92 protein-coding genes and 3 pseudogenes (1 of these 95 running past the window's edge) are annotated in these 115343 nt (G+C 72.1%); 44 read left to right on the top strand and 51 right to left on the bottom strand.

The features are described 5' to 3' along the window. Positions 1-185: pseudogene (locus tag BUB75_RS20535) on the top strand (methyl-accepting chemotaxis protein); the annotation flags it as partial. 15 nt (positions 186-200) lie between these two features. On the opposite strand, the gene BUB75_RS20540 reads toward BUB75_RS20535, so the two are convergent. After that, positions 201-1736 carry an APC family permease gene (locus BUB75_RS20540; protein WP_073259223.1) on the bottom strand — a complete coding sequence of 512 codons (1536 nt, stop codon included), beginning with the start codon at positions 1734-1736 and terminating at the stop codon, positions 201-203. A gap of 209 nt (positions 1737-1945) precedes the next feature. On the opposite strand from BUB75_RS20540, the gene BUB75_RS20545 reads away from it, so the two are divergent. From BUB75_RS20545 to BUB75_RS20565, 5 genes are read left to right on the top strand one after another with little or no spacing between them, the layout of a single operon-like run. Then, positions 1946-3421 (top strand): aldehyde dehydrogenase, encoded by a 1476-nt coding sequence (locus tag BUB75_RS20545; RefSeq protein ID WP_073259224.1) that lies wholly within the window; start codon positions 1946-1948, stop codon positions 3419-3421. Then, positions 3414-4367: a DODA-type extradiol aromatic ring-opening family dioxygenase gene (locus tag BUB75_RS20550; RefSeq protein WP_073259225.1), complete on the top strand. Its 954-nt coding sequence runs from the start codon at positions 3414-3416 to the stop codon at positions 4365-4367. Before BUB75_RS20545 ends, BUB75_RS20550 begins: the two co-directional genes overlap by 8 nt. A gap of 11 nt (positions 4368-4378) precedes the next feature. Next, positions 4379-5239: a fumarylacetoacetate hydrolase family protein gene (locus tag BUB75_RS20555; protein ID WP_073259784.1), complete on the top strand. Its 861-nt coding sequence runs from the start codon at positions 4379-4381 to the stop codon at positions 5237-5239. Then, positions 5239-6708 carry an aldehyde dehydrogenase family protein gene (locus BUB75_RS20560; RefSeq protein WP_073259226.1) on the top strand — a complete coding sequence of 490 codons (1470 nt, stop codon included), beginning with the start codon at positions 5239-5241 and terminating at the stop codon, positions 6706-6708. Before BUB75_RS20555 ends, BUB75_RS20560 begins: the two co-directional genes overlap by 1 nt. After that, the gene (locus tag BUB75_RS20565; protein WP_073259227.1) at positions 6701-7366 is read left to right on the top strand and encodes a gamma-glutamyl-gamma-aminobutyrate hydrolase family protein; all 666 of its coding nucleotides are present in this window, start codon (positions 6701-6703) and stop codon (positions 7364-7366) included. Before BUB75_RS20560 ends, BUB75_RS20565 begins: the two co-directional genes overlap by 8 nt. 64 nt (positions 7367-7430) lie before the next feature. On the opposite strand, the gene BUB75_RS20570 is transcribed toward BUB75_RS20565, so the two are convergent. Next, positions 7431-8222: an acetoacetate decarboxylase family protein gene (locus BUB75_RS20570; protein ID WP_073259228.1), complete on the bottom strand. Its 792-nt coding sequence runs from the start codon at positions 8220-8222 to the stop codon at positions 7431-7433. 103 nt (positions 8223-8325) lie between these two features. On the opposite strand from BUB75_RS20570, the gene BUB75_RS20575 reads away from it, so the two are divergent. Both BUB75_RS20575 and BUB75_RS20580 read left to right on the top strand, forming a co-directional pair. Beyond that, positions 8326-9699 (top strand): glutamine synthetase family protein, encoded by a 1374-nt coding sequence (locus tag BUB75_RS20575; RefSeq protein ID WP_178379940.1) that lies wholly within the window; start codon positions 8326-8328, stop codon positions 9697-9699. 32 nt (positions 9700-9731) lie between these two features. Continuing rightward, positions 9732-11012 (top strand): cytochrome P450, encoded by a 1281-nt coding sequence (locus tag BUB75_RS20580; protein WP_073259230.1) that lies wholly within the window; start codon positions 9732-9734, stop codon positions 11010-11012. On the opposite strand, the gene BUB75_RS20585 is transcribed toward BUB75_RS20580, so the two are convergent. The 3 genes and pseudogenes from BUB75_RS20585 to BUB75_RS20595 all read right to left on the bottom strand — a co-directional run. Then, positions 10996-11526 (bottom strand): MarR family winged helix-turn-helix transcriptional regulator, encoded by a 531-nt coding sequence (locus BUB75_RS20585; RefSeq protein WP_073259231.1) that lies wholly within the window; start codon positions 11524-11526, stop codon positions 10996-10998. The two genes, BUB75_RS20580 and BUB75_RS20585, sit on opposite strands and share 17 nt — an antisense overlap. 43 nt (positions 11527-11569) lie before the next feature. Beyond that, positions 11570-12292, bottom strand: a complete 723-nt coding sequence (locus BUB75_RS20590; RefSeq protein WP_073259232.1) for a type 1 glutamine amidotransferase — start codon at positions 12290-12292, stop codon at positions 11570-11572. 13 nt (positions 12293-12305) lie between these two features. Further along, a pseudogene (locus BUB75_RS20595) lies at positions 12306-13244 on the bottom strand (PDR/VanB family oxidoreductase); the annotation flags it as partial. A 158-nt stretch (positions 13245-13402) separates the two neighbouring features. On the opposite strand from BUB75_RS20595, the gene BUB75_RS20600 reads away from it, so the two are divergent. The 4 genes from BUB75_RS20600 to BUB75_RS20615 are packed head-to-tail and all read left to right on the top strand — an operon-like array spanning position 13403 to position 18555. Beyond that, entirely contained in the window at positions 13403-15031 is a 1629-nt protein-coding gene (locus BUB75_RS20600) for an amidohydrolase (protein ID WP_073259234.1), read from the top strand. A gap of 25 nt (positions 15032-15056) precedes the next feature. Then, positions 15057-16034, top strand: a complete 978-nt coding sequence (locus tag BUB75_RS20605; protein ID WP_073259235.1) for a sugar ABC transporter substrate-binding protein — start codon at positions 15057-15059, stop codon at positions 16032-16034. A 2-nt stretch (positions 16035-16036) separates the two neighbouring features. Then, complete coding sequence (locus tag BUB75_RS20610; protein ID WP_073259236.1) at positions 16037-17527, top strand: sugar ABC transporter ATP-binding protein; 1491 nt, start codon at positions 16037-16039, stop codon at positions 17525-17527. Beyond that, on the top strand, positions 17527-18555 hold the full coding sequence (locus BUB75_RS20615; protein WP_073259237.1) for an ABC transporter permease: 1029 nt from the start codon (positions 17527-17529) through the stop codon (positions 18553-18555). Before BUB75_RS20610 ends, BUB75_RS20615 begins: the two co-directional genes overlap by 1 nt. A gap of 61 nt (positions 18556-18616) precedes the next feature. On the opposite strand, the gene gabT is transcribed toward BUB75_RS20615, so the two are convergent. Beyond that, positions 18617-19939, bottom strand: a complete 1323-nt coding sequence (gene gabT, locus BUB75_RS20620; RefSeq protein WP_073259238.1) for a 4-aminobutyrate--2-oxoglutarate transaminase — start codon at positions 19937-19939, stop codon at positions 18617-18619. Between the two features lie 127 nt (positions 19940-20066). On the opposite strand from gabT, the gene BUB75_RS20625 reads away from it, so the two are divergent. Together BUB75_RS20625 and BUB75_RS20630 are read left to right on the top strand one after the other, a co-directional pair. Beyond that, positions 20067-20987: a TIGR03619 family F420-dependent LLM class oxidoreductase gene (locus BUB75_RS20625; RefSeq protein WP_073259239.1), complete on the top strand. Its 921-nt coding sequence runs from the start codon at positions 20067-20069 to the stop codon at positions 20985-20987. 51 nt (positions 20988-21038) lie between these two features. Further along, positions 21039-21893, top strand: a complete 855-nt coding sequence (locus BUB75_RS20630; protein WP_073259240.1) for an amidohydrolase family protein — start codon at positions 21039-21041, stop codon at positions 21891-21893. On the opposite strand, the gene BUB75_RS20635 is transcribed toward BUB75_RS20630, so the two are convergent. From BUB75_RS20635 to BUB75_RS46380, 6 genes are all read right to left on the bottom strand, one after another. Further along, positions 21894-22598, bottom strand: a complete 705-nt coding sequence (locus tag BUB75_RS20635; protein WP_073259241.1) for an ABC transporter ATP-binding protein — start codon at positions 22596-22598, stop codon at positions 21894-21896. Next, the gene (locus BUB75_RS20640; RefSeq protein WP_073259242.1) at positions 22595-23329 is read right to left on the bottom strand and encodes an ABC transporter ATP-binding protein; all 735 of its coding nucleotides are present in this window, start codon (positions 23327-23329) and stop codon (positions 22595-22597) included. The genes BUB75_RS20635 and BUB75_RS20640 overlap by 4 nt, the downstream gene beginning before the upstream one ends. Beyond that, positions 23326-24315 (bottom strand): branched-chain amino acid ABC transporter permease, encoded by a 990-nt coding sequence (locus tag BUB75_RS20645; protein WP_073259243.1) that lies wholly within the window; start codon positions 24313-24315, stop codon positions 23326-23328. The genes BUB75_RS20640 and BUB75_RS20645 overlap by 4 nt, the downstream gene beginning before the upstream one ends. After that, entirely contained in the window at positions 24312-25202 is an 891-nt protein-coding gene (locus BUB75_RS20650; protein WP_073259244.1) for a branched-chain amino acid ABC transporter permease, read from the bottom strand. The genes BUB75_RS20645 and BUB75_RS20650 overlap by 4 nt, the downstream gene beginning before the upstream one ends. Positions 25203-25209: 7 nt before the next feature. After that, entirely contained in the window at positions 25210-26412 is a 1203-nt protein-coding gene (locus tag BUB75_RS20655) for an ABC transporter substrate-binding protein (RefSeq protein ID WP_073259246.1), read from the bottom strand. A 198-nt stretch (positions 26413-26610) separates the two neighbouring features. Next, entirely contained in the window at positions 26611-27228 is a 618-nt protein-coding gene (locus BUB75_RS46380) for a hypothetical protein (protein WP_073259247.1), read from the bottom strand. A 240-nt stretch (positions 27229-27468) separates the two neighbouring features. Between BUB75_RS46380 and BUB75_RS20665 the strand changes: the two genes are divergently transcribed. After that, positions 27469-28776 carry a lipase family protein gene (locus BUB75_RS20665; protein ID WP_073259249.1) on the top strand — a complete coding sequence of 436 codons (1308 nt, stop codon included), beginning with the start codon at positions 27469-27471 and terminating at the stop codon, positions 28774-28776. A 47-nt stretch (positions 28777-28823) separates the two neighbouring features. Here BUB75_RS20665 and BUB75_RS20670 read toward each other — a convergent pair whose 3' ends face one another. Then, the gene (locus BUB75_RS20670) at positions 28824-29477 is read right to left on the bottom strand and encodes a response regulator (RefSeq protein ID WP_084741537.1); all 654 of its coding nucleotides are present in this window, start codon (positions 29475-29477) and stop codon (positions 28824-28826) included. Between the two features lie 212 nt (positions 29478-29689). Further along, positions 29690-29791, bottom strand: a pseudogene (locus BUB75_RS48870) (hypothetical protein); the annotation flags it as partial. 184 nt (positions 29792-29975) lie between these two features. On the opposite strand from BUB75_RS48870, the gene BUB75_RS20680 reads away from it, so the two are divergent. After that, on the top strand, positions 29976-31067 hold the full coding sequence (locus BUB75_RS20680; protein ID WP_073259251.1) for an epoxide hydrolase family protein: 1092 nt from the start codon (positions 29976-29978) through the stop codon (positions 31065-31067). Between the two features lie 76 nt (positions 31068-31143). On the opposite strand, the gene BUB75_RS20685 is transcribed toward BUB75_RS20680, so the two are convergent. Together BUB75_RS20685 and BUB75_RS20690 are read right to left on the bottom strand one after the other, a co-directional pair. Continuing rightward, on the bottom strand, positions 31144-32316 hold the full coding sequence (locus BUB75_RS20685; protein WP_073259253.1) for an LLM class flavin-dependent oxidoreductase: 1173 nt from the start codon (positions 32314-32316) through the stop codon (positions 31144-31146). An 84-nt stretch (positions 32317-32400) separates the two neighbouring features. Continuing rightward, positions 32401-32856 (bottom strand): carboxymuconolactone decarboxylase family protein, encoded by a 456-nt coding sequence (locus BUB75_RS20690; protein WP_073259255.1) that lies wholly within the window; start codon positions 32854-32856, stop codon positions 32401-32403. 121 nt (positions 32857-32977) lie between these two features. Here BUB75_RS20690 and BUB75_RS20695 point away from each other — a divergent pair, with 121 nt between their 5' ends. The 9 genes from BUB75_RS20695 to BUB75_RS20740 all read left to right on the top strand — a co-directional run bounded on the left by BUB75_RS20695 (position 32978) and on the right by BUB75_RS20740 (position 46352). Continuing rightward, a complete protein-coding gene (locus BUB75_RS20695; protein WP_073259257.1) occupies positions 32978-33838 on the top strand; it encodes a sigma-70 family RNA polymerase sigma factor in 861 nt (286 codons plus the stop codon). 561 nt (positions 33839-34399) lie between these two features. Continuing rightward, complete coding sequence (locus tag BUB75_RS20705) at positions 34400-35629, top strand: hypothetical protein (protein ID WP_143175326.1); 1230 nt, start codon at positions 34400-34402, stop codon at positions 35627-35629. Next, positions 35626-37539 carry an AAA family ATPase gene (locus tag BUB75_RS20710; protein ID WP_143175327.1) on the top strand — a complete coding sequence of 638 codons (1914 nt, stop codon included), beginning with the start codon at positions 35626-35628 and terminating at the stop codon, positions 37537-37539. The genes BUB75_RS20705 and BUB75_RS20710 overlap by 4 nt, the downstream gene beginning before the upstream one ends. After that, on the top strand, positions 37536-38186 hold the full coding sequence (locus BUB75_RS20715; protein WP_073259259.1) for a 4Fe-4S single cluster domain-containing protein: 651 nt from the start codon (positions 37536-37538) through the stop codon (positions 38184-38186). Before BUB75_RS20710 ends, BUB75_RS20715 begins: the two co-directional genes overlap by 4 nt. 23 nt (positions 38187-38209) lie before the next feature. Beyond that, positions 38210-38698, top strand: a complete 489-nt coding sequence (locus BUB75_RS20720) for an FHA domain-containing protein (protein ID WP_073259260.1) — start codon at positions 38210-38212, stop codon at positions 38696-38698. Beyond that, entirely contained in the window at positions 38695-39465 is a 771-nt protein-coding gene (locus BUB75_RS20725) for a PP2C family protein-serine/threonine phosphatase (RefSeq protein WP_084741541.1), read from the top strand. The genes BUB75_RS20720 and BUB75_RS20725 overlap by 4 nt, the downstream gene beginning before the upstream one ends. Beyond that, positions 39455-41647: a protein kinase domain-containing protein gene (locus BUB75_RS20730; protein WP_073259264.1), complete on the top strand. Its 2193-nt coding sequence runs from the start codon at positions 39455-39457 to the stop codon at positions 41645-41647. The genes BUB75_RS20725 and BUB75_RS20730 overlap by 11 nt, the downstream gene beginning before the upstream one ends. Then, a complete protein-coding gene (locus BUB75_RS20735; RefSeq protein ID WP_073259266.1) occupies positions 41644-44445 on the top strand; it encodes a CHAT domain-containing protein in 2802 nt (933 codons plus the stop codon). Before BUB75_RS20730 ends, BUB75_RS20735 begins: the two co-directional genes overlap by 4 nt. After that, positions 44442-46352 carry a caspase family protein gene (locus tag BUB75_RS20740; protein WP_073259268.1) on the top strand — a complete coding sequence of 637 codons (1911 nt, stop codon included), beginning with the start codon at positions 44442-44444 and terminating at the stop codon, positions 46350-46352. Before BUB75_RS20735 ends, BUB75_RS20740 begins: the two co-directional genes overlap by 4 nt. Before the next feature lie 10 nt (positions 46353-46362). Here BUB75_RS20740 and BUB75_RS20745 read toward each other — a convergent pair whose 3' ends face one another. Then, positions 46363-46905 (bottom strand): PadR family transcriptional regulator, encoded by a 543-nt coding sequence (locus tag BUB75_RS20745; RefSeq protein WP_073259270.1) that lies wholly within the window; start codon positions 46903-46905, stop codon positions 46363-46365. A 112-nt stretch (positions 46906-47017) separates the two neighbouring features. On the opposite strand from BUB75_RS20745, the gene BUB75_RS20750 reads away from it, so the two are divergent. Next, on the top strand, positions 47018-48466 hold the full coding sequence (locus BUB75_RS20750; protein ID WP_073259272.1) for a carotenoid oxygenase family protein: 1449 nt from the start codon (positions 47018-47020) through the stop codon (positions 48464-48466). Between the two features lie 7 nt (positions 48467-48473). Here BUB75_RS20750 and BUB75_RS20755 read toward each other — a convergent pair whose 3' ends face one another. Continuing rightward, positions 48474-49133: a response regulator gene (locus BUB75_RS20755; protein ID WP_073259273.1), complete on the bottom strand. Its 660-nt coding sequence runs from the start codon at positions 49131-49133 to the stop codon at positions 48474-48476. After that, a complete protein-coding gene (locus BUB75_RS20760) occupies positions 49121-50302 on the bottom strand; it encodes a sensor histidine kinase (RefSeq protein WP_143175328.1) in 1182 nt (393 codons plus the stop codon). Before BUB75_RS20760 ends, BUB75_RS20755 begins: the two co-directional genes overlap by 13 nt. A 112-nt stretch (positions 50303-50414) precedes the next feature. Here BUB75_RS20760 and BUB75_RS20765 point away from each other — a divergent pair, with 112 nt between their 5' ends. Together BUB75_RS20765 and BUB75_RS20770 are read left to right on the top strand one after the other, a co-directional pair. After that, positions 50415-51146, top strand: a complete 732-nt coding sequence (locus tag BUB75_RS20765; RefSeq protein WP_073259277.1) for an ABC transporter ATP-binding protein — start codon at positions 50415-50417, stop codon at positions 51144-51146. Continuing rightward, positions 51143-53671: an ABC transporter permease gene (locus BUB75_RS20770; RefSeq protein ID WP_218617673.1), complete on the top strand. Its 2529-nt coding sequence runs from the start codon at positions 51143-51145 to the stop codon at positions 53669-53671. Before BUB75_RS20765 ends, BUB75_RS20770 begins: the two co-directional genes overlap by 4 nt. A gap of 14 nt (positions 53672-53685) precedes the next feature. Here BUB75_RS20770 and BUB75_RS20775 read toward each other — a convergent pair whose 3' ends face one another. The 9 genes from BUB75_RS20775 to BUB75_RS20815 all read right to left on the bottom strand — a co-directional run bounded on the left by BUB75_RS20775 (position 53686) and on the right by BUB75_RS20815 (position 63266). After that, entirely contained in the window at positions 53686-54930 is a 1245-nt protein-coding gene (locus tag BUB75_RS20775) for a CaiB/BaiF CoA transferase family protein (RefSeq protein WP_073259279.1), read from the bottom strand. Positions 54931-54979: 49 nt separating this feature from the next. Beyond that, complete coding sequence (locus BUB75_RS20780; RefSeq protein WP_073259281.1) at positions 54980-56089, bottom strand: Rossmann-fold NAD(P)-binding domain-containing protein; 1110 nt, start codon at positions 56087-56089, stop codon at positions 54980-54982. A gap of 43 nt (positions 56090-56132) precedes the next feature. Continuing rightward, positions 56133-56759: a TetR/AcrR family transcriptional regulator gene (locus BUB75_RS20785; RefSeq protein WP_073259282.1), complete on the bottom strand. Its 627-nt coding sequence runs from the start codon at positions 56757-56759 to the stop codon at positions 56133-56135. A 66-nt stretch (positions 56760-56825) separates the two neighbouring features. Then, positions 56826-58736, bottom strand: coding sequence for an oxidoreductase (locus tag BUB75_RS20790; RefSeq protein ID WP_073259284.1), 1911 nt, complete (start codon positions 58734-58736; stop codon positions 56826-56828). Then, on the bottom strand, positions 58733-58927 hold the full coding sequence (locus BUB75_RS46385; RefSeq protein ID WP_178379941.1) for a ferredoxin: 195 nt from the start codon (positions 58925-58927) through the stop codon (positions 58733-58735). The genes BUB75_RS20790 and BUB75_RS46385 overlap by 4 nt, the downstream gene beginning before the upstream one ends. After that, complete coding sequence (locus tag BUB75_RS20800; protein ID WP_073259288.1) at positions 58924-60135, bottom strand: cytochrome P450; 1212 nt, start codon at positions 60133-60135, stop codon at positions 58924-58926. Before BUB75_RS20800 ends, BUB75_RS46385 begins: the two co-directional genes overlap by 4 nt. A gap of 10 nt (positions 60136-60145) precedes the next feature. After that, positions 60146-60943 carry an ester cyclase gene (locus tag BUB75_RS20805; protein WP_084741545.1) on the bottom strand — a complete coding sequence of 266 codons (798 nt, stop codon included), beginning with the start codon at positions 60941-60943 and terminating at the stop codon, positions 60146-60148. Then, a complete protein-coding gene (locus BUB75_RS20810; protein ID WP_073259292.1) occupies positions 60943-61707 on the bottom strand; it encodes an enoyl-CoA hydratase/isomerase family protein in 765 nt (254 codons plus the stop codon). The genes BUB75_RS20805 and BUB75_RS20810 overlap by 1 nt, the downstream gene beginning before the upstream one ends. Beyond that, positions 61704-63266, bottom strand: coding sequence for an acyl-CoA carboxylase subunit beta (locus BUB75_RS20815; RefSeq protein WP_073259294.1), 1563 nt, complete (start codon positions 63264-63266; stop codon positions 61704-61706). Before BUB75_RS20815 ends, BUB75_RS20810 begins: the two co-directional genes overlap by 4 nt. 95 nt (positions 63267-63361) lie before the next feature. Here BUB75_RS20815 and BUB75_RS20820 point away from each other — a divergent pair, with 95 nt between their 5' ends. Continuing rightward, a complete protein-coding gene (locus BUB75_RS20820) occupies positions 63362-65149 on the top strand; it encodes an acetyl/propionyl/methylcrotonyl-CoA carboxylase subunit alpha (protein ID WP_073259296.1) in 1788 nt (595 codons plus the stop codon). A gap of 52 nt (positions 65150-65201) precedes the next feature. On the opposite strand, the gene BUB75_RS20825 is transcribed toward BUB75_RS20820, so the two are convergent. From BUB75_RS20825 to BUB75_RS20855, 7 genes are all read right to left on the bottom strand, one after another. Further along, on the bottom strand, positions 65202-65984 hold the full coding sequence (locus BUB75_RS20825) for an SDR family NAD(P)-dependent oxidoreductase (protein WP_073259298.1): 783 nt from the start codon (positions 65982-65984) through the stop codon (positions 65202-65204). After that, a complete protein-coding gene (locus tag BUB75_RS20830; protein ID WP_073259300.1) occupies positions 65981-66814 on the bottom strand; it encodes a mycofactocin-coupled SDR family oxidoreductase in 834 nt (277 codons plus the stop codon). Before BUB75_RS20830 ends, BUB75_RS20825 begins: the two co-directional genes overlap by 4 nt. 11 nt (positions 66815-66825) lie before the next feature. Next, positions 66826-68385: a class I adenylate-forming enzyme family protein gene (locus BUB75_RS20835; protein WP_073259302.1), complete on the bottom strand. Its 1560-nt coding sequence runs from the start codon at positions 68383-68385 to the stop codon at positions 66826-66828. Positions 68386-68401: 16 nt separating this feature from the next. Then, positions 68402-68812: a nuclear transport factor 2 family protein gene (locus BUB75_RS20840; protein WP_073259303.1), complete on the bottom strand. Its 411-nt coding sequence runs from the start codon at positions 68810-68812 to the stop codon at positions 68402-68404. 183 nt (positions 68813-68995) lie between these two features. Continuing rightward, complete coding sequence (locus tag BUB75_RS20845) at positions 68996-70114, bottom strand: LLM class flavin-dependent oxidoreductase (protein ID WP_073259305.1); 1119 nt, start codon at positions 70112-70114, stop codon at positions 68996-68998. After that, on the bottom strand, positions 70114-71499 hold the full coding sequence (locus tag BUB75_RS20850) for a phytoene desaturase family protein (RefSeq protein ID WP_073259307.1): 1386 nt from the start codon (positions 71497-71499) through the stop codon (positions 70114-70116). Before BUB75_RS20850 ends, BUB75_RS20845 begins: the two co-directional genes overlap by 1 nt. Positions 71500-71541: 42 nt before the next feature. After that, complete coding sequence (locus tag BUB75_RS20855) at positions 71542-72000, bottom strand: MarR family winged helix-turn-helix transcriptional regulator (RefSeq protein ID WP_073259309.1); 459 nt, start codon at positions 71998-72000, stop codon at positions 71542-71544. Positions 72001-72064: 64 nt separating this feature from the next. Here BUB75_RS20855 and BUB75_RS20860 point away from each other — a divergent pair, with 64 nt between their 5' ends. The 3 genes from BUB75_RS20860 to BUB75_RS20870 are packed head-to-tail and all read left to right on the top strand — an operon-like array spanning position 72065 to position 75278. Further along, positions 72065-73096, top strand: a complete 1032-nt coding sequence (locus tag BUB75_RS20860) for an LLM class flavin-dependent oxidoreductase (protein ID WP_073259310.1) — start codon at positions 72065-72067, stop codon at positions 73094-73096. Beyond that, the gene (locus tag BUB75_RS20865; RefSeq protein ID WP_073259312.1) at positions 73093-73740 is read left to right on the top strand and encodes an NADPH-dependent F420 reductase; all 648 of its coding nucleotides are present in this window, start codon (positions 73093-73095) and stop codon (positions 73738-73740) included. Before BUB75_RS20860 ends, BUB75_RS20865 begins: the two co-directional genes overlap by 4 nt. A 5-nt stretch (positions 73741-73745) precedes the next feature. Beyond that, positions 73746-75278: a class I adenylate-forming enzyme family protein gene (locus BUB75_RS20870; protein ID WP_218617674.1), complete on the top strand. Its 1533-nt coding sequence runs from the start codon at positions 73746-73748 to the stop codon at positions 75276-75278. Positions 75279-75353: 75 nt separating this feature from the next. On the opposite strand, the gene BUB75_RS20875 is transcribed toward BUB75_RS20870, so the two are convergent. Further along, complete coding sequence (locus BUB75_RS20875) at positions 75354-76307, bottom strand: NAD(P)-dependent alcohol dehydrogenase (RefSeq protein WP_073259316.1); 954 nt, start codon at positions 76305-76307, stop codon at positions 75354-75356. A gap of 37 nt (positions 76308-76344) precedes the next feature. Between BUB75_RS20875 and BUB75_RS20880 the strand changes: the two genes are divergently transcribed. Then, entirely contained in the window at positions 76345-77196 is an 852-nt protein-coding gene (locus BUB75_RS20880) for an SDR family NAD(P)-dependent oxidoreductase (protein WP_073259317.1), read from the top strand. On the opposite strand, the gene BUB75_RS20885 is transcribed toward BUB75_RS20880, so the two are convergent. The 9 genes from BUB75_RS20885 to BUB75_RS20925 form a co-directional block, all read right to left on the bottom strand. Beyond that, positions 77186-78631, bottom strand: coding sequence for an Nramp family divalent metal transporter (locus tag BUB75_RS20885; protein ID WP_073259319.1), 1446 nt, complete (start codon positions 78629-78631; stop codon positions 77186-77188). The genes BUB75_RS20880 and BUB75_RS20885 overlap by 11 nt on opposite strands. 28 nt (positions 78632-78659) lie before the next feature. After that, entirely contained in the window at positions 78660-79946 is a 1287-nt protein-coding gene (locus BUB75_RS20890; RefSeq protein ID WP_073259321.1) for an alpha-hydroxy acid oxidase, read from the bottom strand. Positions 79947-80076: 130 nt separating this feature from the next. Next, positions 80077-81333 (bottom strand): BtrH N-terminal domain-containing protein, encoded by a 1257-nt coding sequence (locus BUB75_RS20895; protein WP_218617675.1) that lies wholly within the window; start codon positions 81331-81333, stop codon positions 80077-80079. A gap of 223 nt (positions 81334-81556) precedes the next feature. Further along, positions 81557-82141, bottom strand: coding sequence for a DUF899 family protein (locus BUB75_RS20900; RefSeq protein WP_073259323.1), 585 nt, complete (start codon positions 82139-82141; stop codon positions 81557-81559). Continuing rightward, entirely contained in the window at positions 82138-83478 is a 1341-nt protein-coding gene (locus BUB75_RS20905) for a DJ-1/PfpI family protein (protein WP_073259325.1), read from the bottom strand. The genes BUB75_RS20900 and BUB75_RS20905 overlap by 4 nt, the downstream gene beginning before the upstream one ends. Beyond that, positions 83475-83876: a hypothetical protein gene (locus BUB75_RS20910; RefSeq protein WP_084741549.1), complete on the bottom strand. Its 402-nt coding sequence runs from the start codon at positions 83874-83876 to the stop codon at positions 83475-83477. Before BUB75_RS20910 ends, BUB75_RS20905 begins: the two co-directional genes overlap by 4 nt. Positions 83877-83939: 63 nt before the next feature. After that, complete coding sequence (locus BUB75_RS20915) at positions 83940-86543, bottom strand: winged helix-turn-helix domain-containing protein (RefSeq protein ID WP_073259327.1); 2604 nt, start codon at positions 86541-86543, stop codon at positions 83940-83942. A 27-nt stretch (positions 86544-86570) separates the two neighbouring features. Next, positions 86571-88028 (bottom strand): glycosyltransferase family 2 protein, encoded by a 1458-nt coding sequence (locus BUB75_RS20920; RefSeq protein ID WP_073259329.1) that lies wholly within the window; start codon positions 88026-88028, stop codon positions 86571-86573. Next, the gene (locus BUB75_RS20925; protein ID WP_084741550.1) at positions 88025-89200 is read right to left on the bottom strand and encodes a HEAT repeat domain-containing protein; all 1176 of its coding nucleotides are present in this window, start codon (positions 89198-89200) and stop codon (positions 88025-88027) included. The genes BUB75_RS20920 and BUB75_RS20925 overlap by 4 nt, the downstream gene beginning before the upstream one ends. 82 nt (positions 89201-89282) lie before the next feature. Here BUB75_RS20925 and BUB75_RS20930 point away from each other — a divergent pair, with 82 nt between their 5' ends. From BUB75_RS20930 to BUB75_RS20940, 3 genes are all read left to right on the top strand, one after another. Further along, on the top strand, positions 89283-90038 hold the full coding sequence (locus BUB75_RS20930) for a class I SAM-dependent methyltransferase (RefSeq protein WP_073259333.1): 756 nt from the start codon (positions 89283-89285) through the stop codon (positions 90036-90038). Positions 90039-90248: 210 nt separating this feature from the next. Beyond that, positions 90249-91199: a type IV toxin-antitoxin system AbiEi family antitoxin domain-containing protein gene (locus BUB75_RS20935; RefSeq protein ID WP_073259334.1), complete on the top strand. Its 951-nt coding sequence runs from the start codon at positions 90249-90251 to the stop codon at positions 91197-91199. A 249-nt stretch (positions 91200-91448) separates the two neighbouring features. Beyond that, positions 91449-93701, top strand: coding sequence for a tetratricopeptide repeat protein (locus tag BUB75_RS20940; RefSeq protein ID WP_073259336.1), 2253 nt, complete (start codon positions 91449-91451; stop codon positions 93699-93701). A gap of 99 nt (positions 93702-93800) precedes the next feature. On the opposite strand, the gene BUB75_RS20945 is transcribed toward BUB75_RS20940, so the two are convergent. Next, entirely contained in the window at positions 93801-94226 is a 426-nt protein-coding gene (locus tag BUB75_RS20945) for a RidA family protein (RefSeq protein ID WP_073259337.1), read from the bottom strand. Positions 94227-94309: 83 nt separating this feature from the next. On the opposite strand from BUB75_RS20945, the gene BUB75_RS20950 reads away from it, so the two are divergent. The 5 genes from BUB75_RS20950 to BUB75_RS20970 are packed head-to-tail and all read left to right on the top strand — an operon-like array spanning position 94310 to position 100665. Further along, positions 94310-94792, top strand: coding sequence for a cupin domain-containing protein (locus BUB75_RS20950; protein WP_143175330.1), 483 nt, complete (start codon positions 94310-94312; stop codon positions 94790-94792). After that, on the top strand, positions 94789-95724 hold the full coding sequence (locus BUB75_RS20955) for an acyl-CoA thioesterase (protein ID WP_073259339.1): 936 nt from the start codon (positions 94789-94791) through the stop codon (positions 95722-95724). The genes BUB75_RS20950 and BUB75_RS20955 overlap by 4 nt, the downstream gene beginning before the upstream one ends. Positions 95725-95726: 2 nt before the next feature. Next, positions 95727-97397: an AMP-binding protein gene (locus BUB75_RS20960; RefSeq protein ID WP_073259341.1), complete on the top strand. Its 1671-nt coding sequence runs from the start codon at positions 95727-95729 to the stop codon at positions 97395-97397. Continuing rightward, the gene (locus tag BUB75_RS20965) at positions 97394-99826 is read left to right on the top strand and encodes a bifunctional salicylyl-CoA 5-hydroxylase/oxidoreductase (RefSeq protein ID WP_073259343.1); all 2433 of its coding nucleotides are present in this window, start codon (positions 97394-97396) and stop codon (positions 99824-99826) included. Before BUB75_RS20960 ends, BUB75_RS20965 begins: the two co-directional genes overlap by 4 nt. Next, the gene (locus BUB75_RS20970) at positions 99823-100665 is read left to right on the top strand and encodes a PaaX family transcriptional regulator (protein ID WP_218617676.1); all 843 of its coding nucleotides are present in this window, start codon (positions 99823-99825) and stop codon (positions 100663-100665) included. The genes BUB75_RS20965 and BUB75_RS20970 overlap by 4 nt, the downstream gene beginning before the upstream one ends. A 7-nt stretch (positions 100666-100672) precedes the next feature. Here the strand turns inward: BUB75_RS20970 and BUB75_RS20975 are convergent, their stop codons facing one another. Both BUB75_RS20975 and BUB75_RS20980 read right to left on the bottom strand, forming a co-directional pair. Next, entirely contained in the window at positions 100673-101557 is an 885-nt protein-coding gene (locus BUB75_RS20975; RefSeq protein WP_073259345.1) for a PhzF family phenazine biosynthesis protein, read from the bottom strand. Between the two features lie 39 nt (positions 101558-101596). Beyond that, the gene (locus BUB75_RS20980) at positions 101597-102235 is read right to left on the bottom strand and encodes a hypothetical protein (protein WP_084741551.1); all 639 of its coding nucleotides are present in this window, start codon (positions 102233-102235) and stop codon (positions 101597-101599) included. 174 nt (positions 102236-102409) lie between these two features. Between BUB75_RS20980 and BUB75_RS20985 the strand changes: the two genes are divergently transcribed. Together BUB75_RS20985 and BUB75_RS20990 are read left to right on the top strand one after the other, a co-directional pair. Beyond that, a complete protein-coding gene (locus BUB75_RS20985; RefSeq protein ID WP_218617677.1) occupies positions 102410-103102 on the top strand; it encodes an NUDIX hydrolase in 693 nt (230 codons plus the stop codon). Positions 103103-103119: 17 nt separating this feature from the next. After that, positions 103120-104520: an SMODS-associated NUDIX domain-containing protein gene (locus BUB75_RS20990; RefSeq protein ID WP_178379942.1), complete on the top strand. Its 1401-nt coding sequence runs from the start codon at positions 103120-103122 to the stop codon at positions 104518-104520. Here the strand turns inward: BUB75_RS20990 and BUB75_RS20995 are convergent. Further along, a complete protein-coding gene (locus BUB75_RS20995; protein ID WP_143175331.1) occupies positions 104493-109070 on the bottom strand; it encodes a hypothetical protein in 4578 nt (1525 codons plus the stop codon). The genes BUB75_RS20990 and BUB75_RS20995 overlap by 28 nt on opposite strands. 53 nt (positions 109071-109123) lie before the next feature. On the opposite strand from BUB75_RS20995, the gene BUB75_RS21000 reads away from it, so the two are divergent. Then, complete coding sequence (locus tag BUB75_RS21000) at positions 109124-109483, top strand: hypothetical protein (protein ID WP_073259350.1); 360 nt, start codon at positions 109124-109126, stop codon at positions 109481-109483. A gap of 4 nt (positions 109484-109487) precedes the next feature. On the opposite strand, the gene BUB75_RS21005 is transcribed toward BUB75_RS21000, so the two are convergent. Together BUB75_RS21005 and BUB75_RS21010 are read right to left on the bottom strand one after the other, a co-directional pair. Beyond that, positions 109488-113189: a CHAT domain-containing protein gene (locus BUB75_RS21005; protein WP_073259352.1), complete on the bottom strand. Its 3702-nt coding sequence runs from the start codon at positions 113187-113189 to the stop codon at positions 109488-109490. Position 113190: 1 nt separating this feature from the next. Further along, a protein-coding gene (locus BUB75_RS21010; protein ID WP_073259354.1) for a CHAT domain-containing protein crosses the window boundary here: on the bottom strand, positions 113191-115343 show its 3' portion. 1525 nt of this gene lie beyond the right edge of the window; the window shows 2153 of its 3678 coding nt (coding positions 1526-3678); its start codon lies beyond the right edge, outside the window; its stop codon occupies positions 113191-113193.

The following is a 115343-nucleotide window of genomic DNA, read 5'->3' on the forward strand; positions in this document are numbered from 1 at the left end:
ACGAGATGAGCCGCAGCATCAGCGAAGCCTCCACCGGCGCCACCAGCATCGCCCACAACATCGCCGGCGTCGCCGCAGCAGCCCAAACCACCACCGCGACCGTGCTGGACACCCAGCGTTCGGCCGAAGAACTCGCACGCATGTCCGGCGACCTGCAGGCGATCGTCACCCGCTTCCGGATCTAGACCAAGAGAAAAACCTCAGCTGACGAAGTCCGCGATCGCGTCCTCGTTCTCGCTGTTGCGGCGGACCGCGCCGATGATCAGGCCGATGATCAGCACCACGAACGGCGCGAGGACCAGCGTCCAGCCGGTGGCGGACAGCGCGAACGCGGTCAGCGCGTCGTCGGGGTTGGAGCTGGTTCCGGCGAGCAGTCCGAAGCGGGCCATGATCAGGTAGGCCGCCAGGGCCAGGCCGACGATCGCGACCGCCGGGGCGACGACGGTCTTCAGCACGCCTGCCTCGCCGGGCTCCCGCCTGAAGTGGACGATCACCGCGACCGACACCAGGATCTCGACGAGGACGATGGCCAGCACCGCCAGGCCGCTGAACCAGTTGAACAGGTTGAGGACCGGATCCTTGTCGGTGACCGCGAAGAACACGATCACGAGCAGCGTGATCACCGACGTCGCGACCGAGCCGTAGACGGGGGCGCCGCGGCGGTTGACCCGGTCGAGCGCCCTCGGCAGCACACCGGCCCGGCCCATCGAGAAGAAGTACCGGGCCGCGCTGTTCTGGAACGCGAGCAGACCGGCAAACAGGCTGCTGAGCACCAGCCAGCTCATCAGCGTCGCCAGCCAGCCGCCGACGTACTCCTCGGCCACGAAGAACAGGACGGCGGACGGATCGGCCAGCGGAGTGCCCTCCACGGACGAGATCTCGGCGACCCGGTCGACCGCGTTCGCGCTGCCCACCCCGCTGACGACGGCCCAGGACGCGAGCGCGAACAACACGGCGATGCCCGCGACCGCGGTGTAGGTCGCCCGGGGCACGGCCCGCTTGGGGTCCTTGGTCTCCTCGGCGTAGATCGCGGTCGCCTCGAAGCCGATGTACGACGCGAACGCGAACGCGAGTGCGATGCCCGCCGAGCCGCCGAACCCGCCGGTGAAGATGTTCGCGGGTGAGAACGACGCGGCGAACGAGAGCCCGTCGGGGCCGCCGCCCTGCAGGAGCACGACCGCGGCGACCAGGAGCAGCGACAGCACCTCCAGTCCCATCAGGACGCCGAGCACCTTGGCGCCGATGTCGACGCGCAGCAGCGAGAGCGTGAGCACGACGGCCCAGGCGATCAGCGACCACGCCCACCAGGGGAGGTCGATCGAGAGCCGGGCGTCGAGCTGTCCGTGCGCCACCGCGCCGAAGAAGCCGTACACGGCCAGCTGGACCGCGACGTACGCGAGTAACGAGACGAACGCCGATCCGACGCCGGCCGTGATGCCGAGGCCTCGCCCGACGAACGCGAAGAAGGCGCCGGTGTTCGTGACCCGGTGGCTCATCGCCGCGTAACCGACGCTGAACACCAGCAGCACGAGGCCGGCCACCAGGTACGCGCCCGGGGCGGCGGCACCGTTGCCGAGCACGATCGCGACCGGCACGGCACCGGTCATGCCGACGAGCGGCGCCGCGGCGGCGACGACGAAGAAGACGATCCCGGTGATGCCCAGGCGATTGGCAGCGAGGTGCTCGCTCGGAGCGGAATCGGTCGTCGAGGATGGGGTGGTTCGTTCTGCGGTCATGAGGCGTTCTCTCTTCAGCTACCGCGAATGTGACCTGGGCGACAAGAAGATATTCGGACCCGAACGAGTTGTCGATAGGCTGCTCGTAAATCGTTCGTGTCCGCCCAGAGCATTCCGACGCAGCACTGGACACACTCGCTTGACCGTCCCCACCCGCCCGATTACGTTTGGAACCAAACGATCTGCCGCTCAGGAGGTTCGGGACAGCGATGGACGACCACCACGCATCGATCGACGGCGTCCGCGTCGACCTGCGCCATTGGATCGGCGGCGAGCGGATCGCGTCCGCCCGCACGTTCGCCGACGTCTCGCCCATCGACGAGCAGGAGATCGCGCGGGTCGCCGCCGGCGGGGCCACCGAGGTCGACGCCGCGGTCGCCGCGGCCCGCGCCGCGTTCCCGGCCTGGAGAGCGCTGCCGGTCGCCGAGCGCTCCGCGATCCTGCACCGCGTCGCCGACGGGATCGAGGCCCGCCTCGAGGACCTGGCAACCGTCGAGACACGCGACAACGGCTCGCTCCTCCGCAGCCACCGGCGAGGCGTCATGCCCCGGGTCGCGCTGAACTTCCGGGCATTCGCCGACTACGCCGAGAAACAGCTGGGCCACCCGGACCTGTCGGTGCGGGGCCACCGCGAGCGCATCACCTACGACCCGGCGGGCGTCGTCGCGATCATCACGCCGTGGAACGCGCCGCTGATGCTGGCCACCTGGCGGATCGGACCGGCGCTGGCCGCGGGCAACACCGTCGTCGTCAAACCGCCGGAATGGGCGCCGCTGACCGCGAGCCTGCTCGCCGACATCATGCACGCCGCAGGCGTGCCCGCCGGTGTCTTCAACGTGGTCCAGGGAACCGGCGCCGAGGCCGGCACTCCCCTCACCGCGCACCCCGGGATCAACCGGCTCGCGTTCACCGGCTCGGTACCGACCGCCGGGGTCATCGCCCGCGCCGCCGCGCCGAACATCGTGCCGCTCTCGTTCGAGCTCGGCGGCAAGTCACCGCTGCTCGTGTTCGCCGACGCCGACCTCGAGCTCGCCGTCGGCATCGCGGTCGAGCAGTTCGACAACGCCGGGCAGGTGTGCCTGAAGGCCGCCCGGATGCTGGTGCACTCCTCGATCGCGGACGAGTTCACGAACCGGCTGGTGGAGCGCACCGCGCAGCTGACGCAGGGCGACCCCCGGGACGAGGCCACCGATCAGTCCGCTCTCATCGCGCGGAGACACTTCGAGCAGGTGAGCGGGTTCGTCGACCGCGCCCTCGCTGACCGTGCCCGCGCGCTGATCGGTGGCGGGCCCAATACGGAACTCGGCGGCCTCTACTACCGCCCCACCGTCCTGGTCGACGTGAAGCCCGGAGCGGAGATCCTGACCGAGGAGGTCTTCGGCCCGGTCGTCACGGTCGAGACGTTCGACGACGAGGACGACGCCGTCGCGCGCGCCAACGACACGCGCTTCGGGCTGGCGGCCACGGTGGTCACCACGGACAGAACACGAGCGGAGCGGGTCTCGCACGCGCTGAACGCCGGCACCGTGTGGGTGAACTGCTTCTTCGTCCGCGATCTCGAGGCGCCGTTCGGCGGTAACGGCAAGTCCGGCATCGGCCGCGAGGGCGGCGCCTGGTCGTTCGACTTCTACTGCGACGTCAAGAACAGCGTCTTCAGCCCGAACGGATGGCAGCAGCATGGGTGAAATAGTCGGCGCCGGGCTGTTGGCGCACGTCCCGACGATCGTCCTGCCGGAGGAGACGCGGCGCGAGCTGAACAACGGTGAGGACTCCACGCTCGTCGCGGGTCTCCAGCAGCTGCGGCGCGAGGTCTTCGAGACGCTCGACTACGACACGGTCGTCGTGCTCGACTCGCACTGGGCCACCACCGTCGAGTTCGTGGTGACCGCGCAGGACCGCCGCAGCGGGCTGTTCACGTCCGAGGAACTACCCCGGGGCATGCAGCGCCGCCCGTACGACTTCCCCGGTGACCCCGAACTCGCCCACCTGATCGCGAGCAAGGCCGCCGACCATTCCACCTGGATCACCGCGATCGACGACCACTCGCTGCCGATCTTCTACGCCACCACGAACCTCTGGGAGTTCCTCGGCCAGGGGCTGCCCGAGAAGCGGTGGATCTCGATCGGCGTCTGCCAGACCGCCGACGGCGAGGACGCCTACCGGCTGGGCCGGGCGCTGGGCGACGCGATCGCCGCCTCCGACCGGAAGGTCGTGCTGATCGCCTCCGGCGCCATGTCGCACACGTTCTGGCCGCTGCGCCAGCTCCGGGACCACGAGGCCGCCGGACACGAACACATCTTCTCGCCGGGAGCGCTGGCTGCGGACCTGGAGCGGATCGAGTGGTTCAAGGCCGGGGACCACCAACGGGTCCTCGACACCATGCCCGAGTTCTTGCGCTTCCGCCCGGAGGCGAAGTTCATGCACTACCAGATGATGCTCGGCGCGCTCGGCGAGGAACGCTGCACCGCGACCGGCCGCCAGTACGGGGAGTACGAGAACTCGGTCGGCACCGGCCAGGCCCACCTCTGGTTCGACCGGCCCGCGGACGGCTTCCCCTCCCCCAAGACGACGCCGCTCGACCCCGACTACGTCCGCCAGACCGGCGGCCCCGACCTGCCCGCCGCCGGCTGAGGAGCGTGTTCGTGAGTACCCGAGAGACCCGCCGCATCCTGCTCGACGGCACCGTCGTCGACGTCGTCCGCGACGGCGAGAACCTAGTGGCCGGCGACGGTCGTGTCGTGGCGATCGCCGATGCGCGGCACCTTCCGCCGGTCACCCCGACCAAGATCATCTGCGTCCACCTGAACTACCTCAGCCGGGTGCAGGAGCTGCAGACGAAGCTCCCGGCAGCGCCCACGTACTTCCACAAGCCGATCTCGGCGCTGAACTCCCACGACGCCGCCGTGGTGCGCCCGGAGGGGTGCAAGTGGCTCAACTACGAGGGCGAGATCGCGATCGTCATCGGCCGGACCTGCCGCAACATCGCGCCGGAGCAGGCCGGTGACTACATCCGCGGGTACACGGTCGCCAACGACTACGGCCTCCACGACTTCCGCGACACCGACTCCGGGTCGATGCTGCGGGTCAAGGGCGCCGACACGCTGTGCCCGATCGGGCCCGGCGTCGTCGAGGGCTGGGACTTCGGCGGCAAGCGAATCCGGACCCTCGTCAACGGTGAGGTCCGCCAGGACGGCACTACCGACGAGATGCAGTGGGACATGCACTACCTGGTCGCCGACATCGCCCGCACGATCACGCTGCAGCCCGGCGACCTGCTGCTGTCCGGGACGCCGGCGATCTCGCGCACGGTGTACCCGGGTGACGACGTCGAGGTCGAGGTCGAGGGCCTCGGGACGCTGCGCAACCACATCGTCAGCGGACCCACGCCGATCCGCACCGACGTCGGCGCCCAGCCCACCGAGTCCGAGGAAGTGCTCTCCACGGCCCAGGGCGGCGACTGGGAGTTCCGGGGTATCCGCAAGCCGCTCCCCGCGGCGCACTGATGGTCGATTGGGTAGCCCGGGCGGCCGCGCTGACGCTCCCGCCCGGCGTCTTCATCAACGGGGAGTACCGCGAGACCGGCGCGGTCCGCGACGTCCTCACCCCGCGGGACGGCAGCACCCTCGGTTCGGTCGCCTGGGCGGGGGTCACCGACACCGACGCGGCGGTCGCCGCGGCCCGCAGGGCCTTCGACCGCGGCCCCTGGCCGCGGCTGCACCCGCGCGAGCGTGGCGAGGTCCTGCAACGGTTCGCCGATCTGGTGGACGCTCATCGCGAGGAGTTGGCCCTCCTGGTCAGCCTGGAGATGGGCAAGCCGGTCCGGGTGGCGTACGAGATCGAGCTGCGCGCGCTGATCCGGACGCTGCGGTACTACGGGGAACTCGCCGACAAGGAGCACGGCGAGATCACGCCGACCGTCGAGGGTGAGTTGTCGCTGGTCACCCGCGAGCCGGCGGGTGTGGTCGCGGCCGTGGTGCCGTGGAACTTCCCGCTGACGCTGGCCGGGTGGAAGATCGCCCCGGCGCTGGCCGCGGGGTGCACGGTCGTCGTGAAGACCGCCGAGCAGTCGCCGCTGTCGATGCAGCGGGTGGCGTCGCTCGGGGTGGAAGCGGGGTTGCCGCCGGGTGTGCTCAACGTGCTCAGCGGCGACGGCCCGGTCGTCGGCCGCGCGCTCGGCGAACACCCGGACGTCGACATCCTGACGTTCACCGGCTCGACGAACGTCGGACGGCACTTCCTGCGCTACTCGGCGGACAGCAACCTCAAACGGGTCTACCTGGAACTCGGCGGCAAATCGCCGAACATCATCCTCCGGGACGCCCCGGACCTCGACGCCGCCGCGGACACCGCCGCCTGGGCGATCTTCTTCAACAGCGGCGAGATGTGCACGGCCGGGTCGCGCCTGATCGTGCACCGGGACGTCGCCGCGCGGGTGATCGACCGGGTGGTGGCGACCGCGGCGTCCTGGGCTCCCGGCGACCCGCTCGACCCGGCGACCAGGATGGGGCCGATCGTCGACGAGCGCTCGCTGCAGCGGATCCTGGGGCAGCTGGGCTCGGGGCTGGCGGCGGGCGGCACGCTGCGGACCGGCGGATCCCGGGTCGCGCGGCCCGGGCCGTACCTGGAGCCCACCGTCGTGACCGGGCTGGCCGCCGACCATCCGCTCGTGCGCGAGGAACTGTTCGCGCCGGTGCTCTCGGTGCTCGTCGTGGACTCCGAGGACGAGGCCGTACACGTCGCCGGCGACACGCCGTACGGACTGGCCGCGGCCGTCTGGACGTCCGATCTCGGCACCGCGCATCGCGTCTCCCGCCGGCTTCGCGCGGGGACCGTGTGGGTGAACTGCTACGAGGAGGGTGACCTGTCGGTGCCGTTCGGCGGGGTGAAGCTCTCCGGGTTCGGGCGGGACAAGTCGCGCCACGCGCTGGCGGAGTACAGCGACCTGAAGACGACGTGGATCTCGTATGCGTAGGCCGCTGATCGCGATTCCGGCCCGCTTCTCCGCGTCCGCCTCGGCGCTGCGGTATGCCGCCGAGGTCACCGCCCGCGCGCTCGGCGAGGCGGTGTTCGACGCGGGCGGTGAGCCGCTGTCGATGCACCCCGCGGCGCCGGAGGACGTGCCTGAGCGGTTGGCGTTCGCTCAGGGCGTGTTATTACCAGGCGGCGGTGACCTGGCGGCGCACTGGACCGGCCAGGAGGCGCACGACACGCTCTACGACGTCGACGAGGAGCAGGATGCGTTCGACCTCGCGGTGGCCCGGCACTGCCTGGACCGGGGGGTGCCGCTGCTCGCGATCTGCCGCGGCCTCCAGGTGGTCAACGCGGTGCGCGGCGGCCGCCTGATCCAGGACATGCCGTCCCATCACCGGCATCGCCGTCACCTCGTCTCGATCGAGCCGGGGTCGGAGCTCTACGAGCTGGCGGGCGGAAAGGTCGAGGTGTCCTGCTACCACCACCAGTGCATCGGGGCCCTGGGCCGCGGGATGCGGGCGGTGGCGACCGCGGAGGACGGCGCGATCGAGGCGGTGGAGATCGACGCCCTCCCCGGCTGGTTCCTCGGCCTCCAGTGGCACCCCGAGGACACCCCCCACCCCACCCTCTTCCGGGCCCTAGTGACAGCCGCCCGCTGACCCGGGGAAGCGCTGCACAGTTTGTGCCCCTCGAGGGGCACAAACTGTGCAGCGCTTCCGGCGGTCAGAGGCGAGCCAGGGTGGTGCCGCCATTCCACTCGACGCCCACCTGCCGGTAGTAGCCGCCGATGACCTCCTCGACCTCCAACCGCGCCACCTCCTCGGTCGGCGCCTCGAACAGCCGCAGCTCGGCGTCGCCCTTCCAGGCCTGGCCGCCCTCGAACGCGCTCGCGCCCGAGGAGATCAGCTCGGCGTACGCGTCACCGCTCCCGGAGATATCGGGGTAGATGCGATGATGTGCCATCGGATGACCGTTGACGAAGCCGTTGGTCTCCGATTCCTCCCGGAGCGTCACGACCGCCTCGGCGAGGCGCCGGTCGTACGACGCGAGCGTGGCACCGAAGACGCCACCCGGACCGATCTGCGGGGCACCGTGCGCGAACGGATGGGGCCGGGTCTGCCACATCGACCCGAGCTTCTTCGGATAGCCCTGGTGCAGGCCGCGCGCGATCGCGAAGTCCTTGTCCACCCAGATGAAGACGCAGCGCGAGTAGGTGACGCCCCGGAAGGAGCACCGCACGACCACGAAGGCCTCTTTGTACTGGGAGCGCGCGGGATCCAGCAGCTCCTCGCGGCCGGCCGAGCACGACTGCCAGTCCGCCCAGATGAACGCGACCGCACCGGGGTCCTCGGGCGCCGGCTCCAGGGGCTCGGGCAGGAGCGCCGCGACGTTCGCCGGATCGGTGCGGTACTCGACCGTCAAGAGGTCGCCGGAGTAGTACCACGGCGGCGACGGGATCAGCGACGCCGCGCCGGACGCCGTCCGCGGATACAGAAAACCGTTCATCGGTGGCATGGACACTCCAAGGTCGTTTGGATCCGTACGATATGCCGAACGGCGCTCCGCGGAAAGTCTTGCCAGCCAGGAAGCGGCTCGATATTGTTCGGACCCAAACGATATGACTGAAGGGCAGGGCCTCGTGGCTCACTTCGACACATCGGGGCTCCAGCCCGCCCAGGAGCGGCTCGTCGCCGAGGGCATCGACGTCGTCCGGCTCGGATACGCCGACCTGATCGGGGTGGACCGCGGACGAGACGTCCTGGTCAACCACTTCCCGCGCACGGTCGGCGGCGGCGTGGCGTTTTGCCGCTCGGTGTTCGGCACGACGCCGCGCGGGGGCGTCGTCGACATCGAGGGCGGCCTGTCCGCGGGGCTGCCGGACGTCGTCGCGTTCCCCGACCTGAGCACGTTGCGTCCGCTGCCGTGGGAGCCCGGCGTCGCACACTGCATCGCCGACGTTTTCAACCCCGACGGCACACCGGCGCTGGAGAGCCCGCGCCAGGTGCTGCGCCAGCTGTGCGAGCTGTTCGCCGCCGAGTCGATTGCCCCGGTCGTCGGGCCCGAGCTCGAGTTCTACCTGCTGGCCGAGAACCCGGGGTCCCCCACCGGCTGGCAGCGCTACGGCGAGGGCACCGGCAACGTCTACACGTCCGGACGCAAGGGCGACCCGGAGAACGTGCTGCTGGAATCCCTGCGGCAGCTCGGCGACTACGGCATCGACGTGGTGGCGGCCAACCACGAGTTCTCCTCCGGACAGTTCGAGATCAACCTCTGGCACGGCGACGCCCTGGACGCCGCCGACCGCGCCCACCGGTTCAAGGACGCGGTCAAGGAACTCGCCCGTCGGCGGGGCCACCTGGCCACGTTCATGCCGAAGCCGTTCAACGACGAGGGCGGCTCCGGCTACCACCTGCACCTCTCGCTCCAGGACGCCGACGGCGCCCCGCTGTTCGACGACCCGTCGGCCCCGGACGGGCTGTCCCCGGTGGCTCACCACGCGATCGGCGGGATCCTGGCTCACGCACCGGCGATCGCCGCGGTCGCCAACCCCACGATCAACTCCTACAAGCGGTTCGGCCCGGACACGCTGGCCCCCTGGCTGATCGACTGGGGACTGGACAACCGCAGCGCGATGGTGCGGATCCCGCCCGAGCGGGGCCACGCCGCCCGGCTCGAGCTGCGCCTGGGCGACGCCAGCGCGAACTCCTACCTCGCGATCGCCGGGATGCTGGCCGGAGCCCTGCTGGGCATCCGCAACAAGATCGAACCGCCGGAGGCACTGGTCGGCTACGGCTACGACACCACGCGCGCGGCCAAGCTGCCGCAGAGCCTGCCCGAAGCCCTCGACGCCCTCGAAGCCGACGACCAGATCGCCGACCTGCTGGGGCGGCCGTTCGTCAACACGTTCCTCGCCTACAAACGCGACGAGGTCGAACGCTTCCGCACCTGGATCACCGACTGGGAGTTCCAGGAATACACGTACCACATCTGACGTCGCGCCTTTCCCGCACGAGGAGCTCCCCCATGCCCCGACACGCCCCCGTACCGCTCGCCGAGGTCGACCTCTCCGACATCGACGGTTTCGCCGACCTCCGCGGCTACTCGCAGTTCGACACGCTGCGCGCCGAGGATCCGGTGCACTGGAACGAGGAGAAGGACGGCGCCGGCTTCTGGGCGGTCACGCGGTACGCAGACATCTGGGCCGTCGACCGGGACGTCGAGAGCTTCACGTCGGAGAAGTTCGTCAACCTCGAGGACGTCGACGACGACCTGCGCGACTTCCGGCGTTCGCTGCTGGAGACCGACGGCAGCAGGCACCACGCGCTGCGCCGGCTGATCCAGCGTGAGTTCACCCCGCGGAACCTCCTGAAGAACTACGAGGGCTTCCTGCGCCAGCTCACCAAGCAGACCGTCGACCGGGCCTTCGCGGAGGCCGCGGCGAACGACGGCCGGATCGACTTCGTCACGACGATCAGCGCCGACTTCCCGATCCAGGTGCTCGCCCGCCTGCTCGACGTCCCCCCGGAGGACACCCCGCAGCTGATCGCGTGGGGCAACGAGATGGTGGCCAACACCGACCCCGACTACGCGAAGGTCCGCGCCGACCTGGCGGAGTCGGATCAGTACCGGCACCTCCCGTTCCGCTCGCCGACCGTCCAGGAGGTGTGGGATTACGGCAACCGGCTCAAGGACGAGCGTGTCGGTGGTCAGGGCTCCGACCTCATCACGATCCTGGCGAACAAGCTCCCCGACGACGGGGTGCCGCTCAGCCAGCAGGACTTCAACAACTACTTCTCGCTGCTGGTGATCGCCGGCAACGAGACCACCCGGCACGCGATCAGCAACTCGATGCTGGGCCTGATGGAACAGCCGTCGCAGCTGCGGTTGCTGCAGGAGCGGCCCGAGCTGCTCACCACCGCGGTCGAGGAACTGCTGCGCTGGGCGTCGCCGGTCTACCACTTCCGGCGGACGGCCACCCGCGACGTGGAGCTCGGCGGGAAGCAGATCAAGAAGGACGACAAGGTCGTCATGTGGTTCGCCTCGGGCAACCGCGACGACGAGGTCTTCGCCGATCCCTACACGATCGACGTCACGCGCACGAACGTCGACCACATGACGTTCGGCAAGGGCAGCCCCCACCTGTGCATGGGCGCCAACCTCGCGCGCATGGAGATCCGGCTGATGTTCGAGGAGCTGCTCCCCCGCCTCGGTTCGATCGAGCTGGTGGGCGACGTGCGCCGGATCCGCAGCAACTTCGTCAACGGGATCAAGTCGTTCCCGGTGCGGATCAGCCCGGCCGCTTGACCGCTTCGCCGCGGGGCGGCGCCTGCTCCAGCTCCTCGACGATCGTCCGGAGCGAGTTGGCGAGGTCTTTGCGCTGCGCCTCGGACAGGCCGCGGACCACGACGGCCTCTTCCCGGTTGAACTGCGGGAAGAGGCCTTCCATCAACTTGCGGCCGGACGGCGTCATCGAGAGCACCACCCGGCGCTTGTCGGTCTCGTGACGCTCGCGCTTGATGTGCCGGTAGGACTCCAGCGTCTTCACGACGCCGGTCAGCGTGCCCTTCGAGATGCCGGCCTCGGCCGCGGCCTGCGCGGTCTCGATCTCGCCCCAGATCCACACGACCCAGAGGACGACGAAGCCCGTCCAGGTCAGCCCGGTGTCACGCAGCACCGTCTGCTCGAGATGGTTGCGGATCGCGGTGGTGGCTCGATAGATGTTCGAGACCGCCCACATCGCGCTGGTGTCCAGTGACATCCCGGCCAACCGCTCTTCCACGGCCTGCTCGGTTGCCCGCAGCGTGTGCGATCCCGTCATCGACTCGCGTTCCTTCCGCCGGGCGGGGGTCTACCCAGCGAGTCTAGATGTGACGTGGTGACGGACCGGACGCGACGTGCGCGAGGAAGCCGTCGACGAGCGCGCGGGTGCGCCGCGTCGCGTCGGCCGAGAGCTCCCGCGTCCGCGCCACGAGAGCGTCGATGTCGACGCCGTGGCTGCGTGCGCCGGCGGCACCGCCGTTGCCCAGCCAGCCGGCCAGCATCGTGCTGGTGAGTTCGGGGTGGAACTGCACCGCCAGGTTGCGGCGCAGCCGGAACGCCTGCGAGGCGGCCGGGTTCCGCGCCAGCTCCACCGCGCCCGGCGGAAGCGACCACCGGTCGAAGTGCCACTGGAACCACGGCCCGGCCGGAACGACCGCGGCGTCGTCGGTGTGGATCTCGGCCCAGCCGATCTCCGGGTGCGGGGACGCGGCGACGCTCCCCCCGTGTGCGGCCGCGAGCAGCTGGCCGCCGAAGCAGATGCCCAGCACCGGTACACCGGCCGCGTCGGCGCGGCGCAGCTGCTCGATCTCCGGAACCACCCAGCCGCCGATCAGCGCGTGGTCGTACGTCGACCACGGGGCCCCCATCGCGAGCACCGCGTCGAAGGCCGTGAAGTCCGGGAACCGCGTGCTGACGCGGGGCGCGCGGAACCGGTCGGCGGGCACGACCAGGTGGTACTCGATGTCGTAGCCGTGCTCACCGAACCGCCCGGCGACGGGGCCCAGCGGAGACATGTGGTCGTGCTGGATGACCAGCAGCTTCACCGGGCGCCCCCGTTCACAGAGCGAGCGTCAGGCGCGGGCCCGTGCACCGGGACACACAGATCATCATCACCTCGTTGGTCTCGCGCTCGTCGTCGCTCAGCACGGAGTCGCGGTGATCGACGTCCCCGTCGATGACCTCGGTCTCGCACGTGCCGCAGATGCCCTCCAGGCAGGAGCCGAGAACGCTGACTCCGGCCTCGCGGACGACCTCGAAGACGGACTTGTCCGGCGGAACCTCGAGCGTGGTGCCGGACTGCTCCAGGACCACCTCGAAGGAGCGCTCCGCACCGGCCGGCTCGGTCGCGCGGGGTGCGAACCGCTCCAGGTGCAGGCTCCCGGCCGGCCAGGACGCGCAGCGCTCCTCCACCGCCTGGAGGAGGCGCTCCGGCCCGCACGCGTAGACGAGCGTGTCCGCTCGCGGCACGCCGAGGAGCGCGTCGAGATCCAGGAGCCCCTGCTCGTCCTCCGGCACCAGCCGGACGCGATCGCCGAAGCGGGCCAGCTCGGCGGTGAACGCCATGGATTCCCGCTGCCGCCCGCCGTAGTACAGCTCCCATTCGGCTCCGGCCGCGTCGACCTCGTTGATCATCGCGAGCAGCGGGGTGATGCCGATGCCGCCCGCGAGGAACAGGTAGCGGCGGGACGCCACGACCGGGAAGTGGTTCCGCGGTCCCCGGGCGCGGACGACGCTGCCCTTTTCCAGCGCGTGGATCCGCACCGAACCGCCGCGGCTGTCCGGTGCGCGGAGGACCGCGACGCGCCACGAGTCGGTGTCGCCGGTGCGGCCGCACAGGGAGTACTGGCGGACGAGACCCTCCCCGAGGACGAGGTCGATGTGCGCTCCGGGGGTCCAGTCCGGCAGGTCGCTGCCGTCGTGGCGGCCCAGCGTCAGCGCCAGCACCCCGTCGGCCTCGTGCACCGCGCTCCGGACGACCAGGTCGGCCTCGAACTCGCGCACATCCGGCTCCTTCTCGAGACGATCTCGTTCGGATACAAACGATACGGCTGCGTAACGAGCGCCGCAAGAAATTCCGGGTCTTGCGCGGCTGTGATTGTCAGCCCTAGGGTTCCCGCTCAATAACGTTCGGTACCGAACGAGAGGGTACTGGAATGGCTGACGCCGAACTCCTCGTCACCAACGCCGTCGTCCACACGATGGACCCCACCCGTCCGCACGCGGAGGCCCTCGCCCTCCGGGGCGGGCGCGTGACCGCGCTCGGCACCGCCGCGGAGCTGGCCGGTTCGGCCGACCGCGTCGTGGACCTCGGCGGCGCGACCGTGCTGCCGGGCCTGATCGACGTCCACAACCACCACGCGCTGGCCGGCGAGGCGGACCTGCACCAGCTCAAGGTGCCTGCTACCGCGAGCTTCGAGGAGGTGCTGGCCGCCGTCCGCCGACGCACCACCGCACTGGGGCCCGGCGAGTGGATCGTCGGGGAATCCTGGGGCTCCGGCCTGGTCGAGCGCCTCTCCACCCCCGAGGCGCTGGCGGCGCTCGACGACGCGTCCGCCGGTCATCCGGTGCTGCTGACCGACGACACGCACCACAACAAATGGGCGAACACCGCGGCGCTCCGCGCGGGCGGAGTGCTCGACCGCGACGACGACCCGGCCGGAGGCCGGATCGTCCGGGACCCCGGCGGCGCGCCCACCGGCGTGCTGTACGAGGCCGCGGGTGCGCTGGTGCAGGCCGCCTACGACGCCACCACCGAACGGGACGTGGAGTACTACGCGCGCAACTCCGAGCGCGGCATCGAGATGCTGCACTCCTACGGCATCACCGCGTTCCAGGACGCCGCCACGTCGATCCACCTCCTGGCCGGGCTGCACAAGCTCGACACCGAGGGCCGCCTCCGAGCCTGGGTGGTCACCTCGATGCTGGTCAACGACTTCATCTTCGGCACGTCCCGGGTCGGCGAAGACCTGATCACCGAGGGCGAGCAGTTCCGCACCGTGCACCACCGGCCGGAGTTCGCGAAGATCTTCCTCGACGGCGTGCCGCCCTCCCGCACCGGCGCGTTCCTCGAGCCCTACCTCCCCGACGACGCGCACGGCGCCTGCCATCTCGGCCACCCGACGATGCCCGCCGACGAGTTGGAGGGGTGGCTGCGGCGGGCCGCCGAGCTCGGCATCGGGGTCAAGGTCCACTGCACCGGTGACGCGTCGGTGCGGATGGTCCTCGACGCAGCCGCCGCGCTCCATCCGTCGGCTCCGCGGCTGCAGGTCGCCCACGGCCAATACATCCATCCGGACGACGTCGAGCGCTTCGCCGCGCTCGGGGTGCACGCCGACATCTCGCCGCCGCTGTGGTTCCCGGGTGTCATCGTCGAAGCGCTCCGCTCCGTGCGCCCGGAACCGGGTGCCAGCCGCATCCAGCCGAACCGCGCGCTGCTCGACAGCGGCGCGGTGCTCGCCGCCGGGTCGGACTGGCCGGTGTCGGAGTCGCCCGACCCCTGGTTCGGGATCGCCGGGCTGGTCACCCGCCAGGACCCGACCGGCCAGTTCCCCGGCGTGCTCTGGCCCGAACAGGCGATCACGGTCGGCGAGGCCGTAGCTGCGTACACGACCGGACCGGCGCAGGCGATGGGTCTGGACGACGTCACCGGGCGGCTCGCCCCGGGGTTGTCCGCGGACTTCGTCGTCCTCGACCGCGATCCGTTCGCCGTACCGGCCGCGGAGCTCTCCGCCGTGACCACTAGCCAGACCTGGTTCGCCGGTGAACCGGTCTACCAGCGCTGACCGTCTGAACCCCCGAAGGAAGCCCATGCTGCGTTCCGTCGTCGCTCTGACCTCCGTCCTCGCCCTCGTCCTGACCGGCTGCAGCACCACCGCCGAGACCGGCACCGCGGACTCGTCCGGTCCCCGCGAGGTCGACAAGATCCTCGTCGACTACCCGTTCACCGCGCTGCCGGTCTACGCCGCGCTGCAGACCGCCACCAAGGCCTACGCCGACCAGCAGGGCGTCGAGGTCGTGTTCACCAACGACAACATGGACCTGTCCACGCAGGTCACGAACCTGACGACCCACCTGCGCCAGGACGAGGACGCGGTCGTGTGCTTCCCCGCCGACCCGGCCAGCATCGAGTCGATCGCCAAGCAGTACAGGGACGCGGGTAAGTACTGGGTCACCTACGGCGGCGACCTGAAGAACCAGGACTCGACGCTCCAGTTCAGCTTCGAGAAGTCCGGCCAGATGCTCGGAGAGAACGCCGGCCAGTGGGCGGTCGAACACCTCGGCGGCCAGGGCACCGTGCTGATCCTCGAAGACATGACGATCCAGCTGGGCCAGGAACGGACCAAGGGCATCGTCGACGGTCTGAAGAAGGCGGCACCGAACCTGAAGATCGTCGCCCAGCAGCAGGCGATCACGCCGGAGCAGGGCCTGTCGGTCACCAACGCGGTGCTCTCGAAGAACCCCGACATCGACATCGTTCTCGCGGCCGCCGGTGACGCGGCGCAGGGCGCCTACCAGGCGCTGCTCTCCAAGGGCCGGGCCGCCACCGACGCCAAGACCTACGTCGGAGGCCTGGACGGGAACCTCTTCCTCTTCCAGCAGATGAAGGCCGGCCACTTCGTGCGCGCGCTCGTGACCGTGAAGACCGAGGACATCGCGAAGGCGATCGTGGACATCCCGCGGGCGCTCGGCGAGGGCAAGACCGACATCCAGACCGACGTTCCCGTGTACCTGGTGACCCCGGACAGCGCCGACCTGGACGAGTACATCGCGACGTTCGGCGGCTGAGCGTGGCCGTTTCGATCCGCGGTCTGACGAAGCGTTACGGGGCCACGCTCGCACTCGAGGGTGTCGACCTCGACGTGGCCGCGGGAGAAGTCCACGCGCTGCTCGGCCACAACGGCGCGGGCAAGTCGACGGTGATCAAGTGCCTGGGCGGCGGAACCGCGCCCGACGCCGGCACGATCGAGATCAACGGCGTCACCCACACCGCGCTCAACCCCCGGACGTCGATCGCCGAGGGCGTCGCGATCATCTACCAGCACCTGAGCCTGATCAGCTCGCTCACGGTCACCGAGAACCTGTTCCTCGGGCAGGAGGTGACGCGCGGCGGGGTCGTGCTCCGCCGCGCGCACCAGCGCGACGCCGCGGCGGAGGCACTCGCGCGCGTCGGATCGACCGTCTCGCCCGACGCCGTGGTCGGCGAGCTGTCGATCGGTCAGCGGCAACTCGTCGAGATCGCCAAGGCGCTGCGACGCGACGCCACGCTGCTGGTCCTGGACGAACCGAGCGCGGCCCTCTCCCCGGTCGAAGCGGACCGGCTGGCCGCGCTCGTGCTCCGGCTGAAGTCCGAGGGCATCGCGATCCTGTACGTCACCCACCTGCTTAACGAGGTGGTGCGGCTCGCCGACCACGCCACCGTTCTCCAGAACGGCGGCGTGGTCTGGAGTTCCCCGATGAAAGGGGTGTCCAAGGCGGACCTGGTGTCCGCGATCAGCGGTCAGAGTTCTCTCGGCCGGGCGGTGCCGGTGGCCGACGCCCCGCCGACGCTGGAGGTGAACGGTCTCGCCGCCCCCGGGCTGCACGACGTCTCGCTGAGCGTGCGCCCCGGCGAGATCGTCGGCCTTTACGGTCTGGTCGGATCCGGCCGCACCCGGTTGCTGGAGACGCTGTTCGGGCGCCGCCCGATGCGCGCCGGGACCGTCGCGGTCGACGGCCAGGTCCTCCGGATCCGCGACCCCGATTCCGCGCTCGAGGCCGGCGTCGCGCTGGTACCCGGCGACCGGCTCGCGCAGGGACTGTTCGGCAGCCTCTCCGCGGCCGAGAACACCGTGTTGCGGGTGATGTCGACGGTCGCGCGGCTCGGTTTCCGCAACCACGCCGACGAGCGGGACGTGTTCCGCGCGGCGGCTTCGACGCTCTCCCTGCGGCCACCGCAACCGGACATCGCCGCGTCCCGCCTCTCCGGGGGCAACCAGCAGAAGGTGCTGATCGGACGCTGGGTCAACCGGCGCAGCACGGCCCGGGTGCTGCTGCTCGACGACCCCACCCAGGGCGTGGACGTCGGAGCCCGCGCCGAGATCTACGCGGTGATCCGCGACGTCGCCCGCGAGCGCGGCCTCGCGATCCTGTTCGCCAGCAACGACCCGGACGAGGTGGTGGCGCTCGCCCACCGCTGCCTCGTGATGCGCGGGGGCCGCGTCGTCGAGGACATCAACGTCCGGGACACCGACGAGGAAGCCCTGCTGTCCCTGATCCACCGCGAGACGGAGCACGCCTGATGTCCTCTGCCGTTCCCACCCTGCCGCGCGCGGTGGCTGTCTCCCGGACACGAGCCACCGATTTCCTGGTCAAGAACCCGCTGCTGGTCCTGCTGGTCCTGCTGGTGACCTTCGTGCAGGCGAGCACCGGCGCCCAGCTGAACTGGGGCAACCTCCGAGGCGTCCTGCTCGACGGCTCGGTCATCGCGATCGTCGCCGTTCCGGTGGCGATGCTCGTCATCGCCGGGTACGTCGACCTCTCGGTGGGCTCCACCCTGGCGCTCGGCGGTGTCGTGGCGGGCACCGTCATGCACCACGGCGCGGCGCCCGCGCTGGCGGTGTGCGCCGCCGTCGCCGCCGGTGCCGCCATCGGCCTGGTGAACGCCGTGCTCACGACCGTGGCGGGCCTCTCGTCGTTCATCGTGACGCTGGGCATGCTGACGGCGGTGCGGGGGGCCACCCAGTTGCTCAGCCCGCTGCCGCTGAGCAGTTTCGGGGACGCGTTCGCGTTCCTCGGCATCGGGAACATCGCCGGCATCCCCCTCGCGGTGATCATCGCCGCCGCCGTGCTGGGGCTGGCCGGTGCGTTCCTCACGCTGACGCCCGCCGGACGGCACGTGTACGCGATCGGCGTCAACCGGGAGGCGGCGTACCTGTCCGGGGTGAAGATCCGCACGATCCCGTTCGTGCTGTACCTGTTCTCCGGCGCGGCCGCGGGGCTGGCCGGGACGATCACGGTCGCGCGCTTGAACAGCGCCCCGGCCGGGCAGTTGGGGCTCGGGTTCGAGCTCTCGGTGCTGACCGCGGTGCTGCTCGGGGGGATCGCGCTGACCGGCGGCGAGGGCTCGATGTTCGGGGTCCTCGTCGGGGTGCTGTTCCTCGGGTTGCTCGCGAACGGCCTGACGCTGCTCGGGGTGACGAACTTCTGGCAGAACGTGGCGAGCGGTCTCGCGCTGGTGGCGGCGATCGCGATCGCGGCCGGCACGCACGTGCTGCGGGGGCGGTTGCTGGCGCGGGAGGCCAGTCGCCTGGCCACCCCACCCTCGTAGGGGGCACGCCGCATATTGCTGTTTCGGGGCACCTGAAACAGCAATGTGCGGTGGCGCGTGCCTAGTTGGCGAACGCCTCGGTCAGGATGTCGAGGGCTTCGGTGAGCAACTCGTCGGAGATCGTCAGCGGGGGCAGGAAGCGCAGGACGTTGCCGTCGGTTCCGCACGTCAGCACGATCACCCCGGCGCGGTGCGCGGCGGCCGCCACCCCACGAGCGAGCGCGGCATCGGGCTCGGTGGTTCCCGGCTTCACGAGCTCGACGGCGATCATCGCGCCGCGCCCGCGGACGTCGCCCACCCGGGCGTCGTCCAACTGAAGGCGGTGCAGGCGCTCCTTCATCAGCCGTTCGATCTGCCGTGCGCGGTCGAGCAGGCCGTCCTCCTCGATCGTCGCGATCGCGGCGATCGCGGCCGCGCAGGCGATCGGGTTGCCCCCGTACGTGCCGCCGAGGCCGCCGGCGTGCGGGGCGTCCATGATCTCGGCGCGGCCGGTGACAGCGGACAACGGCAGCCCACCGGCGATGCCCTTCGCGGTGACGATCAGGTCGGGGACGACGCCCTCGTGGTCGCACGCGAACAGGTCACCGGTCCGGGCGAAACCGGTCTGGACCTCGTCCGCGACGAACACGACGCCGTTCGCGCGGCACCACTCGGCGAGCGCGGGCAGAAAGCCCGGCGCGGGCTCGACGAAGCCGCCCTCGCCCTGGATCGGCTCGATAACCAGGGCGGCCAGGTTCTCCGCGCCGACCTGCTTCTCGACGAGCGTGAGCGCGCGGCGGGCCGCGGTCGCCCCGTCGACCTCCTTGCCGTCCCGGAACGGGTACGACGTCGGCACCCGGTACACCTCGGGCGCGAACGGTCCGAAGCCGTGCTTGTACGGCATGTTCTTCGCGGTCAGCGCCATCGTGAGGTTCGTCCGGCCGTGGTAACCGTGGTCGAACGCGACCACGGCCTGGCGACCGGTGTAGCTGCGGGCGATCTTGACCGCGTTCTCCACCGCCTCGGCGCCGGAGTTGAACAGCGCGGTGCGCTTCTCGTGGTCACCCGGGGTCAGGCGGTTCAGCGCTTCGGCCACCGCGACGTACGACTCGTACGGCGTCACCATGAAGCAGGTGTGCGTGAACGCACCGGCCTGCGCCGCCACCGCGTCGACCACGCGCGGCGCGCTGTTGCCGACGGTGGTCACCGCGATGCCCGAGCCGAGGTCGATCAGCCGGTTACCGTCGACGTCCTCCACGATCCCGCCACCGGCGCGCACCGCGAACACCGGCATCGTCGTGCCGACACCGGCGGCGACCGCACCGGACTTGCGGGCCATCAGCTCCCGCGAGCGGGGCCCGGGGAGGGGGCCGACGAGGTGCCGGCTCTGCGGCAGAGAGTTCATGGGCCGAGCGTCGTTGACCGATCCAGCCGTTGTCCAATACTTCGAGGTCATCGCCGCGATGCCTCCGGGGCATACGGTGGCTTAAAGTCGTTTGGACCCGTACGATCTCGCCGTGGTCACGCCTCGAATGCTGATGATCCTGACCGAGAACGACACGACCTCCGGCGGGAGCGACCTTCCGACGCTGGTGCGCTGGGCGCGGGAGGCCGAAGACGCCGGTTTCGACGCGGTCATGGCCAGCGAACACGTCGTGCTGGGCCCGGACGCCGCCGCCGACGGGGTCCGGGGCAACCCGCGGGCCTACGCGCTGCCCGGCAACCAGGACCCGTTCACCCCGTGGCCGAACTCGATCGTGCTGCTGTCCGCGATCGCCTCGGTCACGACGACGCTGCGCCTGGTCGCCGGTGCGATCCTCGCGCCGCTGCGCCACCCGCTGCTGCTCGCCCGCGAGCTGGGCACGCTCGACCTGGTCAGCGAGGGGCGGCTGGTGGTGCAGCCGACCGTGAGCTGGAGCCGGGACGAGTACACCGCGCTCGGCGTCCCGTTCGACCGGCGCGGACGGATCCTCGACGAGCAGCTGGAGGTCTTCCGGCTGGCCTGGGGTCCGTCGCCGCTCAGCTTCCACGGTGTGTTCTTCGATTTCGACGACGTCTACTTCGAGCCCAAGGCGTACCGGCCGGACGGGCCGCGGATGTGGTTCGGCGGGCAGCGTCTGCACGCGCCGCTGCTGCGTCGGCTGGTCGAGCACGGCCACGGGTTCCACCCGCTGGGGACGCCGACCGCCGACGAGGTGGCGCAGCTGCGGTCGGAGATGCTGGCGGCCGGGCGGGACCCCGGCGCGCTGGAGCTGATCGGCGGCGTCCGGGCGATCTTCCCCGACGACACCCACTGCGCCGACCTGGGGCGCGCCATGGCGGCGATCCCGCCGCAGCTCGAGGCGGGCTACACGACGTTCTGCCTCAAGCCGTCCCAGTTCATCGACGACGGCGCGCAGATCGGCGCGTTCTGCGCGGACGTCATGCGGCGGGCCGAAGCGATGACCGCCTGAACCCGGAGCGGCAGGATGAGGTGCATGCCCGAACATCCCAGGGGGTCCTGAATGCTGGACGGTCACCGGCTCATCGACGCCCACGTCCACGTGCCGCTGCTCAGCTCGTTGAAGCCCGCCTGGGCCGAGTGGGCCCGGAATTTCGGACGGCCGGGTCTTCTCGAGGAGATCTGGGACGCCGACGGCCGACCGATTCCGGCGGCGCTCGACCGGCTCTTCGCCGACGAAGGCGTCGACACCGCGCTGCTGTTCTGCGAATACAGTCCGAAGGCGACCGGCTACCAGCACTTCGACGACCTGCTGCCGATCGTCGAGCACAACCCCCGCCGGTTCCGCCCGGTCGCCAACGTCAACCCGCACCTGCACTATCCGATCGCGCGCGAGCTCCGGCGCCAGCTCGACCTCGGCGGCGCCGCGCTGAAGCTCCACCCCGTCCACGGCGGCTTCCGGATCGACGACGCGGCGCTCTACCCCGCCTACGCGGTGCTGGTCGAGCGGGGCGTGCCGCTGATCGTGCACTGCGGCACCAGCAGCTTCCCCGGCTCGACCAACGCCAACGCCGACCCGGTCTACGCCGACACCGTCCTCCGCGACTTCCCCGACCTCACGGTCGTGCTCGCGCACGGCGGCCGCGGCTGGTGGTACGACGCCGCCGCGTTCCTCGCGCTCTCCCGCGACAACGTCTGGATCGAGCTGTCCGGGCTGCCGCCGAAGCGTCTTCCCGAGTACTACGCCCGGTTCGACGTCGGCCGCCTCTCCCGGAAGTGGATCTTCGGCACCGACTGGCCCGGCGTCCCCGGCCAGGCGATCAACGCCCGCGCGATCGCCGCGCTGGTTCCGGACGACGTCGTCCCGCTGGTGCTGGGCGGCAACGCGGAGCGGGTGTACGCGGGGCTCGGGCGCTGATCAGCCCGCGACGCCGAGCAGGCGGCGCGCGGTGTCGGGTTCGGACCGGAACTGCCGGGTCGGGACCTGGTGGACGATGCGGCCCTTCTCCATCACCGCGATGCGCTCGCCGACCGTGAACGCCAGCCGCAGGTTCTGCTCGACCAGCAGCACGGTCACGCCCTCCTGGCGGACGGTGCGGAGCACGGCGCCGACCTGCTCCACGATCGCGGGCGCCAGGCCGTCGGACGGTTCGTCGAGCAGCAGCAGGCTGGGGTTGGTCAGCAGCGCGCGGCCGATCACCAGCATCTGCTGTTCGCCGCCGGACAGGTGCGCGGCCGGATGGGACAGCCGTTCGCCCAGCTGGGGAAGCAGGTCGAGGACGGCGTCGACGGTCCAGGAGCCGCGGCGGCGCGATCCGGCCAGGTGCAGGTGCTCGCGCACGGTCAGCGGTGGCCAGACCCGGCGGCCCTGCGGCACCAGCGCGACGCCCGCGCGGGCGATGACGTCGGTCCGGCTGCCTGCCAGCTCCCGTTCGCCGAGCCGGATCGACCCCGACGTGACCGGCACCAGCCCCATCAGCGTGCTGATCAGCGTGGACTTGCCGACGCCGTTGCGGCCCAGCAACGCGAGCGCGCCGCCCTCGTCGACGTCCAGATCGACGCCGTTGAGCACCGCGCTGCGGGCGTAGCCGGAGACCAGGCCGCGCACGTGGAGAGCGGTCACGGCGTGAACAACTCCTCTCGGTGCTCGGTGCCGAGGTAGGCCTCGGCCACGGCGTCGCTGTTCCGGGCGTCGTCCGGGCTGCCGGACAGCAGCACCCGGCCCAGGTGCAGGACCGTCACCTGGTCGGCCAGGCCGAAGACCAGGTCGAGGTCGTGCTCGACGAACAGCACGGTGACCGACCCCGGCAGCGCGCGCAGCAACTCCAGCAGGCGTTCGCTCTCGGCCGGGGACATCCCGGCGGCGGGCTCGTCCAGCAGGAGGACCGACGGTTCGCACGCCAGCGCGAGTGCGACGTCCAGTTGCTTGCGCTCGCCGTGAGACAGCGCCGGGACGAGCACCGCGCCGCGTCCGGCCAGCCCGACCTGTTCGACGAGTGCGGCGGCGCGCGTCCGGACCGCCGTCCGGGACCGCTCGTGCCGCCGGACCGCCAACGCCACGGTGTCCTGCACGGTGAACGACGCGAACAGGCTGACGTGCTGGGTGGTCTGCCCCAGCCCGAGACGGCAGCGCCGGACCTCCGACAGCCGGGTCACGTCGCGTCCGCCCAGCGACACCGTGCCGCCGTCGGCGCGCAACCCCCCGGTCAGCAGCTTGAACAGCGTCGATTTGCCTGCGCCGTTCGGGCCGATGAGCGCGTGGCGGCTCCCGGCCGCGACCGTGAGGTCGACGCCGTCGACGGCGCGCAGCGCGCCGAACGCGATCCGCAGGTCGCGCGCCTCGAGTGCGATCATGGGCGCCTCCGGAGGCGTACGGTGGCGAGGCCTGCGGCGCCGCGCGGCAGAAGATAAACCACCACGATGAAGACGACGCCGAGCAGCAGCTCGCCGTGGCCGTCCAGCGCGGGGCCGAGCGCGTCCCGGACGAGGATCACCAGCGCCGCGCCCACCGCCGCACCCCAGAGCGAGCCCGCTCCCCCGATGACCACGGCGAGCAGCACGGTGGCGGCGGTGGTGAAGCCGAGTTCGGTCGGCGTGACCAGGCGCTGCTGCGCGGCCAGCAGCGCGCCGGCGACGCCGGCCACCGCACCGGCCACGACGAACGCCGCGTACTTGTAGAGGCGGGTCGGGTAGGCCAGCGACCGCATCCGCGGCTCGTTGTCGCGGATGCCCCGCAGCGCGGTACCGAACGACGAGCGGTAGATCGCCCACAGCACCGCGGCGCCGACCAGCGCGACCCCGAGCACGTACCAGTAGAGGTACGCGACGTTGAGCAGGGCCGTGCCGCCGAGCCGGGTGGCGGGGATCGCGCTCAGCCCGTTCGCGCCGCCGGTCACCGACTCCCAGACGTGCGCGAGCTGCGCGAGGAGCTCGCCGATGGCCAGCGTCAGCATCAGGAAGTACACACCGCCGACGCGGACGACGACCCAGCCGGTCGCGGCCGCGAACAACGCGCCCACCGCGGCGCCCGCCAGCACCGGGACCGGCGCGGCGGCGGTCCAGTGGATCGAGACCCAGCCCGCGGCGTACGCGCCCGCACCGAAGTACGCCGCGTGGCCCAGCGACGGGAGCCCGGTGCGTCCGACGAGCAGGTCGAGGCTCATCGCGAGCAGCGCGAACACCACGATCCGGGTCAGCGTCGTGGTGGCGAACGGCGCTAGGAACAGCGGCGCCACCGCCAGACCGGCGACCACCACGGCGGCGAGGATCCACCAGGGCGACGACCGGGCCGGAGCCGCCACCGCGGGCGGCGGCGTCTTCTCCACGGCCAGCTCCGTCATGCGGCGACCCCGGCCCGGGCGCCGAAGATCCCGTGCGGACGCACGACGAGCAGCAGCGCCAGCGCCCCGAACAGGATGAACGAGGCCAGATCCGGCACCAGAGCCCGTCCGGTCGACTCCACCTGGCCGATCACCAGGGCCCCGATCAACGCGCCCCGGACCGAGCCCAGGCCGCCGATGACCACGACGACCAGCGCGAGGATCAGCACGGTCGAGTCCAGCCCGACGCTCGCGCCGTAGACCGGGCCGGCCAGCACACCGGCGACGGTCGCCAGCAGCGATCCGGCGGCGAACATCGCCAGCTTCACCCGCCGGTTGTCGACGCCCAGCGCGGCGACCATCTCCCGGTCGGCGACCGTCGCCCGGACCAGCGCCCCCAACCGCGTCCGCTCGATGACCAGGTAGACGGTCGCGGCGAGCACGGCACCGACCCCGATCAGCGTCAGGCGGTAGGTCGGGTACGTCGCGCCGAGGATGCCCACCGACCCGTCGAGACCGGGCGGCGCCGGGACCGAGAGCGGATCGTCACCGAAGACCACCTGCAGCAGCTCGGCGACGACGAGCGCGACACCCAGCGTCAGCAGGGCCTGGTCGAGATGCGACCGGCGGCGCAGCGGCTCGGTCATCACCGAGAGCAACCCGCCACCGGCGGCACCGATCACCGCGGCGACCGCCAGCGCGGCGAGGAACGCACCCCAGGAGGCCTGCCCGTCGGTGAACGAGGCCACCAGATAGGCACCCACCAGGAACAGCGCGCCGTGCGCCAGGTTGAGGACGTCCATCATGCCGAAGATCAGCGAGAGCCCGACCGCGAGCACGAACAGCAGCGCGCTGATCGCCAGCCCGTTGAGGACGCTCACCAGTAGCACGTCCGCATCGGTCGTCATCGGGCGGTCACACCTGGCTCTGTTGTCCGAGGCTCGCCGACACGACGTTGCGCAGCTGGCCGTCCACCGGCTGCACCGTGCGCAGGTAGAACTCCTGCCTCGGGCTCTGCCCGTCGAACGACCAGGCGCCGCGCGGGCTGTCGCTGATCGTGCCGACGTCACCCAGCGCCTCGGACACCCGGTCGCCGTCCAGCCCGTCGGCCTTCCCGAGCGCCCGGTCCAGGACGGCCGCGGCGTCCCACGCGGACACCGAGTAGCAGGTGGGAGCGGCCTTGTAGGCCTTCTGGTAGGCGTCAACGAACTTCGTGTTCGCCGGGTTGTCCAGCTGGTCGGTGTAGAACAACGACGTCCGGACGCCGACCGCGGCGTCGCCCTGACCCTTGAGCACACCGCCCTCGGTGAGGAACCCGGAACCGTAGAGCGGTGTGGTGGCCTTGAGTCCGAACTGGGCGTACTGCTGGACGAACCGCACCGCCTCCGCGCCGGCGAAGAACGCGTAGACGGCCCCGGCCTTCGCCCGCTGGATCTGGGCGAGGAACGGTTGATAGTCCTGGGTGGTCCCGAACGGCGGTTTCGCCTCGCCGACGATCTTTCCGCCCGCCGCCTCGTAGGCCGTGCGGAAACCGGACCGGGCTTCGGTGCCCGCCGCGTAGTCCGACGCGATCAGGAAGACGCCGCCGGGAATCGCCTGCTTGCCGAGGTAGGTGCCTGCGGGGGCGGCGACCTGGGCGTTCTGGAACGACGTGCGCCACACGTACGGCGACCGCGCCTTGCCGGTGATGTCCGCGGCACCGGCGTTGATCACGACCAGCGTCTTCTTCGCCTCGGCCATCAGCGGGGCCGCGCCGAGTGCGGTCGCCGAGTTCACCAGCCCCACGACGATGTCGACCTGTTCGGACTGCAGAACCCGCTGCACGGCCGGGACACCCGTCTGCGGCGTCTCACCCTCGTCGCTCGTCACGGTCTTCACCGAGTACGAGCCGAGCTTGCCGCCGTTCTCCTTCAGCCACAGGTCCCAGCCCTGTCTGAGGTCGGTCCCCAGCGCGGCGTACACGCCGGACTGCGGGACGACCAGGCCGATCTTGACCTCACCGCTCTGTTCGCCGGAATCCTCGTCGAGGCTGTTCCCGCACGCGGCCAGGGCGGGCAGCGTGGCGGTCGCGCCGAGGAGGCCGAGCACTCGCCTCCGGGACATCATCGAACGAGTCATGGACGCTCCTCATCGAACGCGGACAGCGTGGACGGGGTTACCGGTCGCAGGGCCGGTGACGGAGCCGGCGGACAGACCTGTGGCAACGAGCGGAATGGCCGCCGGGCAGCAATCCCGTGGCCCCGTAGCGAGGCGTCAATAGTCGACGCGATCTCTGCTGTACGTCAAGCGTTTGTAGAATGTTGCCGCCGTACGCGGCTACTCGACGACGTCTCCGGCGTCGAGGTCTTCCAGGCGCACCGCGTCCCGGCCGTGGAAGACCACGAGCACGCCGTCGGGATCCGCGCCACCCTCGGCGAACCGCAGCACCCACTCGGCGCCCGGATAGAACGTGATCTCCGGCTGGGTCAGTTCGTCGGTGCGGCCGAGTGTGTCCCGCGCCAGCTTCGCCGCCGCGGCGACGAACTCGTCGGTGTCGAACAGCACGTCCGCGAGCAGGAGCAGATCGATCTGAGCGAGGTCCTGCCCGCGCTCGAGCAGAATGCCGAACCAGCCCTCGGTGACCAGGCGCCAGAGCACGATGCCCTGCGGGCCGTCCTCGGGTTCGACCAGGAACCGCAGCGCCTGCACCCCGGACGCGTCGATGCCTTCCCGTGCCGCGGCCCGGCGCGGGTCGGCATCGAAAGCATCGATCGACTCGCGGGACGGGAAGCTGAGAAGGTGGGCCTCCGTGCTGCCGTCCGCCGACAGCATCCGCCGTTCGACCAGCGCACCGTGGTCGGGCAGCAGCCCCAGCACGAGATCCTCGTACCGCTTCAGGTTCGGGGCCTGCTCGCGCGGAACTCGGATAAACGCCACCATCGTCAGGCCGGTCATGCCACGACCCTAACCGCTACGAACGGGCCGCTCTCCGACGGCGGACGGCCCGCCGGGCCGCGGCCCGGTACTGGGCGAGCACGAATCCACCATGACCCACCGGCCCCGAAGTAACCAACAGTCGTTGGTGAAATCCCGGGACACCAGGGCCTTCCTCTGGTTACTGTCCGGTAACCAGCCCGCAACGGCGCACCGCGTCGTTGGCGGGCTGTGTTCACCGCACAACGGAGGCCGCCACACATGTCCCTACGCGCCCGGCTCCTCGCCGCCGCGCTCGCCACCACGGTGGCGAGCGCGGGTTTCCTCCCCTCACCGACCGACGCCGCACAGGCCGCCGACCACACCTCGCGCGGCGTCACGATCCCGGCGTTCTACACCCCGCCGGCCACGCTGCCCGCCACCAACGGCGCGCTGATCCGCACCGAGCCGCTACCGCTGGCGCTGTCCCTGCCCGGCATCACCGGCCCGCTGCCCGGACGCGCGACCCGGATCATGTACCGGTCCACGGACTCCGACGGGCAGCCGGTCGCGGTCACCGGGGCGTATCTCGCACCGACCGCGGCGTGGAAGGGCCCGGGCTCGCGTCCGCTGGTGGTGCTGGCCCCCGGCACGATGGGCCAGGGCGACCAGTGCAGCACCTCGCTCGCGCTGCAGCGGGGCCTGATCCTCGGCATCGGCGGCGGCCGGAGCACGGTTTCGGTCGGCTACGAGGTGCTCGCGATCTACCGCCTGCTGTCGAAGGGGATCGCGGTCGTCCAGACCGACTACATCGGGCTCGGTACGCCGGACCGGCTGCACACCTACGTCGACCGGGTCGACGAGGGCCACGCCGTGCTGGACGCCGCGAGGGCCGCGCGGAACCTCACCGGGACCACCGCTGACGTCGGGTTCTACGGCTACAGCCAGGGCGGTGGCGCGGTGGCGTCGGCGGCCGAGCTCCAGTCGTCCTACGCCCCCGACGTCCCGCTCAAGGCGACCTACGCCGGCGCGCCGCCCGCCGACCTCGCGGCGGTCACCGCGGCGATCGACGGCACCGAGCTCGCGGGCGCGATCGGCTGGGCGGTCAACGGGTTCGTCCAGTCCGAGCCCGCCCTGCAGACGCTGCTCAATCGGTACCTCTCCGACGCCGGCCGGACCGCGCTGAAGGACCTGTCGACGATGTGCGTCGGCGACGCGATCTTCGCCTACGCGAACAAGAAGACCTCCGGCTGGACGACGACCGGGCAGTCGATCGCGGCGATCCTCCAGTCCGAGCCCACCGCCCGGGCGTTCATCGAGAGCCAGCGCATCGGAACCACGAAGCCGACCGGTGTCGTCCGCGTGGCCACCGGCGTCAGCGACAACCTCGTGCCGCACCCCCAGGCCCGCACGATGGCGGCCGACTGGTGCGGGCGCGGCGGTAACGTCGTCTACGCGCCGATCAGCAACACGAAGTCGCCGAGCCCGCTGCTCAACCACTTCGGCCCCCTGCTGAGCGACCAGGGTCCCGCGGTGAACTGGCTCACCGACCGCCTCGCCGGCCGTCCGGCCGCCACCACCTGCCCCTGACCACCCGTCGTGGTGCACACTTCGGAACCCACGAAGTGTGCACCACTTCATTCGAGCAGGCCGGCCTGGTGCGCGAGGATCGCGGCCTGCACCCGGTTGTTCAGGCTCAGCTTCGCCAGGATCCGGCTGACGTGGGTCTTCGCGGTCGCCTCGCTCATGTAGAGGGTGGCGGCGATCTCGGTGTTCGACAGCCCGCCCCCGACGGCGACCAGGACCTCGCGCTCCTTGCCGGTCAGGACGGTGAGCCGCCGGGCGGCGTCGCTGTGCCGATCCGGTGCCGGCTCGGCGAACTTCCGGAGCAACCGGCGGGTGACGCGCGGCGAGATCATCGCGTCGCCCCGCGCCGCGCTGCGCACCGCGGCGAGCATGTCGCCTGCCGACGCGTCCTTCAGCAGGAACCCGACGGCGCCGGAACGCAGCGCTGCCTGCACGTACTCGTCCAGGTCGAACGTCGTGAGCACGATGACGTGCGGCCTCGGGTCGAGCCGCGCCAGCTGTTCGGTCGCGGTCAGCCCGTCGCCCCGGGGCATCCGGATGTCCATCAGGACGACGTCGGGCCGGAGCGTCCGGGCGAGGTCGATGGCCGTCCCCGACCGTTGCGGACCGACAGGCGCAGCAGGTGTGACGCCTGCTCGACGCGGACCCGGGTCGGTGCTCCCGGTGCGTGTTTGTGCACGTTGGTCAGCGCCTCCCGGACGAATCGGTACGCGGTGTGCTCGACGAGCAGCGACGGGTGCTGCTCTGCCGGTTCCGTCTGTTCGAGCGTGACGGCGACGCCGCTCCGCCGGAACTCCGCGATGAGCGTGTCCAGGTCGGCGAGCCCCGGCTGCGGGGCGAGCGGGGCGTCGTCGTCGTAGCGCAGGATCTCCACCAGCGAGCGGAGTTCGGCGAGCGCCGCGCGGCCGGTCGCTCCGATCTGCTGTCCGATCGTGACCGCGTCCCGCCCCTCGGACACTTCGAGGGCGGTGGCCTGCAGCACCATCAGCGAGACCCGGTGGGTCACCACGTCGTGCATGTCGCGGGCGATCTGCAGCCCGGCGAACGCGGCGTCACGACGTCATCTACCCGTGCGTGTCGCGGGTGCGCGGTTCCCGCATCGTGCTCGATGTCTAGCGAATCGTTTGCCGGACTAACGATCACTCGCTATCGTTCGGAGCGCGAACGTTAGATGGCCTAACGTTTGGACAGGAGCTCTGACGATGATCACGCCGTTCCGCATCGCGATTCCGCAAGCCGACCTCGACGACCTCACCGACCGGCTCGCCCGCACCCGCTGGCCCAACGAGGTCGCCGACGCCGGGTGGGACTACGGGTTCCCGCTGGCCCGGCTCCAGGAGCTGGCCGAGTACTGGCGCACCGGTTACGACTGGCGCAAACACGAGGCCGAGCTCAACGACCTCCCCCACTTCACGACCGAGATCGACGGCCAGACCATCCACTTCGTCCACGTCCGCTCGCCGAAACCGGACGCGCTCGCGCTGATCCTCACCCACGGCTGGCCCGGTTCGTTCCTAGAGTTCCTGGACCTGATCGAGCCGCTGTCGCAGGACCACCACCTGGTGATCCCGTCGATCCCGGGTTACGGCTTCTCCGGGCCGACCCACGAACGCGGCTGGGACATCACCCGGATCGCACGGGCCTGGGCCGAGCTGATGCACCGTCTCGGCTACCAGCGCTACGGGGCGCAGGGCGGCGACTTCGGCGCCGGTATCTCGCTGGCGCTCGGCGCGGTGGCGCCCGACCACGTCGTCGGCGTGCACGTCAACTACATGCCGACCCGGCCGGACCCGAACGCTGACCTCGAACTGTCGGCGACCGACGAGGCGCGGCTGGACAAGATCCGGTACCTGATGGCGAACCGCCCGCCGTACCAGGCCCTGCTGGCCGCCACCCCGCAGACGATCGGCTACGCGCTGACCGACTCGCCGGTCGGCCAGCTGGCCTGGATCGCCGAGCGCTTCGCGCAGTGGACGGACCCCCGCTCGCCGGTCAGCGACGAGCGGATGCTCACCGACATCTCGCTGTACTGGCTGACCGCGACCGCGGCGTCCTCCTCGCGGCTGCACCACGACGCTCCGCGCGGGGCGGCCGTGGCGTGCGAGGTGCCGGTGGGTGTGGCGGTGCTAACCCACGACATCACCCAGTCGGTGCGACCGCTGGCCGAGCGGCTGTACGACATCCGGCACTGGTCGGAGTTCGAGCGCGGCGGCCACTTCGCCGCGATGGAGGTGCCGGAGCTGCTCGCCGCGGACGTCCATGCGTTCTTCCAGCACCTGGCTCACATCCGGTAGGTGCGGATCCTCGTGTAGAGCGCGGTTGACCCTCCCTCCGCATCGCTCATCGCGCGCCGGAGGGAGGGCCGGTGGGTCAGGCGTTCGTCGTCTTCTCCTGTTCGTACTTCTTGATCATGTGCTCCACCGCGGCGAGCTGGGTCCGCGCCAGTGCCTCGCGGCTGCCGGTCGCGCGGTCCTTCGCCGCGAGCGTGCTCTGCGCCTGCCCCTGGAACTCGGGGAACACCCGCTGGGCGATCAGTTCGAACGACCGCTTGGTGGCCTGCGGGTTGGCCCACTCGTGTCCGAGCAGCAGGAACGCGCCGAAGCCGCCGGACTGGTCGACGAGCTTCTGCACCTGCGCCTTGGCGTCCTCCACGGTGCCGATCGCGCCGATCCCCGCCTCGTTGATGAAGTCGATCATCCCCCTCACGTCGGCGCTGCCCCCGACGTCCATCTGCGGGAACGCGGCCACCTTCTGGAAGTAAGTGAACCAGTGCTCGATGCCGTACTCGACCTCGTGGTACGCCTGTTCCCTGGTCTCCGCGATGTGCATGAGCCCGACGAGCCGCCACCCGGCGCGGTCCGGTGTCGGCTGTCCGAAGTGGGCGGCCCGTTCCTCGACCACGTTCCAGTGATGTGCCAGCGCGTCGAACCCGTCCGGCGTCAGCGTCGCACCGATCGACAGCAGCCCGATGCCGTGCTGACCGGCCATCCGCGGGCCGGTCGGCGAGGCCACCGCGGCGACGGCGACGTCGAAGCACGGATCGGTGTAGGGGCGCAGCTGCAGTTGAGCGTCCACCAGGTTGTGGGTCTTGGTCCGGCGGGTCACCGACTCACCGCGCAGCAACCGCATGATGATGTCGAGGTTCTCCCCGAGCAGCTCCCGGGTCTCGGTCGGGTCGAGCCCGATCATCGAGGAGTCCGTCGGCAGCGACCCCGGCCCGCAGCCGAGCATCGCCCGGCCGCGGGTGAGGTGGTCGAGCATCACCATCCGGTCGGCCACCCAGAGCGGGTTGTGGTAGGCGATCGAGGTGACGCCGGTGCCCAGCTTGATCCGCCTGGTGCGCTCGGCAGCCGCCGCGATGAAGATCTCCGGCGACGCGATGATCTCCGACCCCGCCGAGTGGTGCTCACCGATCCACACCTCGTCGTAGTCGAGCGCGTCGAGGTGTTCGATCAGCTCCAGGTCGCGCCGGAGAGCCAGCGTCGGGTTCTGACCGGGCTTGTGGAAGGGTGCCAGGAAGACACCGAAACGTAGACGGCTCACGGAACCTCCCGCGGTCTCAGATGTGCGGCCGAACCACCAGCATGACCGGGATCACACCGCGCCGGCTGTGCGAAACCTGAACGGTCAGTCCCAGCTGGTTCCCGCCGGCACCCGGAACGTGGTGTTGATGCGGTTGAAGAAGTTGGTGATCGCGATCATCAACACCAGCGCACCGATCTGCCGCTCGTCGTAGTGTTTCGTGGCCTCCGCCCAGATCTCGTCGGTGACCGCGCCCGGCCGGTCGGCCAGCCGGGTCGCGGCCTCCGCGAGCGCCAGCGCGGCCCGCTCGGCGTCGTCGAAGAGCGGGTTCTCGTACCAGGCGGCCAGCGCGAGCAGCTTCTCGGTGCTGACCCCGGCCTTGGCCGCGCTGGTGGCGCCGGCGTCGACACACGCGCTGCAGCCGTTGATCTGGCTCGCGCGCAGGTGCACCAGCTCCAGCGTCTGGTGCGGCGCGCCGCCGGCGTACACCTGCTTGAACAGCTGCCGGACACCCGCGGTGATGTCGGGCTGGGTCGCGGCGTCCTGGATCCGTGCGGTCATTTCTCCTCCAAGAAACTCGGTGAACGGCACTACGACGTCCGGAGCCGGCGAGAGGTAACGCGTTACCTTCTCGGCGCGCCGCGCGTCGTAGTGCTGACACCGCCCCACGCCGAGGAGCACCGTGATCGAAGTGGATGAACTCGCCGCGCAGTTCGAGGCTCAGCGCGCCTACCTGCACGCGATCGCGTACCGCATGCTCGGTGTGCACGCCGACGCGGACGACGCCGTCCAGGAGGCGTGGCTGCGGCTGGCGCGGACCGGCAGCGGGGGCATCGAGGATCTGCGCGGCTGGCTCACGACGGTGACCAGCAGAATCTGCCTGGACGCGTTGCGCAGGCGCGGGGTGCGCGGCGAGCAGCCGCTCGAACTCGAGGTCGGCGCGCTGCCGCACGGCGAGGTCGCGAGCCCCGAGGAGGACGCGCTGCTCGCCGAGTCCGTCGGCCTCGCGCTGTACGTCGTCATGGAAGCCCTCACCCCGGCCGAACGTGTGTCGTTCGTGCTCCACGACGTCTTCGACGTGCCGTTCGACGCGATCGCGGCGATCCTCGGCCGCTCCTCCGCGGCCGCCAAGATGCTCGCCAGCCGGGCCCGCGGGCGGCTGCGGCTGGGGGTGCCCGCGGCCGACACTCACGCCGCGGCCCGGAACGTCGTCGACGCGTTCCTCGCCGCCGCCGGCCGGGGCGACGTTGCCGGGCTGCTCACCGTGCTCGCGCCCGACGCGGTTCTGCACGCGCAGGGTCCGGCCGGGACGCTCGTCACCCGTGGCGCCCGCGAGATCGCCGCGCGCGCGACGACGTTCGCGAACCCGGATGCCCGGGTGCACGCGGCGCTCGTGGACGGCGTCCCGGGCATTCTCGTCACCGTCGGCGGGCGGCCGATCTCGGTGATGGCGTTCGCGGTCACGGACGGGGTCGTCACCGCGATCCACGCGGTGACCGACCCAGCCCGCCTGGGCCGGGTCGTCCCGTCATGGGTCGCATGACCGGCTCAGCCTCACCGCTCCCGCACCCGCCGACGGATCGAGGTAACGGCGCCACCGGCGTCTCCCACGACTGCCCGCTCCGACGCCCCACCGTATGCAGGATCAGCAACCCCATGCCCATCATCGAGCCGCGACCACTGCGGATCTTGCGGTTCGGCCGTGCGTTCGCCCGGTGCTGAATCCACCGGTCTACCGATCCCGGCGCGGCACGCGCGGCCTCCTGAAATTGCCGCCGCGCGTGTTTCAGAATTGATCAGATCGACGTTAATAGTAATCGTGCGGACCCCACCCTCCGTTCGGAGGAGCGGCTGATCAGCGGATCGAGTCGCCTGCCCCACGGTCGGCCGAGCACGCCATGGCGAGAAGGACATGCACGCCATGACCGTCCGGGGGCAAAATTGCGCGGTCCCCGAGAATGCCCCCCGAAGAGTTGCCAAAGCGCCGGTTCTCCATTCGAATATGTCCGCCTAATGTGGCCGGTGATGCGGTGCGGGCGCGCGGAATTGATCGCGCCGATATCGCGGGGGGAAGGTATTTCTGTTGAGTGGTGCAGTGGGTGGTGTGATTTTTCTGCCCGCCGCCGCGGTCCTCGTCGGAGGGTTCGCGGTCGGGAGTGCGGCGGTGGCGGGCATTCGCCTGGCCGCCGACGCGTACGTCGAGCGGCAGCTGGCCCGGGAGGCCGCGGCCGCGCAGGTGAACGCCGCGGCGCAGCGCTATCGGGCGCTGGCCGAGCGGGTGGCGGCGGCGCGCGGCCGGTACGGCGACTCGATCACGGCCTTGCCGGAGGTGCCGCCGGTCAAGGCTCGAATGGATCCGCAGGAAGCGGCGGTGCTGGAAGCGCGCCTCCGGGCAGCGCTGGACGACGGGCTCTGTCGTTTCCAGTCCGAGTTCGCGGCGGCGACGACCGCCGAGCTGACGTCGGCGCTGGCCGCCACCGCCGCGCACGTCGCCGGCCTGCCGCGTGCACCGCGCGGTCCGGCGCCGGAGCTCGTGCAGAGCGTGGAGCGGATACTCGGGCGGATCGACCCGAGCGTCGGCGCGGTCTTGATCGAACGGATCCGGGGGTACGCCACTGACGCGCTGGCTGCGTCGAAGTCCGCCGCGGGCAGGCTGGTGGAGGACCTCCGGTACCTGGTGGACACCGCGAACCGGGGTGTGGCCGAGCGGCGTCGTCGGCTTCGCGAGCTGGCCGAGCGGCTGGTCGGCTGCCCGGGTGAAGCGGCCGACGCAGTGCGCCGCGCGCTGGTCGGCGCGGAGGACGATCCGGATCCGGACTGGCCGGCCCTGGAGGCGGCCGTGGACCGGGTGGTCGAAGCCGCGATCGCCGCGGCGTTGCAGGACTACGCGACGCGCGCGTTGCGGGAGTCGCTGGAGGCCGCGGGCTGCTTCGTCGAGGAGGACTTCGACCTCCTGCTCGCCCAGGAGCGCATGGCCCACATTCGCCGTCCGGGCTGGGACGACGTCGCGGTGCGGGTGCGGCTGCGTCCGGACGCGGACGACCAGCGCACCGTGCACTTCAACCTGGTCGGGCCGAAGGACGGGAACACCGAGGCGTCCGCGGTGGAGCACGAGTGGTGCTCCACGTTCGACACCGTCGTCGAGGAACTCGCCCGGCGGCAGGTCGGGCTGAGCATCACGGCCAGGGCCGAGGAGGGGGCGACCGAGCTGCAACGCGTCGACGCCTCCCGGTTCCCGTTCGAACGCGCCGAGCCGTCGGCCGAGGCCCGCCCGTCGCGGTCCCGGCGCGCGGACGCCCCGCAGATCGAGCAGCGACGGACGGAGCGCCCATGACCATGCCCACGGTGACCGGAAACGCCGTGACCGGCCCGGCACCGGCCGGCCCCGCGCTGGCCGGGTCCACCGGGCCGGAGACGCGCTCGCCCGTCGGCGGGCGGAGCATGCCCGCCTGGCTGCGCGAGGTCAGCACGTCGCTCTCGATCAACGCGCAACTCGTCCTCTACGGCAACATCCACGACCGGTTCCTGCTGCCGGGCCAGGCGTCCGGCTGGGAGCTGTGCACGCTGCCGGAGGCGCTCCGCCGGGCACTGCGCCCGGCCGGGTTCGAGTTCCTCATCGTCGCCGACGCGGTGAGCGGCCTGTCGGTGTATCCGGAGACCCCGGAGAACACGCGGCTGGCCAACGAAGCGCTCCACGGCACCAAGGCGGCGTTCGGACGCCGCCCCGAGCTCGGCGAGCTGGCCGGCGTCCTCGAGCGCGCGACGGCGGCGTCGATCCGCTGCGCCGTGCTGGTCAACTACGCCTCGCACCTGGTGCCCGACGTCGCCCGCCTGGAGACCGCCGAGTACGACTTCTTCGCGCGGTGCGACCGGCTCTCGCACGAGACCCACCCGCGCATCCTTGCCGGGCATTCCGCGCCGCTGTTCAACCCGATCATCTGGGCGATCAGCCACGAACGCGACCTGCCGACGTGGCTGACGGCCGGGAACGAGGACATCCGCACGGTCGCGGTCCCGCTGCCCGACCTGGCCGCACGGCAGTCCGCGGCCGAGTGGCTCAGCCGCCAGCTCGTCGACGCCGAGGCGGGCGACGACCGCCGCAGGCAGGCCGCCGCACAGCTGGCGGACCAGACCCAGGGCATGACGATGCGCAGCATGGTGGCGATCACCCGGCTGGCGCGCCGCCTCGGTACCGGCCCGAACGAGATCGACGAGGCGGTGCGCTGCTACCGGGTCGGCGTCCACGACAACCCGTGGCGCCAGGAGGTGCTCCGCAACCGGCTCAACGGGGCCCCGGAGATCATCGCCGAGCGGGTCCGCGGCCAGGACGAGGCGATCCGGCACTCGGTCGACATCCTCGTGCGCGCCGTGCTCGGGCTCTCCGGCGCGCACACCGGCGGCGGCGCGCGCCCGCGTGGCGTCCTGTTCTTCGCCGGGCCCACCGGGGTGGGCAAGACCGAGCTGGCCAAGGAGATCACCCGGCTGGTCTTCGGCGACGAGACCGCCTACACCCGCTTCGACATGAGCGAGTTCTCCGCCGAGCACGCCGCCGACCGTCTCATCGGCGCGCCGCCCGGTTACGTCGGCCACGACGCGGGCGGCGAGCTGACCAACGCGGTCCGGCAGCGTCCGTTCAGCCTGTTGCTGTTCGACGAGGTGGAGAAGGCGCACCCGCGGATCCTGGACAAGTTCCTGCAGATCCTCGACGACGGCCGCCTGACCGAGGCGACCGGTTCGACCGTCTACTTCTCGGAGACGATCCTGGTCTTCACCTCGAACCTCGGCATCAGCGCCGAGGAGTACGCCGCCCAGGCCAGCGGCACCGCGTTACCCCGCACCGAGCTGGAGCGGCGGGTGCGCGGCGAGGTCGAACACCACTTCTCCAACGTGCTCGGCCGGCCGGAACTGCTGAACCGGCTCGGCGACAACATCGTCGTCTTCAACTTCATCGACGACCGGGTGGCGGCCGAGATCCTCGACCTGCTGCTCCAGCACGTCAAGGACCGGCTCCGGCACGAGCACCATCTGGAGCTGCGGCTGCACCCCGCAGTGCGGGAGCGGCTGCTGGACGAGGCGCGCAAACAGCTGGGTTTCGGTGGCCGCGGCATCGGCTCGCTGATCGAGAGCGCGCTGGTCAACCCGGTCTCACGCATCCTGTTCGAGCAGCCGCCCGCGGCCGGCACCGTGCTCGCGATCGCCGACCTGGAGCTGAGCCGCGGCACCTGGCGGGTGGTGCTGGGATGACAGTGCGCCTGAGCCGTGCCCACTACCCGATCACCGTGCTGGGTCCCGGACGTCGACTCGGACTGTGGTTCCAGGGCTGCTCGATCGGCTGCCACGGCTGCATCGCGCAGGACACCTGGGCTCCCGACGCCGGTGTGGATGTCGAGCTCAGCGACGTCGAGCGCTGGCTGCGGGACCTGCCGGCCGGTGCGGTGGACGGCGTCACGATCAGCGGCGGTGAACCGTTCGACCAGCCCGAGGCGCTGGCGGCGCTGCTCGAGAGGCTGGACGCATGGCGGTCCGAGCGACCCGAACAGATCGACCTGCTCTGCTACACCGGCCGCAGCACCGCCGTGGTCCGGCGTCGCTGGCCGGAGGTGCTCGCCCGGCTCGACGCGGTCATCACCGGCCCGTTCGTGGCCGCGGCGGCTCCCGGGCGCCGCTGGCGCGGTTCGGCGAACCAGGAACTGCTCCCGCTGAGCCCGCTCGGCCGCGCCCGCTACGAGGCCGATATCGACGCCGAGCCCGGCCGCACCCGGATGCAGCTGATCAACGACGGCAGCACCGTCTACTACGTCGGCATTCCGGCGCCGGGGCAGCTCGAACGCTTCGAAGCCGCGCTCGCTGAGCGCGGGCTGGCCCACCGGGAGGCGTCGTGGCGGAGCTGATGTGTCCCCAGTGCCAACGGTCGATGCAGCCCGGTGAGGTCTGCGAGACCTGCTTCATCAGCCCCGTGCCCCGGCCGGAGCCGGTGGCCGGAAACGCCCCCGCTCCGGCGAGCGCCGGTCCCTGTGCGGACCCGGACTGCGTCAACGGCGGGTCGGTGCCTGCCTCCGGGTGCGGCGCGTGCGGGGCCTCGGCGCGGGCCGCGGGCGGCGCCAAGCTGCTCTTCCCGTGGGGTGTCGAGGAGCTCTCCGCGGGCGGCGGCGCGCTGCGGATCGGCCGGGAGGACTCACCGCTCGCGATCCGGCTGGCCGACTACGGCAACGTCTCCCGGCGCCACGCCGAGCTGATGATCTCCGCGGGCATGCCGGTCGTCGTCGATCTGGGCTCGGCGAACGGGACGTTCGTCAACGGGGAGCGGATCGTCCCGCGCGAGCCCCGGGTGCTGCGGCACGGCGACAACCTCCAGTTCGCCCGCGACCTGCAGGCGACCATCGACCTGGGATCGACGCGATGACCACTGTGGATGTCGTTGCCGTGACGCACCGCGGCCGGGTCCGGACGAACAACGAGGACACCATCCTCGTGGGCCCATATCTGTCCAATGCGCTGGAGGGCGAACCGGTCCGGGTCGTGCTCAGCTCGCCGCGGCCGCAGCCCTGCGTGGTCGCCGACGGGTTGGGCGGACACGCCGAGGGGGGCCGGGCCAGTCTGCTGGCCGCCCGGCTGCTCGGCGACGCCTGGGTGGCCGGCGTCGACGAAGCGGCGGTGCAACGCGCGGTGCAGGCCGCCGACGCCGCGATCCACGAGGAGGCCGGCTGGGCCCGGGCGTGGAAGGAGATGGGCACCACGATCGCCGGGCTGGTGTTCCACGACGGCCGGGTGCTCTGCGTCAACGTCGGGGACAGCCGGTGCTACCAGTACGACGACGGCGTCCTCGTGCAGCTCTCGCAGGACGACTCGCCACCGCCACCGGCGGGCGCGTCGCCGGACTGGAGTCCGACCGTCGTCACCCAGACCCTCGGCGGCGGAGCGGCACCCGGATCGGTCCGGGCTCACGTGCACAACCAGCGGGTAGAGCCCGGCGATCGGTTCCTGATCTGCAGCGACGGGCTGACCGACTGCCTCACGGCCGACGCCATCGAAAAGGTGCTCGGCGCGACCACGGACCCCACCGGCGCGGTCCGTGCACTGCTGGCCGAAGTGCTCCGCGCCGGTGCTCCCGACAACGTTTCGATCGTGCTGGCCACGGTCGCCCAGGAGGAGGGCCACCATGGCCGCTGACGACGACCGGCCGACGGCGAACAACGGAGCGCCCCGGACCACCCGCGACGCGGGCCCGGCGGCGCCACGCACCACCCTCGACGCCGGTTCGGCCACACCGCGCACGACGCGGGACGCCGGGCCGAGCGCGCCCAGGACCACCCGCGACGCCGCGCCCCACGCACCGCGCACAACCCGCGACGCCGTACCCGAGACACCGCGCACGACCCGCGACGCCGCGCCTGAGACCCCGCGCACGACCCTCGACGACGCGCCCGACACACCACGCTCCACCCGGGATCTGGGGCTGGCGGCGCCGTCCACCCGAACAGGAAACGGCTCGGCCACCGGCGGTTCCGGCACCGGCGCGTTCCGCCGCGTCAACCTGCCGCCCGACCTCGACGAACTCGTCGTCGCCGAACGGGATCTCGACGCGGGCGGCGAAGCCGACATCGTGCTGGCCCGGCGCCGCGACAACGGCGAGCACGTGGTGATCCGGCTCTACCGACGCTTGGACACCCCGGTCGACGCGGCCAAGCTCGACCGGCTCCGCGCCGCCGACCCGCGGCACCTCATCCGCCTCCTGGAGTGGCGATCCGGTGAGCACGGCATCTGGGAGATGCTCGAGTACGCCGAGCACGGGTCACTCGCCGACCTCATGCAGCGCACACCGGGACGCTGGTCACCCGCCCAGGTGCGGGTGGTGCTGGAACAGACCGCGGCGGCCCTCGAGTACGCCCACTCCCTGCAGTTCGTCCACCGCGACATCAAGCCGCAGAACCTGCTGGTCCGCAGCCTCGACCCGCTCGACCTGGTGATCGCCGACTTCGGCCTGGCCACCGTCGTCGCGCAGACCAGGGAGATGCGCCAGACCACCTCGCGCACGTCGGCCTACGCCGCGCCGGAGGCGGCGACCGGCGAGGCGTCCCGCGCGCTGGACTGGTGGTCGCTGGGCATGGTGCTGGTGGAGCTGCTCACCGGCCAGCACCCGTTCCAGCGGCGGGACCGCACCTGGATGAGCGACGTGATGATCGTCCGCGAGCTGACCGTCCACGACATCGACGTCAGCGACATCCACGACGACTCCTGGGAGCTGTTGTGCCGCGGGCTGCTCACGCGGTCGCCGGAGCACCGCTGGGGAGCCGAGCAGGTCCGGCAGTGGCTCGGCGGCGCCCGGCCGCGGGTCGTCTCCGGCCGGCAGGGTCCCCAGTTCGCGTTCGCCAACGCGCTCTACTCCGACCCGGTCGAGTTGGGACGGGCCTTCCGCGAGCACTGGCCTGCCGCGCGTCGGCTGCTCAAGGGCCAGGCCAATCGGGCACCCGCGTTCCTGAACTTCCGCGAGTGGGCCGAGAAGCTGGGGCTCGACGCGCTCACCCGCACCCTCGACCGGCCGAACCGGGAGAACCGGCTGGTCGCGCAGGTCATCCGGGTGCTCGATCCGGAGGGACCGGCCGTGTTCGCCGGGTACGAGGTCACCTCGGACCGGCTGGCCGGGATGGTTCAGCGGGCCGGCCAGGAAGACATCAACGCGTTCTTCCGCATGCTGTTCGACGACGGCGCGCTGGCCGTGTACGACGGGCTGCCCGGTTGTGACGGTTACGCGCTGGTGGACGAGCGCTGGCACCAGTCGGTCGATCACTTCGACCAGCAGCTCGCCGTCGCCCCCGGTTACGCCTCGGATTCGCCGCCGGCCCGGCTGGCCAGGGCGCAGTTGCTGCTGACCTCGTTCCCCGGTCAGGAGGGGGCGCTGCGGCAGCAGGCCACGGCGGCCGGCGCCGACCCGGAGGCGAGACACCAGCCCTGGTTCCGCGGACTCTGCCAGGCACAGGTCCCGCCGCACCTGCGGGCGGCACAGGATCTGGTGATCACGCTGCTGCGTCCGTATGCCGCTGACCTGACCGCGCGGCAGCGGGCGGAAGCGCATCGGCAGGCCCAGATCGCCGAACAGCGCCGGCTGGCCGAGCGTCGCAATTCGTTGGACCGGGCCAGCGGCCCGATCGGCCTCGCGTTGGCCCTGGGCGGTTGTTTCGTGCCTTTCGTCGGGATATTCGCCGGCCCGGCGGCGGTCTACTTCGGAGTTCGTGGCCGACGGGTGATGGCGACGGGTTCGACGGCGGCCATCGTGATCGGTGTCATTTCCACGATCGTCTGGGTGATCTACCTGATGACGGTGGTGGCCGGTACGGCCGCGAGCAACTCGTGACGAACTCCGAGACGATCGCGCTGATCGAACGGCTCTCGGCGATGTCCGACGAACGCCGCGCCGGACTCCTCGAGGGCCTGTCCCTACCGGACCGGACCCTGGGTGCGCAGGAGCTGCTCACCCGCTCGATCTGCCACTCGCTGGACTACTCGCGAACCCGCGAACCCCACGCGCTGGTCCGGGCCCTGGCCGATCTCCACGAGGTGAGCAGGCACGGCACCGTCGACTACGCGGCCACGCTGTGGACGCTCAACCGCCAGGTCGAAGGCGCGATGAGCGGCGCCCCGATGGACGTCGCGCAGGCCGAGGCGATCCTCGACGCGTCCGGCCCCGACCCCACCGGCGCCGGTTCGGAGGCCGGGCTGCGGGCCCTGCTGCTGGCCGCCGCGGCGCTGACCGAGGACTCGCAGCGCCCGCCCGATGAGGCACTGCGCGCGCTCGACCGGATGCAGCAGAAGCTCCCGCCGGGTAACCAGTTCGCGGGGATCCTCGAGAACGTGCGGATCGCCCTGGTCGTCAAGGTCGCCGAGCAGCGCGGCGAGTACGGACCCGCCGAGGAGGTGGCGGGGCGGTTCGCCGGGCCGCAGCCCCCGCCACCGGACTTCGTCAGCGGCCAGGACGACGACCTGCACCGGCTCGGGACGCGGATCAACGCGCTGATGGGCCAGATGATGGCCGCCTCGCAGCGGGGCGACTTCGTCACCGCGGCCCGGCTACTCGACCAGATCAAGCCGCTCATGGCCCAGGTGCCGGACGACACGCCGGCCATCGCGCACTCCCGGGCGCTGATGGGCATGGCCGACCGGATGCTGGACTTCTACCGGACCGGCGGGCACAGCGGGGACACCGGGTTGGGCACTCCCCCGACGCTCAAGATCCCGGCGGACGCCCCGGACCCGTTCGAGGCGGTCAGCCAGCTGAGCGGGCTCCGCGACTCCGAGCGTCGGCTGGCGCTGCACGCCCAGGGCATGAACCTCGCCCACCAGGCGCTGCGGGCCGGTGACCTGGCGGGCCTCCGCCGCGGTATCGAGCGGATGCGTGAGTCGATCACCGGTGCGCCCGCGGACAACCCCCACCTGGTCGACTACCGGGCGCACCTCGGTGCCGTGCTGCTCGCGCTGTACACCCGCACACACGACCGCGCGGCGCTGACCGAAGCGACGGGCGAACTCGAGTGGGCCGCCCGGACGGCCGCCCGGCCCACCCACCCGAGCTGGGCGTCGATCTGCCTGGGCTTGTTCAAGGCCTACCGCGCGGCCGGGCAGGAGGCCGCGGCCCGGAGCTGGGGACGGCGCGGGTTGCAGGGCCACGCCTGGAGCGTGCTCCTGCAGGCCGGAACGTCCGACGCGACGACCGCCGCCGAGCGCGGCGCGATCGACGACGCCGTCGAGGTCACCAGGGCCTTCCTGGACGCCGACGACACGGACACCGCCGCGCTGACGCTGGACGCCGGCCGCGGGCTCCTCCTGCACTCCGCCGCCACGAACACCGGTGTGCCGCAGCGACTCCGCAGGCTCGGTGCCGACGACCTCGCGCTGGAATGGGAGAAGACCGGCGGTGTGCAGAGCGACTTCGGCTCGGGCCTGCGCTACCGGGTGCTGGCGCGGCTGGCGGGCGTCGACTCGCTGGACGACGTCGAGGCGCCCGGCGGGCTGCTGACACCGCCGGAGCTGGCCGAGACCAGGGCCGCGCTGGCCACGCTCGGCGCGGACGCGCTGGTCTACCTGCTGCCCGCCGACCGGTACGGGTCCGGTGTGGCCCTGGTGGTGCCCCGCGGCGAGGCCACCTACCAGGTCGCGCTGCCCGGTTTGACGACGCCGCCGGGTGGCTGGCTGGACACCACCGCCACCCGCGCGCCGGAGCAGCTCACCCGGGACGCCGTTCCGGTGGGGGAACCGGCTGCCGACGGTCTCACCGAGCTCTGCCGCTGGGCCTGGTCGGCCGCGATGGAACCGCTGCTGGACACGCTGCGGACCAGCGGCCCGGCCCGGCTGGTGCTGGCACCGGTCGGCGCGCTGGCCACCGTGCCCTGGCACGCGGCGCGCAGCCCGGAGGGCGGCTACGCGGTCGAGCGCGCGGTGATCTCCTATGCGGCTTCGGCCCGGCTGCTCTGTCACGCCGCCTGGCGTCCGGTGCCCGAACCGGACCGGGGCGGACTGGTCGTCGCCGACCCGACCGGCGATCTCGCGCAGGCCCGCGCCGAGGCCGTCGCGGTGCGGGACGTGTTCTATCCGGACGCCCGGACGCTCGGCGGAATCGACAGCCAGGACGTCGCCACGCCGGAGGCGCTGCGGAACTGGCTCAAACGCCCCTCTCCGGGCCGGTCCAGCCTCCACCTCGCCTGTCACGGTGTGGTCGGCGCGGGCGGCGGGCAGGGCTCCTACCTCGTCCTCGCCGCCGGTCGCCGGCTCTCGGCCCAGGACATCCTGGAGCTGCGCGAGCCGGCGCCGGTCGACGTCGTGACGCTGGCCGCGTGCACCACCGCGGTCGCGTCCGGTGACTACGACGAGGCCTTCAGCCTCGCGACCGCGTTTCTCGCGAGCGCGGCCTCCACGGTCTTCGGCTCGCTGTGGAAGGTGCCCGACCACGCGACGAAGCTGCTGATCTTCATGACCCATCACTACCTGCGCCACGAGCGGCTGCGACCGGCCGAGGCGCTGCGCGCCGCGCAGCTCTGGATGCTGGATCCCGATCGGAAGGTCCCCGACACGATGCCCGACGAATTGGCGGACGCCACCTCGCTGACCGGCGCCGCGAAGGTCGAGAGCTGGGCCGGCTTCACCCACTACGGCCGATGAGCGCGACCGTCTACGCGCTCCTGGTCGGGATCGACGCCTACCAGGGGCCGCGCGTGCGTCCGCTCCACGGCTGCAAGAACGACATCGCGTCCGCGCAGGAGTTCCTGGCGCGGTCGACGTCCTCGCTGCGGGTGGAGACGCTCCGCGACGGAGAGGCGACCCGCGACGCGGTCGTCGACGGGATCCGGACCCACCTGGGCGCCGCGGGTGCCGGGGACACCGCCGTGTTCTGGTTCAGCGGGCACGGTTCGCTGGCCCCCGTCCCGGCCGCGCTGCGCCACCTGGAGCCCAGCGGAACGAGCCAGACGCTGGTCTGCGCGGACAGCCGGCTGCCCGGCGTGCCCGACCTGCAGGACTACGAGCTGGCGACGCTTCTCGACCGCATCGCGGGAAACGGCGTCCACGTCGTCGTGATCCTCGACAGCTGTCACTCCGGTGGGGCCACCCGCGGTGAGGCGGTGTCCGAGCGGTTCGCGCCGCCCGCCACCGAGCCACCCGCCCCGGAGACGCTGCTGGACGAGGTGCTGGCCGGGACGTCCCGCGACGGAAGCGCCGAGGTCGCAGAGCGTCGGCGGGGTAACCACGTGGCACTGACCGCGTGCCAGATCCACCAGACCGCAGCGGAGTACCGACGCGACGGCGAGTTCCGCGGGGCGTTCACGACCGCGCTGCTGAACGCGGCCAACGCGCAGGGAGCCGACGCCACCTACCGCGAGCTGATGGTTGCCGCGCGCTGTGCGATCGAGGACCTGGTTCCGAACCAGCACCCGCTGCTGTACCCGCACGAGCATCCGATCGCCGACCGGATGTTCCTGGGCGGCGCCGGGCGGAGCCCTCGCTCGGCGATCGTGATGCGTTACCTCCGCGGCCGGTGGGAGATCGACGCGGGGTCCTGCCATGGCCTGACCCCACCGGAGGCGGACGACCCGCTGCTGGTCGGGGTGGTCGGCGTCCCCGCTCACGAGGCCAGGGTGACCCGCGTCGGCGTGGTGTCGAGCGACGTCGAGCCGGTCGGCTGGCAGCCGGACCGCGGCAGGCAGTACCCGATGGCGCTGACCCGGATGCCCACACCCCCGGCGGAGGTGACGGTGGACGGCGCGCGGGAGTTCACCGACCGGCTCGCCGCCGCGATCCGCACCGGCGGTCCGGGCGGTGGGGCCTCGCCGTACGTCCGGATCGCGCCGGGTGGGACGCTCCACGTGCGGGACGATCCGCCGCGGATCCTGGGTCAGGACGGTGAGCTGCTCGCCCCGCCGGTGGTCACCGGGGACCCGGTTCCGACGGTGCTCCGCGAGCTGGAACACATCGCGCGCTGGCGTCAGATCAAGAAGCTCGTCAACGTGGGCTCTCCGCTCGCGGGCACGGTCGACGTGGAGCTGATCGCCGCCGCGCCGGGCGTCGCGACGGCTCCGCTGGAGGGCCCGGCGCTCCGCCCCGACGCGGACGGGGTGATCCGGCTGCGGTACGCCCCGGACCCGCCGGTGGTCTTCATCCGGTTGCGGAATCGCAGCGACCGGCGTCTGTACTGTGCGCTGCTCGACCTCACCGACCGGTACCAGATCCACCCCGACCTGTTCCCCGGTGACTACCTCGGACCGGGCCAGGTGGGCACGGCGGTCGACGGCAGGCGGGTCCAGTTCTCGCTCCCGCCGGGCCGAGCGGCCACGCGCACGGCGCAGGGCCGGGACTGGCTCCTCCTCCTCGTCTCGGACCAGGAGTTCTCGTCCGCCGCGTTCCGGTTGGGGCGGCTCGGGGAGCCCGCGCCGGACCGCAGCCGCGGACTGCCCGGGCTGTCCGGTGTGCTGGAGCGGCTCGCGTTGACCGCGCTGCACCGTGATGCGCGCCGCGAGTCGCCGGTGGCGCACGACTGGACGACATCGATCGTCGAGGTAGTGACCCAAGCCTGACCGCGCGGCGCTAGTTCGTCGCGGAGGCCCGCTTCTCCAGGTCGATCGCGGTGTCGCCGGCCCAGTCCCGCAGCAAGCGTGCGCTGCGGATCCCGAGGTCCAGCGCGTAGGCCCCGAAGGCCGGGTTCTCCGAGCCCTGGGATGCCGCGATGGCCTCCTTGAGCGCGGTCAGGTCACGGAGCAGCGCGGCGTGCTGGGCGGCTTCGGCCCGCATGATCGACGCCGCTTCCCGGGGGTCGAGGACCGGGATCAGGAACGCGCGGAGTGCCGTCTCGTTGCGGACGCTCCGCGGGCTCGCGTCGGCGCTCAGCCATCGCACGACCTCGTCCCGCCCGGCCTGCGTGACCGTGTAGATCTTGCGTCCCCGCCCGTCTCCGGCGTCCTCGACGACCGCCGCTCCGGTCTCGACCAGCTTGGCCAACTCGGGATAGATCTGGCTGTGCTTGGCCTGCCACACGCGATTGATCGAGCTGTCGAACAGTTTGGTGAGTTCGTAACCCGAGGCGGGGCCGTTGGCCGCCAGCATCCCGATGAGGGCCATCCGCAACGACATGCTCAGAGCATAGGGCTCGAACGATGTGTCAACTCTTACCTGTCGCGTCGTACATATGGGAGGGTGCAGTGCACCCGCTCCACGCCTGACTCCGTCGAGCGAAGGAAGCATCATGGCCAACCCCTATCTGCAGGGCGCGCACGCTCCGGTCGCCCGGGAAATCACGCTCACCGACCTGCGGGTCACCGGTGCTCTGCCGGAGAGCCTCGACGGGCGGTACCTCCGCAACGGGCCGAACCCGATCGGAGAGGTGGATCCGGCCACCTACCACTGGTTCACCGGCACCGGCATGATCCACGGGATCCGGCTGCGCGAGGGCCGGGCCGAGTGGTACCGCAACCGCTGGGTCCGGGGCCCCGCCGCGGCCGCCCAGCTCGGCGAGCCGGAGCGCCCGTCGTCCGGTGACGCCGGGATGGACCTGACCGGACCCAACACCAACGTCCTCGGGCACGCGGGCAAGACGCTCGCGCTCACCGAGGGCGGCATCGCCAACATGGAGCTCGACTACGAGCTCGGCACCGTCGGACCCTGTGACTTCGGCGGGACGATCAGCGGCGGCTACACCGCGCACCCCAAGCGTGACCCCGCCACCGGCGAACTCCACGCGGTCTCGTACTCGTTCGCGCGCGGCAACCAGGTGCAGTACTCGGTGATCGGAGTGGATGGTCGCGCGCGCCGCACCGTCGACGTCACGGTCGGCGGCAGCACGATGATGCACGACTTCTCGCTCACCGAGAACTATGTCGTCTTCTACGATCTACCGGTCACGTTCGACCTGGAGAAGGTCCTCGGCCCGCCGGTGGTCACGACTCCCCTCCCGCTGTCCGACCAGGCGACGCTGGTGGCCGGCGCCGCGATCGGCGGGGTGACGGTCCCGGACCCGATCACCGCCGCGGCGGCCCCGACGCCGACCGACTCCGGCATCCCCTACAGCTGGAAACCCGGCTACCGGACCCGCGTGGGGGTGATGCCCCGGGACGGCGGCGACGCCGACGTGCGGTGGTTCGACATCGATCCCTGTTTTGTGTTCCATCCGCTCAATGCCTACGAGGTCGACGACACGATCGTGCTGGATCTCGCCCGGCACCCCAAGGCCTTCGACGCCGACGACGAGCGCGACGGCGCGATCAGCACGCTCGAGCGCTGGACGGTGAAACTCGGCGGCGGCGACGTCACCCAGACCCTCCTCGACGACCTGCACCAGGAGTTCCCGCGCATCGACGAGCGCTTCACCGGCCGCAGGCACCGGTACGGCTACACGGTCGGGCTCACCCCCGGCGCCGCGTCGGTCAACCACACGCTCGTCAAACACGACCTGGTCGCGGCCACCTCGCAGATCCGCGACTTCGGCCCGGCGACTGCGATCGGCGAGTTCGTCTTCGAGCCCGCCGCCCCGGACTCTCCCGAGGGCCACGGCTACCTCATGGGCCTGGTCTCCCACCTGGCCGACGACACGACCGACCTGACGATCCTCGACGCTGCGACCTTGGAGACGCTCGCCACGGTCCACCTGCCGGTCCGGGTGCCCACCGGCTTCCACGGCAACTGGATCCCGGACTGATCCCGGCTCAGCGGGCGTTGGGCGGGCCCGCGCCGTTGAGGTAGGCGAGCACGGCGAGCACCCGGCGGTGACCGCTGTCGGTCACCGCGAGGCCGAGCTTGGCGAAGATGTTGCCGATGTGCTTGTGCACCGCGTTGTCGGTGATCACGAGCTGGCCGGCGATCGTCTGGTTGTCGTGCCCCTGCGCCATCAACGCGAGCACCTCACGTTCACGCGGGGTCAGCGCGGCGATCGGGTCGCCTGCGCGTTGGACGAGCTGCGCGATGACCTCGGGGTCCATCGCGGTGCCACCCGCGGCGACGCGGCGCAACGCGTCGACGAACTCGTCCACCCGGCTGACGCGGTCCTTCAGGAGGTAGCCGACGCCGCCGCCGGCGGTGGAGAGCAGTTCGGCGGCGTACTGCTGCTCGACGTACTGCGACAGCACCAGCACCGGCAGGCCGGGGTGCTCGCGCCGGGCCTGCAGCGCGGCCCGGATGCCCTCGTCGCGAAAGGACGGCGGCAGCCGGACGTCGACGATCGTGACGTCGGGCCGGTGGTCCCGCACGGCGGTGAGGAAGCCCTCCGCGTCACCGGCGAGGGCGGCGACCTCGAATCCCACGTGCTTGAGCAACATCTCCAGGCCGGTGGACAACAACACGTTGTCCTCGACGATCACCACCCGCACGGCAGCTCCATCCGAAGTGTCGTCGGCCCGCCTGCCGGGCTGTCGACGCCGAGGGTGCCGTCCAGCGCGAGTACCCGGCGGCGGATCCCGGCGAGGCCGGTGCCCTGCCGGGGGTCCGCGCCGCCGCTGCCGTTGTCGGTGATCACGGCCGACAGCCGCTCACCGGTGCGGCTGACCCGGACGTCGGCCTCGGTCGCCCCGCTGTGTTTGACGACGTTCGTCAGCGCCTCGGCGACCGCGAAGTAGACGACGGCCTCGACCGCCGCCGGTACCCGTTCCAGGTCATCGACGTGCAGCCGCGTCGGCACACCGCACCGGGCGGTCACTGCGGTCAGGGCGCCGGTGAGGCCCCGGTCCGCGAGGATCGGCGGATAGACGGTTCGGATCACGTCGCGTAACTCGGTCATCGCCTCTTCGGCTCCTTCGTGGGCGTCCCGGAGAAGTTCTTCCAGGAACTCCTCGTTCCGGGGAGTGCCGGACAACGCCTGCCGGGCGACGGCCAGCCGCATCGCGATGGCCACCAGCCGGGCCTGGGTGCCGTCGTGCAGGTCACGTTCGATCCGGCGGAGCTCCGCGCCGTGGGCGTCGAGGACGTCCGCGCGGGTGCGGGTCAACACTTCGACGCGGTCGGCGAGTTGCTCCGCGGTCGAGTACGACAGCACCGCCAGGCAGATCCGGGCGTGCGCGCGAGCGATCGGTGGGAAGGCCACGTACGCCAGCGCGGCGAGCAGCAGGATCTGCAGCGGACCGAGCGTCAGCGCGGTCCCCCAGCCGGTCACCGGGACGTCGATGAACAGCCGTGGCCGATCCTCGTAGTCGAACGCCCACCACAGCGGCGTTGCGACCGTGGCGAGGAAGACGTTGCCCACGCAGAGCAGCGCGGGCAGTCCGAACGCTATCCCGGTCAGCGCGTGCACCGGCAGCCACAGCAGGTCGCGGGGGGTGGCCGGATCGGCAGACGCCCGGCGTCCCGGCGCGCCCAGGGCAGGACGTGGCGCCAGCGGCGTCTCGAGCAGGCGGCCCGCGCGGTCGCGGTGCCGGTTCGCCCACCGCCGGGCGAGCCACGGAACGCACAGCAGCGGCAGCGCGAACACGGTGGCGATCCCCGAGGCGAGCGACCCCAGGAGGTAGATCCCGCTGCGCCCCACCCGCACCCACCGTCGCGCCACGGGCCCCAGTCTGCCCGGTGACCGCCGGCCGCGGCACTACAGCAGGCTGTAGCTCATTTCCGGTGGTGCGAGGTAGCGGTTCGCGCCGGCGAAACTCCTAGCGTCGGACGCCATGAGATACGCGGTGCACCTGGATTCGGTGTCGAAGGAGTACGGGTCGGGGAGGAACGCGGTCCGGGCTCTCGACGCGGTGACGGCCGGATTTCCGCGCGGTACGTTCACCGCCGTCATGGGCCCGTCCGGCTCGGGCAAGAGCACGTTCCTGAACTGCGCAGCCGGGCTGGACCGGCCGACGTCGGGCCGGGTCGTGCTGGGCGACACCGAGCTGTCCGGCCGGTCGGAGACCGAGTTGACCACGCTCCGGCGGGACCGGATCGGGTTCGTCTTCCAGGCGTACAACCTGCTGGGGGCGCTGACCGTGGCCGAGAACGTCACGCTGCCGCTCCGGCTGGCCGAGAAGCCGGTCGACCGCGAGCGGCTGGCGAGCGTGCTCGCCGCGGTCGGGCTCGCCGACCATGCCGATCGACGCCCGAGCCAGCTCTCCGGGGGCCAGCAGCAGCGGGTGGCGATCGCCAGGGCGCTGATCAACCAGCCCGACCTGGTGTGCGCCGACGAACCGACGGGCGCACTGGACAGCCGCAGCGGCCGGCAGGTCCTGGCGCTGCTCAGGTCCATCGTCGACGACCTGGGACAGACCGTGCTGATGGTCACGCACGATCCGGTCGCGGCCGCGCAGGCCGACACCGTGATGTTCCTCGCGGACGGCCGGCTGGCCGGCGCGATGACCCGGCCGTCCGCCGAGCAGATCGCCGAGCGCATGACGCACCTCGGGGACGCTGCGTGAACCGCCGCATGCTGGCGCTGGCCTGGACCACGATCAAGGGACGGAAGGGTGGGTTCGTCGCCGCGTTCGTCGCGGTGCTGTTCGGCTCGGCGGTGATCACGGCCTGCGGGATCCTGCTGGAGAGCAGCGCGCGCTCGGGCGTACCGGCCGAGCGTTACCGCGCCGCCGACGTCGTGGTCGGCGCTCCGCAGGCGCTACCGGTGGCCGACGACGTGGATCCCCGGTTCGCCGAACGGACCACGATGCCCGCCGGGCGGGTGGGCGAGATCGCACGAGTGCCCGGCGTCCGGGCGGCGATCGCCGACGTCAGCGTCCCGGTGAGCGTCACGCCGGGCGGCGCCCCGGCTCTCGGGCACGGCTGGCAGTCGACCGCGCTCGGCCCGTTCACCCTGCACGCGGGCCGGGCGCCGACCGGACCGAACGACGTGGTGCTGGACTCCGCGCTGGCCGACCGGATCGGCACCACCGTCGGGGCGTCGTTCCGGCTCGCGGTCGGTTCGCACCCGTCGACCTACCGGGTGACCGGCATCGCGAGCCTGCCGGGCGACCGGCTCGCCCGGCAGCCCGCGCTGTTCTTCACCGACGACCGGGCCCGAAGGCTGACCGGCCAACCGGACCGGGTCGACACGATCGGCGTGCTGGCCGCGCCCGGCGTCCAGGCCGACGAACTGGCGCGCGCCATCGACGCGGCGGTCTCCGATGTGGTCGTTTACACCGGCAGCGCCCGCAGCGAAGCCGAGTTCCTCGACATCGGCGCCACACGTTCGTTCCTCAACGAGGTGTCGCTGGCGTTCGGCGGCAGCATGGTCCTGATCATCATGGTCGTCGTGGCGAGCACGCTCGCCCTGTCCGTCCGCCAGCGGCTGCGGGAGCTGGCGCTGCTGAGGGCGATCGGCGCGACGCCGAAACAGGTGCTCGGCATGATCCGGGCCGAGAGCACGGTGGTGGGCGCGCTCGGCGCGGTGCTCGGGGTGATCCCGGGCATCGGGCTGAGCGTCCTCTTCCGCGAGACGTTCGCGCTGGTCGGTGCGGTACCGCCGGACTTCGCGCTGTCGATCGGCCCGCTGCCGATGCTCGCGGCGCTCGTGCTGTGCCTGGTCGGCGCGCGGCTGGGCGGCCGGATCGCCGCCCGGCGCGCGGCCGGGCTCCGGCCGGTGGATGCGCTCGGCGAGGCCGCGGTGGAACCCGGCCGCCTCGGGTGGTTCCGGGTGACCGTCGGCGTGCTGCTGGTTCCGGCCGCGCTCGCGATGGCGATCTGGCTGCCGCTGACGCTGCCCGGCGAAGGAGCGGCCGAGAGCGCGGCCTTCTCCGCGTTCCTCCTCGTCTTCGCCGTCGCGCTGCTGGGGCCGCGGCTGCTCGGCGGTTCGGTGACCGTGCTGGGCCCGTGGCTGAACCGCAAGTCGGGCGTCAGCGGGTTCCTCGCGACCGCGAACGCCCGCGCCAACGCGCGGCGGCTGGCCGCCGCGACCACCCCGCTGATCATGGGCATCACGCTGGCCGCCGGGCAGCTGTTCAGCGGGACGATCACGAGCGGGGCCGCTCAGGATCAAGCCGAGGCCGGGCTGCGCGCGGACTACGTCGCCACCTCCCCGTCCGGCGGCGTGTCACCGGAGGTCGCGGACGCGCTCCGGGACGTGCCCGGCGTCTCGGCGGTGACCCCGATCGTGCGCACGCGGACGCTGGCGACCTTCGGCACGCAGTACCGCAACTACGCGACCCAGGGCGTCCTCGGCGACCGGCTCGCCGAAACGATGGATCTCGACGTTCTGCACGGCGACGTCGCGGAGCTGCGGGGCAACACGGTGGCGTTGAGCCGGATCGCGGCGGGCACGCTCGGCGTCGGCCTCGGCGACACCGTCGACCTCCGGCTCGGCGACGGCACGCCGAGCACACCCCGGGTGGTGGCGCTCTACGAGCGGGGTCTCGGCCTCGGCGACGTCACGCTGCCGCACGACGTCGTCCTGGAGCACACGACCGACCGCCTCGACTACGCGGTGCTGATCGGGGCCGCCGCGGGAACCGACGTCGAGGCACTCGGCGACGCGTTACGATCCGCCGTCCGGCACCTCCCGACCGTCCAGGTCGACCACCGCGAAGCGTTCGTCGCCACCCAGCGCGACGCCTCGGCGGGCGACTCGGCGGTCGGCCTCATCCTCAACGCGGTTCTGCTCGGGTACCTCGCGATCGCCGTGGTGAACACGTTCGTGATGGCCACCACCGCGCGCTTCCGCGAGTTCGCGCTGCTCCAGCTCGTCGGCGCGACCCGTCGGCAGGTGCGCGCGATGATGCGGAGCGAGGCGCGGATCATCGTCGTCGCCGCGGTTCTGCTCGGCACGCTGGCCGCGATCCCGTCGTTGATCGGCACCAGCCTCGGGCTGACCAGGACGCTGGTGCCGTCCATCCCACCGCTCGTCTACCTGGGCATCGTCGGGGTGGCCACGCTGCTCGGCTGGGGCGCGATCATGACGTCGACCCGGATCGCGATGCGCCCACCGCCGGTCGACGCGATCGGCGCGCGCGAGTGACGCCCGGACCGCGCCTACGCCGGGCCGAGCGGGCCCGGTCCGTCCGAGCCGTCCGCCGCCGACCGCGGGGGCCGGCCCTGAGCAGCGACGCCGCGGGCCAGCACGTCGTCGGCCTCGGCCGCGGTCAGCCCCGCCTCGAGCAGCAACGCCCGGGTGTGCTGCCCGAGCGCCGGGACATCGCCCATCCTGGCCTCGACGTCCGCGAACGTCGCCGGCGGCAGCAGCGCGGGAACGCGTGCGTGCTCGGTGCCGATCGTCCGCCAGCGGTCCCGCTCGCGCAGTTGTGGATGCGCCAGGACCTCGCCCATCTCCCGCACCTCCGCGGCCGGGACACCGGCCGCCGCCAGCCGGGCGTCCAATTCGACGGTGGACCAGCGCGCGGTCTGTTCCGCCACCAGCGCGTCGCACTCCGCGCGGTTCCGCACCCGGTCCAGGTTCGTGACAAAACGCGGGTCGTCGGCCAGGTCCGGAACTCCCAGCACGCCGGTGACCAGCGCCCGCCAGCCGGAGTCGTTCTGAACCCCGATCAGGATCTGACCGTCCCGCGTCGGATACGCGTCGTAGGGTGCGATCGCGCCGTGGCTCAGGCCCATCCGTGCGGGCTGCTCCCCGGTGTGCATCGACGTGTACAGCGGATAGCCCATCCACTCGACGGTCGCCTCCAGCATCGACACGTCGACCGTGGCGCCCTCGCCGGTCCTGGCGCGACGCAGCAACGCGGCGAGGACCGACTGCGCGCAGTACATCCCCGCCGCGATGTCCGCGGTCGGGATGCCGGTCTTCACCGGCGTCGCGGGCGTGCCGGTGATCGACACCAGGCCGGCCTCGGCCTGGACCAGCATGTCGTAGGCCTTGCGGTGCTCGTACGGACCGCCGGCCCCGTACCCGGAGAGGTTGACCACGACCAGCTCCGGACGCTCCGCGCGGAGTTCGGCGGCGTCCAGACCGAGCCGCGCGGCCGCACCCGGCGCCAGGTTCTGCACGAACACGTCCGCACGGTCCACCAGACGCCGGACGATCCGCCGGCCCTCGTCCGTTTTCAGGTCGACGGCGAGCGACTCCTTGCCGCGGTTGAGCCAGACGAAGTGCGCCCCGGTGCCGTGGACGACGTGGTCGTAGTCCCGGGCGAAGTCCCCCCGTCCCACCCGCTCCACCTTGATCACCCTGGCGCCGAGGTCGGCGAGGTTCCGGGTGGCCAGCGGCGCGGCCACGGCCTGCTCCAGTGCGACGACGGTCACGCCGTCCAGTGGTCGGTTCATGGCTCCGATGATCTCCGCACGGGAACGGCGTCCACGACGCCGGGCGACGCTACGCCGATCCTTTGGCGGTCTGCGGCACCGACATGCGCCGGATCGTGGCCCGGAACGGCGCCGTGTACTCGTCCAGGTCGCGCACCAGCCCCTGGTACGCCGCCATCAAGGCGTCCTCGGCGTCGTAGTCGAACGGATCGGTCGTCCCGGCCCGGCGCAGCTGTGCCTCGTTGTCGATCATCCACTCGACGGTGTCCCGCAGCCCGTCCCGCAGCGAGACGACGTCGCGGTACCCCAGGTCGGTACGGAGCCGGGACGTGTCGAGAACACAGCTCGCGGTCTCCCGGCCACCGAACGCCGACATCGCCCACCCGGGGCCGGCGAGTTCGCTCGGCAGCGAACGGATCTCCAGGTCGGCTCCGGCCGCGCGGGCGACCAGCTCGGCCCACTGCCGGACGGTGACCAGCTCGTCGTCGGCGACGTGGTACGCACGCCCGGCGGCCACCTCGGGCCGGTCCACGGCCAGCAGGACGGCTTCGGCGGCGTTGCGGGCGGCGGCGCGGGAGTGCACACCGTGGCCGCCGTCGGCGAGGATCATCCACGGCCGTCCGTCCAGAACCCGCCGCACGACGTTCCACTCCCAGGCGTACGGGTTCCGCGGCCCGTAGATGATCGGGTATCGCACGTACGTCGCGCCGAACGCGCCCGCGGCGTCGAGTGCGAAGACGACGTCCTCGGCGGCCCGGATCGGCCCGACGTCGTACCCGGCGAACCGTGGCGCGTCGACCCGGACGCGCGGGTGGTCCTCACCGACCGGCAGCCGCACACCGGCCGGGGACAGCTCCGCCGGATTGACGTAACCCCGGTAGACGGGAGTGCCGCCGATCGCGACGAAGTGCTCGCAGCGGTGCGCGAAATGACGGGCCAGCAGCCGGACCCGCCCGTAGGTCGCGACGACGGTGTCGAACGTGCGCGCGCCGACGGCCTCGGCGATCCCCGTCTCGTCGAACGGGTTGCCGTGGAGGTGGGGTACGTCCGGAGCGCCGGCGATCTCGTGGCGTCCGGTGTGGAACACGGTCACCGCGTGACCGCGGGCGATGAGCCCCTCGACGAGCGGCAGACCGGTCGGGCCGGTCCCCCCGACGACCAGGACGTTCCGCACCGCCATCACTCCCTCCGCCGTCGCGGGCCCGGGGCGGAGGGACGAACTCCTAGTCCGCCACGAGGCCGCGGAGAATCAGGTCGGCGAACTGTTCGCCGATGTGCCGGGGGGTGAACTCCCCGCCGGGCCGGAACCAGCGGTAGACCCAGTTCACCGAGCCGAGAATGGCCAGGCTGGCCAGCTTGGGGTCGATGTCGTCGCGCACCAAGCCGTCGGCCTTGGCCTTGCTGACCAGGTCGAGGAAGACCGAGCGGTAGGCGTGCTCGCCGCCGAGGATCTCGGCCTGCCGTTCCGGCGGCAACGACTCCATCTCGTGCAGGAACACGGTGGTGCCGGTCAGGTGGCGGCACATGTGCTCGATGTGCCCGACGATGACGTTGCGGAGCTTCTGCAGCGGATCGCCGGGCTGGCTCGCCAGCGCGACGATGTTCTCCAGGCCCTGCCGGTGCACCTCGTTGATGACCTCGAAGAGAAGATCTTCCTTCGAGTGGATGTAGTAGTACAGGCTGCCCTTCAGCATCCCGAGCCGGTCGGCGATGTCCTGAAGCGACGCTCCCTCGTACCCCTTCTCGTGGAAGATGTCGGTGGCGACCGCGAACAGCTCCGCCCACCGCTCCTCGCGAGGTTTGCGCGAGCCGCCTCCCCGACGCTGTGCTCGGCCTGCCGGCTGCGGCACCGCACCTCACCCCTTTTCTCGGTACTCTCGGCCACCAAACTACCAAACGGCCGATTTGTAGCGTGTTCATACCGTGAGCCCGGCGTCGGCACCCGCGTTCACCGCGCGCACGAAGTCCGCAGGGATCTCGGCGTCACCCAGCACCCGGACGTCGACGCCCAGCAGCGCCAGCTCGGTGGTGATCGCCGTTCCGGAGGCGCGCCACCCGATCGCCAGCGCGACCAGATCAGTGTCGAGGGTCTCCTCCTCGCCGCCTGCGCCTGCCGGGCGCCACCGCACCAGCCCGGGCTCGAAGCCGACCACGACCGCGCCGGTCAGGATGCGGACGCCGTCGCGGCGGAGTTGTTTGACCAGCTGCCTGCGGGTGATCGCCTCCACGCCCCGGCCGATGCTCCCGGCCATCTCGACGATCGTGACCTCGGCGCCCCGGGCGCACATCAGCTCGGCGGTCTCGCAGCCGGTGGCGCTTCCCCCGACCACCACCAGCCGGGTGCCCGGCTCGACCGTGACCTCGCCGAGGAGCAGACGCTGGGCGTCGTGCACGGCCGGCCCGTCGATGCCGGGGATCGGCGGCACTAGCGGTTCCGCGCCGGTGGCGACGACCACGACGTCCGGGTGGTGCCGTTCGACCGTGCGCGCCGAGACCGGCGCGGAGGTGTGGACCTCGACGCCCAGCTCCACGAGCAGACGCGCCTGGAAGTCGCGGAAGCGGAGGACCTCCTGTTTGCTCGGGGCCGCTCCGGCCACCGTGAGTTTCCCGCCGAGCGTGCGGTCCCGCTCCCAGATCGACACCCGGTGCCCGCGCAGCCGGGCGATCCGGGCCGCCTCCAGTCCGGACGGCCCGGAGCCGACGACCATCACCCGGCGCGGCGTCGCGGCCGGTTTGACCGCCCAGGTCAGCTCCCGGCCCACCTCGGGGTTGACCGCGCACCGCGCGCGCTCGCCGCGTCCGACCAGGTCCACGCAGGCGTTGCACGCGATGCACGGCCGGACGTCGCCCAGCCGGCCCGCGCGGACGAGGTTCGGCCAGTCCGGCTCGGCGATCAGCCCGCGGCCGAGCAGGATCAGGTCGGCGTCCCCGGAGGCGACGACGTCCGCGGCCAGGTTCGGGGAGTCCAGGCGCCCGACCGCCATCACCGGCACCGACACGGCCTGCCGGACCGCGCGCGCCAGCGGACGCATGTGTCCGCGCGGTACCGCCATCGGCGCCAGCGTCTGGTGCAGCGTTAGCCAGGTCCCGGAGGACACCGAGATCGACGCGACGCCGGCGTCCTCCAGCATCCGCGCGACGGCCACCGCCGACTCCACGTCGAACCCGCCGGGCTCGGCGTCGGTGCCGTTGAGCCGCCAGACGAGCGGCAGATCGCACGCCGCGCCGATGGCCTGCGCCACCTCGATCGAGAACCGGGCCCGGTTCGCGAGCGTCCCGCCGTAGGCGTCGGTACGGACGTTGTGCCGGGCCGACAGGAAGTTCGACGGCAGGTAACCGTGCGCGCCGTGCACCTCGACGAAGTCGAAGCCGGCGTCCGCCGCGAACCGCGCCGCCTGCGCGTAGTCGGCGACGATCCGCTTGATCTCCGGGACGGTCAACGCGTGCGGGGTCGGCGCGACCGAGTTCAGCGGAACCGGTGACGGCGCGACCGACGGACCGTCGGTCACCTGCCGGCCCGGGTGCATGAGTTGGACGCCGACCTTCGTGCCGTGCGGCCGCACCGCCTCGACGATCCGGCGGAGGCCCGGCACGTACTGCGGTCCGCACAGACGTGGCTCCGGTCCGCGGCTGTCCGGCGAGACCAGACAGCCCTCGACCGTGATCGCGCCGACGCCGCCCTCGGCGCGCCGCCGGTAGTAGGCGACCGTGTCCTCGGTGACGAACCCGTCCCGGTCCAGGCAGGTTCCCATCGGCGCCATGACCAGCCGGTTGGGAAGCGTGAGCCGGCCCAGGCGGAGCGGCGTGAACAGCACCCCGGTGTTCACGGCAGCACCTGGAGGGCCCGGACCGGGCAGGCGCTGACGCCGAGTTCGGCGGTGGCCTCCTCCCCCGGCGGCACCGGCCGGTCCGGGCCCACGCCCGAGTAGCCGTCGTCGTCGAGCGGGAAGAGGTCGGGGTCGACGACGTAACACTGGGCGTGCCCCTCGCACACGCCGGGCACCAGACCGACCCTCACGGCGAGCACCTCACCGGCAGCGCCTCCAGCGACCGGGACGCCAGGCTCGCCTTCCACTGCGGCTCCCCGGCCAGGGCGAGTCCCGGCATCCGCGCGACGACGCGCGCCAGCGCGATCCGGGTCTCCATCCGCGCGAGCTGCGCGCCGATGCAGGCGTGGATGCCTTTTCCGAAGGCCACGTGCGGGTTGGGGCTGCGGCCCAGGTCCAGGACGTCCGGGTCGGTGAACTTCTCCGGATCGCGGTTGGCCGCGGCGAGGACAAGATGGACCCGCTGCCCCGGAGCGATCGTCCGGCCCTGAATCTGGGTTTCGCTCACCACCCAGCGGTTCAGCACCTTGATCGGGCCGTCGAAGCGCAGGAGTTCCTCGACCGCGGGGCCGATCAGCTCCGGTTCCTGCCGCAGCCGGTCGAGGTGGTCGGGGTGGCGGAGCAGCGCCAGCACGGAGTTCGCGATCGAGTTCGTCGTCGTCTCGTGCCCCGCGAACAGCAGCAGGGCGCACATCGCGACGAGTTCGTCGTCGGACAGGCCGTCGGAGCCGTCGCGCGCCATCAGCGCCGACAGCATGTCGTCGCCCGGGTCGCGGCGCCGCTGCTCGACCAGCGCACCGAAGTAGGTCTGCATCTCGATCAGGCCGCGCAGCGCCCGCTCGTGCCGTTCGGCCCTGGCCGCGCCGCCGGTGCCGAACGCGACGAGCGCCAGCTCGTCGGACCAGTCGCGGAAGCGGTCCCGGTCTTCCGGCGGGGCGCCGAGCATCGTCGCGATCACGATCGCGGGCAGCGGATACGCGACCCGCTCGATCAGGTCCTGCGGACCGGGCTCGGTCAGGAACGCATCGATGTGCTCGTCGACGATCCGCGTGATCATCTCGGTCATGCCGGCGATCCGCTGGCCCTTGAACGCTCCGGCGGCGAGCTTGCGCAGCCGGGTGTGGGCGGGCGGATCCGAAACGACCATCCAGTCCGACATCAGCGAGAGCACGGTGGTCGTCGCCGGTCGGCCGGCGCGCGCGGCCAGCAGCGGCCGGACCCGGTCGCTGGACAGCGCCTTGTTCTGGAACGCCGCCGAGACGTCGTCGTAGCGGGTGATCAGCCACGCGCGGTGCGGCTCGCTCCAGTGCACGGGGTCGGAGTCGCGGAGGTCGCGCAGCAGCGGGTACGGGTCGGTGTTCGCCGGGAGCGCGAGCAGATCATCGGTGACGGCAGGCATGCGCGTCCTCTCAGCTGCTGGAGACCGTGGGCTGCCGGGTGCGGCTGCGGGCGAGTCCGAGGCGGTCCCGCACGATCCAGCCGCCGCTGACCCGGCCCGCTCCGACGGTGACCAGACCGACGAGGTGCAGGGTCGCCGGAGTGTCGAGGTCGCCGGCGTACGCGCCGGAGGCGGTGACCCGGAAGGCGACGTACGCGCCCGCCGAGAACAGCTCGTCGACGTCCGACGTCGCGTCGGTGAGCAGGGCGGGACCGGCCTCGCCGTCGTCGAAGCGGACCGGGCCCGGTGGCTCAGTGGGCTGCACGGCCGCGCCGGAGGCGATCCAGTCGCGCACGACGGCCTCGGCCGCGGGATCGGCCGGTTCGGCGGGCGTGTCCCACGGTGCGAGCGCGGGCGGCTCGACCGCGGCCGGGATCCCGGACTCCAGCTGACGACGACGCGACAGGTAGTCCTGCTCCACGGCGTTGGCCACCAGGCGACGGCCGTTCCAGCGGTACAGCCCGAGCCCTGTCCACACCGCGATCCGGCCGTTCCGGGCGGATCGCCCGTGCTCGGAGAACCGCATCGCCAGCCGTTCACCGTTGCCCACGATCGTGTGCACGGTCAGGCACAGCCCGGGAAACTGCGTGAACTGCCGCTGGGCCGCGGGGATGTACTGCTCGTCCCGGCCGGCGACCTCGTGCGGCCCCATCCGCAGGACGTACTCCGGCTCCATGATCTCCGCGCACACCGAGACGTCGTGGCGGTTGGTGTAGTCGTTGACGTACCGCCGCATCAGCGCCACGAACGGGTCTGCCGCCGGGCCCATCAGCGGCCCCCGAAGCGCGGCGGCCGCTTGGCGAGGAACGCGGCGATGCCCTCCGCCGCGTCCGCGGTGGCGTGCAGGCTGGTGAGCGCGCCGGTCGAGTGGTCGAACTCCCCGCGATCGACGCCACGGTTGACCAGGCTCTTGCCGGTGGCCACGGCCAGCGGCGCCCTCGTGGCGATGCGGGCGGCGAGTTCGCGGGCGGCGTCCAACAGGTGTTCGGCGGGAACCACTTTCTGCGCGAGCCCGATCCGCAACGCGGTGGCCGCGTCGACCCGCTCGCCGGTGAACATCATCAGCTTGGTCCAGTGCCTGCCGATCACGGCGGGCGCGCGCAGCGCGCCGAACCCGGGGACCAGCCCGACCGCGGTCTCCGGCATCGCGAACGTCGCGGTGTCGGCGGCGACGACGACGTCGCAGGCCAGTGCGAGCTCACACCCGCCGCCCATCGCGTAGCCGTTCACCGCGGCGATGATCGGCAGCGGCGACTCCTCGACCGCGGCGAACGTGCGCATGCAGTCCTGCTGGAACTCGCGTTTGGAGGCAACGTCGGTCAGCGCGGCGAAGCTGCCGATGTCACCGCCGGCCGAGAAGGCCTTGTCTCCGGCGCCGGTGAGGATCACCGCCCGGGTGGAGCCGTCGGCCGCGAGCCGGGCCAGGGCATCCCGGAGCTCGGCCCAGAACGTGCGGCCCATCGTGTTGAGCGTGGCCGGATCGCCGATCGTGAGCAGCGCGACCGCGTTCCCGGCTTCGACCTGGAGGCTCACGCGAGGCCTCCGAGGGCGATGGTGATGCTCGCCGCCACGACGTCTCTGGTTCGGCCGGGTTCGATGACGTCGTCCAGCGACAGGTGCGCGGCGGCCTCCCACGGCTCGGACTCGCTGACCCACTCGGCGGTCAGTTCGGCGACCAGCGCGTCGTGCGCCGCCTGTCCCTGCTCGTCCAGCACGCGTTGCAGGCGCCGCCGGTGGATCGTGCGGATGCCGGTCTCGGGCGCCATGAAGCCCAGTTCGGCGCTGGGCCAGGCGTAGAGGAAGTCCGGTTCGGTCGGCCGCCCACCCATCGCGAAGTGGCCGCCGCCGTACGCCTTGCGGAGGACCACGCCGATCTTCGGCACGGTCGCTTCGGCGATCGCGGAGACCACCGCCTCGTAGCCGTGCAGGATGCCGCCGCGTTCGGCTTGGGTGCCGATCATCAGACCGGGGACGTCCTGCAGGAACACCAGCGGCAGTCCGAACGTGTCGCAGAGCTCCACGAACGCGCGTTCCTTCGCCAGCGCGGCCGGGTCGAGCGCACCGGCCCGCGCGATCGGCTGGTTGCCGATCAGCCCGACCGGCCGACCCTCGATCCGGGCGAGCGCGCACAGCAGGCTGGGGCCCCAGCCGTCGCCCCAGGGCAGGATGCTGGCCTCGTCCGCGAGGCACGCGAAGACGTCGCGCATGTCGTAACCGGACCGCGCGCCGAGCGGCACGATCGTCTCCAGCTCACCGGGGTCCCGCGCGGGCGGCAGCGGCGGCGCGAGCGGAGGGCGCTGGGTCGAATTCTGCGGTAGGTAGGACAGGAACGCGGCGATCGCGTCCAGCGCGTCGGCCTCGGTCTCGACGACGAGGTGCACGTTCCCGGCCTCGGTCGCCGCCGCGGGGCCGCCGAGTTCGGTGTCGGTGACCTTCTCGCCGATCGCCGGTTCGACCACGGACGGCCCGGACAGCGCGATCGATCCGCTGCGGACCATCACGACGAAGTGCGCGGTGGAGGCGTGCAGCGCGGAGTCCCCGTAGGACGGACCGAGCACCGCGGCGGCCCGCGGGATGCGCGGTGCGCCGGGCGGCGGCTTGAGGAACGTCGTGAAGTCCAGCGGCAGGCTGGAGAAGCGCCAGCCCGAGACGTCCGGCATCCGGCCACCGTCGGCGTCACAGAGCAGCACGAGGGGGAAACCGTGCCGCTGGGCGTGCTCGATCAGCCGTCCCTGCTTGCGCATGCTGATCGGTGCGGTGGTGCCGGCGACGACGCTGGAGTCGATGCCGATCACGCCGATCCGCCTGCCGTCGAGCAGCCCGAACCCGGTGACGACGGCGTCACCGGGGATCGGCTTGTCGCGGCGCAGCTCAGGCAGTGCGAGGGCGCCGATCTCGAACCAGGTTCCGGGGTCGACGAGCAGGTCGATGCGCTCCCGGACGGGCAGGCGGCCGGATTCGCGGTGCCTTTTGAGTCCTTCCGGCCCGCCGCTGGCGAGCGCGGCTTCGCGCTTGTCGCGCAGCACGGCGAGCCGGTCAGCCATCGTGACTTCGTCCGCGTTCCCGTTCGCGTTGATGGTCTTGGTCGTCACCGGACCTCCGCTCTCCGTCCAGCGCCGCTAGACTACCAGACGTCCGGTTGGTAGATAGTTTCTCGAACGCCTGCCCGCTGAGCCGAGGAGCCCCGATGCCGGGAACGACCGTCCTGGTGGCGAACCGCGGCGAGATCGCGGTGCGCGTCATCCGCGCCTGCCACGAGCTCGGCCTGCGTGCGGCCGCCGTCTACAGCGACGCCGACGCCGACGCTTTGCACGTGCGGCTGGCCGACGAGTCTCACCGGATCGGCCCGGCTCCGGCCCGCGCGTCCTATCTCGACCGGGACGCCGTGCTGCGTGCCGCGTCGGCGTCCGGCGCTGACCTCGTCCACCCGGGGTACGGGCTGCTCAGCGAGGACGCCGAGTTCGCGCGGGCGGTGACCGCGGCCGGGCTGGCGTTCGTCGGCCCTCCGGCGGAGGTCATCGCCGGGATGGGCGACAAGGTCGCCGCCCGCGCGGTCGCGGAGAAGTGCGGCATCCCGGTGCCGCCGGGCACCGGTGCGCTGACTCCGGAGCAGGCGCTCGGCGAGGCCGCGCGGATCGGCTTCCCGCTCGTCGTCAAGGCCTCGTTCGGCGGTGGCGGGCGCGGCCTGCGGGTCGTGACGTCGGCCTCCGGCCTGGCCGGCGCGATGGCCGCGGCCGGGCGCGAGGCCGGTGCCGCGTTCGGGCGGTCCGACGTCCACCTCGAGCGGTACCTCCAGCCGGCGCGGCACGTCGAGGTGCAGGTGTTCGGCGACGCCTACGGCGCCGTCGTCCACCTCGCCGACCGGGACTGTTCGGTGCAGCGGCGGCACCAGAAGCTGATCGAGGAGGCCCCGGCGTTCGGGCTGTCGGCGTCGCTGCGTGCGGCGGTGCGCGAGGCTGCGGTGGCGCTCGCCCGGGAGGTCGGTTACGTCGGCGCCGGGACCGTCGAGTTTCTCGTCGTGCCGGGGACGGACGAGTTCTTCTTCCTGGAGATGAACACCCGGCTGCAGGTGGAGCACGGGGTGACTGAGCTGGTCACCGGCGTCGACCTCGTCGCCGCGCAGCTGCGGGTCGCGCGGGGTGAGCCGTTGCCGTTCACCCAGGACGAGATCGTGGTGCGGGGGCACGCGATCCAGGCGCGGATCGCCGCCGAGGACCCGTGGGCGGACTTCCGGCCCGCGCCCGGAACCCTGACGGCGCTGTCCGTGCCGCTCGGGCCGGGTATTCGCAACGACTTCGGCGTCGAGGCCGGGGACAGCGTGCCGGCGGCGTACGACTCGCTGTTCGGCAAGGTGCTGGCGCTGGGTGCGGACCGGGAGGCGGCGCGGCGTCGGCTCGGGGTGGCGCTCGACGCGTTGCGGGTCGACGGGGTGCCGACGACCGCACCGTACCTCCGGTCGATTCTCGACTCCGAGTCGTTCACCGCGGGGACGCACGACACGAGTTCGGTGGCCCGGGAGTGGGCACCATCGGCGCTCGGCCTTCAGGTGGCCGCGCCACCGTCCGGGGTGGCGCCACCGTCCGGGGTGGCACCACCGTCCGGGCCGGCAACGCCGTCCGGGCCGGCGCCGTCCGGCGGGGTGGCTGCTCGGCGCGTCCGGATCGCCACCGACCGGGGGCCGGTCGAGATCGCGATCTACGGTTCCGCGCCTCGCGCGTCTCGGACCACCGCCACCGCCGCCGGCACCGCGGGAAGCGCGGTGGGTGGCCCGCCGACGGCGCCGATGGACGCCACCGTCGTCGCGATCCACGTCGAGCCGGGTCAGCAGGTGGCCGCGGGCGACGTCGTCGCCGTGCTCGAAGCGATGAAGATGGAAATGCCGATCCGCACCGAGGCCGCAGGCACCGTCGCCGAGATCCTCGTCGCCCCCGGCACCGCCGTCCCGGCCGGCACCGCCCTACTCGCCCTCAGCTGAGGTGCGAGGAACGCGGATTAGTCCTGCTATGACGACACCGATCCGCTTTTCATCAGAGCGCGACGATCGGGGTGTCCGGGCCACCGCCGTCGACCGTGATGCGCTGGCCGGTCACGTACCCGGCGGCGGACGAGGCCAGAAACGCCACGACGCCCGCCACGTCCTCCGGCCGGGCCACCCGGCCGAACGGATAGCGCCCGTCCAGCTCCGCGATCGTCGCACCACCCGACGCCGCCACCAGCCGTTCCCCCATGTCGGTCGCGACCAGCCCCGGCGCGACGACGTTGACGCGCACGCCGTGCGCACGCTCCTCGAACGCCAGGGTCCGCGCCGCGGCCTCCATCGCCGCCTTCGCCATCGTGTACGCCGCTCCCCCGCGCGGCGTCGACTGCACGATCGAGCTGGACACCACGATGACGTCGCCGCGCCCGGCGGCCCGCAGCCCGGGCAGCGCCGCCCGGATCAACGCGAGCGGCCCGAGCGTGTGGACCCGGAGCAGCCGCAGATACTCCTCGTCGCCGGTGTCGGCGATCGACGTCCCGCGGCTCGCCGTGCCCGCGTTGCTGACCAGCAGGTCGACCGGCCCGTAGTCGGCCCGGACCTGCTCGACCAGCCCCGCGGCCGCGGCCGGGTCGTCGATCGACGCCCGGTAGGCCCGCGCGGTCCCGCCCGCCTCCGTGACGAGCCCGACGACCTCCTCGGCCGCCGCAGCGTCCCGCCGGTAGTTGACGGCGACCACCGCCCCGCCGGCCGCCAGCCGCAGCGCCACCGCCCGGCCGACGCCACGCGAGCCGCCGGTCACGAGCGCGATCCGACCGGCGAGATCACCCGTCACTTGACCGCGGCTCCGGCGTCGACGGGCAGCGTCGCCCCGGTGATGTAGCGCGCCTCGTCGCTGGCCAGGAACAGCACCGCGTTGGCGATGTCGACCGAATCGATCCACGGGACCTCCAGCGCGTTGAGCGACATGAAGCCCGGCATCGCCTTCTCCTGGGTCGGCTCCGGGTCGTCGGGCGCGAACATCCCCCAGGTGCCGGGGTTCTGGATCATGTGCGTGTCGACGTTCGTGGGGTGCACGGTGTTGACGCGGATCCGGTGCGGCGCGAGTTCGTTGGCCATCGTGCGCATCAGCCCGACGATCCCGTGCTTCGCCGCGACGTAGTGCGCGACCTGCATGATCCCCTTCAGACCGCCGATCGAGCTGGTGAAGACCATCGACCCGCCACCTCGGCGCATCAGGTGCGGCACGGCTGCCTTGGCGGTGTGCCACACCCCGGTGAGGTTGACGTCGAGCATGTCCTTCCACATCTCGTCGGTCAGTTCCCAGGAGAGCCCGTAGCTGGCGATACCGGCGTTGGCGACCACGATGTCCAGGCCACCGAGCTGGGCGGCTCCCGCGTCGAGCGCGGCCTGCAGCGCCGCCGGGTCGCGGACGTCGGCCTTCCTGGCGACGATCCGGCGATCCAGCTTCTCGACAATGGCGACGGTCTCGGCCAGGTCTTCCTCGGTGGCGAGCGGATACTTGTCCACCGTGGCGATCGGCGCGCAGGAGTCGACCGCGATGATGTCGGCGCCCTCCTCCGCGAGCCGCACCGCGTGCGCCCGGCCCTGGCCGCGCGCCGCACCGGTGATGAACGCGACCTTTCCGGAAACCCGTCCCGTCATGCTCGCCTCCTTCAGATGGAGCGCTCGCGGTCGGCCCAGTACCGGGCACGGAGCTCACGCTTGAGGATCTTTCCGGTGGGTGCCTTGGGCAGAGCGTCGACGAACTCGACCGAGCGCGGCTTCTGGTACGACGCGAGGTGCAGCTTCGCCGTCTCGACGATGTCGGCCTCGGTCGCGCTGGTCTCCGGCTTGAGCACGACGAACGCCTTCACGGCCTCGCCCCACTCGTCGTCCGGGACGCCGATCACCGCGCACTCCAGCACCGAGGGGTGGCGGTTGACGGCTTCCTCGACCTGGATCGAGTAGATGTTCTCGCCGCCGGAGATGATCATGTCCTTGGCGCGGTCGACGATGTAGACGTAGGACTCGGAGTCCCAGGTCGCGATGTCGCCGGTCCACATCCAGCCGTCGCGGATCGTCGCCGCGGTGAGGTCGGGCCGGTTGTAGTAGCCGAGCATGTTCGCCTCGGAGCGGACAACGATCTGCCCCGCGGTGGCTCCGTCCCTCGGCACCTCGTTGCCGGCCGGATCCACGATCCGGACCGTGGTGACAAAACCCTCGCGCCCGCACGACATCAGCCGCTCGGGGTGGATCCCGCGGATCGCGTCGCGGTGGTCCTCCTGGGACAGGAAGCACATCGTGGTGCCCTCGGTCTGCCCGTATCCCTGGATCAGCGTGCACGGGAAGTTCTCCAGCGCGGCCTTCACCACCGAGGACGGCATCGGGCCGCCGCCGTACTGGATGTTGCGCAGCGACGAAATGTCGTAGGACGAGAAGCCGGGCACCGCCATCATCCAGTTCAGCATCGTGGTGATGCCGAGGAAGGCCGAGACCTTCTCCTCCTGAATCAGCTCCAGCGCCGTCCGCGCCTCGAAGTTCATCAACACCAGCGGGCAGCCGTGGCGCATGTAGTTCATCGAGAGCACGACCGGGATGTGGTACATCTGCCCGGTCAGCATGTAGACGTCGGTCGCGACGATCCGCTCGGCGACGGTCTGGTTGAGCATCCCGTACGACACGCTGGTGTGGCTGTGCAGCGCGCCCTTGGACTCGCCGGTCGTGCCGCCGGTGTAGAGGATGAAGAACGGATCCGCATCTCCGGTCGATGCCGACCGCGCCGGCTCGTCGTCGGAGGATCGGGCCTGCAGCTCCGCGTAGCTCCCGTCGCTCGCGTCGCCGAACTGCAGCCAGTGCGGAACGTCGACGATCGCCTGTAACTGTTTCGCGGCGTCCAGCCACTCGTCGGAGACGATCACCGCCTTCGGGGCCCCGTCGGCGACGATCTTGGCGAGTTCGGGCACGTTCAGGCGCCAGTTCAGCGGTTGTGCGACCAGCCCCGCGCGCCCGGCGGCGTAGTAGATCTCCTGGTACTCGATCGAGTTCTTGGCCAGGACCGCGACCCGGTCCCCCTTGGCCAGCCCGAGGCCGTCGACCAGGCCGTTGGCGAGCCGGCGGACCCGCTCGTCCAGCGTCCGCCAGTCCAGCCGCCGCCCGCTCGGGGCGTCGACGATCGCGTCACGGGTGGGCGTCAGCGCGGCCCACTTCTCCGGGATCCGTCCGATGTTGACCATGCGGCGTCCCGGGGGATCAGTAGGGCAGGTCGAGGTAGATGTGCCGGGTGGCGATCAGCCACCCGCTCCCCTGCTTGACCAGGTCGTCGCGGTACCAGCCGCTGGAGATGACCTTCAGCGCGCCGTTCTCGATCGACAGCAGGGTGAGGTTCGACGTCACCGAGGCGGTGTCCGCCGTCTCCTTGACGATCACCAGGTTCGAGATGTTGTGCCGGCGCTGGTCGGTCTGCGCCGCGAGCGAGTCGGCGTGCAGCTTGTGGATGGCGGCCCGGCCTTCGAACGGGCCGACCACGTCGCCGTCGCGACCGATCTGCAGGGTCAGCGTCGCCGTCTCGGTGAACTGCTCGGCGAGGAGGTCGACGTCGTTCTCGTCGTAGCCCCAGGCGGCTCTGTTCAGGACGTTTTCGATTTCGGCACGAGCGGTCATGAGCGGCCCTCCGAAGTGAGCATCGCAGCGAGCGCTAGCGAGCAAGGAGCGGAGCGGAGGAGGGGCGCGGGACACACAGTCATGACGGCCTCCTCGGGCGAGGGTGGAGGTGAGGTGTCGACGTTGACTAACGGCCGTTTGGTAGCGATGAGGCTAGCATTACGCCGGAACCCCAACAAGGAGTTACGCGAGCCGCTGCTTCAGCTCCGCCATGGCCCCGAACGACCACTTCGCCAGCGACGGATCGCCGAACGCGGTGATGTTCCACATCACGAGGTGACGCAGGCCGTTCGCGCGGTACTCGGCCAGTTCCTCGGCGACCTGCGCCGGCGTGCCGCAGAACGCGTAGTGCCGTACGACCTGGGGCGGGATCGCCGCGATGATCCGCAGCGACTCGGCGCGGTCGATCGTCGTCGGAATGAAATCGTGGAACCCGGAGCCGTGCGGGCCACCCTCGAGTGGCGGAGCCACTCCCAGGTCGCGGAAGACCTGCGCGGGCAACAGGACGCAGAGGGCCCGCACGAGCGGGGCCTCGGTGAGCCGGCGCACGGTCTCGGCGTCCGGGCCCATCAGCACGTAGCCGAGCATGCCGGGCGTGAGGCCGGCCGGGTCGCGCCCGGCGTCCTGTGCCGCCTGGTTGATGACGGTCAGCGACTTGCCGTACTCCGGCGCGGTCATCTTCGTCGGCAGCCAGCCGTCGGCCTTGGTGCCGGTGAGCCGCAGCATCCGCGGTCCGTGGGCGGCCGTCCAGATCTCCGGCGGCCGGTCGCCGTAGGGCCGTAAGCCGAGCACCGCCTTCTCCAGCGTGTGGAACGTCCCCCGGTAGTCGACCGGGCCGTCGGAGTCCCAGAGCAGGCGCATCACGTCGATGCCCTCGGAGAGCCGCGCGACGGGCTTGTCGAACTCCATCCCGTACGGGGTGACGTTCAGCTTCTCGCCGCTCCCCAGGCCGAGGATCGCCCGGCCCTTGGTGACGTGGTCGAGCGTGAGCGCGCTGGCCGCGGCCATCGCCGGGTTGCGGCGGATGAGGTCGGTGACGACGACCCCGACCTTGATCCGCTCGGTCTGCGCACCGACGACGCCCATCATGATCAGCGGGTCGAAGTACGTGTGCGGGTTGTCCTGCACGCGCGCCAGCGGCGTCAGGTCCGGCGTCCACATCGTGTCGGGGTGCCAGCCCATCAGGTGGTCGGGCCACCACACCGCGTCGAACCCGTCGGCCTCGGCGCGCCGCGCGAACCGGACGGCCGCGTCGGCGGGCGGCATGATCTGCCCGGGAACCCCGAGCTGGAGGCGTTCCATCAGTATCGCCATCCGTCGCCGAAGGTGGTGAGACGTCGGCCCAGGTAGTCCTCGACGCAGGTCAGCGCGGCACGGGCCGCGCGGTCGGTGCCGACGCCACGGCTGCGGAACGTCTCGCTGGCGAACCACAGGCCGTCGACGTTCGGGGCGCGCCAGTGCGGCCGGTAGCGCCCGACCAGCCCGGGCATCTGGATCACGCCGAACGACGGCTCGAAGACGAGGTGGCGACGCCGCCAGACCGCGTTCGCGAACCCCGGCCACATCGTCGTGAGGTCGCGCTCGAACGCCTCCATCGTGGCCCGGCACCACTCCCGGTCCCGGCCCTTGGCGCCGGGGATGATCGCCCCCATGACGTGCAGGTGGGTCCCGGGCGGCGAGCACGACGGGTCCATCGCGGACTGGTCGAACATGAACCCGGAGCAGGACGTCGACGGCGTGGCGGTCCACGTCGCCAGCTCGCGCGGATCGAACCGGGTGACCGGCTCCTCGGTCGCGAGGTAGAGGCCGAGCCAGGCGATGCGGAACTTGTCCTGCGCGAGGAACTCGATCTGCGACGCGTACCACTCGGGTAACGCGCTGCGCGGCACGACGTTCAGGACGGTCCAGACCGGCAGCGTGGAGATGACCGCCGGCGCCTCCAGGATCTCCTCCTCGAAGAACTCGTTCGGCATCACCCGCGGCTGCCGGCCGATCGCGACGCCCTTGACCTCGCCGTTCTCGATCACGACGCGCTCGACCGAGGTCCCGAGCCGCAGTTCACCGCCGTGCTCGACGAGCGCGTCGGCGAGGTCGCGCCACAGGCCGTCCCAGCCCTGCCCCGGCCAGAACGAGTACGCGGCGGTGTTGCGCTCCTCGAAGTGCATCTTGCGGACGTAGAGGTTGTCGCTCGCGGAGTGGTCGTACCAGTTGTCGGTCATGCATTCGAGGACGGAGATGAACTCGAACAGGTCGACCACACCCTGGTCGTCGGTGTACTGCCGGATCCACTCCCGCAGCGAACGGTCGTCCCAGTCGTCGAGCGCCTCGTACGGGGTGTTGACCAGGGCCTTGATGACCTTTTTGAGCTCGGTCCGGTCGGTGTAGCGGTCCCGGATCGAGCCCCAGCCGGCCCCGTTCTGCCAGATCGGCATGTCGTTGCTGACCTCGCCGTGGACCAGTTCCTTGCCCACGTGCTCGAAGACCTTGGTCAGGCCGGAGCCGCCGTCCTCCACGAGGTGCCCGCCGAGGTTGACGGTGAACCCCTCGTCCGGCACGGCCATCGCGCGTCCCCCGAGGTGCGGGCTGCGGTCGAGGACCACCACCCGCCGCCCCTCCTTGGCCAGCAGCGCGCCCGCGGTCAGCCCGGCGGCGCCCGCTCCGATCACCACCACGTCGTAGGTCGGCATGGGATCACGATCGACCACCCACGCTATTTCGTCAAACGGTTGTTAGATAGATTTGTCCAAGCGCGCACGGAGGGCTGCGGCGACGTCGCGGGCCGCGTCGAGTTGCTCCGGCGTGAGCGCGTCGACGAACAGTTCCCGGATGACCTTGAAGTGCGGGACCGTGGCCGCCCGGAACGCGTCGGCGCCGACGCGTTCCAGCACGACGTCGGCGCCACGGTTGTCGGTCGGAGACGATTCGCGCCGGATCAGCCCGCGACGCTCCATCCGGCCGAGGTGGTGCGAGAGCCGGCTCCGCTCCCAGCCGACGGCGGTGGCCAGGTCGGACGAGCGGAGCCGGTTGCCGTCGGCCTCGCTCAGCGCCAGCAGCACGCCGTAGTCACCCGGCGAGAGTCCGGTGTCGCGGTGGAGCCGGGCACCGACGGCCGTGCGCAGCGCCTCGGTGGTCTCGAGAAAATCCCGCCAGACGGCCAGCTCCTCGCGCGTCGGCAATCGTCTGGGCATAACCGTGACCCCTTCCGCGTTTGATTGACACGTCAATCATAGCGACGCAGGGAGAACCACAGCCATGACCGAGTTCGAGATGGGCCTCGACACGTTCGGCGACGTTCCGGCGGACGACGACGGCCTGCTGGTTTCCCACGGCCGGGCGATCCGGCAGGTGGTCGACGAGGCCGTGCTCGCCGACGAGCTGGGCGTGGACGTGATCGCGCTCGGCGAGCACCACCGGCCGGAGTACTCGATCTCCACCCCGGAGACCGTCCTCGCCGGGATCGCCACCCGCACGCAGCGCATCAAGCTCGCGTCCGGCGTGACCGTGCTCAGCTCCGACGACCCGGTCCGCGTGTTCCAGCGCTTCGCCACCGTCGACGCGCTCTCGCAGGGCCGCGCCCAGGTGATCCTGGGGCGCGGGTCGTTCACCGAGTCGTTCCCGCTGTTCGGCTACGACCTGAGCGACTACGACGTGCTGTTCGAGGAGAAACTCGACCTGTTCGCGAAACTCCTGGACGAGGAGCCGGTCACCTGGGACGGCACCACCCGCGCGGCGCTGACCGACGCGGACGTGTTCCCCAAGACCGAGTCCGGGCACCTGGACACGTGGGTCGGCGTCGGTGGTTCGCCGCAGTCGGTCGTGCGCACGGCCCGGTACGGGCTGCCGCTGATGCTCGCGATCATCGGCGGGCCCGCCGCCCGGTTCGCCCCGTACATCGAGCTGTACCGCCGGGCCGCCGAGCAGCTCGGCACGGTCGCGCACCCCGTCGGCATGCACTCCCCCGGCTTCGTCGCCGACACCGACGAGGAGGCGAAGGAGCTGTTCTACCCGGCCTACAAGGTGCAGCGCGACCGGATCGGCGCCCTGCGCGGCTGGCCGCCGCTGCAGCGCGCCGAGTACGACGCCGAGGTCGAGAACGGTTCGCTCTACATCGGAGCGCCCGAGACCGTCGCCCGCCGGATCGCGGCCGCGGTGAAGACGCTCGGCGTCGGACGCTTCGACATGATCTACACCGCCGGTGCGCAGACGATCAGCGCCCGGACGCGAGCCGTCGAGCTCTACGGCGCGAAGGTCATGCCGATGGTTCGCGAGCTGGTGGCGGAGTGACCACCATCGGCATCCTCGGAGCCGGCAAGGTCGGCACCGTCCTGGCCCGGCTGGCCCTCGCCGCCGGCTACGACGTGCTGATCGCCGGCTCCGGCGATCCGTCGAAGATCGCGTTGATCGTCGACGTCCTGGTGCCCGGCGCTACGGTCGTGCGCGCCGCCGAAGCGGCGGAGCGTGCGGACGTGGTCATCCTGGCGCTGCCGCTCGGTAAGTACCGGACCGTTCCGGTGGACGCCCTGCGCGGCAAGCTCGTCGTCGACGCGATGAACTACTGGTGGGAGATCGACGGCGTCCGCGAGGACCTCACCGACCCGCGGACGTCGTCCAGCGAGATCGTGCAGGCGTATCTGCCGGACTCGCGGGTCGTGAAGGCGTTCAACCACATGGGCTACCACGACCTCGACGGGGAGGCGCGGACCGCGGGCGCGCCCGGGCGCAAGGCGATCGCGATCGCCGGTGATTCGGACGCCGACGTGGCCGCGGTCGCCGCGCTGGTCGACGCGCTGGGCTTCGATCCGGTGGTGGCCGGGCCACTCGCGGGGGGGGTGCGGATGCAGCCCGGTACCGAGGTGTTCGGCGCCAACGTCGACGCGGACCGAGTTCGGGCGATGCTCTCCCGCGTCACAGTGAACAAAGTATATTAGATACGGTGGAGACTGCCGCGTTTCAGTTCGCCGGCCAGGACATCCCCTGGCTGCTCGCCGGATGGGCCGCACGTCAGCCGGACAAGACGTTCCTGATCTGGGCACCGCACTCCGGCCCCGGCCGGAGCTGGACCTACGCCGAGTTCTGGGCCGACGTCCGCCGGGTAGCGGCCGGGCTGGCGGAGCGCGGCATCACCCCCGGCGACAAGGTCCTGCTGCACGCGGACAACTGCCCGGAGGGTCTGCTCACCTGGTACGCCTGCGCGACGCTCGGCGCGGTGACCGTCACGACGAACACCCGCAGCGCGCCGGACGAGGTCACTTACTTCGCGGAGAAGACCGGCTGCGTCGCGGCGGTCACCCAGCCCGAGTACGCGGACCTGGTCACCGCGGCCGCACCGGACCTGAAGTGGATCGCGGTCACCGACGCGTTCGAGGCCCTGTACGGCGACCCGGACACGCTGCCGGCCCGGGAGGCGGACCCGCTCGCGCCCGCCGGGATCCTGTTCACCTCGGGGACGACGTCGCGCCCGAAGGCCGTCGTGCACACCCACGCCAACGCACTCTGGGCCGCCCGCATCGCCCCCAGCACCCTACGGATGACGGCGGCCGACACCTACCTCGTCTACCTGCCGTTCTTCCATGTCAACGCGCAGAGCTGGTCGATCTGGACGACGCTCGGCGCCGGCGGGACGATCGTGCTGCAGCCGAAGTTCTCCACGTCCCGGTTCTGGGACGTCGTCACCGCCCACCGCGTCACGCACATCTCGCTGCTGCCGTTCGTGCTCAACGCGATCCTCGGGCAGCAGCCCCCGGCCGCCCACACGCTCAAGGCCGGGGTGTTCGGCGCGGTGATCCCCGAGCTCGACGCCGCGCTGGGGTTCTCGGTGCTGCCCGCGTTCGGCATGACCGAGACCGTCACGCCGGCGATCACGGCCGGTCCGGGGCTGCCGCCCGCGCCGCGGTCGATGGGCCGGTCGACGCCCGGCTACGAGACGCTGATCGTCGATCCGGAGACCGGTGAGGTGTGCGCCGACGGGCGCCCCGGTGAGCTGCGCATCCGCGGCACCCGGGGCGTCGCGCTGTTCGCCGAGTACTACGACGATCCGGCGGCCACCGCGAAGAGTTTCACCGACGACGGCTGGTTCCGCACCGGCGACATCGTCCGGCTCGGTGAGACCGGCGACCTCGTCTACTGCGAGCGTGACTCCGACCTGCTCAAGGTCGGTGGGGAGAACGTCTCCGCGCGCGAGGTCGAGGACGTCTGCCGCCAGGTGCCCGGCGTCGCCGACGTGGCGGTCGTCGGCGGCCCGCACCCGATGCTCGACGAGGTGCCCGTCGCGTTCGTCATCCTGCGGCCGGACGCGGCCGACTCGGGTGACATCGGAGCCGCCGTGATCGACCGCTGCCGGGAGGCTCTCGCCGACTTCAAGGTGCCCCGCGCCGTGCACGTCGTCGATGAGTTTCCCCGCGCCACGCTCGACAAGGTCGCCAAGAACCAGCTCCGTGACCGGGCCAGGGAGCTCGCCGCGCACTAGCCCTCGGGAGGACCGGATGCTCGATTCGAAGATCGTCGGCGGACCACGGCCGGGCCGCCTGCTGCGCGGAGCGCGTTAGCTTTGGGTCACGACCACCTTGCCGAGGGCCCGGCCCTCGCCCACCTCGGCCAGCGCTTCCGGCACCTCGTCCAGGCCGAACGTCCGGCCGATGTGGATGCGGAGGTCACCCGCGACGCAGAGGTCGGCCACCGGGGTGAAGTGCGCCGGTCCCTCCTTGACGGCGAGCACGCCCAGCCGCCGCCGAGTGAGGCGGCCGGCCACAAACCCGACGGTCAGGACGCGCAGCAGCGTCGGCACCGACCCGCCGACGCACCGATACCTGCCGCCGGGGGCCAGCGCCCGGCGGTAGGCGAACACCGACTTGGTCGCGACCAGGTCGAGGATGAGGTCGTACGGGCCGCGGCGGGTGAAGTCCTCCCGGCGGTAGTCGAGCACCTCGTCCGCGCCGACCGACCGCATGAAGTCCAGCTTGTGAGCGTTGTCGACGCCGGTCACGTGCGCGCCCGCGCGCTTGGCGAGCTGGATCGCCCACGCTCCCGAACCACCGCCCGCGCCGTTGATCAGGACGCGGGCTCCGGCGGCGGCGCCGTCGGTGCCCTGCAGTGCGATCACGCCCGCCTGCGGAATCGTCGACGCTTCGGCGAACGTCAGCGCCGCGGGCTTGGGCGCCAGCGCCGACTCGGGAGCGATCGCATACTCGGCGAAGCCGCCCTTGAGCGCCAGGTTGTCGCCATACACCTCGTCGCCGTGCCGGAACGCGGTGACGTCCGGCCCGACCGCCTCGACCCGGCCGGCGATGTCCGAGCCGAGTACGCGCCGGGCCGGAGCGCGCAGCCCGCCGATCCGGGAGTACAGCGGCGAGCCGCGCAGCGTCTCCCAGTCGCTCAGGTTGAGCGAGGTGGCGGCCACCTTGACGAGCACCTGCCCGGCGCCGGGAACCGGCTCGGGAATCTCCTCGATCCGCAGCTCGTCCGGGAGCCCGTACCTGTCGTAGACGACCGCGCGCATGTCCCCATCATGGTGCTGCCGTAAAGGAGCGGAACCCGTGACCGACCTGACGACGAAGTACGGCAGCTGGGTCCTGGTGGCCGGCGCGTCCGCGGGCCTGGGCGCCGCGTTCGCGGAGAGCGCGGCGAAACGCGGGCTGAACCTCGTGCTCGCCGCGCGCCGCGCGACCGTGCTGGAGGAGCGCGCGCGGGAGTTCGGAGCACGGTACGGCGTGCGAACCCGCGTCGTTCCGGTCGACTTGGGCGACGAGGACGCGGCGGACCGGCTGCTGGTCGCGACCGACGACCTCGACCTGGGCATCGTGATCTACAACGCGGCCGCCGAACCGGCCGGTCTGTTCCTGGACGCCGACCGCGAGGACCTCCGGACGAACCTCGCGGTCAACTGCTGGACGCCGACGCTGCTCGCCCAGGGGCTGGGGCGGCGGTTCCGCGATCGGCGCCGGGGCGCGCTCGCACTGGTCAGCTCGATGGCCGCGCAGCAGGGCATCGCCCGGTTCGCCGCCTACGGTGCCGCGAAGTCGTACGAGCTGATCCTCGCCGAGAGCCTGTGGGACGAGTGGCGCGAGTTCGGCGTCGACGCGCTGGCGTACATCGTCGGCGCCACCGCCAGCACCGGCTTCCGGGGCGCTGCCCCGGGGGCCTACCGCGACAACCCCGACCTGTCCGAGGGCGCGTCGCGGATCCTCGTCCCGGCCTCTCCGGAGGACGTCGCCGAACGCCTCTACGACCGGTTCCACCTCGGTCCCCGGCAGTACTCGCACGACGCGGACGAGGAGAAGACCCGCGCCGACGCGACGAAGAGCCGCGCCGACGTCGTCACCGCGATGGGCCTGGTGACCGCCGGGCTGGCCCGCTTCCACCCCGGCGCCTCCCGGCTCAGCCGTTGAACAGCTCCCGCAGCTGCTGGTTGAAGGTCAGCACGGACAACACGCCGAACAGCAGGAACGCCCAGATCAGCGCCGCGACCCGCACCGCGCCCGGACGGATCTCCACCGGCAGCACCCGTCGGTTGATCACGAGCAGCAGCGCCGAGTACATGAACATCATCAGCCCGCCGGTGACCGCCGAGATGACGAGCAGGATCAGCGGCTGGGTGAGCCCGGACAGCAGGACGATGACACCGATCGTCACCAGGCCCCAGACCAGCGCGAAGTAGATCCTGCTCTCGTTCGTCGTCTTCAGGTACGCGGTCCGCAGGACGTCGGCGCCCAGCCGGCTGGTGTAGTCGACGATTCCGAGCGCCGCGGCGAACAGCGAGAAGGCACCGATGATCCAGAAGAACGTGCCGAACCAGCCGCCGACGGACTCGTTGAGGACGTCACCCTCCGCTTCCAGGAACGAGATGTCGCTGCTCAGCCCTTCCCGGCCGTAGACGGTGGCGTAGGCCAGCAGCGAGGTGAAGAAGATCGTGAGGAAGCTGATCAGCACGAACGTGCTGAGCTGCTCGAGGTTGGCGAACCGCCACCAGCGCCGCCACCGGTCGAGGTGCTCGGGTGTGGGCTCGAAGACGTAGCCGGTCGACGGCGCGGCCTCCGGGTGGCCGGTGACCGGGCTGACGATCCGCGGGACGTACGAGCCCATGCCGAAGCCCTTGTCCCGGATCCAGTTGCTCTGGCACAGGTTCTGGCCGCCTCCGGCGCCGGCGAACGCCAGCGCCCCGAGCAGCAGCGCGAACCCGAGCTCCTCGTGGGGCACCCCCGCCTCGGTGATGATCTGGTAGCTGTCGGCCCAGGCCGTGGCCCCGATCGCGGCGAACGCGGCGACGACGATGAGCAGCAGGACGGCCGCGACCTTGACCATCTCGATCTTCTCGAGCGCCTGGTAGACGACCGGAGCCATGGTCAGGACGGCGCCGATCAGGACCAGGATGCCGATCGCGATCGCGGTCGAACTGCCACCGACGAGGTACGTGATCAGGGTGGCCGAGCTGGTGGCCCAGCCCGGCCAGATGTTGGCGAAGTAGGCCATGATCGCGAAGACCAGACCCCAGTGCCGCCAGTACCGGCTGAAGCCGGTGAGCGCGGTCTCCCCCGTCGCGAGCGTGTACCGCTCGATCTCCATGTTGAGGAAGTACTGGGTGGCCAGGCCCACGAACGCTGCCCAGACGAACACCAGCCCGACCTGGGACGCGATGTACGGATAGAGGATGAACTCACCGCTGGCCATGCCGACGCCGGCGGCGATGATCCCCGGCCCGATGACCCGCCGGAAGTTCGCCGGTGGCTCGGGCAGCTCCCGGACCTCGGGGGCGGCCAGGTACTTGGTCGGGAACCGGTCCACCACCGAGGTGCGGCTTCCTCCGGTCGAAGGGACGCTGACCATGGGTCCTCCTTCATCCGTGCGCTGTCGGTCAGACCGCGACGTGCGGGTGGTCGCCTGCTCCCTGCGGGGTAAAGGCCACGTGCCGGCCGGAGAGGTCCTCGCTGCGCCGCACGCCGAGCAGCTGCATCGACCGCTGGTACTCCTCGGCGAGGAGCTCGTAGGCCCGGAGCACGCCGTCCCGGCCGCCGGCCATGAGCCCGTAGAGGTAGGCGCGGCCGATCATCACCGCGTCCGCTCCGAGCGCCCGGGCGGCGACGATGTCCTGTCCGTGCAGGACACCGCCGTCGATGAGCACGGTCGCCTCCGGCCCGACCTCGGCCCGGATGGCCGGCAGCACGTCGAGGGTCGCCGCCGTGCGGTCCAGCTGCCGCCCGCCGTGGTTCGAGACCACGACGCCGTTCGCGCCGTGCTCCATCACCTCGCGCGCCGAGGCGGGTGTCGTCACGCCCTTGACGACGAGGTCGCCCCGCCAGCGCCGGCGTAACCAGGCCAACGAGTCCAGGTCCAGGCCCGGGTCGAACATCAGGCTCGCGACCTCGGCCGGTGTCGGGTTGCCCGGGACGACCTCGGCGAGCGAGGCGAACGTCATCCCTCCGGTGGTCAGCTTGTTGAACCACCACGCCGGAAAGCGGGACATGTTCAGCACGGTTCGGGCCGTCAGCGTCGGCGGGATCGTGAGGCCGTTGACGACGTCCCGCAGGCGCATCCCGGACACCGTCGTATCGACGGTCAGCAGGATCGTCGAGTACCCCGCTGCCTCGGCCCGCACGATCAGGTCCTCGTTCACCCGCGGGTCGGCGGTGAGGAACAGCTGGAACCACAGGTCGCCGTCGGGCGCTGCGGCGCGCACGTCCTCGATCGACGTCGTGCCCACCGTGGACAGCGCGTAGGGCACGCCGACGTGCTGGGCCACCGCGGCGACGGCCGCCTCACCGTGGTGGTGCATCATCCGCGTGTAGCCGGTGGGAGCGAACACCAGCGGTAAGGCGATGCGCCGTCCCCGGAGTACGACGCTCGGATCAGGCTCGGCGACCGAGCGCAGGGCGTCCGGGGAAAACGTGACCCGCCGGTACGCGGCGACGTTCCGCGCCGCGGTGATCTCTTCCTCCGCCGCGCCGTCCACGTAGTCGAAGACCGCCCGCGGGGTCGTGCGCCGAGCCACCTCGCGCAGTTCGCGGACCGAGTGCGCGTGCTCCAGCCTGCGCTTCACCCGGTTCAGTCGCGGCTTGCGGAACTGCGCGACCGCACGCAGCTCCGACCAGGTCGGTGACCGTCGGACGGTCCTGACCGGCGGGAGTGGTGCCCGGTTGCTCACCGTCTCTCCTCCCGTCGGGCGGGGCGGACGCGGAGCTGCTCGGCAAGGGGTGAGTTGAGTTCCACTTCCCCCTCGGGGGCGGTCCGAAACGGGACGGCACAGGCGTCCGGCGAACGCCTGTGCCGATCGTCTACAGCGTGCCCAGCACCCGCACCGCGTCGGCCTCGGCTGCGTGCACCGCACGCAGCCGTTCGGCCAGCGCACCGAGGTCCGGCGCCACGGGTGGCCGCCGGTCCAGCTCGGCCCGGAGCGCCCACAGCTCGGCCGCGGCGTCCGCCCGGAGGCCCGCGCCGTCGTCGCCCAGTGCCACGCCCTCGGCGACCGCGGCTTCCAGGTCGCGCAGGCGCGCGTACTCCGGAACGTCGGCGGGCAGCGCGGCGTCCGCGAACGCGTGCCACCGCCGGCCGGACTCCCGGAACGCCTCCGCCGCCTCTGCTGCCCGCTCGCCGAGCAGCGGCGTCGCCTCGTCGAGGAAGTCCGCGTACAAGCCGCGCAGGTGACCACCGGTCATGCCGACCGGCTCGACCGCCTCCCACACGGTGAGCAGCGCGGTGGCCAGGCCACGGCCGTCGGCGAAGACGGTCGGCCAGCCCTTGGCGTTGCGCCGGTCGGTGAGCAGCTTGGCCCACTTCTGCCAGGCCGGGATCGCAAACGACGTGGAGGTACCGCCCAGCTGCTCGGCGCACTGCCGCACCGCCTCGCCCACCAGGTCGGCGAGCTTCTCCGGCGCGGTCGCCCCCTCGACGACGACCATGCGGTTCCGGTACGAGCTGACCCGCGCCCTCGCCCGGTGCAGCACGTCGGCCGGGACAGTCAGCGGGCGGGTGTTGCGATCGTCGAGGCGGATTCCCGCCTCGGTCGCCGCGTAGGCGACCACCGAGTGCCCGCCGTGCGCCTCGAGGTGCGCGGGCAGCTGCCAGTAGCCGACCAGGTGCCGGTCGGGGACGACGATGGCCGGTTCACCGGCCGCGAGCGCCGCGTCCAAGGCGGCTGCCGCGCCCTTCGCTCCGGCCGTGGTGTGTACCCGGTATTCGGCGCCGAGCCGGTCGAGCACCCGGTCGGTCCAGTCGAGGTAGTTCCACCGGTGCCGGAACCCCAGCGTGAGATGGGTGGTGTCGTGCGCGGCGAACTCCCAGAGAATGTACCCGGCGCCGAGGCCGCCACCGAGGCCGAGGACCATGGCCTCGGACAGCTCCACGCCCCGGCGGGCGAGCACGTGCGCCACCGCGGCGGTGTCCGGGTGCAGCCCGCCCCGCAGCGTCCAGCCGTGGTCGGTGCCGGGTCGCTCGGCGTCACCCACCACGTGGCGGCGCGCCACGGAGTACCGCTCGCCGGTCCGGGCCATCCGCGCGCGGATGCGGGCCTTGAGGTGCTTCTGCTCGGTCATCGCTATCCCGTCCGGTCACGCGCACGCCGACCAGCCCACGCTGCGGCGTTGCGCACAACCGTCGGTTCGTGTCAGCGATGGACGGTCGCTCTCCCGAGGCCGGACACCCCTTTGCCTCCGCGGTGCCGGGCGGCGTGGGCGCCCGGGAGGAGGTTGGGCACGGGAGCGTGCCAGCCGTCACGGTAGCGCCCCGGCGCGGCGCCGTCGAGGCCGCGGCCCGGGGTCACGACGGGTCGCCGTGCCGGCCGAGGGTCTCCACGGGGCCCGCGCCGGGGCGGGTCCACTGCGGCACGGGGCGGCTGGTCGGGCCCCAGGTGGCGTTCCCCTCGGCGTCCGAGCGCCAGTACCAGCACGGCTCCTGCCCCTCGGGCCAGCCGTCCGGGTGGTCCTCCCAGGCCTCGCCGCGGCCGTACGGAGTCATGTCGAGCAGGCCGAACGACCCGTTGGCCGGCTCGATGCCACGGCCCGTCGTGGCGTAGGTGAGGAACACGCGGTCGCCGTCACGGAGGAAGCTCGACAGGTAGCCCATGCCGCCGCCGACCGGTGTGTCCAGGTCGCGCACCGAGTACCAGGGCTGGGTGTAGCCCATGAACTCGACGAACGGGGTTACCTCGTCCCACCGGCCCGTGGTCAGGATCGCGAACGAGACGCCGCGGGCGTTGAGGTAGACGGCGTCCTTGAGGTGCCAGGCCGCGTCGGTGCAGCCCTCGCGGGTGTGGGTCTTCTCGCGGACGAGCAGCTCGTCCCGGGCGGCCTGCCAGGTGCCGAGGTCGACGACGGGCGGCCGGCCGGGCAGCGTGGTGGTCATGGGGCCCTCCTTCTTCTGATGACGACGTCGAGCGCGCCGACGATCGCGAGTCCCAGCAGCCCGGCGGTGACCAGCAGCACGGTCGGGAGCACCGGCCAGCCGGGGCCGGTGAGCGAGAGGTGGCCGGTGGGGTACTCGAGCAGCCGGGCGTTGAAGCGGGTGAGCGGTACGTTCTCGTGTTCGGCCAGGTCGCGCAGCGTCGCGTCGAACGGGAAGCCGTCCGAGCCCACGTGCACGTAGTACGGCCGGATGCCGGTGTCCTCCACCTGGGAGCGCACGCGGGGCGGCACCGTGCGGCCGGGCACCACGAGACGGTCGAGCTCCGGAGGGTCGTCGAGCGCGTAGCGGGGGACGAACGTCAGCCCATGTGCGGACCGCACCGAGGAGGGCCCCAGCGACGTCGTCCGCGACGTGAACGCCGGCCCGGGGTAGGCGTCGAACGCGGAGGCGAGCTCGATCTCGGACGCGCCCTCGGTGACGACCACCCCGATCTGCGGTTTATGCGGTGTCCAGGCGCCGCGCAGGACGTAGAGGGCACGGTCGGCGGGGCTCAGCGCGTCGACCGGGATCCGGGGCTCGTCGCCGAGCCGGGTGTCGGGGTAGCCGATGCGCTCGGCCAGCGCGGTCGCGGCCGGTTCCCCCAACCGGTCCCGGACGACGTGCAACGCCGCGACGACGCCGGACGTGACACCGGCGCTGGTGAGCACGGTGCCGTCCTGGACGTAGCGGCTGCCCCGCACCCACTTCACGTCCGGGTGCCGCTTCTCCCACTTCGCCAGGTTGGCCCAGCTCGCGGTCGCGCGCCTGCCCTCCAGGAGCCCGGCGTCGGCCAGGACCTCGGCGCCGTCGCACACCGACATCAGCGTGCCGATGCTCGGAGCGTGTTTCCGCAGCCAGTCGGCGACCGGCCGCTGTCCGGCGGACCCGACCCGCCACATCGCGGGCACCACGACGACGTCCGGCGACCGGCCGCCGAGCCTGCGGTCCAGTTCGGCGAGCGAGAGCTGGGGCAGCACGTCGAGTCCGCCGCTGAGCGTCACCTGCCGCTTCGTGGGCGCGGCCAGGTAGACGTTGAACGCCCCCGACTCGGCGAACACCTGGAACGGGGCCAGCGCGTCGGTGACCTCGGTACCACCGTGGTTGAGGAGCACGACCGCGGTCGGCTTCGCCGGGTCGTGGGCGGGGACCGCCACCTGCGCGCTTCGTTCGCCCGGCGGTGGTTCGTAGCGGTCGGCCAGCGCCGCCCGCACCCCGACGACGCTGATCAGCACCGGTGGCACGACGAACGCGACCAGGTAGACGGCGATCCGCGCAGCCCTGGTGAGGATTCGCCTCATCGGACGGCGCTGTGATGGTGGGCCTTCGTATACTGGTCACGCCGGACGAGCATGTAGGCGACCATCCCGCCGATCATCGCCACGTGGGTCAGCACCATCAGCGTGCCCTCGTCCGCGAGCCAGGCCGGGGCGACGTCCAGCGCGACGGGAATCACCAGCACGAACATCGGCACGAGCATCGCCGCGGTCATCTGCCCGCCCTCGGACCAGGAGTGACCGCGGTACCGCATCCACCCGACCATCGGCACCGCCATCGCGACACCCATGGCGGTGTAGGTGACCAGCGGACGGTCGTAGCCGGGCGGCTCACCGGCGACCATCAGTCCGATGCCGAGGACCGCCATCCCGACGAACATCGCGAGCAACATCTCACCGAGGTGGCGAAGGAACCGCAGCACGTCGTACTCCCTTCCTGGCGGATGATCGCCAGGAAGCTATCGATCGGCGTCCCCGGACGGCTTCTACCGAAAGGTAGAGATCGACGGCAGATTCAGCGCTCGGGCCCGCGCGAGCGCCTGCGTCCGGCTGTGCGCGCCCAGCTTGCGGTACAGGTTGTTCAGATGCGTCTTGACGGTGCCGACGCTGACGAACAGCTCCGCTGCGATCTCCCGGTTCGTCTTGCCGGCGGCGAGCAGCCGCAGGACGTCCGACTCGCGATCGGTCATCGGCTCGGCGAGCGCCGGTTCCGGTGGGACGGCCTGCTGCCGCTCGAAGGCAGCCCGGAGCTCCTCCGCGCCGTCGACCCGCGGGAGAAGCGCGGCCAGCGCCGGGCCCTCGTCGACGAACGTCCGGACGTAGTGCTCCGGCGCCGCGCGCGCGAGCGCGTCGGCCAGCGTCGCGGCGGCCTCGTCCGGCTCCGACGCCAGCGCCTGCACCACCAGGATCTCCAGCAGATCCCGCCCCCGGCCGGCGGCCTGCGCGGCGTCGCGGAGCGGCCGCAGCAGACGCAACGCGTCGCGCGAGCGGCCGCGCGCCAGCGACAGCCGCGCCGCGGCGAGCCTGCCGGGGATCTCGGCGCCCGGCGTTCCGGCCTCGGCGTGCCGGGCCAGCGTCTGTTCGGCGGCGGCGGCCTCCGGGAGCTCATCGCGCAGCAGGCGGAGCCGCACCATCCAGGCCGCGGCGACCACGGCCTCCGGGTTGGCCCCGTAGTCCCGGGCGACCCGCTCCGCCCGCAGCGCGGTGGCGAGCGCCGCGTCGGGGCGGTGGCGGGCCTGTTCGAGCCGGGACAGTCCGACGAGGCCCCAGGTCAGATCGGTGACGTTGCCGGTTCGTTCGGCCGACTCGACGCCGGTGCGGAACGCCACCTCGGCGGCGTCCAGGTCGTCGCGCTCGTACTGCAGCGCCGCCAGCCCCAGGTGAAGCGCGGCCGTGGCCGAGGACGCGCCCATGTCCTGCTGCAGCGCGTACCGCTCGGCGCGCAGCAGCGTGGCGTGTGCCCGGCCGAGCCGCCCGCGTTCGGATTGGACTCGCGCGAGCAGCGTCAGGGCCGACAGCGTCCCGTAGACGTGGCCGGCGTCGGTGCCGATGGCGGCGGCGTCGGTGAGGGCCGTCTCCGCCGCCGGGAGATCGCCGAGTGACCACAGCGAATCGCCGAGGGAATCCGCGGCGAAGACGCGCAGCCCGCCCCGATCGGCGGGCAGGAGCGTGAGCGCCTGCCGGGCCAGGTCGATGGCGGGGTGCAGATCGCCGCGGAGCCGGGCGCACCACGACCGGACGGCGGCCGAGAACCCCGCCAGCAGCGGCTCCTCGCCACGGACGGACTCGGCGAGCCGCTGTGCCCGGTCCGGCTTGCCGGTCAGCGCCAGGGCCAGCGCCTGCTGAAGGACCAGCCTGGGCTGCTGCTCCCGCACGTCGGCGGGCAGCGCCTCGATCCAGCCGAGGACGGTCGGCACCTCGCCCCGGCTCCAGGCCGCGTCGGCGCCCGCCAGGATCAGGCCGATCGCGCGGTCGTGGTCGGCCGCCGAGATCGCGTGCCCGATCGCGTCGGGCAGGGCGCCGTTCGCCTCACACCACCGGGACGCCCGCGCGTGAAGCTCGCCGCGATCCGGCCCCGGCCGGGCACGATCCGGCTCCAGCCGGAGGAAGTCCGCGAACAGGTGGTGGTATCGGTACCAGCGGCGTTCGTCGTCCAGCGCGACCACGAACAGGTTCTCCCGCTCCAGCCGCTCCAGCGTCTCCTGCCCGTCGGTGCGGCCGGTGACCGCGTCGCACAGCGGCCCGCTCAGCTGGTCGAGGATCGACGTCTCGACGAGGAACCGCCGCACTTCCGCGGGCTGCCGGTCGAGGACCTCCTCGCCCAGGAAGTCGAAGACGTCGCGGTGCCGGCCGGAGAACGACGCGACGAACTCCGCGGGGCTCGTGCGGCCACGCAGCGAGAGTGCGGCGATCTGCAGCCCGGCGACCCAGCCCTCGGTCTTCTCGTGCAGCCGCACCAGGTCCTGCCGGGCCAGCTCCAGCCGCATCACGTCCCGCACGAACGCCGCGGCCTCCGGCACCGTGAACGCCAGGTCGTCGGCGCCCAGCCGGACCAGCTCGCCGCGGACCCGCCACCGGGCCAGCGGCAGCGGCGGATCCACCCGGCCGGACACGATCAGGTGCAGGTGCTCCGGTGCGTGCTCCACCAGGAACACACACGCCCGGTGCACCGCGTCGCCGGTGATCACGTGGTAGTCGTCGAGGACGACGTCCACCGGCTCGGGCAACCGTTCGAGATCGGCGAGCAGCGCGCCGATCAGCGCGTCCGGATGACGGAGGTCAGGCGAGCGCAGCGCGGCCAGCACGCCCTTCCCCAGTTCGTCGTCGCCGGAGCCCTGGCGCAGCGCACCGATCAGCGAGGTGAGGAACCGGTTCTCTTCGTTGTCCCGCTCGTCCAGCGTCAGCCAGCCCACGCGCTCCCGGGTCCCGGCCCACGTGCCGAGCAGCGTCGTCTTGCCGTAGCCGGCGGGAGCCACGACGACGGTGAGCCGGCGACCGGGGCCGGGGTCCAACCGGTCGGCGAGGCGGGCGCGGCGGACCACGGACGCCCGCCGCGTGTTCGGGCGGAGTGCCTGGCCCGAGCCGTCCATGGCGCACCAGCGTAGCGGGACGATCCTCTAGTCCGGCACGTCCTCGAAGCCCGCACGGGTCATCACGCCCCAGTCCGCGCGGGTGCGCCGGATCGCCTGGTAGGTGCCCTGGACGCGCCACCAGGCGGTCAGCTGCCGGAACCCGAAGTTCTCGACGACCGCGGCGAGGACGAGCACGCCCAGGTCCCGCCAGCGCTTGTAGCGGTGGAACGCGAACTCCTCCACCGCGATCGCCGCGAACGTCACCAGGATCGCGTAGCCGTAGGCGACCAGCAGGAGCTGGAACGCGAACCCGGGATCGACGACCCCGAGCGCCAGCCCGAGCGGAACCAGGATCACCCCGGCCAGCTCCAGCAGCGGAGCGAGCGCTTCGAACAGCAGGAAGTAGGGCAGCGCGACGGTGCCGATCCGGCCGTAGCGGGGGTTGCCGATCATCGTCACGTGTTTGGTCAGCAGCTCGATCAAGCCGCGCTGCCAGCGTCGCCGCTGCCGCGCCAGGACGTCCCGGGTGCTGGGCACCTCGGTCCAGGACACCGGTTCGCCCACGAACAGGATCCGGTAGCGCTCCCGCCGCCTCCGTAGCTGCCGGTGCAGACGGACGACCAGCTCGGCGTCCTCCCCGATCGACGCGGCGTCCAGACCACCGGCGGCGACCACGACGTCCCGCCGGAAGAGACCGAACGCGCCGGAGATGACGAGCAGCCCGTCGAGCTTCGACCAGCCGGTTCGTCCGAGGAGGAACGCCCGCAGGTACTCGGCGACCTGGATCCGCGGCAGCCACTGGCGGGGCGCGCGGACCTCGGTGATACGGCCGGCCCGGACCGCGCACCCGTTGACCACCCGGATGACGCCGCCGGTCGCGACGACCCGCAGCGGGTCGTCGCCGAACGGCTGCGCGACCGCGAGCAGCGCGTCGGGGTCGAGCAGCGAGTCCGCGTCGACCATGCAGACCAGCGGATGCCGGGAGGCGTTGAGCGCGGTGTTCAGCGCGTCGGCGCGGCCGCCGTTGACCTTGTGGATGACGGTCAGCGCCGGGGTTCCCGCGCGGGGCGCGTAGCTGGCCAGGATCGGTGACCGGGTCGGAACATCGTCGGGAATCACGCGGATCGTGCGCACGAGGTCGAACGCCTCGGTCAGCCGCGCCAGGGTCCGGTCGGTGGAGCCGTCGATCACGACGACGACCTCGAACGCCGGGTAGCGCAGCGCGAGCATGGCCCGCACCGACTCGACGATCGTCAGCTCCTCGTTGTACGCGGGCACGAGCACCGAGACCGGCGGGGTCAGCGGGCTGACGTAGGTCTCCTCACGACCGGCGTACGACTGCCGCCGCAGGTACTGGGTGAACTCGATCGAGGCGAGCAGGATCAGCAGCAGGTAGCTGCTGTTGATCGCCAGGAAGTACCAGAACACGAGGTCGCCGATCGTGTCGAGGACGGCGACCAGCGCGGCTCGGAGCGTTGGCAGGTCGGGCAGCCAATCGGTCATTCGGGCTGGACCCGTCGGTCGGCGTCGAGGGCGGCGGCCGCGTAACAGGCCGCGGTGCTCACCGAGCGGACGTCGGCGGCCAGCGCTACCAGCGCTTCTTCCGAGCCCCAGTCCGCGTGCAGATCGGTGACGGTCCGGCCGAAGACCGGTCCGGGCCGTGCGGTGGAGAGCACGGTGGTCAGCGCGGTGCGCCCCGGTGCGCCGAGCTGGAGCAGCGAGGTCGCCGCCGCGTCGGCCACCACGTGAACCCGCTCATAGAGCAGCGGGATCAGGACCCGGACCGCCCGCTCCGACCCCAGTTCGCCCAGCCCACGGGCGGCGGCCGCGCGCAGCGTCGAGTGCTCGGCGGACCGGATCACGCCGACGAGCGCGTCGACGCCCGCCGGATGGCCGATCGCTCCGAGCGCCTTCGCGGCTCGGACACGGACGTCCAGCGACGGGTCCTCGGTCACCGACGCGACCAGTGCCTGGGTGGCGGCAACCGCGCGCAGGAGACCGAAGATCTCGGCGACGGCGGCGCGCACGGTCTCGCTCTCGTCGTGCAGCGCGGGCAGGAGCGGCGGTGCCGCTCGCGTCCCCAACCGCAGAACCGCTTGGATGACGCTCTGGGCAGGCACCGTTCTGGCGCCGTCGAGCGCGCCGATCAGCGCCGGGGCCACGCTCGGGTCACCGATGCGTCCGAGGGCCCGCACCGCGACCCGCCGGACGTCCGGCGAACGGTCGGCCAGCCGCTCGCGGAGAACCTCGATCGACGACTCGTCGCCCAGCAGCCCGAGCGTCTCGGCGGCCCTGGCGCGCCGGACGGCACTGCGGCGGTGGATGTCGCGGCGGGCTCGCTGGGCAGCGCCGCGGGACTCCAGCAACCCGGTGAGCACCCCGCGGGCCTCACCACGAACCTTGCCCAGCACCCGGACGACGAGCGGCTCGACCGCGACCCAGGTGGCCGTGGGCACCGCCGCCAGCGTCCGCAACGCGTCCCCGTCCTCGTCGGCGTCGGCCGCCAACGTCAGCACCAGCGGGCGGACCGGGTCCTCGAGTGCCGCGCGCCGACGGGTCGACACCTCGACCCACAACCGGCGAACCGCCGTGACCACGACGAGTGCCGCACAGAGGCCCAGCACGGCCGCGACGGACCAGCCGAGGATCCCGGACCCGGCCAATGCGTCGGACACGCCCAGACCATAACACTAGTGCGCATAGCTCACATTTAGCCGTGAGCCGTCGGGTGGTGAGCGACGGTGTCACAGTGCACGCATGGACCAGACGACGCGCGCGAACCGGCAGGCGTGGGAGACCGCTTCCGAGAAGCACGTGCGGGAGTACTCGGACTTGCTGGCGGTGGCCGCGGCCGGCTCGTCGCTCATCGACCTGGAGCGCGAGCTACTGCGCGAGATTTTGCAGCGCGCCCCGGAGGTCGTCCATCTGCAGAGCGGCAACGGCACCGACGACGTCGCGCTGGCGCAGGCGGGCGCGCGGTCCGTGGTCGGCGTCGACTTCAGCGAGGTGGCCGTCCGCGCGGCACAACAGCGCGCCGACGAACTCGGCGCTCCCTGCCGGTACGTCGTCGGCGTGCTGCCCGGCGCTCCGCTACCCGACGCGAGCGCCGACCTCGTCTACACCGGCAAGGGCGCGGTGATCTGGATGCGGGACCTGGACGCGTGGGCAGCGGACATCGCCCGGCTGCTGCGCCCGTCCGGGCACCTGTTCGTGTACGACGAGCACCCGGCCTTCTCGCTGTGGACGTGGGACGAGGACGAGCCCCGCATCCGGCCGGACCGCAGCTACTTCGCCGAGAGCCACGTCGACGACACGTATCCGGCCAACGGCGCGGTCCAGTTCCAGGCGACGCTCGGCCGGATCGTCACCGCGGTGGCGGCGGCCGGGCTGGAGATCCGGCACCTCGCGGAGTACCCGGAGCCGTTCTGGCGGATGGGCGGTGTCTCGGCGGCGTCGTGGAACGGACGCCTGCCGAACTCGTTCTCGCTGCTCGCCCGCCGCCCGGCGGCCTGAGCCCTCAATGGTTGCTGCGCTTTCCGCCTACCCCACCCCGTCGTTGTGGCACCTCCCGTGCCATAGCACGGAAAGCGCCACTTTCACGCGCCGCCGCAGGCGGAGAGCGCCACATCCATTCCGGCGCGCTCTGTCCACAGATTGCCGACTCCGTCCACAGATCGCCGAGCGGCCTGGCGTCGCTGACTGCCCGCCCGTCAGCGTGAGGCGATGGGCGATCTTCTCCGGCAACTCCTCGCCGCGCAGCAGGGACTCATCCTCCGCCGCCAGGCGCTGGAACTCGGGCTCACCGACGAGGCGATTGCGTGGCGGATCCACCGGGGTCTCTGGCGGCGCGTCGTCCGCGGCCTGTACGCCACGTTCCCCGGCCCGCCCTCCGACCGACAGCGGCTCGTCGCCGCGAATCTGCTCGCCGGAGAAGGGGCACAGATCACCGGCGTGGCCGCATTGCGCTGGCACGGACTGCGCTATCTCCCCGACGACCAGCGCGTCCACGTGCTGACACCGCTCAGCCCTCGCCGACTCACCCGCAGCATCGTCGTCCTCATCCGCACCACACGACCGGATCCGCATGCGATCCACCGGCCCCAGTTTGATGTGTGCTCCGTCGCGCGCGCCGGTGCCGACGCGGCCCGGTCGGGTTATTCAGAACGTGACGTACATGCGTTCCTTTGCGAGATGGTGCAACGCCGCCGCACGACCGTCGACCGACTGGACGCCGAATGGCGCGCGGGCCCTGTTGGCGGCAGCAAGCTGCTCGGCACCGTGCTCAGCGCGTTGCGGGACGGTGTCCTCTCTGCGCCGGAGGCCGAACTACGAATGCTGACCGGGGCCAGCCTGGTCCTTCCGGAAATCTGCTGGAATCCGGTACTCGTCGGCGCCGACGGCCGCACGCTCCCGATCCCGGACGGCTGGATCCAAGACGTCGGCATGGCACTCGAGTCCGACTCCGACGAGTTCCACACCACCGTCGAGGACCACCGCCGCACTCGGGACCGGCACAATCTGCTCGCTACCTACGGCATCCTCACGCTGCACTTCTCACCACGAGAGATCCGAGACCGACCGCGGCACGTGCTGGCCACTCTCGAGAACGCCTACCTCCAGCGCCCTCACGGCTTTACCGGAGCCCACGCGGGGGCCGTCGACTCTTCCGAGTGACCGACCAAACGGGTGTCGCGCTTCCCCGAGCAAGTACCCCAGATCAATGTGGCGCTTTCCGCCTGCGGCGGCGCGGAATGTGGCACCTCCCGTGCCCTGGCACGGAAAGCGCCACAACCATCCCCAACGCTACGCGGAAACGGGCGCAACCATGCGTCGACCCGCACGAGAAATGCGCACCGCGCGGGCGGCCGGGACCTGGCACGATCTGGGGATCACCGTGGACCGCGGCGGTGCCACGGTAAACCCGTGACCACTGACGATGCGGACGAGCTGCGCCGACTCCGAGCCGCGGCACCCGCCGCCGAAGACGAGATCAGCAACGACCCGGCCGGCTGGCCGTGGTGGGCCGAATCGTTAACCCGCGTCCTCGAGGTGGCCGGCCGTGTCCTCGACGCCCGATCGGCGAGCGACGACGACCACCGCGCGGCGTCCTGGCTGTTGAACCAGGCCTGCGCGTATCTGGTCGAGGTCGAGCGTCCGGAGCAGGCAGTGACGGTCGCCGAGACCGTGGTGAACGCCGGCAACGAACGCTTCGGCCCCGCCCACCCGGACACCCTCACCAGCCAGGAGTTCCTCGCAGCGGCGCTGTCGGAAGCCGACCGGTTCTCCGAGTCGCAGCAGCTGACCGAGCAGATCGTCGCCGACCGGACCGCGGTGCTGGGCCCCGACCACCCCGCGACGCTGCGCATCCGGGACACCGCGGCCCTCGGCATCCTCGAGGACGGCCGGACCGGGGAGGCGATCGCGCTGTTCGACGAGGTCCTGGCCGACCGGCGCCGGCTCCTCGGCGAGGAGCACCGGGACACGCTGGTCTCGATGCACAACCTGGCCTACGCCTACCAGGAGGACGGCCGCGCCGAGGACGCGATCACGCTCTACACCCGGGTCCACGAGGCCTCGGTGCGGGTCCTCGGAGCCGACCACCCGGAGACGCTGTTCACGCTGAAGGCTCTCGCCGACGCCTACGTGGACGCCGACCGCCCGGACGAGGCCGCGGTCCACTTCGAGCAGGCCTACCAGGGATGCCGCCGGGTGCTCGGCGACGACCACGCCGAGACCCTGGTCAGCCTGCACGGCCTGGCCGACGCCTGCTTCGGCGTCGACCGGCTCTCCGACGCCATCACCCATCTGGAGGCGGTGGTCGCGCGCTGGCGTGCGCGCGGTCGTCCGGACGATGCCCGGCTGCTCAACGCGGCGCACGACCTCGGATTCCTCTACGCGCAGTCCGACCGGGACGCCGAGGCCGTCGCGATCTTCGCGGAGTGCCTCCCCCGCTTCCGCGCGGTGCTCGGCGAGGACACGCCGCGAACCATCTACGCCTCGCTCGGCCTCGCGGCCGCCTACGTGGACGACGACCGGACCGAGGAGGCGGTCGCGCTCTACGAGCGCACGCTCGCCGCCTGCGAGCGGGCCTACGGCCCGGACCATCAGCGCACGGTGCAGGTGTGCTACGAGCTGGCCAACCTGCATGCGGACGAAGGGCGCGACGACACCGCGATCGCGCTGTTCCAGCAGGTGCTGGCCGCCGAGCGGACGCTGCACGGCGCCGATCACGAGGACACCGAGCAGACTCGCGTCGACCTGCTGCTGGCCTACCAGCGCGCCGGGCGCCACGACGAGGCCGCGCAGCTGCTCGACGAGACGCTGGCCGAGCGCACCGCGCGGCTGGGCGCCGACGCTCCCGACACGCTGCTCGTCGCCCGCCAATTGGCCGACGCGCTCGCGGACGCCGAGCGTTACGACGAGGCGGTCGCGGCGTACGAGCAGGTCGCCGACGGCTACCGCCGGACCGCGGGCGCCGACGCCCCGGTGACGCTGAACACGGTCCGCCTGTTTGCGCGCACCCACCGCCGCGCCGGGCGTCCGCACCGGGCGATCACGATGTTCGAGGAGCTCGTCGCGCGGCAGCGGACGGCCCTCGGCGAACGGCACGAGGAGACCCTGGACACGCTCCACGAGCTCGCCGACACGTGCCTGCGGGCGGAGCGCCCCGACGACAGCGTGTTCTGGTACGCGTGGGCCGTCCGGGGTTACCGGGAGACGCTCGGCGACGACGACGCGGTGACCCACGACGTATCGTGCGGCCTCGCGGACGCCTATCTCGCCGCCGACCGCCCGGACGACGCCGTGGAGGTCTACATCCGCGTCCTCACCGGACGGCGTCTGCTCTGGGGCGAGGACCACTCGTTGACGCTGGTCACCGCCCACAACCTGGCCCACGCCCACCAGAGCGCCGGACGCCTGACCACGGCGATCACGCTCTACGAGGGCGTGCTGGACGATCGGCGCCGGATCCAGGGCGAGGAGCACGAGGGCACGCTGATCACCGCCCACAACCTGGCGTCGGCGTACCTGGCGACCGGCCAGCTCGAGCGGGCGATCCGCCTGCACGAGCACGTGCAGGCGACCGCGCGCCGCGCGTTCGGTGCGGACAACCCGCTCGCGCTGGAGGCCGGCCTCTTCCTCGACGAAGCGCACCGAGCCCGCGACGAGGGCTGACGCGAACCGCCGTCGCTTCGGCCCGCGCGCCGTTGAGCAGATTGCATTTGGAAGACCTATGGCCCTCCCAAATGCAATCCGCTTCGGGCGGCGACACGGTCACGGCCGTTGCAGGCGCTCGGTGGGGATGACGGCGACGCCGAGGATCTCGATCAGGGCCTCGGGCTGCCACAGCGCCGTCGTCCCGATCCCGGCCATCGCCGGGTAGGCCGGCCCGGCCAGTTCGCGCCACACCTGTCCGATCTCGCGGCCGTGGGCCTGGTAGTCGGGGATGTCGGTGAGGTAGAGCGTGATGCTCACCAGGTCCGACGGCACACCACCGGCCTCGCTCAGCGTCGTGAGCACGTTGCTGAACGCCTGCCGGAACTGGTCGACGATCGTGCCGGGGACGATCCGCATGTCCTTGTCCAGGGCGGTCTGGCCACCCAGGTAGAGCGTGTTGCCCGACAGCGTGCCGTGGGAGTAGCCGCGCGGCACGGGCAGCGCCGCGGGGTTGACCGGGATCGGGGTGAGGTCGGTGCTCATCGAGCCTTCCCTGGAAGCTTATTGACAACTTCTTGACGGTCGTGACGATACTGTCATCCCGACGGTCCAGGAAGGAGCTGACCGTGGTTGAGTCCGCGAGTTACGCGCTCGAGGGTGACAACTCCGCGTATGCGAACGAACAGGGCCTGGTCGTCCCGGTCGTCACGCGAGCCGGCGCGGAGCCGGACAGCACCGAACAGTCAGCCGGAGCGACCCGCGTGTCGGGGGTGAGCGTCCAGCACACGCCGGCCACCAAGCTGTGGTTCGGTCAGGTGCACAACCTGGCCGGATACCGCTCGGTGCCGCACCACCACGGCGAGGCGGAGACCGGAGGGTTCGTGCTCGCCGGCCGGGCCAGGATCTACTTCGGCGCCGAGTTCGAGGACTACTACGACTTCCGCGAAGGCGACTGGGTGTTCGTCCCCCCGTTCATGCCGCACATCGAGTGCAATCTGGACCGGAACTCCCCGCTGACCTGGATGACGTGCCGTACGCCGGAGAACATCGTGGTCAACCTCCCCGATGTTCCCGACGCGGCGCTGCGCGACTGGAACACCCGGCCGTGAGCGCGCCCGAGCCGAGCTACACGTCGGCCGTCTTCACCGACGCGGTGACGCTGAGCGCGGTGCCCCCGGAGACGTTCGACCTGGCCTTCACCGCCCGTACCCAGGACTGTCCCTGGCCGAAGGCCTACGGCGGTGACCTGGTCGCCCAGGCCGCCGCCGCGGCGCTCCGATCGGTGACCGACGGCAAGACGCTGCACTCGATGCACTCGTACTTCATGCGCCCCGCGGAGATCGGCGCCGAGGTCCGCTACGAGGTCGAGCTCCTCCGGGACGGCCGCGGTTACAGCACCCGCCAGGTTCGCGGTTACCAGGCGGGCAAGGTGCTGTACGTCTGCCTGGCGAGCTTCGCGGCCGGTGAGCCCGGCGACAGCTTCGCGCCGCCGCTGCCGACCGAACTGGACGACGTTCCCGAGCCGGAGACGTTACCCAGCTCGGCCGCGTACCTGCGCGACCGCTCCGGCGGCACGATGACCGCGCGGTCCAAGGCGTACTGGTCCGGCGGTCGTTCGTTCGACATGCGGCACGTCCCCGGCCCGGTGTACCTCACGGTCGAGGGCGAGCGGGTTCCCCACCAGGCCATCTGGGTCCGGCCGTTCGACGCGTTGAAACCGGTCCCCGGGCTCACCGACACGCAGCGCGACCTCGCCGCTCTCGCGTACGTCTGCGACTACACGATCCTCGAGCCGGTGCTTCGCGTCCACGGGCTGAGCTGGGCCGACGACGGCCTGGTCACGGCCAGCCTCGACCACGCGATGTGGTTCCACCGCGTTCCCGGCCCCGGCGTCGTCGACGGGTGGCTGCTCTACGCGCAACAAGCGCTCTCCGCGGACGCCGGTCGCGGCGCGAGCATCGGCCGCTTCTTCACCCCCGACCACACCCACGTGGCCACCGCCGTCCAGGAAGGCCTGATCCGCCCCCACCTCGGAGGCTAACGATGCCCCTCTCCCCCAGCGGGCACATCGACACGTTCGCCCGCGACCACCTCCCGCCGGCCGAACAGTGGCCGGTGCTGGAGTTCACCACCGAGACCCTGCAGTACGCCGAACACCTCAACGCCGCCGAGGAGCTCATCGACGTCCCGGCGCGGACGTGGCCGGACCGGCCGGCGCTGCGGACCCCCGACGGAACCACGTGGACCTACGCCGAACTCCGCACCAGGGCCGACCAGGTCGCCCAGGTACTGACCGAGGACCTCGGTCTCGTGCCGGGGAACCGGGTGCTGCTGCGGTCCCCGAACAACCCCTGGACCGTCGCGGCCTGGCTGGGCGTCCTCAAAGCCGGTGGTATCGCGGTCACGACGTTCGCGGCCCTCCGGGTCCGCGAACTGACCCGGATCGCCGAGAAGACGCGCCCGAGCATCGCGTTGGTCGACCACCGGTGGGTCGCCGACGTCGAAACGCTGCGCGACACGGCCTTTCCCGACCTCACGATCGTGCCGTACGGCGGCGCGGGCACCGACGACCTGGTGGCGAGGGCCGGCACCAAGTCCGGGGCGTTCACCAACGTCGTGACCGCGGCGGACGATGTCGCGCTGTTCTGCCCCACCTCGGGCAGCACCGGAGTGCCGAAGATCTGCACGCACTTCCACCGGGACGTGTTGTCGATCGACAACACGTTCGGCCGTACCGTGCTGGCGCTGCGGCCCGACGACGTCGTGGCGTGCACCGCCCCGTTCGCGTTCACGTTCGGGCTCGGCATGCTCGTCGTGTTCACGCTGCGCGCCGGAGCGAGCTCGCTGTTGCTGGAAGCGGCGACCCCGGTGCAGCTGGCCGACCATGTGGCGGCTCACGGCGTCACCGTGCTCGCGACGGCACCGACCGCCTACCGGCAGATTCTGACCGGCGGCAAGCTCGACCGGCTGCGCGGGCTGCGCCTCGCGGTCAGCGCGGGAGAGCACATCCCGCAGCAGCTCTGGGAACGGATCCGGGACGAGATCGGGCTGAAGATCGTCGACGGCATCGGGGCCACCGAGCTGCTGCACATCTTCCTCACCGCCGCCGGCGACGACATCCGTCCCGGGGCGACCGGCAAGCCGGTGCCCGGGTTCCGCGCGGCCGTGCTGGGTGAGGACGGTACGGAACTGGGCCCGGGGCTGAAAGGGCGGCTGGCGGTCATCGGCCCGATCGGCTGTCGCTACCTCGCCGACGACCGCCAGCGCGACTACGTCCTCGACGGCTGGAACATCACCGGCGACACCTTCGTCCGCGACGGCGACGGGTACTTCTACTACCAGTCCCGCACCGACAACCTCATCATCTCGTCCGGCTACAACATCGCCGGTCCCGAGGTCGATGCCGTCATCGACGACCATCCCGACGTTCTCGAGTCGGCGTGTGTGGCCGCGCCGGACGCCGAGCGCGGGTCGATCGTCTGCGCGTTCGTCGTGCTCAGGGACGGCGTCGCGGGGAACGCGGCCAAGGCGAAGGAGATCCAGGACCACGTCAAGCAGACGATCGCGCCGTACAAGTACCCCCGCGAGGTCCGCTTCGTCGCCGCGTTACCGCGCAACACCAGCGGCAAGCTTCAGCACTTCGTCCTTCGTCAGCTGGCCGGTGCCGACCGACCGGCCGAAACCGTCGCGGTGACCGGAAAGGACACCTCGTGAGGATCGCGATCGTGGGAGGCGGGCCCGGCGGGCTCTATTTCGCCGCGCTGATGAAGGGCCTCGATCCCGGTCACGAGATCACGATCTGGGAGCGCAACGCTCCGGACGACACGTTCGGCTTCGGCGTGGTCTTCTCCGACGAGACGCTCGGCAGCATCGCGGGCGCCGACCCGGTGATCCACGAGGAGATCGAGCGGCGGTTCGCTCGATGGAGCGACATCGACGTTTCGATCACCGACTCCTCCGGCGCCACGCACCCGTTCACGATCGGCGGGCAGGGCTTCGCGGCGATGGGGCGCAAGGACCTGCTGAAGATCCTGCAGGCACGCGTCGCCGCGCTCGGCGTCACCGTGCACTACCGCACCCCGGCGCCCGATCCCGACGCCCTGCGCGGCTCCTACGACCTGGTGCTGGCCGCGGACGGCGCCAACTCCACGGTGCGGACGAAGTACGGCGACGCGTTCGGGCCGCACCTCGACGTCCGGCGCAACAAGTACATCTGGCTCGGCACCGACCTGGTCTTCGAGGCGTTCCAGTTCTTCGTCAAGTCGACGGAGTGGGGAACGATGCAGATCCACGGCTACCCGTACTCCGACACCGCGTCGACGTTCATCGCCGAGATGCACGAGGACGTCTGGCGCCGGGCGGGCCTGGACGCCACCGAGGCGCAGACCTTCGAGCCGGGCGTCTCCGACGAGTACGCGGTGCGCCGGATCGCGGAGATCTTCGCCGACGAATTGCGCGGTCACCAGGTTCTGACCAACAACTCCAAGTGGATCAGCTTCACCACGGTCCGCAACGAGCGTTGGTACGACGGCAACGTCGTCCTGGTGGGCGACGCGGCCCACACCGCTCACTTCTCGATCGGCTCGGGCACCAAACTCGCCATGGAGGACGCGCTCGCGCTCGCCGCGTGCCTCCACGAGCACCCGAGCGTTCCGGCCGCGCTCGCGGCGTACCAAGCCGAGCGCAAGCCGGTGGTCGAGTCGACGCAGCGGGCCGCGCAGGCGTCGCTGGAGTGGTTCGAGAACATCGGCATGTACGCCGGTCAGGACCCGGCCCAGTTCGTGTTCAACCTGCTCACCCGCTCGCGCCGCATCACGTTCGCCAACCTCCGGGACCGTGACGCCGAGTTCGCCCACCGGATGGAGTCCGAGTTCGCCCGGCACGAGGCCGCGCCCGGGCCGGCGCCCGCGATGTTCCAACCCGTGCGGATCGGGCCGTTGGCGCTGGCGAACCGGATCGTCGTCTCACCGATGGACATGTACAGCGCCGTCGACGGCGAGGCGAACGACTTCCACCTCGTCCATCTCGGCTCCAAGGCCCTCGGCGGCGCCGGCCTGGTGATGACCGAGATGATCTGCGTCTCCCCCGAGGGCCGCATCACGCCCGGGTGCACCGGTCTGTGGAACGACCGCCAGACGGCGGCCTACCGGCGCATCACCGACTTCATCCACGGTCGGTCCGGCGCCAAGATCGGTGCCCAGCTCGGCCACTCCGGCCGCAAGGGGTCGACCCGGCTGATGTGGGACGGGATGGACGTCCCCCTGGCCGAGAACAACTGGCCCGTCCTCGGGCCCTCCCCACTGCCCTACGGCGAGGGCTGCCACCTGCCGCGCGAGGCGACAAAAGCCGATTTGGACGACGTCCTCGACGACTTCCGGGCCGCCGCCGTCCGCGCGGTCGACGCGGGCTTCGACCTGGTCGAGGTCCACGCCGCCCACGGGTATCTGCTGTCCTCGTTTCTCTCGCCGATCGCGAACCACCGCACGGACGCCTACGGCGGTTCGCTCGACAACCGCCTCCGGTTCCCGCTGGAGGTGTTCGACGCGGTTCGCGCCGCGGTGCCGGAGAGCATCCCGGTGACCGTCCGGATCTCGGCCACCGACTGGCTGCCCGACGGCAACACCGACGAGGACGCGGTCGAGATCGCCCGCGCGTTCATCACCCACGGCGCCGCCGCCATCGACGTCTCCTCCGGCCAGATCGCCCAGAACGAGAAGCCCGCGTTCGGCCGCTCGTACCAGACGCCGTTCGCGGACAAGATCCGGCACCGGGTCGCCGCCCCGGCCGGCGTCAAGGTGATCGCCGTCGGCGCGATCTCCTCGTTCGACGACGTCAACTCGCTGCTCCTGGCCGGTCGCGCCGACCTCTGCGCGCTGGGCCGCACCCACCTCTACGACCCGCAGTGGACGCTGCACGCCGCAGCCGAGCAGGACTACGACGGGGCCGGGGCCACCTGGCCGGTGCAGTGGCAGGCGGGTCGCCGCAAGCCGCCGGCCACCCGGACCGACAAGATCCCCCCGCGCCTCTCGCTGCTCCGCGAGGGACCGGCTGGCGTCGTGCATCTGCGCTGGAGGCCCGCGGCGGCGGGCTGGGGGCCCCGGCCGGGCCGACATCCGCTCACTCCGGCACAATTGTCCGAGTGAGCACCCCGCACGACGGCGTGAACCCGGCCGCCCGGCGCTCACGCAACCTCCTGGTCACGTTCCTCGGCGCGGTCGTGCGCCGCCTGGGCAACTGGATGCCGATCGCGGGAACGATCGAGCTGACCGGTGAGCTGGGGCTGGACGAGGCGAGCGTCCGCACGGCCGTGTCCCGGCTCAAGAAGCGGGGCTGGCTCGACCCCGAGGTCCTCGACGGCGTCCGCGGCTACCGCCTCACGGCCCACGCCCTCGACGAACTCGCGGCAGGCGACGAGGTCATCTGGCACGCGCGCCAGCCCGCCGACCTGGGCGACGGCTGGTGCGTCGTCAACTTCTCGGTCCCCGAATCCGCCCGGACCAAGCGTCACCAGCTACGCACCCACCTCGCCGCCCTCGGCTTCGGCAACATCAGCGCCGCCGTCTGGATCGCCCCGGCACGCATGCAAGACGCGGCGACGAAGGCGATCGCCGAGCTCGACCTCCTCGACCACTGCGCGCTGTTCGCCGGGAGCCACGTCGGTGGCAAGGACCTCCGCTCGCTGCTCCACGAGGCTTGGGATCTCTCCGAGATCGAACGCAGTTACGCGGCGTTCATCGACGCCCACCAGCACCTGACCGAAGGCTCGCTGCTGAGCGCGATGCCCGGCGACGACGCGTTCGTCACCTACCTCGGCGTCGTCGACCGGTGGCGGAAGCTGCCCTACCGGGACCCGGGCCTGCCTCTCGAAGTGCTGCCCGAGGATTGGAACGGCCCGATCGCCACCGCCCTGTTCGAGAAGCTGGTGGCCGCGCTGGAGGCGGACGCGCTGGTGCACGCCGCGCGTCACTGGACGACGCGCTGACCACTCGCTACAGGCGCAGATTGCCGTCCGCGACGATCAGGCCGGAACCGCTCAGGCGCACCTGCGTTCCCGTCACCGTGACCCGCAACCGGCTCGGACGCCCGAGCGCGAACCCCTGCTCCACGACGGCCGCCGCGCCTTCGGCCACGCTTCCCGCCGCGACCAACGCCGCGACGAGGGGTCCGGCCGCGGTGCCGGTCGCCGGGTCCTCGGTGATGCCGACCGTCGGGTTGAAGAACCGCGCGTACGCGACCGACTCGGCGTCGATCGGATCGCGGCTGTACACGTAACAACCCTCCGCGCCCGCGTCCCGCAGCACGCGCAGCAACCGCCCGGGGTCGACGTCCACCCGGTCGACGACGTCCCGCCCGCGGACCGGCACCAGCAGGTGGTCCGCGCCGGTCGAGACGGTCTGCGCGGCGTCGTCGGCCAGGTCGCCGAGCCCGAGCCCGAGCGCGTCGGCGAGCGCAGCCCGATCCTCGGCTGTGCGGCCGAACACGGGCGCCGACTGGTCCATCGACACTTCGCTGCGTTCCCCGGCCCGGCGGGTCACCCGGACCGGGAGCACCTCGTCGCCGATCTCCTGGGCGAACACCGACTCGGCGGCCGGTAGCCGCCCGGCGTCCGCCAGCCAGATCCAGGCCCCCATCGCGTTGTGGCCCGCCCCGAACACCTCGGCCCCGATCGGCGTGAACGACCGCAGCCGCCACGTCGCGTCGTCGCGCGTCGGACGCACCAGGAACGTGGTCTCGGACTGGTTGAACTCGCGTGCGATCGCCTGCATCCGCTCGACCGGGAGATCGTCCGCGTCCGGGACGAGCGCGAGTGGATTTCCGGTCAACGGCTCGTCCGCGAACACGTCCACCAGGAAGAACGGAACCGCAGACGCCATGTTCAAGACCTCCTCGTCCGCCCCAGTATCCACACCGGCCTACCGGGCCGGGTCGGCCCGGGTCCCGTCCTCGGCGTCCCACGGCGTCCAGCGGGGACGTTCGGACGCCAGGACGGCGAGCAGGCCCAGCGCGACCGCCACCAGGCACGCGGGTGCGGCTGCCACCACGACGGCCGGATCCGAGTCGCTGAGCAGCACCGCGACCACCGGCGCCGCGAGCGAGGGCACGCAGTAGAGCAGGAGGTCGACGAGTATCTGCCCGGCTTTCTGCACGCGGTACTGGGTGCCGGCGCGGTGGGCGACCTCCCACGCCAGGACCGGCTCGCGGCTCGCCGACCAGGCCTGTAGTCGCGGTCGGAGCACCCCGTCGATGTAGCGCCGGATGTGCGTGATCTTGAGGTCGTTCACGATCCGCGTCCACCCGAGGACCGCGCAGACGAGCGGAACCAGCAGCAGCACCTGAGGTCGTCCGCTGGTGAGCGCGGTCCCGGCCAGCACCGCCTGCGCGGCGAGCGTCGTGTAGACGAGGTTGTCCCTGGTAGCGATCCGGGCGCGCTGCTCCTCCTTCAGGTGCCCGTATTCGAGGGCCAGGACGTCCGCGAGTCGCCGGCCGGCGTCCGAGGGCCGATCGCGCCGCCATTCTCCGCCCCCGACGCCGTTCTCTCCGCGCATGGCCATGGCTCCTCCTCGACAGCCGCGCACGGGTTCCCGGCCGGTCTCCCCCCTCGCCTGAGACCGGACGAGAACCCGTGACGCGCCTTACTGTCACTCCGACGATTAGTTATCGTCACGATGACGGTAAGTTTCCGGACCAGTGGACGTCAACCTGCGACGAAGAACTAGGGTCGAACTGTGAGCGACTGGGAGCCACCGATCGCCAACATCGCTGTGGACCTGGTGGTCCTGACGGTGCGGCAGGACGCGCTGCACCTCTTGGTCATCGAACGCGGCATCGAGCCGTACCGGGGAGCGCTCGCGCTGCCCGGCGGCTTCGTGCAGGAGGACGAGGATCTCCCCGACGCTGCCCGGCGCGAGCTGATGGAGGAGACCCGGATCCCCGGTGCGCCGCTGCACCTCGAGCAGCTCCGCACCTACGCCGAACCGGGGCGGGATCCCCGCGGCCGGGTCATCTCGGTCGCGTACCTGGCGCTCGCCCCGAATCTCCCGACGCCGACCGGCGACACCGATGCCGCTCGTGCCTTCTGGATGCCGGTCAGCCGGCTGACCGGCGCCACCGGCCGGCCGCTCGCCTTCGACCACGCGAACATCGTGCGCGACGGCATCGAGCGCGCCCGCTCCAAGCTCGAGTACACGACGCTCGCGACGACGTTCTGCCCCGAGCGCTTCACGATCACCGAGCTACGGCGGGTGTACGAGGTCGTCTGGGGCGCCCGGCTGGACGCCCGCAACTTCCAGCGCAAGGTGCTGAGCACCGAGGGCTTCGTCGTGCCCACCGGGGAGATCCGGCGCGGGGAAGCCGGACGTCCCGCCCGCCTCTACACGCGCGGGCTCGCCACGAACTTGTTCCCACCGATCGCGCGGTGACAAATACACTCGGTCAGGTGAACCCAGGGGTGGGACCGGGCGGCGTCGTCGTCATTCTGACCGCCCTCGAGCTGGAACACCGGGCCGTGCACCGGCACCTGCGCCGGGTGCACACCGTCGTCCACCCGGCGGGCACGATCTTCGACGTGGGCGAACTCGAGGGCTCGACGATCCGGGTCGCGCTGGCGGTGACCGGACCCGGCAACACCGGCGCGGGCATCCTCGCCGAACGGTCGATCGCGATGTTCGCCCCGTCGGCCGTGTTCTTCGTCGGCGTCGCGGGCTCGCTCGCCACCGACATCGACCTCGGCGACGTCGTGTTCGCGACCCGCGTCTACTTCTACCAGGGCGGGCTCGAGAGCCCGACCGGCTTCTCACCGCGGCCCGCGGCGTGGCCCGCGCCGCACCGCATCGAACAGCTGGCACGACACGTCAGCCGCACCGGCCAGTTCGGCACGACCGTCCACTTCCGCCCGATCGCCGCGGGTGACGTCGTCCTCGACTCGCTCGACGGGCCGCTGATCGCCCGGATCCGGCAGAACTACAACGACGCGGCGGCGGTCGAGATGGAGAGCGCCGGGCTCCATCAGGCCGGCCAGCTGAACGAGTCGTTACCGGTGCTGACCGTGCGCGGCGTGAGCGACCGCGCGGACGGCAAGAAGGAACTCGCCGACCGGCGAGGGCTCCAGCACCGGGCGGCCGACACCGCTGCCGCGTTCGCCGTCGCGCTGTGCCGTGCGCTCGAATCCGGCCCCGGCCCTCCGGCGACCGTCGCCGAATCCGTGCGAATCTCGACCGCGGCGCTGCTCCGCGTCCGCGACGACGATCGTTTTATCCTGTTTCACTCGCCCACCCGGCCGGGTGCCTACGGTCCACCCGGCGGCGTCGTGAAACTCCGTTCGAGCGACGCCCTGGAAGCCGTCGGATTCCGCGCGGAGCCGCGCCGCAACAGCGCCATGCACGGCGACCTCCGCGGCTTCGTCCCGGGTATCGCGCTCGGCGACTTCCTGCGCTGGTGGCGCACCGGCGCGGACCGCGAGAGCGCGCCGGACTGCCTGCGGCGCGAGCTGGTCGAGGAACTGGCCGAGATCGGCCGTCCGGATCTGGCGCCGGAAGTGGACGACGTCCCCCTGACCCCGGTGCGTTCGGTGGTCGACGGCCCGTGGAGCGTCCCCGCGGCACCGTACGACCAGCTCCGCGTGTTCGAGGTCTACGACCTGGCGCCCGGCGACGCCCGCGCCGAGCGATTTCGCCGCACGCTCACCGGTCTCGCCGACGATCCCGCCGAGCCGAGCGTGATCTGGGCCGACCGCACCGACATCGAGTACGGACGCTGCGGACCGCACTACATCACGCCGCCCTCGGCGTTCCTGTTCGGCGATCGCCGCATTCACCCCGACCTCCCGATGCTGCGATGACCACCGGCCCCGGGTGCCGGTCGTACCCGGGTGCCCGCGCGGTGCTCGAATCGGCGGCGGAGGCGGAGCAGCGCCGACCGCACCTCGGCCGGATCATTCCCACCGGCGAACCGATCGGCGAGATACCGCGCGGCGGCTACCGCCTCCGTTCGGGGGATCCAGTGCGCCGCGAGGTTACCGCCGATCGCGCTCAGCCGTGGATCGTCGCCGATCGACTCCAGCACCGGCTGCCACGCGCCGAGGTACGCGAGCCCGGCCGCTCGTCCGATCGCGACGCTCGGGTGGGCCCCGGCCGGATCGAGCGCGAGGAGCACGTCCCGGGGTTCGGCGGGGGCGGAACGGCCGAGGTAGCCGAGCGCGGCGGCGGCGTCGGCGAGCAGCGACACCTCGAGCGGATCCTGGCCGGCGAGGCCGACCGGGGACACGGTCCCCTCCCAGCGCCGGGACACGACCGCGTCGCGCAGCAGGGGTACGGCGTCGACGGCGCCGAGCGTGGCGGCGGCGGTCGGTAGCCACGGCTCGACCGGACGGCGTCCGGTCAACCGGTCGACGACCTGTGCACGCAGCCGGACGACGTCGTCGGCCGCCCACTGCGGACCCGGCGCCGCGAGCTGCGGGAACCGCTGGTTGCCGAGTATCTCGAGCGCGAGGTCGGGGTCGGTCTCGGCCAGGGCGAGCACACCGTCCTGACCTGCGGTGCATCGGGCCAGCGCGGTCGCCCACGGCCAGCGGAACCGTTCCGCGACCCTGCCCGCGGCCAGCCGGCGGTGGGCTGCCCACGCGGTGCGGAGGCCCACGGCGCGGTCCCGTCCGGACAACGCGGTCGCCAGGGAGGCGAGGTGCTCGAGGTCGGTCGACTGCCCGGTGGCGACCCGGTCCGCCGCTGTCACCACGCGCTCTGCCTGCTGCGAGAGCGGCTCGGGGTCCGCGTCCGCGTCGACCGGATCCCCGAGCTCGGCCAGCAGATGGCGGCAGAGCTCGCCGATCTCGAACGCGGATTGCCGGGCGCGCAGCGCCACCCGGCGTTCGCTCGGCGGGAGACGCTCCACCAGCTGCATCCGCTCGGTCTGCAGCCGGTTCACCTCCGGCCCGTCGGGCTGCGCGGGCAGCGAGCGTTCGAGGTCGGCGAGCGCCGCCGCCTCGGTGGCGCGGATCGCACGCTCCAGCGTCGGCGGTGACGGCAGCGCGAGCGCCCGCGCTGCCCGGACGGCGGCCAGGGCCACGGCGGGGTTCGCGGGATCGATCAGATCGGTGACCAGCCCGCCGAGGCGGCGCAGTCGCAGGTCCGCCACCGTGGTCAACGCGCTGCGAACGAGTTCGGGCGGGTGGTCGGCGGAGAGCAACGGCGGGACGTGACGGGTCATCACCTGCGCGATCCGGTCCCGGTTCGCCGGAGCGTCGTCGGCGGCGAGCGCCGCCTGGCGCAGGGCGTCCAGGGCGCGCGTGCGCGCGCTCGGCGTCGCGTTCGGGTCGGCGAACGCCCGTCGGAGCGCCGCCCACCCGAGCGGCGCTTCGACGGCGGCGAGCGCCGCGGCGGCTTCGGCCTGCTCCGCCGGGACGCCGTCCGGGTCGCGCAGCACCGTCTCCAACCGGGCCAGGACCCGCTCCGCCAACCGATCGGGGTCGCGAGGTAGCGCGCCCAGCATCGCCGCAGCCTGCACCGGATCGACGCTCTCCACGACGTGGATCAACCCGGCGCCGACGGGCGAAGCGGGGCGCGCCGCCAGCGCCCGGAACACGTCGTCCCACCGGGGGCGGAGCACGAATCGCGCCGGGTCCGGAGCGGCGCCCAGCCACCGCGCCGCGAAGTAGTCGCGTTCGGTCCGACCCGCGAAGTCCAGCCGTGCGCCGGACCGCACGAGCAGCCCGGCGTCGAGCAACGGGCCGAGGCGGTCGGCACCGCTCGGTTCGGGCGGCGCGGGGACGACGTCCGGGTCGGTGCGGTGCGCGGCGAGCGCTTCGGCGTAGGCGACGATCTCCGGGTCGTCCCACTCGTCCGCCAGCGCGCCGTAGTACTTCTCCAGCAGGCGGACGTCGGCGCGGACCGCCGGACCATCGAACGACGATTCCGGTACCTGCGCGATCGTGGCGACGAGCAGCGGTCCGCACCGTCCGTCGGCGACGAAGTGCGACCACCGGCCGTCGCCGACGACCGCGGCCGCGGGGTGCCTCCCCCGGCTGCGCAGGTGGTCGACCGCGTCGACGAGCGTCACCGGGAGCAGCCGCACGGTCGACCAACCGCTCGGCTGCCCGTCCGGACGCGGGTCTCCCCCGGTGAGGCAGATCGCCACCGCCGGGTACCGGGCCCGGAAACTCTCCGCCTCGGCCAGCACGGCCCGGCGGGCCTCGACCGGCAGTCGTCCTGGCTCGTCGACCAGGACGTGGACGGCACCGGCTCCGAGCAGCGCCTCGACCGGCTCCACCGACGCCCCCGCGAGCGCCGTGCGCACTGCCGGTTCGAACCAGCCGGCGATCGCGTCCGGGCCGGGTACCGCCAGCCGGACCGGGATCCGGCCGGTGGAGTGACCGGCGAGCAGCGTGCGCTCCACCATCCGCAGCAGCGTCGACCGTCCGGACCCGACGGTGCCGACCAGCACGGTGTGCGTGCGATCCAGCACCGCGGACAGCGCGGGCACGATCGCGGAATCGACCTCCGCGGACAACGGAATGGCCGGATAGCCGTCGTCCTCCGGCGCCCGGAGCCCGGCGCGGCGCACGGCCGCCGCCGCGATCCGCGCGCGGAACGGCCGGAGCGCGTCCACCGGCACGTCGTCGGTGGCCGCGCCCCGCACCGCCGCGCCCCGGTCCACCGCGCCCCGGACCACCGCGCCGCGCACCACCGCGGCGAGGAATGCCGCGGACCGCTCGGGCTCCCCCGGGCTGCTCGGGACCGCGGGAACCCCGTCCAGCAACGGGGCGAGACGCGCCACCGCCGCCGTCAGCTCCTCCGGGCGCCACCACGTGAGCCCATCGCCGGGCGCGCTGAGCGTTTCGGTAGCGACGGCGGCGATCGCGAGCTGCGCCCGCCAGACAGCGTCGGTGTGGGTGTCGTCCGCCCACTTCATCGCCCGGTGCGCCGAGAGCAGCAGCGTCGCGAGGTACTCGTGCCACCACACTGGCTTCGCACGGCCCGGATAGATGCGCTGGGCGTGGCGCCGGATCGTGCCGAGCACCAGCACCGCAGCGACGGCCGCCTCGCCGCGGTCAGCGACGTGCTCGGCGAGGCGTGCGGTCACCTCTGCGTGCCGGTCGGCCGGGAGCAGGTCGGCGACGCGGTCGCCCAGCAGCAGCAGCCGTTGGATCGCGACCAGATCCGGAAAGCTCAGCGCCTCGGCCAGCGGCGCGCGGAGCAGGTTGAGTTCCAGCCAGGCCAGGTCGGTCAGGATCGGCCGCGACGAGCCGCCGCGTGCGTAATCGATCAGGTAGGCCTGCTCGCGGGCGAACAGGACGTTACCCGGGTTGAGATCGCCGTGGATACTCGCCGTCGCCGCGGCCTCGACCGGCTCGGACAGCACGCGGCGCAGCGCGGCGAACGGATGGGCGGCGCGACAGCCGTCCACGCTGATCGCGCCGTCGTCCTCGAGCCGCAGACCGGGCAGCGCCGCTCGCAACTGCTCCCACCGGCGGGCGGAGCGGCCGTCGAGCACCGAACCGCGCAGGTCGCTCACGTCGATCGGCGCGGGGACGTGGCCGCCCGCCGGGACGATCCCGACCGTGACGCCGTCGCGGGTCACTACCTGCCGGTCACCGTCCACGGGTCGGAAGCCTCGGAGCCGGACGAGGCATCCGGGTTCCGGTCCGGCGGGGTCGTCCAAGCCTGGCACGTGGAAGGCGGCGTCCAGGACGTCGTCCGGATAGACGTAGCGGGCCTCCGACCCCGGCGGCCCGTACGTCCACCGGCCCTCGGCGTCGAGGCCGTCGACCAGGAGCCGCAGCTCGGGCCCGAGCCGCCAGCGGCGTACCTCCCGGAGTCCCGGCCCGTCGGCGACCTGATGCTTCGCGTACAGCGCCTCCCCCACCCGGTCGAGGAAGTCGTCGAGCAGGTGGACCGCGCGTCGCCGGGCCCGCGGCCCCGCCATCGCCGCGGCGATCACGTCGCCGAGGGACTCCGGTGGGAGGCCAGGTTTACCGACGAAGGACCCGAGGTCGGTGTAGAGGACCGCCTCGCCCTCCTCCTCGATCGCCGTGGCCGGGTCGAGCACGCCGGTGGTGACGGCCTCGATCGGGACGAAGAGCGCCCGCCGCTCCTCGGCCATGCCGCGGAACGCGTCCCACTCCCGGAGAGCCTCGGCGGGTGATCCGAGTTTCGCGACGTACTGCGTCGTCGCGCGTCCGCGGTGGGCGACCACCCCCAGCACGAGCGCGCCGCCGCGCCCCTCGTTGTACATGCGGACGACGTCGAGCGTGTCGGGTGACGTCGCGAGCCGGCCTTCGCCGGGTCCGATCGCGAGGCGCCGGAGCACCGCCCGGATCCGCCCGGCGGGGAAGGCCTCGGAGGTAAAACCGTCCGGGACACCAACGGGCACCGGGGACTCGCGTTCCTCCGTCATGCTACGGATCATCCCGGCCCGGCGCCGGGGACGGCACGCTCGGGGGAGGGACAGTGGACGAGAGCGACCGATGGACGACGCTGTGCCAGGACTACTTCGCGATCCGGCAGGCGAGTTTCGCTCACGAGCTGAAGGCGCAGTGGCTCCGCCTGGCCGCACGCCGCCCGGCCCCGCTGGACGAGTGGTGGGCTCTGGTCACCGAACTCGAACGGCTCGGGCTCCAGCAGTGGAACGTGACGATGCGGCACGACGACGAGGACGGCGACGAGGACGACTACCGCATGCAGTGGGACGAGCCGGAGACGCCACGCCGGTACCGGTGCCCGGACCGCCGGTGCCACCGGGTCGAGGACGGTGCCCTGGAGGTACCGGTCTGCCGCCTCACGGGGAAGAACCTGGAGCCCGAGTACTGAGCCGTCAGACGCCGGTGTGCCGGTAGGCGGCCCACCTCGTCAGGGGCACTGCCGAGTTGCGCTCGGCGCGGACCACGCGGTGCAGCGCGTGGGCGGCCGACCGGCTGGGGTCGCCGTCCAGAGCGGCGTAGAACGAGCTGGCCAGCTCCGGTGCCGCCTCGTCACCGATCGACCAGTCCGCGGCGACCACCTGGCGGTAACCGGCGATCACCAGGGCACCCGACAGGTCGAGCGCTTCGTCGGGCACGTCCGGGTCGATCGCCGCACCGTCGCACGAGGACAGGTACGCGAACTCGGCCCGCGCGAGCGCCAGCTGCGCGATCGCGGAGGCGGGCAGCTCTCCGTCGTCCAGGCGCAGACTGGCGTCGCCGGGATGCTCGGTTCCGGGGCCGCTGTGGCCGGCGAAGTGCAGCCAGCCGTGCCTGGTCAGACCGGCGAGGACGGCCGCGCGGTTGGCGTCGGACGAGAGCAGCAGCTCGGCGTCGCCGCCCGCACTCGTCCGGCGGGCGACGTCGTACACGGACCGGGCTTCCTCCTCAGCCCGCGCCAGGTCGGCACCGCACCCGACCGCCAGCAGCGTCGGACGCGGATCGGCGGGCCGGTCACGAGCCTCCAGGAGCGCGGCGAGCGTCGGCGTGTAGCTGGACACCACCCGGTCGAGCGCACCGGTGTCGGCGAGCGTCGCAGCGTCGTAGTACTGCGCCGCGTGCAGCGGGAGCAACGCCAGCACACTGGCCGGACACCACCACAGCCGCGGCCAGTCGTCGCTGCGCGGGAGCAACGCCAGCCGGTCGAGGATCGGCCCGACGACCGTTCGCCACGACCACGCCAGCAGTGTGCGGAGTTCGTCCTCGGCGGTCTCCCCTCGTCGGATCCGTGCGGTCGCCCGGAAGTACACGCGCAGCGCCCTCGCCAGCGCGTCGGCGGTCAGCTGTCCGAGCGGGCAGAGCACGAGGGAGTCCTCGGTCAGTACGAGCGCGTCGCACCGGATCGTGCTCACGTTGACCAGCACGACGGGCCCGCCCTCGGCGACGGCTCTCAGCTCGGCGTAGCGACGCGATCGGCCGAGTTCGACGCCGAGTCGCGTCCGCACCTCGGCGCGTAGTTCGTCCCACGTCCGAGCCAGCTCACGACGTCGTTCGGCGCGGGCGATCGCCGCGGTCGAGGCCGGGCCGGCGAGCGAGCCGGGCGCGAGGCCCTCGGTGTCGTTCCAGGCCTCACGAACGGCCTCTAGGCGGTCGGCCAGGGCGGCGTCCAGCGCCCGGACCGGGGCGAGGTCTCCGCGAAGCTCGAGGATCTGGCCGTGCAGTACTCCGCGGCCTGCCTCCAGTACCTCGACGGCCCGCTCCGGGCGGCCTGCCTGCAGCGCGACCGCACCGGCGGCGCTGCCAAGTCCGGCGACCAGCGCGAGCAGGTGCCTGCGGTCGGTCCAGCGCAGCCCGTGCCACGCGACCGCGGGCAGGAGGTCCAGCGCGGCCTCGAAACCGGCCAGCGCGCGGTCCCAGCGTCGGGCCGGGACGTTCCGGCCGGCCGATTCGAGCCCTCGGAGCCGGAGCACCTGGAGGGCACCCCACGACCGCGCCGCACGGAGCCGCACGAGCGGTGGAGCGGTAGGAAGCCGTGCCGCGCGCCGGTAGGCGTTGACAGCGGTCGCGGCGTCCCGGACCGCGCCGGTCAGCTCGAACCGCGCCCGGAGCGCGTTCCCGAGCCCGGCCAGTGCGGTCGCCAGATCGGGGTGGCCGGCCGGGAGCGAACGGACCGCCCGTCGGCCGATCCGGATCGCCTGGTCGAGGGACCGCCGGTGCCCGGTCGTGTCGAATCGGGCGTGCAGCGCGGCGCCGAGGTTGTTCAGGTAGCCGGCCCGGCCCGGGTGCCCGGGCAGGCTCAACCGCACCGCGCGCCAACCCGCCGCCACCGCGTCGTCGATCAACGCAAGAGGACCGGACGACGGCGCGGCCCCGGCGTCCGACCGATGCTCGAACCGGAGCCGCAACGCGGCACAGAGGTTCGAGTAGACCGCGGCGTGCTCCGCGGTCGGCGGCCGGTCGACCGCGGATCGCAGGTGCTCCACCGCCAGGTCCAGCGCGACCGGGTCTCGTTCGATCTGCCACCGGTACAACGCGGCCAGCCCGCGGTTGCTCACGACCGTCCAGCGGTCCGGGTCGCTGCTCGGGCTCCGGGACAACACCTCGTCCAGCCGGCGCTCCGCCTCCCGCAGGTCGCCGGCGCTCCCGGTGTGCACGGCCCGGGACTGGAGAGCCGAGGCGAGCTGGGCGACCCGGAGGCGGTAGGTACGGCGTTCCGGCGGTGTGATCCGGACGGCAGTCAAACAGCTGTCGACGGCCTGGTCGAGGTCGGTGGTGTCACCGGTCCGCTCGAAGCGAACCCGGTACACCCCGCCGAGGTTCGCGAGCGTGCGTGCGTGTTCCTCGGTGTCCGGTGTGGTGTCGTCGCGCGCGACGGTGAGCAGGTCGATCGCCGCCGTGGCGTCGACCAGTTCACCGGTCGCGGCGAACCGCGCCTCGTGGGCCAGCGCCAGCTGCGCCAGCGCGAGCGCACGTCCGGGCAGCTCGTCCCAGCTCTCGACGGCGGACCACCCGGCCTCGATCGCGTCTTCGATCCGCAGCGGATCAGCGGTGACCTCGAACAGGCGGTGCAGCACCACGCACCGCTGCGCGAGCGCGGGCGGGCGGTCGGCGTGGTCGGCGGGCAGCTCGCGCAACGCCCGGTCGGTGGCGTCGAGCGCAGCGTGCAGATCCGGAAGCGGGTCGAGCCGGATCCGGGACCGGGCGAGTACCACGACCGCGAGGTTGACCAGCCGAGCCGGCCGGTGGAGCCGGTCGGAGGCCGCGCACGCCGTGTTCGCGGCGGCGACCGCGCGGTCGTGATCCTCCGGGGAGCCGTCCCGCTCGGCCCGGGCATGCAGGCACAGCGCGAGGGTGTTGGCCGTGAGCCCCGGGTCGGGGTCGTCGGGGGGAACGAGCTCGACGGCGTCCACGGCCCGCGCGACCGCCTCGTCCAGTTCGGCCGGTGGCCCGCCGCGCTCGTGGTGTTCCCGCAAGGCGTCGGCGAGGTACGCCAGGCGCAACGAACGCGCGCCGACCGGAGCGTCCGGCTCGTCGGCGAGCCCGCGCAGCACGCGGATCGCGCGATCGAGACGTGCCGGGTACCGGGCATCCTGGGCGTCGTAGAACAGGAGGCCCGCTCCGGTCGTGCGGATCGTCGCCTCCTCGGGGTGGGACGAGATCGTCGGCAGATCGAGTCCGAGCACCGCGGCGACCCGGATCAGCCAGGGCCGGGGTGTGTTCCGGGCCAGGTGGAACAGGTCGACGATCGTGTCGTGCCGGAAGCCGATCGGATCGGACACCGGGATCCGCTCGCAGTAGCCGGTGAACTCCGCGGCGACCAGCTCGGCGACACCGCCGTAGAGCACACGCAGGAGGTCCGCGGCGCGCGCCAGCTCGGCGAGCGTATTGCCCGGGTCGGTAGCGGTAGCGCTCACATACCGTGCCCAGCGGACCCCGGCTGCCAGCTGCACCAGCCGTGCGTCGATCACGGCCTCGTCGTCGTCGCGCGGCCGTAACGCTGCGGCTTCCAGGCGGGCGACGAGGTCGTCCGCCTCCGGAGTGAACAGCGTGCGGTCCCGGGTGATGTCGGTGATCGCCCCCAGCAGAGCGACCACCGCGTCAACCAGTGGATCGGTCACGTCACGCTCCGATGTGGCAGTAGGCGGCCCAGGACAGCAGCGGCCCGGTAGCGCGCAGCTCCCGCACGGCGGCGTGCAGCGCGACGGCGGCCGGTACGCGTTCGGCGGGCTCTCGCGCGCTCGGTTCGGACAGCGCGCGGAGCGCGTCGTACACCGAGCCGGCGAGGCGAGGTCCGACGTCGTCCGGGACCGGCCAGAGCGCCGCGACGACCTGGCGGTAGCCCGCGATCTGGAAACCGGCGGCGGTGGAGAACGCCTCGTCCGGCAGCTCGACCCCGGTCAACGCCGTCTCGCAGGAGGACAGGAACGCGAACTCACCCGACGCCCGGAGCGCGGCCAGCTGGAACACCGTGAGCGGGCGGTCGGCGAGCCGGAGACCACCACGCCCGGGCGCACCCAGCCGTTGCTCGGCGTGGCCGGCGAAGTGGAGCCAGGAGTGGCGGACGACCGCATCGGTCACCGCCGCCCAGGTGGCCGCCGCGTCGGCGAGCTCGGTCCGGGGACGGTCGCCGAGGTGTCCGGCCACCACCGAGGTCTCTTCCGCCGCGTACGGCAGCTCGGGCCGGTCCGGTGTGCCGGCGAGCGTCACCAGCACCGCGGACACCGGCGGGGCGTCGGCCGGCCGGCGCGAGCGCCGCAGCGCGTCCAGCGTGGACGCGTACGACGAGACGACGCGGTCCGGCAGACCGCTGTCGCGGTATTCCTCGGGCAGGTAACGCTGCGCGGCGTGCAGCGGCAGCAGCGAGAGCAGACCGGTCGGGATCCACCACACTCGCGGGAGATCGGCCGATCGTTCCGGCCAGGCGAGGGCCTCGGCTACCGGCGCGGCGACCGTCCGCCACAGCCAGGCGAGCGTGTCCCGGAGGCGCGCGTCGAGCGCCCGAACGTCCGGGTCCGGCCGCCGCAATCCGTCGAGCATGCCCAGGTGGTGGCGGGCGGCCCGCTCCACGGCGGCGGGCGTCAGGCCGGGGAGCGGCACGACGGCGGGTCCGGCGGCGGTCACCACGAGCGCGTCGCTGCGCAGCGCGCTGACGTTGACCAGCACGATCGTGTCCCCGCCCGCCGTGACCGCCCGCGACGAGAAGGACGCGGGTGCGAGGAACCGCTCGAAGCCCGGCAGCGTGCGGGCCCGCGCCACCAGTTCGTCCCAGCGCGCGGCGAGCCGCACCCGGTCGTCCCGGATCAGGCGGTCGACCGCCTCGTCGCGATCGGCGGCAGGCAGCGGCACGAGCGCGCTCTCGGCCTCGTAGTGGTCGAGCCGGTCGCGGACCTCGGCGAGCTCGGCCGCGACGTCCGGGGCGATCCGGGCCAGGTCGGCGAAGTCGTCCCTGCGGTGCAGGATCTGCGCCCAGACCACCGACCGTCCGAGCTCCAGCAACTCGACGGCCCGCTCGGGCCGGCCGCACGCCACGGCGCAGGCCGCCGCGTCCGAGGCCAGCCCCGACCACAGCGCGAGCTGCTGCTCCTGGGCCTGCCGGTCGACGCCCTGCCCACCGGCCCTGGGCAGCAGCTCGATCGCGGCCGTGTAGTCGGTCAGCGCCGCGTCGAGATCACCCGCGTCGGCGAGCAGGCGGGCCGCGCTGTACGCCGCACCCACGCGCACCGTCACGGGGGCCGCTACCTCGGCGGACGCTGCGCGCCACCGGTCGGCGGCCTCCCGCCACCCGCCCGGTCGCCGTGTTCGCTCGTACCGCGCGCGGAGCAGGACGGCGAGGTTGGACAGCATGCGCGCGTGGTCGGGGTCGGGGTCGGCACCGTTGGTCGAAGCCGCCACCGCCCGCCGCTGGACGCGGATGGCCTCCCGGAGGTCCGCGGCGTCGCCGGTGAGGTGGTATCGCGCCGCCAGCGCACCGGCGAGGTCGGCCAGCCGCGACCGGTACGACCGGTGACGGCGGGCGGTGAGCGCGAGCGCGTGCCGATGGGCGTCCACCCGGAGGCCGGCCACCTCCCGGCCGACCGCGGCGTCGCTGTCGTCGGCACCGAGGAGCGTGTTGCCGAACGTCGACCAGACCGAGGCGGACTCGGGTGCGTCCGGCCGGAGCGCGTCGACCGCAGCGGCCGCCGCGCGAAGGGCCACCTGCCGGTCGGCGTCGGGGGCCGGATCCCGGCGGGTGGGGTCGCGGGCGTCCCGGCGGGTGCGGTCGCGGGCGTCCC

The organism is Cryptosporangium aurantiacum (assembly GCF_900143005.1).
Taxonomy (GTDB): domain Bacteria; phylum Actinomycetota; class Actinomycetes; order Mycobacteriales; family Cryptosporangiaceae; genus Cryptosporangium; species Cryptosporangium aurantiacum.

Excerpts from the sequence above, each read along its gene's own strand:
- BUB75_RS20540 (WP_073259223.1), bottom strand. The coding sequence starts at position 1,736 with ATGACCGCAGAACGAACCACCCCATCCTCGACGACCGATTCCGCTCCG.
- BUB75_RS20545 (WP_073259224.1), top strand. The coding sequence starts at position 1,946 with ATGGACGACCACCACGCATCGATCGACGGCGTCCGCGTCGACCTGCGC.
- BUB75_RS20550 (WP_073259225.1), top strand. The coding sequence starts at position 3,414 with ATGGGTGAAATAGTCGGCGCCGGGCTGTTGGCGCACGTCCCGACGATC.
- BUB75_RS20560 (WP_073259226.1), top strand. The coding sequence starts at position 5,239 with ATGGTCGATTGGGTAGCCCGGGCGGCCGCGCTGACGCTCCCGCCCGGC.
- BUB75_RS20565 (WP_073259227.1), top strand. The coding sequence starts at position 6,701 with ATGCGTAGGCCGCTGATCGCGATTCCGGCCCGCTTCTCCGCGTCCGCC.
- BUB75_RS20570 (WP_073259228.1), bottom strand. The coding sequence starts at position 8,222 with ATGCCACCGATGAACGGTTTTCTGTATCCGCGGACGGCGTCCGGCGCG.
- BUB75_RS20575 (WP_178379940.1), top strand. The coding sequence starts at position 8,326 with ATGACTGAAGGGCAGGGCCTCGTGGCTCACTTCGACACATCGGGGCTC.
- BUB75_RS20580 (WP_073259230.1), top strand. The coding sequence starts at position 9,732 with ATGCCCCGACACGCCCCCGTACCGCTCGCCGAGGTCGACCTCTCCGAC.
- BUB75_RS20585 (WP_073259231.1), bottom strand. The coding sequence starts at position 11,526 with ATGACGGGATCGCACACGCTGCGGGCAACCGAGCAGGCCGTGGAAGAG.
- BUB75_RS20600 (WP_073259234.1), top strand. The coding sequence starts at position 13,403 with ATGGCTGACGCCGAACTCCTCGTCACCAACGCCGTCGTCCACACGATG.
- BUB75_RS20605 (WP_073259235.1), top strand. The coding sequence starts at position 15,057 with ATGCTGCGTTCCGTCGTCGCTCTGACCTCCGTCCTCGCCCTCGTCCTG.
- BUB75_RS20615 (WP_073259237.1), top strand. The coding sequence starts at position 17,527 with ATGTCCTCTGCCGTTCCCACCCTGCCGCGCGCGGTGGCTGTCTCCCGG.
- gabT (WP_073259238.1), bottom strand. The coding sequence starts at position 19,939 with ATGAACTCTCTGCCGCAGAGCCGGCACCTCGTCGGCCCCCTCCCCGGG.
- BUB75_RS20625 (WP_073259239.1), top strand. The coding sequence starts at position 20,067 with ATGCTGATGATCCTGACCGAGAACGACACGACCTCCGGCGGGAGCGAC.
- BUB75_RS20630 (WP_073259240.1), top strand. The coding sequence starts at position 21,039 with ATGCTGGACGGTCACCGGCTCATCGACGCCCACGTCCACGTGCCGCTG.
- BUB75_RS20640 (WP_073259242.1), bottom strand. The coding sequence starts at position 23,329 with ATGATCGCACTCGAGGCGCGCGACCTGCGGATCGCGTTCGGCGCGCTG.
- BUB75_RS20645 (WP_073259243.1), bottom strand. The coding sequence starts at position 24,315 with ATGACGGAGCTGGCCGTGGAGAAGACGCCGCCGCCCGCGGTGGCGGCT.
- BUB75_RS20650 (WP_073259244.1), bottom strand. The coding sequence starts at position 25,202 with ATGACGACCGATGCGGACGTGCTACTGGTGAGCGTCCTCAACGGGCTG.
- BUB75_RS20655 (WP_073259246.1), bottom strand. The coding sequence starts at position 26,412 with ATGACTCGTTCGATGATGTCCCGGAGGCGAGTGCTCGGCCTCCTCGGC.
- BUB75_RS46380 (WP_073259247.1), bottom strand. The coding sequence starts at position 27,228 with ATGACCGGCCTGACGATGGTGGCGTTTATCCGAGTTCCGCGCGAGCAG.
- BUB75_RS20665 (WP_073259249.1), top strand. The coding sequence starts at position 27,469 with ATGTCCCTACGCGCCCGGCTCCTCGCCGCCGCGCTCGCCACCACGGTG.
- BUB75_RS20680 (WP_073259251.1), top strand. The coding sequence starts at position 29,976 with ATGATCACGCCGTTCCGCATCGCGATTCCGCAAGCCGACCTCGACGAC.
- BUB75_RS20690 (WP_073259255.1), bottom strand. The coding sequence starts at position 32,856 with ATGACCGCACGGATCCAGGACGCCGCGACCCAGCCCGACATCACCGCG.
- BUB75_RS20710 (WP_143175327.1), top strand. The coding sequence starts at position 35,626 with ATGACCATGCCCACGGTGACCGGAAACGCCGTGACCGGCCCGGCACCG.
- BUB75_RS20715 (WP_073259259.1), top strand. The coding sequence starts at position 37,536 with ATGACAGTGCGCCTGAGCCGTGCCCACTACCCGATCACCGTGCTGGGT.
- BUB75_RS20720 (WP_073259260.1), top strand. The coding sequence starts at position 38,210 with ATGCAGCCCGGTGAGGTCTGCGAGACCTGCTTCATCAGCCCCGTGCCC.
- BUB75_RS20725 (WP_084741541.1), top strand. The coding sequence starts at position 38,695 with ATGACCACTGTGGATGTCGTTGCCGTGACGCACCGCGGCCGGGTCCGG.
- BUB75_RS20730 (WP_073259264.1), top strand. The coding sequence starts at position 39,455 with ATGGCCGCTGACGACGACCGGCCGACGGCGAACAACGGAGCGCCCCGG.
- BUB75_RS20740 (WP_073259268.1), top strand. The coding sequence starts at position 44,442 with ATGAGCGCGACCGTCTACGCGCTCCTGGTCGGGATCGACGCCTACCAG.
- BUB75_RS20745 (WP_073259270.1), bottom strand. The coding sequence starts at position 46,905 with ATGTCGTTGCGGATGGCCCTCATCGGGATGCTGGCGGCCAACGGCCCC.
- BUB75_RS20750 (WP_073259272.1), top strand. The coding sequence starts at position 47,018 with ATGGCCAACCCCTATCTGCAGGGCGCGCACGCTCCGGTCGCCCGGGAA.
- BUB75_RS20765 (WP_073259277.1), top strand. The coding sequence starts at position 50,415 with ATGAGATACGCGGTGCACCTGGATTCGGTGTCGAAGGAGTACGGGTCG.
- BUB75_RS20775 (WP_073259279.1), bottom strand. The coding sequence starts at position 54,930 with ATGAACCGACCACTGGACGGCGTGACCGTCGTCGCACTGGAGCAGGCC.
- BUB75_RS20780 (WP_073259281.1), bottom strand. The coding sequence starts at position 56,089 with ATGGCGGTGCGGAACGTCCTGGTCGTCGGGGGGACCGGCCCGACCGGT.
- BUB75_RS20800 (WP_073259288.1), bottom strand. The coding sequence starts at position 60,135 with ATGCCTGCCGTCACCGATGATCTGCTCGCGCTCCCGGCGAACACCGAC.
- BUB75_RS20805 (WP_084741545.1), bottom strand. The coding sequence starts at position 60,943 with ATGGGCCCGGCGGCAGACCCGTTCGTGGCGCTGATGCGGCGGTACGTC.
- BUB75_RS20820 (WP_073259296.1), top strand. The coding sequence starts at position 63,362 with ATGCCGGGAACGACCGTCCTGGTGGCGAACCGCGGCGAGATCGCGGTG.
- BUB75_RS20830 (WP_073259300.1), bottom strand. The coding sequence starts at position 66,814 with ATGACGGGACGGGTTTCCGGAAAGGTCGCGTTCATCACCGGTGCGGCG.
- BUB75_RS20835 (WP_073259302.1), bottom strand. The coding sequence starts at position 68,385 with ATGGTCAACATCGGACGGATCCCGGAGAAGTGGGCCGCGCTGACGCCC.
- BUB75_RS20840 (WP_073259303.1), bottom strand. The coding sequence starts at position 68,812 with ATGACCGCTCGTGCCGAAATCGAAAACGTCCTGAACAGAGCCGCCTGG.
- BUB75_RS20845 (WP_073259305.1), bottom strand. The coding sequence starts at position 70,114 with ATGGAACGCCTCCAGCTCGGGGTTCCCGGGCAGATCATGCCGCCCGCC.
- BUB75_RS20850 (WP_073259307.1), bottom strand. The coding sequence starts at position 71,499 with ATGCCGACCTACGACGTGGTGGTGATCGGAGCGGGCGCCGCCGGGCTG.
- BUB75_RS20855 (WP_073259309.1), bottom strand. The coding sequence starts at position 72,000 with ATGCCCAGACGATTGCCGACGCGCGAGGAGCTGGCCGTCTGGCGGGAT.
- BUB75_RS20860 (WP_073259310.1), top strand. The coding sequence starts at position 72,065 with ATGACCGAGTTCGAGATGGGCCTCGACACGTTCGGCGACGTTCCGGCG.
- BUB75_RS20875 (WP_073259316.1), bottom strand. The coding sequence starts at position 76,307 with ATGCGCGCGGTCGTCTACGACAGGTACGGGCTCCCGGACGAGCTGCGG.
- BUB75_RS20885 (WP_073259319.1), bottom strand. The coding sequence starts at position 78,631 with ATGGTCAGCGTCCCTTCGACCGGAGGAAGCCGCACCTCGGTGGTGGAC.
- BUB75_RS20895 (WP_218617675.1), bottom strand. The coding sequence starts at position 81,333 with ATGACCGAGCAGAAGCACCTCAAGGCCCGCATCCGCGCGCGGATGGCC.
- BUB75_RS20900 (WP_073259323.1), bottom strand. The coding sequence starts at position 82,141 with ATGACCACCACGCTGCCCGGCCGGCCGCCCGTCGTCGACCTCGGCACC.
- BUB75_RS20905 (WP_073259325.1), bottom strand. The coding sequence starts at position 83,478 with ATGAGGCGAATCCTCACCAGGGCTGCGCGGATCGCCGTCTACCTGGTC.
- BUB75_RS20915 (WP_073259327.1), bottom strand. The coding sequence starts at position 86,543 with ATGGACGGCTCGGGCCAGGCACTCCGCCCGAACACGCGGCGGGCGTCC.
- BUB75_RS20920 (WP_073259329.1), bottom strand. The coding sequence starts at position 88,028 with ATGACCGATTGGCTGCCCGACCTGCCAACGCTCCGAGCCGCGCTGGTC.
- BUB75_RS20930 (WP_073259333.1), top strand. The coding sequence starts at position 89,283 with ATGGACCAGACGACGCGCGCGAACCGGCAGGCGTGGGAGACCGCTTCC.
- BUB75_RS20935 (WP_073259334.1), top strand. The coding sequence starts at position 90,249 with ATGGGCGATCTTCTCCGGCAACTCCTCGCCGCGCAGCAGGGACTCATC.
- BUB75_RS20945 (WP_073259337.1), bottom strand. The coding sequence starts at position 94,226 with ATGAGCACCGACCTCACCCCGATCCCGGTCAACCCCGCGGCGCTGCCC.
- BUB75_RS20960 (WP_073259341.1), top strand. The coding sequence starts at position 95,727 with ATGCCCCTCTCCCCCAGCGGGCACATCGACACGTTCGCCCGCGACCAC.
- BUB75_RS20975 (WP_073259345.1), bottom strand. The coding sequence starts at position 101,557 with ATGGCGTCTGCGGTTCCGTTCTTCCTGGTGGACGTGTTCGCGGACGAG.
- BUB75_RS20980 (WP_084741551.1), bottom strand. The coding sequence starts at position 102,235 with ATGGCCATGCGCGGAGAGAACGGCGTCGGGGGCGGAGAATGGCGGCGC.
- BUB75_RS20995 (WP_143175331.1), bottom strand. The coding sequence starts at position 109,070 with ATGACGGAGGAACGCGAGTCCCCGGTGCCCGTTGGTGTCCCGGACGGT.